Origin of the sequence: Desulfonatronum thiodismutans (assembly GCF_000717475.1) — a bacterium.
In the GTDB taxonomy this organism is placed as follows: Bacteria; Desulfobacterota; Desulfovibrionia; order Desulfovibrionales; family Desulfonatronaceae; genus Desulfonatronum; species Desulfonatronum thiodismutans.
In genome coordinates this window covers 1-115,343 of the sequence record NZ_JPIK01000018.1, presented here as the reverse complement: position 1 = coordinate 115,343, position 115,343 = coordinate 1, and the positions used below count along the sequence as shown (strand labels likewise).

Here is a 115,343-nt window from a genome sequence, read left to right as displayed (position 1 = left end):
CCAGCCCTCGCCAGGGTAGGAGAAGGTCTCCAACTGGTCGAAAGTGTCCAGATCGTAGACAAAGCCGGTGCCGGACTTCCAGGTGACCTGAATCAGCCGATAGCCCCAAAGGGCCAAGCCCTCGCCGAAATATTGGGGCGGCAGGTTCCGCTTGCGCAGCACGCGCCCGGTGGTCAACTCGACCTTGCGCAGCGAGGATGAGCCCCAGCCTCCGGTGCTTTCGTAGAGATACCCGTCATGGAACAGCAGTCCCTGGGTGAAGGCCGCGGGATCGTGGGGAAAGGTGTTGATCACCCGAAAGGTCTTTTGGCGCGGGATGGGAAATTCAGGCTGGGCCAGCAGTCGGGAGGGAAACAGCTTCAAAGCCCCCATGCCCGTCAGCGTGGCAATGCCGGCGGCCAGGGCTAAAAACCGTCGTCTCTGCATGGCGTGTTAGTGGTCGTGTAGGGTTAAAATCGGTGGAAAAAGAAAAGGTTATAGCCAAAATGCACCAGGACGCAGGGCAGGATGCGCCCGTGCCTGTCCCAAATCCATCCAAAAATCAGGGAGGGGAAAAACACAGCCGCGGCCCAAAGTGGTGGCTGGGCAAGCAGGTGCGCCGCGGCGAAACAGGCCGACGCGACAAGGTTGGCCAGGGTCAGCGGCCCCCAGCTCCGTAAAAACGTCGCGCGCCCGCGCAGCCACTCCTGCAGCAGTCCCCGGAACACCACTTCCTCGGCCAGAGCCAGCAGCCCCATTCTCCACAGGGCTACGGAAACCACGGGGGCAGGCAAAAGCCAGGCCGTGGGGGCCAGAGCCAGGGCGGCGTAGAGCCACGGGTCCCGAAACCACGCTTTCCGTTCTACAGCTTGCACGGGTAGCCGCAAACCCACAGGCTCGCGCCGCATAATTCACGGGACAGTCGCAAGCTGACAGAACCGAACTGCCTATCGGCCATCATTCCCCTACCGGTTCCGGCCCGCCCCACGGCCACGGCGGCGTAGCGACCCCGCTCGGCTTCCCGGAGAATGCCCTGAGCATGATCCGCTTCCACGAGAATTTTGGTGGATATTCGGGATTCAGCAACGGCGTTGACCCGCAGCATGCGCACGGCATTGTCCAAAATCAACGCTTCGTCCCGGTGGTCCCGTCGATTCGGATCGGCCAGGTAGGCCACGCAAATGGAGTGACGCTGCTCAGGGGCGCACATCATGCCCACGTGATCCGCGGCGCACAGGCCGGGTTTGGAGCCGTCCACGCAGAGCAGGACGCCGGATCTGGTCAGATCCGGCTCCCGACAGATCCAGAAAGGAAAATCCAGGCTCTGGTCGAAAACGTTTTCTTTGAACGCGGTATTCAGATGTTCTTCCAGGCGGCGAATCCCCCGGCAGCCGAGAACCACCGCGTCGTAGCGGTGGTGATCCGCCAACTTGGCGATGTCGGAAATGCGAAGAAACGGCTTGCCAGACTCCTCCGGCCGCGCTTTTGTGATCGAGAAGCCCTTTTCCTCGAGCATGGCCACGGCCCAATGCAGGGCGTCGGGCGAGGAAAGCCGGTCCGGATCGTCCCCGGCCAGGTCGGTTTGGGGCGTCAGAGCCAGGTCGATCAGCAAATCCTCGGCGGGTTGAAAGAAATTGCTCACGAAACGAGCCCCGTGGAGCAGGGCCGGATCCTCGCTGACGCAGATCAGCAATTTGCGAAGGGACAGGTTGGGATCGGGCATGGTTTCCAGAAGAACCTCCGTGGTGGGCACGACGGCAACCCCGTAAACGCCGGTCAGGCCGGTCTCGCGGAAGAAAACCACTTCAGCCAAATCGTGCGGGAACGCGGACCGTCGAATTCCGCCAGAAAGACGCCCTGCCAGAGGCCCAGCAGCAATCGCCCCTCCTCGACCAGAACACGCAGGTCCGAGCCCAGCAGCGAGGTCTTGACGTGGGCGTCGCTGTTGCCTTCGGCGTGCTGGTAGTCGCCTTGATGCGGGACCAGACGCCGCAAGGTCGCTAAAATATCCCGAGGCACGGTGGGATCGGCGTTCTCGTTGATGGTCAATCCGGCGGTGGTATGCGGACAAAACAGCACGAGCATGCCGTCCTGAAATTCGTGATTGCGGACAATGTCCTGCACCTGGGCCGTGACGTCCACCATGACTTCGCGTTGTGGGGTCCGGATGGTCAATTCCTGCATGCACTTCCTCCGTTGTCACTCAGGGAATCCTTAGTCGCCGGAAAGATCATTCCGGTGTGGTCGGAGTCCGAAAAAACAGGCCCAAGACTGACAGAAAACCGGGGAACAAACAAGAGAGATGAAGCGTTGGGGCAGAGGGAAAAAAGGGGAAGAAGAGCGGCGCGAAACGGCGTTTCGCGCCCGAGGAAATTATTATTCTGGAAAACGGGGAGTCACATACGCGGAATTTCCGCTGACCCGCGCCAACAGGGCCAGAACGCCGAACAGCAAGGCCGCTGCCAGATGGGACCAGCCGATGAGCATCACGGCTTCCGGAGAAAAGGACCATTCGGGCAGGTTCTTGAGCACTCGGAAAAAGCCAGACCCGATCAGGGCCGCGACGGCCGCGACACGCAGCCGTCCCCAGAGAGTAATCCGGCATGTCCGGGAAAGGACCCGGAGGTGGATTACGGCCCAATAGGCGACCAGGGCCAGGAATACAGCGGCCGCGACGTAGTGCAAGACGTGCTGGACAAAAAAATCCGCGGTCCAGGCCAAGCCGGGAATATCCGCGATGTAGTACCGTTTAAACAGGGGCATCTGGCCCAGTCCGGAAATGGCCAGTACGAACACGCTGACCGCGAAAAGCCGCGTCTGCCAAGCGGGGATGAGAGATTTCGGGCTATTCATGGCCGGACTCCTTTTGGGCCATGGCCCGCGCACCGGTCAGCAGCCCGGCGGCGATGCCCGCCAGAGGCGCCGCGACCAGTGCCCAGGTCAGGTTTTCCGCCTTGGCCATCACGTCCTGAACCGGCTTCAGGTGGGGTCGGCCCGGACCGGTCTGGAGCGTGGCATTCAGCACGTCAAAGGGGACCGGGGAAACATAGAAGGTGTTCGCCCCGCCGTTCTCTTCGGCCCCGTACACGTACCCATCCATGTCCGCGGCCAGCTTGCGGGCCAACTCCAGCATTTCGGACCGCGGCCCGATATGTTGGATATGCATTGGGCAAACTTCGATGCACGCCGGTTCATGTCCTTGGGCCACCCGCTGGTAGCAGCGGTCGCATTTGTACATCACCCCGTTCCCGGCGATTCTGGGCATCAGATCCAGGTACAGCCCCACGCCGGTCTGACGCTGCGGGATCTCCCAGGGACAGACGTCGCGGCATTTGCCCCCGCCCAGGCAGATCTTTTCGTTGATGCGCACTATGCCGTCGGCTTGGCGCAGGGCCGCGCCCCAGGGACAGAGATTGGCGCAGGGCGGGTTTTGGCAGTGCAGGCAGCGCCTGGGGATGTGCAGCTCGAAAGGCTTGCCGTTCCACTCCCCAGCCGCGGTTTGAATATACAACCAGTTAAACGGGGTCAGCCGGTCGTCCGTGAACCGTCGCTCCGTCCAGTCCTCGGCCTGCACCCGCTTGGGGAACATCTCCGGAAACGGCTTCTCCGGCTTTGGATGCTTGTGCCCGTTGATCTCCCGGCAGGCCTCCACGCAGGCCCCGCAGCCGATGCACTGGCTGATGTCCAAAACCGTGGCCAACTCTTCCGGGCGACCGGCTGCCCCGACGGAGCCGGCGTTCATGGGCAAAACCGCCGCCGCGCCGACCACTCCCGCGGTTTTCAGAAAAGTTCGCCTGGAAAGGGTACTGGGGCGCGCCACCGCGCCATCTTTGACATCGTGCATGAGACCTCCCGGTCGCTATTTTTTCACGGAGTCGGACCTTGTTTGTCTCACTGTTAAAGCATGAAGCATGCCATACGATTGTCATCCATCATCCCATTAAAATGATGAGAATAAATACACGGCCTGTCCTGTTGAAAAAACAACCTTTCCCGACTTGTTTACACATGATTAATCAGTCGTGAGCAGGCTGGCGAAACAAAACCTCCTTGGTTCGAAAAAAACTCGGCAAGGCACAATGTTGCAACCGTTGCCAACAACCAGACAATCAAATCCGCATTTCTCATCTCTTCGTTAAACTTTCCGGATGAAAACCCACTGGCGTCATTCCCGCTCTATCGTGCTCCCCAGTCCATCCTCCGCCCAGAGCCTTGAACAGGGTAGCCGTGGCGCTGAACACGTCTCTGACGGCATTGTTCAGATTCTGTTCCGCGGCCAATCGCGTCCGGTGGGCGTCGAGAAACTCGATGAAACGCACCAAGCCCTGGCGATAGCGAATGTCCGCCAGTTCCTCGGTGCGCCGGGCGATAACCAGTTGTCGCGCAACGGTATCCATGTATTCACGGGAGCTTTGATAAAAGACCAAGGCATCCCGCACCTCATTGAAGGCTTGGTTCACCGTGGCCATGTAGTCAATTTCCGCCTGCGCGAACTGCGCCTCGGCGGATTCCACTCGGGCCTTGTTGCGCCCGAAGTCCAACAACGGGCCGGCCGCTCCAACGCCCAGGCTCCAGGTTCTGGCTGAAGAAGTAAACAGATCGTCCGCCTCCACGGACGTCCCGCCTAGGAGGGCAGCCAAGTTCAGCTTGGGCAACCGCTCCGCCTGGGTGATTCCGATCCGGGCCGAAGCGGCCCGGAGGGCCTCTTCCACGGCCCGGACATCCGGTCGGCGGGATAGCAGTTCCGAAGGCAGCACCAGGGGCATGCCGCCGGGGTCACGCATGTTCGCAAGGATCCGCGTGCCCATGTCCGGCTCAGCCAACAGCTCAGCCGGACTCAGACCCGCGAGAATGCCCAGGGCGCCCTCCAACATCCGGGCCTGTCTGTGTTGAAGCGGCAGCATCGCCCTGGTCGCCTCCAATTCGGACTCGGCTTGACGCAGGACCAGCTCGTCGACCTGACCATGCTTGAACCGGATCGCCTCCAATCGATAGGTTTCCTCGAGGATGCCCAATGCCTGCCGGGTAATCTCCAGTTCCCGGCGAGCCGCCTGCAGGCTGAAATACGTGCCCACCACTTCGGCGATCACGGCCAGACGCACGGCCTCATGGGCGTACACACTCCCCTGCAGCAGGGCCTCGGATGCCTCGCGCTCCCGGGCTAGTCGGCCCCAGATGTCAACCTCGTAGCTAAGCACGCCGGCCAGGGAAAACAGGTTTCCGACCGGCCCACGGCCTTGGGACAGGCCCGCGGCCTGACCGGATGCCTGCTGGCGAATCGCGTCGGCCTGGATCCCCACCGTGGGGAATTGATCGGCCGTGCTGTAGCCCAGGCGAGCCCGGGCTTCCCGCACGCGGGCCGCCTGCATTCGCACGTCCGGATTATCCTGAACGGCGCGGGCCACCAGTTTGTCCAGGGCTGAATCATCGAAGCGCCTCCACCAATCCTGCCAATCCTCGGCGCCCTCACCTCGCAACGCGGTGTTCTCCGGCCATGCATCGGGCAGCGACATGGCCGGGCGGCGATAGTCCGGCCCCAGGGCGCATCCCGCCAGCGGCAACACCGCGAAAACCAGCAGAACTGCTACCATACGGAAGAGAAAAAAACATCGCCTATACATTGTTGACCTCTTTTTTCGGGCACAACATTTTTCGATTATGGAACCAGAAGGAAGAGTCGTCCATCAGCTTGTAGAACACCGGGACGAAGAGCAGGGCCAGGGAGCTGGCCAGGATCATCCCGCCCACCACCACGGTCCCGATCTCCTGGCGGCTGTTTGCTCCGGCCCCCGTGGCGAAGACCAGGGGCAGGGAGCCGATGATGAAGGTCAGGGCGGTCATCATGATCGCCCGGAAACGCTGCCGGGCCGCGGCCAGGGCCGCGTCGAAGGCGCACAAACCTTCGCGTTCCCGGTTCTGGGCCGCGAACTCCACGATGAGAATGGCGTTTTTAGCCGCCAGCCCGATGAGCACCAGCAACCCGATCTGGAAGTAGATATCGTTGGGAAAGCCGCGCCACAGCCCGGACAGGGCCGCGCCGAGCACGCCGAAGGGCACGGCCGAGGCCACGGCAAAGGGCAGGGACCAGCGCTCGTACTGGGCGGCCAGGATCAGAAAGACCATCAGCAATCCCAGCCCGAAGGCCAGCCCTCCGGCCCCGGCCGCGGCGTCCAGCTGATAGGCCTCGCCCACCCAGCCGATGCGCGCCGACAAGCCCAGAATTTCCGCGCCTGCTTCCTCAATGGCCTGCTTGGCCTGGCCCGTGGTGAAGCCCGGGGCCGGGTCGGCGAAGAACTTGGCCGCGTTGTTGACGTTGAAACGGTTGATGACGTCCGGTCCCGGTCGGCGTTCCAGGGCGACCAGGGCGCTCAAGGGCAGCATCTCGCCGTGCTCCGAGCGGACGAAGACCCGGTTCAGGTCCTCGGGGCGGTTCCGGAACTCGCCTTCGGACTGCATGTTCACCTGCCAATTGCGCCCGGCCAGGGTGAAGTCGTTGACGTACAGGGCGCCGAAGGTGCTCTGCATGGCCTCGAAAATCTGATTGATGGACACTCCCGCGGCCCGGGCCTTTTCCCGGTCCACTTCGGCGTGGTAGCGAGGAATGGTGGTGCTCAGGGTGACCCGGGCGTTGATCACTTCCGGGCGGGCATTGATCGCGGCGATGAAGCGTCCGGCCAGGGACTCAATTTCCCGGGGCGAGGAACCGTCGCGGACCTCCAGGTAGCCCTGCACGCCCCCGGTCAGGGACAAGCCCTGGATGGGCGGCGGGGTGAAGGCCAGCACGTTGGCTTCCTGAACACCCATGCCCATGCCCATGATCCGCCCGGCCAGGGACATGGCGTCCTGGCCCGGGGCTTGGCGGTCCTTCCAGTCGGTCAGATTGGCGAAGCCCAGGCCGACGTTGGTGCGCAGGGCTCCGTCAAAAATGTCGAATCCGGCCACGGTGGTGAACTCCTGGACCTCCTCCAGGCTGGTGAGCATGTCCGTGATGGTCTCGCGCGCGGCCTCGGTGCGCGGCAGGGCCGCGCCTTGGGGCAGTTGATAGACGACCAGAGCCACGCCCTGGTCCTCCTGAGGGACCAGGCCGGAGGGCAAACGCGAGACCGCGTACACCGTCCCGGCGGTCACGGCCAGAAAGAGCAGCATGCTGATCACGGAGTGGCGCAGCATTTTCTCCACGACCCAGGCGAACACGGAGGTGAGCTTGTCGAACAGATAGTTGAACAGGGCGAAGGGCCCGGAGGTTTTCCGAGGCTTGCGGTCCAGCAACAGGGCGCACATGGCCGGAGTCAGGGTCAAGGCCACCACGCCGGAGACTACCACGGAGACGGAGATGGTCACCGCGAACTGACGGTAGAGTTCGCCGGTCATTCCGCCCAGAAACGCCACGGGCACGAAGACCGCCACCAGGACCAGGGTAGAGGAGACCACGGCCCCGGAGACCTGTTTCATGGTCTCGACGGCCGCTTCCCGGGCTCGCAGACCCTGCTCGCGCATCAGCCGATCCACGTTTTCCAGGACGATGATCGCGTTGTCCACCACGATGCCGATGGACAGCACCAGGCCGAACAGGGTCAGCAGATTCACGGAAAAGCCCAGGAGCAGCATTCCGGCGAAGGTGCCCACCAGGGAGACGGGGATGGCCGCTGCCGGGATCAGCGTGGCCCGGAAGCGTTGCAGGAAGACGAAGGTGACCAACACTACCAGGACCACGGCGATGAACAGGGTGATCATCACCTCGCGGATGGATATCTCCACGAATTCCGTGGTGTCGTAGGCCACGGTGTAGGCCACGCCGGGGGGGAAGTGCCGGGAGAGTTCCTCCAGGGTATCGTGGACCCGGGAGGCTGTATCCAGGGCGTTGGCGCCGGGTTGGAGATAGACCCCGAGGGGCACGGCGGATTGACCATTGTACGAGGCGGAAAACGCATAGCTCTGCGAACCCAGCTCGGCCCGGGCCACGTCGCCCAGGCGCAACACGGCCCCGTCCTCGGAGGAGCGCAGGATGATCTCCTCGAATTCACGGGTGTCGGCCAACTGCCCTCGGGTGGTCACGGCAAAGGTGAAGGCCTGGTCCGCCGAGGAAGGCGCGGCGCCCAACTGCCCGGCGGCGAACAGGGCGTTCTGTTCCCGGACCGCGGCGGCCACGTCCGACGGGGTCAGGTCATATTGGGCCAGTTTGTCCGGATTCAGCCAAATGCGCATGGAATAGTCCTGGGCTCCGAACAGGGACGCATCGCCTACCCCGGGCAGCCGGACCAGCTCGTCCAGAACGTTGAGCAAGGCATAGTTGCTGATGAACAGCGTGCTCTGGCTGTCGTCGGGCGAGTAGAGCACCGGGACCATCAGGATGTTCGTGGAGCGGGCCTCCACGCGCACCCCCAAATCCCGAACCCGTTGGGGCAGCCGGGAGGCGGCCGCCTGGACCCGGTTGTTCACGTTGATGGCCGCCTGGTCCGGGTCCGTGCCCATTTCAAAGGAGACCGTGATCTGCAGCATGCCGGAGTCCGTGGCGCTGGACTCCATGTAGATCATGTCGTCCACGCCGTTGATTTCCTGCTCCAGAGGCGCGGCCACGGCCGCGGCGATGACCTCGGAACTGGCCCCGGGATACATGGCCGAAACCACGATCTGCGGCGGGACGACGTCCGGATACTGCTCCACGGGCAACACGCGCAGGGCCGCGGCCCCGGCCATGACGATGATGATGGAAATGACCGAGGCGAAGATCGGCCGGTCGATGAAAAAGCGAAACATCAGCGTTCCTCCGGCTTCGGATTCTCCCCGGGAATTTGACCGTTGCTCACTTGGTCGCTCACGTGATCACCCTTGGGGGCGTCCTCCATGGCATCGTCATGGACGGTCTCCACGACGTTCACGGGCATGCCGTCGCGCAGGGCCGCCTGGCCGTTGATCACGACTTGGTCGCCGCTCTTCAGCCCCTCCAGAATGATCTGCCGACCATCGGTCACCGGTCCCAGGCGAACCGGCCTGAGCCGAGCCGTGTTCTCGTCGTCCACGACGAATAGGTGCGTTGTTTCCCGCCCCTGCCCCACCGCGGCCTCCGGCACCGTGAACACCCTCTCCAGAAGCCGCAAGACGACCTGAATCCGGACGAATTGCCCGGGGATCAGCGTCAGGTCGGGATTGGGGAAAACGGCCCGGGCCGTAACCGTGCCGGTCCGGGGGTCGATGACGCTCGCGGTGAAGTCGATGTCCCCCTGGCGAGGATGTTCCAGGCCTCCCGGCAACAGCAGCCTGGCGCGCCGGGAGCGCTCGTCGACGCCGCGCATCGCGGCGTCGACTTCCGGCATGGCGAACCGGACATGCACCGGATCCTGTTGGGTGATGGTGGCCAGCAGCCCGGCCCATTCGATCAAATTGCCCTCGGAGAGGCTCTCCATGCCGGTCACCCCGGCTACGGGAGCGCGGACTTCCGTGTAGCCGAGGCTGCGCCGGGCGTCGGCCACGACCACTTCGGCCTGGGCGTGACGGGCCTGAGCCCGTTCCAGGTCGGTCAGAGCCTTGTCCTTTTCCAGTTCGCTTACCGCGGCTTCGGCGAACAAATTGGAGTATCTGGCCCATTCCCGCTGGGCATGGTTCAGACTGGCCCGGGCGTCGGCCAAATCGGCCTCGGCCCGAAGCAGGGCGATCTCGTAGCGTTCCGGATCGATGCGAAACAGCAGCTCATCCTTTTTGACGGACCGCCCTTCCTCGAACAGCCGTTCCCGGAGGATCCCCTCTACCCTGGAGCGCACTTGAACCTGACGCGAGCCGTGAACCCTGGCCGGATACTCCCGAACCACTTCCACGTCCCGCGTCTGCACGGTCAAAACGGTCACCGGCGGAGGAGGAGGCGCGGGACGCTCCTGGGACTCCGAGGGCCCGCCGCACGCCGCCAATCCCAGAACAAGCAGCAAAACGACCATCATTGCCGCGCCACGCCATACCAAAAAATCTATCCTTCGCATCCAACCCTCCATATCTTCACATCATCCCCATTCTGCTTTCCATTCAACACAATCAGCCAGTGCATGCTCGAAATCGAGATCATTCCAACCTTCTGACTTCTGACTTCTGTTTTTTTCACACTCTCGACCATCGAGTATGCGACACCCAGCCGTATCGCGAAAAAAAGTCCGCGATCCGGACGCCTTCCGTGGACAAATCCTGCATACCCGGCTCCTGGTCCTGATAGAGCAAAATGACGATGTCGCCCTCCCGCTCCGGACACGTCCAGACGTCAATGCAATTCACGGCCCCGTCGCCGGAAAGATACAACTCCTCGGCGCTTTCCTTCGCCCTTGCTCCATCTTCGCGACTAAGGGGGCAAACGTAGATGACTTCCATTCTTTGCATGGCATTACTTTGGCGCGGCCTGTTTCGCCGCGGACGGAATTCGAGGTCGTCAGATCATTGTCCGGAAGAACGACTCGTCGTTCTTTATGATGAACCGTACGGCGTCCATGTCCTTTTCCGAAGTCGCGAAGGCGTTCAACTCCTTCAGGGTGTCGAAAAGCTGGGCTCTTCTGAAATAACGCAGACCAAGAAAGGAATACTCGCGAGACAAGACGTACCTCCCCTCCCGCGTCAGATAGAGCACGAATTTGACCTTCTCCAATCCCAGAGCGAAAATGACCTTGCCCTGAAACACAAGGTCGGCCTTGCCGGTCCGCTTGACCCTGAACTCCTGCATTTCCCCGCCTCCGGACAAAACGTTCGAAGTAGCGCCTACTTTGACGCCAGGGGTATTCATTTCTCATGCCACAATCGATAGCTATTGATTTCAAAGCTTTGATGTGATGCGTTGATGTTTTGCGTCATATTTGACAAGAAGTGACCAGCCAAATATGACGCATTAATACAATCCGCCAAATATGACACCATCGAGATACATGTGGACGAAAACACTTTTTTCCGGGAAGCGACGTTACGGATCTGCAGCAGTTTGAATCCGAGACGGGCGATGGAGCGGACCTTGGAGTTCATTCGGGAGTTCGTTCCGGCGGATGGCCTGTTCGTCGGTCTGTTCGAGCCGGACCTGAACCTCGGGCGGACCATCGTCCGCATTGTCCCCAACTATTGGCCCAAGGTACCGGAACCCTTGCCCATCCCCGATGCTTCCCTGGCATATATGCATCAAAGGTGGCAGTCAGAGCCCACATTCCGCATTATCAACGACTGGCGCGAGGCTGAACCGGAAATACTGCCGCTGCTGAAGATGACATGGCCTGAAAACACCTCTCTGCTTCTCACCGATCTGACTTTGGAATCCAAACGCATTGGCGTTCTGCTGTTGGGGACCGAGGGCCGCGACCGCTATACGGACCGGCATGCCCGGCTGATGAACACCCTCAATGAACCCTTTGCCGTGGCTCTGGCCAATGCCCTGCAATATCAGGAGGTGGTCCGGCTCAAGGAAATGCTGGAGGACGACAACCAGTATTTGTTCAACGAACTGCGCGGCATTTCCTCCAGCGACACCATCATCGGCGCGGATCTGGGACTTCGGGAAGTGATGCGGTTGGTTCGGCAGGTGGCCCCCTTGGAGAGCCCGGTGTTGCTCCTGGGGGAGACCGGCACGGGCAAGGAACTCCTGGCCAGCGCGCTACACCGGGCTTCTCCCCGGCGCAATGGCCCGTTTGTCAAGGTCAACTGCGGCGGTTTGCCCGAGAGTCTGCTGGACAGCGAGCTGTTCGGCCACGAAAAAGGGGCGTTTACCGGCGCCATTGCCCTGAAGCGGGGCCGGTTCGAGCGCGCGCAGGGCGGCACGATTTTTTTGGATGAGATCGGCGAGCTGACGCCGGGCGCCCAGGTCAAGCTCTTGCGGGTCTTGCAGCAGAAGGAAATCGAACGGGTCGGCGGTACGCGGACCATTCCGGTGGACGTCCGGATTATCAGTGCCACGCACCGCAACCTGGAGCAGATGGTCCGGGAGGGGACGTTTCGCGAAGATCTCTGGTTCCGGCTGAACGTCTTCCCGATCATGATCCCGCCCCTGCGGCACCGCCCTCAGGACATCCCGGCCCTGCTGGACCACCTGCTGACCAGGAAAACCCGGGAGATGAAGATCACCCGCAAGGTCCGCCCGGCCCCGGGGGCTATGGACTTGCTCAAGCAGCATCCTTGGCCCGGCAACGTGCGGGAGCTGCAAAATCTGGTGGAACGCTCCCTGATCCAAAGTCAGAGCCAGAATCAGCGTCTGAATTCGACAACCTCGCCCGACTCCGACGTGCTGACCGTGGAGCTGCATCCAGGAGGACGTGCGCCAACAGCGACACCGTCGCCGTCCTTGGCAGAAGACGTGCTCCCCTTCGACCATGCCGTGGCCCGGGTGATCACCACGGCCCTGGAACGCACGGGCGGCAAGGTCATTGGGCCCGGCGGCGCCGCGGAACTGCTGGACCTCAACCCCAGCACTCTGCGGGGCAAAATGCGCAAACTGGGGATCAGCCCATCCCGAAGCCGGAAACCGAAACGTTGACGCGCCGCGCTGTCTCTCGCTCCACGCGGCTTTATCCAGTTTCCTCCCAACCGCCTGATCCGGTCAGTCGGCGGCATTCCCTGCGGGCGGAATGCGTCTCCCTCCCCGCAACCGATCCAGCATCCCAATCACCAGGGCGTAGAGAAAGGGCACGAAGACCACGCCCAGGAAGGTGGCCGCGATCATGCCGGCGAAGACCGAGGTGCCCAGGGCGTGGCGGGCCGAGGCTCCGGCCCCGCTGGCCGTGACCAGGGGCAGGACGCCCAGAATGAAGGCCAGCGAGGTCATCAGGATCGGGCGGAAGCGCATTTTGGCGGCCTCCACGGCTGCTTCCACCACGTCCATGCCCCGATCATAGGCCGCCTTCGCGTATTCCACGATGAGCACGGCGTTCTTGGCCGCCAGGCCGATGAGCATGACCAAACCGATCTGGGCGTAGACATTGTTGTCCAGACCGCGCATCCACTGCCCGCTAAAGGCTCCCAAGGCCCCCAGGGGCAGGGCGAAGAGCACGGCAAAGGGAATGGCCCAGCTTTCGTAAAGGGCCGCCAGGCAGAGGAAGACCATCAGCAGGGCCAGGGCGAAGACCGGCCCGTAGGTCCCGGCGGACTCCTTCTCCTGCAGGGCCATGCCCGTCCACTCGTAGCCGAACCCGGTGGGCAGGCTCTGGGCCGCGGTTTCTTCCAGGGCCGCGATGAGCTGGCCGCTGCTGAACCCGGGGGCCGCGTCCGCGGTCACGCTGATGGCCGGGTAGACGTTGTACCGGGCGATGTATTCCGGACCGGAGGCGTCCGAAACCGTGACCAGGGTGGACAGGGGGACCATGTCGCCCTTGGCGTTGCGCACGTAAAAGCTCTCGATGTCCTCGGGCTTGGCCCGGAATTCGGGCTTGGCCTGGAGCATGACCCGGTAGGTCCGCCCGAACTTGTTCAGGTCGTTGATGTACAGCCCGCCCAGAAAGGCCTGCAACGCGGAATAGACCTGGGTCAGGGGCACGCCCATGTTCTTGGCCTTGTCCCGGTCCACTTCCAACTGCAACTGGGGCACGCTGATGGAAAAAGTGGTAAAGGGATTGCTCACCTCCGGCCGCTGACCGGCCGCGGCCATGAACTCGTTGGCCACCCGGGCCAACTCCTGGATGCCGGCCCCGGTGCGGTCCTGGATCTGAATCTCCACGCCGCCCGTGGAGCCCAGGCCGGAAATGGCCGGAGGTGAAAAGGCAAAGGCCAAGCCGTCGTCGATGCTCCATAAAAAGCGCCCAGCCCGGGCCAGGATGGCGTCCAGGCTCAGGTCCGGGGTTTGCCGATCGTCCCAGGAGTCCAGGATCACGAACATGGTGGCGGCGTAGGAGGACACCCCGGCCCCCAGCATGTTGAATCCGCCCAGGGTGATGTAGGCCTTGATCCCCTCGGCTTGGTCCAGATAAGCCTCCACCTTGCGCACCGCCGTGTCCGTGCGCTCCAGGGACGCCGCCGGGGGCAGCTGGACGCTGACCAGGAAGTAGCCCTGGTCCTCCGGGGGCACGAAGCCCGTAGGCAGCACCCGCAATAGGCCGTAAGTGGAGCCGAAGAGTACGACCAGCACGCACAGGGTCAGAACCCGGCCGCGAATGGCCCCGCGCACCGTGGCCGTATAGCCCCGGGTGCAGAAGGCGAAAAAGCGGTTGAACTGCCGGAAGAACCAGCCCAGGGGGCCGCGGCCCGGCTTGGAGGGCCGCAGCAGGAGCACGGCCAGAGCCGGGCTGAGGGTCAGGGCGTTGAAGACCGAGATGCCCACGGACACGGTCAGGGTCAGGGCGAACTGTTTATAGAGCTGCCCGGCTATTCCGCCCAGAAAGGCCACGGGAATGAACACCGCGGCGATGACCAGACCGTTGGCCACCACCGGCCCGGCCACGTCGTCCATGGCCTTGAGGGTTGCCTCCCGGGGGCTCATGCCCTCGTTGTCCAGATTGTGTTGGGCCGCTTCCACCACCACGATGGCGTCGTCCACCACCAAACCGATGGCCAGGACCAGAGCAAAGAGGGTCAGGGTGTTCAGGGAAAAATCGAGCATTGGAAAGGCGATGAACGCGCCCACCAGGGACACGGGCACGGCGATCATCGGGATGATCGTGGCCCGCCAGCTCTGCAGGAAGAGGAAGACCACCAAAAAAACCAGGGCAAATGCCTCGAACAGGGTCTGGATCACCTCTTCGATGGATTTGGAGACGAATTCCGTGGTGTCGTAGGCAATACCGTAGGTCAGGTCGTCCGGGAAGGTGCCGGCCAGATCTTCAATGGCCTTGCGCACGTCGCCCGCCACGGTCAGGGCATTGGCCCCGGGGAGTTGGTAAATCATCAAGGTGGCCGTGGGCGTGCCGGAAAAGCGGCTGAACACGCCGTAGAAGTCACCGCCCAGCTCCACCTGGGCCACGTCCCGCAACCGGACCAGGGCTCCGGAATCCGCGGTCTTGATGATTGCGTTCTCGAATTCCTCGACCTCGGTGAGCTGGCCACGCACCTTCACCGTGTACTGAAACAGGGTTCCCGGAGGAGCCGGGGCTTGGCCGATCTGCCCGGCCGGGGCCTGAATGTTCTGGTCCTGCAGGGCCTGATCGATGTCCGAGGATACGACGCCCAGGGAGGCCATCTTGTCCGGATCGACCCAGATGCGCAGGGAGAACTCCCCCGCCCCGAAGGCGTCCACCTTGCCCACTCCGGGCACCCGGCTCAGGGCGTCGATCAGGTTGATTTTGGCGTAGTTGAGCAGGAACAGGGCGTCGTAGGTTTCGTTCGGAGAGATCAGGTTCACGGCCAGGAGCATGCCCGTGGATTGCTTGTTCACCGTGACGCCCATGCGCTTGACCATGTCCGGCAGCTTGGGTTCGGCCTGGCTGACCCGGTTCTGGACGTCCACCGTGGCCATATCCAGGTCGTGGCCTACCTCGAAGGTCACGGTCAGACTGTAGCTGCCGTCGTTGGAACTGGTGGAGGACATGGAGATCATCCCCTCCACGCCGTTGACCTGCTGCTCGATGGGCGTGGCCACGCTCTGCTCCACCACCTCGGCCGAGGCGCCGGGATAGCTGGCGCTGACGTTCACCGTGGGCGGGGTGATTTCCGGGTACTGGGCCACGGGCAGGTTGACCAACGCCAGGACCCCGGCCAGGGTCATGATGATGGACAGGACCGAGGCGAAAACAGGCCGATCTATGAAATATTTATAGAACATGGCGGACTCACTGGACTACCGTGGCACCCGTCGAAGGAGCCAAGGAGTCACCGGAAGTTACGCCGGAAGTGGCTTCTGGCGAAGCATCGGAAACCCCGCCGGAAATTTCATCAGGCGGCTGCCGTCGGTCCTCTGAAGTCGGAACTCCGGCCGGATCAGGCGGGGCTGCTTCCGCATCTTCCAGTTCGTAGGAAATCACGGTGGGAGCGACGTGGGCGCCGGGACGCAATTTTTGAAGATTGTCCACGACCACCAGATCGCCGGGTTCGACGCCCCTTACCGCGCGCAGGTTGTTCAGACGCATGCCCACCTCCACGCCGCGCGAGGCGACCAGCCCCTGGTCGTCCACCACGAACACGCTCTTGCGGCCCAAGGTGTCCATGATCGCCACCTGGGGAATGAGCAGTGTTTCCCATTCCTGTTCCAGGGTCACCCGGACCCGCCCGAACATGCCCGGGCGGAGCATTCCGTCCGGATTGGGAAACACGGCCCGGGCCGCGATGCTGCCGGTCTTGGGGTCCACTTCCCGATCGAACATGTCCAGGTGGCCGATATGCTGGTAGACTAGGCCTCCGGCCAGAGTAAGCCGGATATCCAGGGTCTTGAACACCTCCTGAAAGTCGTCCCCGAAATGGGCGCTGAGACTGAGGTAGTCTTCCTCGCTGAAATAATAGAAGAAGTGCATCGGGTCCACGGTGGAGACCCGGGCCAGCAAAGTAGTGCCGGCATTGACCAGCCCGCCCTGATCCACCAGGGCGAAGCCGATCCGTCCGTCGATGGGCGAAGTGATCCGGGTGTAGCGGAGTTGGAGCTGAGCCAGGTTGACGGAGGCAGCGGCGACCAGGAGGTTGGCTTCGGCTTCCTGCTCCTTGACCTGTTTCAGATCGAACTCCTCCTGGGAAATCATGGCTTGGCGAAGCAGCGTGGCGTAACGCTGGGTCTCCTTGCGGGCCAGCTCCAGGCTGACCTTGGCGTATTCATACTGGGCCTTGGCCTTGGCCAGGTCTTGCTGGTATTGACCCGGGTCGATCAGAAACAGAAGCTGATCCTTTTTGACCAGGGATCCGTCCTCGAAATCGCGGCGCAGCAAATGCCCGTTGACCCGGGAGCGGATTTCCACGGTTTCCACGGCCTGGGTGTTGCCCACGGCTTCCGCGTAGATGGGCACGGTCATCATCCGGGCCGTGACCACGTTCACCGGCAGGGCCGATGGCGGCCCCTGAGCAGGCGGCGAGGAATCCCCGCAACCCGCCAAAAGCACCGCCCCGGCCAGCAAGCACACGCTTATCCACCGCCAAAAACGTTCTGCTCCAAAATCGCCGCGCATCAGGTGAACTCCTTTCCGTCGAGTCAACGTTATTGTCAGAGAAGTTCAGCGATTGTGGAAGTTGGTGGTCAACACAAGAATCGCCGTGAACACTTCTGATCATGCCACTTACCATCTTGTGAGCCGTAATCCAGGAGGACAGGGTTTGCAAGGACCTTTTGGAAACACGTGCAAGAATACCGTGCATTTAACCACGATTCAAAAAACGACCCATCGGGAGTATCAATGAGAATGGTTGGATACGCGCTCCATGAGCGCATACCTTCCGTTTTCCCGTCGGCGCTTCACGCGCCGACGGGAAAACGGTGGATCATTTCAGGAGAAGCAGCAGCAACATGCCCACGGGCACGATCCAGGCTACGGCGAGGGCGGGGATGAGGATTTTTTGGAAGCGGATCAGTTGGCGGGTTTGTTTGATCATTTCGGGGTCGGCCAGGTCCGAGAGCAGGCCGACGATTTCCGGAGCGGACTTTTCCAGTCGATCCAGAGTGTCCTTGGGCATGGATTCGTACATTTTTGCCATGACGTCCACGGTTTGCGTGGCGGACCGAAAATACCCCTTCTGGTCCCATTCCGTGGCTCGTTCAATATAGTCCATCATCAGGCCGCGCAGGGTGTCGTAGGACTCCTTGCCCAGCTCGGCCACGGCTTCCAGCTGGCGCATGGCGTAGTTGATGTTGTGAATGTTTTTCAGAAACAGGATCAGCATCTGGCGCAGCTCCCGTCCGTCCACCTGGACGTTTTCCAGCTCCAGTTCCTCCTGCAGGGAGAACATGGCGGCATTGCCCACGATATTCAGGTCCCTGGCCAAATCCTGGGCCATTTCGTTGCGGCTTATCATTTGCTTGGCCATGGAGGAGATGTCGTCCAGTTTGCGCTCCAGGGAGGTCAACGTTTCCATGTGTTGTTCCACGGTCATGATTCACCTCCTCTAGGCCGTGACCGAGGTCGGCATTTCCTTGCCGGCCATGGTCATGAATGGGGAAACCGGAAGATCCTTGCCCTTGAGCAGGAGATGCCAGTAGGCCCACCGGAACATCATCTTTCCGTAGTGGTTCATCTTGGTTTCCTTGAGCAGGGTGAAGGGACCGGCCCCGGGCAGGGGGAACTTTCCGGGCAATGGCTCCTGGGTATAATTGAAGTCGATGAGCAGGGCCTTGCCGAATCCGGACTCGATAAAGCAATTGGAATGCCCGTCAAACTTCGGCAAGGGCTCCAGACCGTCAAGGTAGCGCAGGATGTTTTCGATCAGGATTTCGCTTTCAAAGTGAGCCACGGACCCAGCCTTGGACGTGGGCACGTTGGTGGCGTCGCCGATGACGAAGATGTCCTGAAAGTTCTTGCTCTGCAGGGTGTGGTTGTCCGTGGGTACCCAGCCCAGAGGGTCGCCCATGTCCGAATCGATGATGAACTGGGCGCCCTTCATGGTCGGGATGGATACCAGCAGGTCGAAGTCGATCTCCCGTTTGTCGTGGGAGACGATGCGCTTTTTTTCGTTGTCCACATGGCTCAGGGCGAAATCCGGCTCGATCTTGATGTTTTTTTCCTCGCAGACGTATTTCAGGGTCTGGGAGGCCAGGGGTTTGGTGAACGGGCCGCTGAGGGGAGTGGCAAAGACGATCTCCACCTTGTCCCGGATGCCCCGCTCATGAAAGAACCAATCCGAGAGCATCACGAATTCCGGCGGCGCCACCGGGCACTTCACCGGCATTTCAGCCACGTTGAGCACAAGCCGGCCGCCCTTGAAGGAGCGCATGGCCTGTTGCAGCTTGAGGGCGCCGTCCAGGGTGTAAAAGTCGAAGATGGACTTCTGCCAGTTCGGGCCGAGCAGGCCCTCGTTCTCCGTGGGATCGCAGCGCGAGCCGCTGGCGATTATCAGCAGGTCGTAGTCAATGGTTCCCGTCTTCATCACGACCTTCTTGGCATCAGGGTCCACCTTTTCGATCTTGGAGACGATGAATTTGGCCTCGGAGGGCAGGAATACGTCCCGAGGCTTGAGTACGTCCTCCTTGGACCGATACATGCTGAAAGGAAGAAACAGCAGACCGGGTTGATAGAGATGGACGCGGTCCTCATCGACAATGGTCACGCTGATCTTGTTCTGGTCGATTTCCGTGCGCAAGTTTTCGCACAACCGATTGGCCATCATTGTGCCGGCGGTTCCGGCTCCGAGAATGACGATTTTCCTCATGAACGCACCTCTCCTTAGTGGTTGTAGGTGATATGAAAAGCTGACCGCGGCGGATACAAGACCGGGTACGGACAGCGGATCGCTTCTTCGCGGAGTGGAGAGCTTCCGGAGGGATGAGGTTTAGCGGGGATGCATGAGGATGTCGTGGAGCAGTACTCAAAAAGCCAGACGGCATTCTATGGATCTCAATTGTAATTGAATCAGTCGGCTTTTCTTCCCATTATTGCTTTCAAGCAAACTCCGTGCCCGACCTCACTACGGAGGCAAACCTCCGCATTCGTTCAGCCAAGGGCAATTTGGCCACACGGTCGTCTTGCGTTGTATGGAGGCATGACGCTCATAAGCGAGGCCTCTCGGCGCAAAAAAGGTCCTGGGATTTCAGCCTAAACAGCCTGCCCCTGGATATTTCGCCTTACCTCCTCGCCGACCTCCCGACGGCGACCCTCGTAAAAAACGTGGGTTACAGCCAGTCCAAGACTCATTCTCGCCATCTAGTCCAAAAATTAGCCACAATATTCGTTTAAAATTATTAATTTTTTAGAATATCACCCTTCATGTGTCCAAAAACGAGACACAAACTCATATGTTTCAGTCGAGATTACCGCTGAGTCCTTGGCACCCTACTGCCTCAAATGCGCTTAAGTTTAAAAAAAACAAAATATTAAGCTGATCTAACAACCGGACTTTTCTCATGGCATGAGAATTGCCATATTTTAGAGTGGTATTATTTCCCGTGAAAGCTGCATGGATCAGAACATTGCAATGTGATCGCCGGGCCGTGATCAGACGCGACTCCAGAAAACCCACGTTCCGGCAATTAGAGGATGACCACCATCCGCGAACCTCAAGGAGGAGCCATGAAACAATTGGAGATTGACGGAATGGACGGCAAAGGCGGAACCACGGTCAGCAGGCGATCGTTCGTCAAAGGCGCGGCCGCGACCTGCGCCGGGCTGGCCGCGGGCGGGCCCGCGCTGCGCGCCCTGACCCCGGACACGGCCCATGCCAGAGGCGCTCTGGCTGAGGGCAAATGGGTCAGCAGTTGCTGCGTTGGCTGTACGTCCTGGTGTTCCAAGCAGGTCTACGTGATTAACGGGAGGGCCGTGAAGATTCGCGGCAACCCGCATTCCAAGACCAACGGCATCAACTCCTGTCCGCGGGCCCACCTGGCCCTGCAGCAGGTCTATGATCCGGACCGGGTCAAGACGCCCATGAAGCGGACCAATCCGAAAAAGGGCCGACATGAGGATCCCGGCTTCGTGCCCATTTCCTGGGACGAGGCCCTGGACATGCTGGCGGACAAAATCATGGAATTGCGGGCCAACGATGAAACCCACAAGTTCATGCTCATGCGCGGTCGGTACACGGAATTAAGAGATCTCTTCTACGATCGCCTCCCGAAAATCATCGGCTCTCCCAACAACATCTCCCACAGTTCCATCTGCGCGGAAGCCGAGAAGATGCGCTACTTCCAGGAAGGGCAGTGGGCCTACATGCAGTACGACATACCCAACACCCGCTACGTGCTGATCTGGGGCGCGGATCCGCTGGTGGCCAACCGCGGGGTTTCCTCCTACCTGAACAGTTGGGGCCGGGCCCTGGACAACGCCCGGATCGCCTCGGTGGAGCCACGGCTCTCGGGCACGGGCAGCAAATGCGACGAGTGGCTTCCGGTCAAGCCGGGTTACGACGGGGCACTGGCCTCGGCCATGGCCCATGTCATTCTCGTGGAAGGCATGTGGTACAAGCCTTTTGTCGGCGATTTTTTCGACGGTGAAAACAAATTCATACCCGGTCAGGAGATCAACGAGTTCACCTTTCTGGAAGAACACACCCACGGCCTGGCTAAGTGGTGGAACCTGTATCTCAAAAACGCCACTCCGGAATGGGCCGAACCGCTCTGCGGCATTCCGGCGGACCAGATTCGGCGGGTAGCCTTGGGATTCGCCGCGGCGGCCCCCAACTGCATCTCCTGGGTCGGCGGCGGTCCGGCAATGCAGCCTCGTGGCACCTACGGCTGCCTGGCGGCCAATGCACTGAACGGCCTTGTGGGCGGTTGCGACAACGTGGGCGGCGTACTGCGCTACAACTCCCGCAGCTACCAGGGTTTTCCATCCCCTAATGATTTCATGGACGAAATGGCGCAGCGAAACTCCAAGAAGGAAAAGATCGATCAGCGTGGTCGTCTGGAATGGCCCAACCTGGCCAGTGGACGATCCGGAGGCGGCGTGAACACCAACAACGTGGCCGACGCCATCATCAACGAGGACCCCAACGAGATCAAAGTGGCCATGGGCTACTTCAACAACTTCAACTTTTCCTGTCCCGGAACCGGGCGCTGGGATCAGGCCATGTCCAAGATCGATTTCTTCGCCCACATGACCACCCACGCCTCGGAAATGAGTTTCTATGCCGACATCGTCCTGCCGGTGAACCATTGCATGTTCGAATCATGGGGCACTCTGGACAACGCCAGCAACGGGTATCGGTCAGTAAGTCTGATGCAGCCGGCCATTGAGCGGCTCTGGGACACCAAGAGCATGGAAACGGAGATTCCCTGGCTGTTGGCCGAGAAGCTGGCCCAGCGAGGGTTCGACAATCTGTTGCGTTATTACCAGACCATCGTGGACCCGGAAACCGGCAAGGCCCCCACCAATGAAAAGGAACTGGACCTGTATGCCACCAAGCATCGAATGCAGCATTTCTGGGATCCCGCCCAGAGCAAGGGTGGCGACACGTTCTCAGGCTGGAAAGAGTTCGTGGAAGTCGGGGTCTGGAACTCCGATCCCTATGCTTATCGGGCCCGGTGGAGCAACATGGGCACCAAGACCGGGAAGTTTGAATTCTACAGCGAGACCTTGAAGGAATCCCTGGAAAAGCACGCCGAAAGACATAATACCACCGTGGATCACGTCATGGAGGTCTGCAACTACCAGGCCCGCGGCGAAATGGTCTTTATTCCACATTACGAGGAGCCTTACGAATGGGGCGACCCGGCGGAGTATCCCTTCAAGTTCGTGGATTACAAGGCCCGCTTGAACCGGGAAGGCCGCAGCTCTAACTGCCCCTGGTATTTGCAACTCAAGGATCTGGATCCCGGAGACATCGCCTACGACGATGTGGCCAAGCTGAACCCCATTGATGGTGAACGTCTGGGCATCAAGTCCGGCGACAAAATCCGTTTGACCACCCCGGTGGGCAGTATAGTCTGCACCGCGTCTCTGTGGGAGGGCACTCAGCCAGGTACCGTGGCCAAATGTTTCGGCCAAGGCCATTGGGCCTACGGGCGTTATGCGGCCAAGGTTTTCGGGAAGGAGGCCTTGGGGGCAAACAATAACGACATCATCCCAGTGGACAATGACCGCCTGAGTGGTTCCACGGCATTTTACGGCCACATCCGGCTGAAAGTCGAAAAGGTCTAGGAGGATAGATAAATGGCACGATATGCTATGGTTATAGATTTGCAGCAGTGTACGGGGTGCGGCGGGTGCATCATCGCCTGCATGAACGAGAACAACCTGCCCGAGGGAGTGCGCTGGTCCGGGAAAATGACCGAGACCCTGGGCAGGTATCCCTTTGTTCGCTACCACTACCGGCCAACGCTTTGCAATCACTGCGAGAACGCTCCCTGCGTGCGCGGCTGCCCGACCAAGGCTCTGCACAAGGCCGAGGGAGGCATTACGGCCCATGATCCCAATAAATGCATCGGCTGTCGGTACTGCATGGTCAACTGCCCCTACGGAGTGATCCATTACAACTGGCGCAAGCCGCATGCCGAATGGAAGGATAATACTCCCGTGATCCCCGGCTGCACGCCAAGTCCCGCGGAAATGGTCCAGCGCTTGGGCGTTAAGGGCTGGCCGCTGCAGAACCCGGACCCCGATGCCACCTACGCCTCGATCCGGCCTACCGGAGTGGTGGAGAAGTGCACCTTCTGCCATCACCGGGTGGTCAACGGCGAGCTGCCCTACTGCGTGGAAGCCTGCCCCTCCAATGCCCGGATTTTCGGCGACCTGGACGATCCTCGCAGCAAGGTCAACCAACTGCTGGGCATGTTTCGGGCCGAGCGCCTGCGCGAGGAACTGGGCACCCGCCCCCGGGTCTACTACATCCGGGAGTTCTGCCCTTGCGCCTATGAACCGGGCAAGGGCATGGTCCAGGCTGACGGCGTCCAACAAGCAATCGCGTAATCCTCGTGGAGGTGAGTTATGAGTAAGGTATGGTTTGGTCTGTTGGGCGTCGGTCTGCTCTTCGGCCTGTTCAGCGCCCTGACCGTGATCACCCAGGGCCTGGGCGTGTACAACGCCAACGACGTGACCTTCTGGGTTCTGCCCATGTCCGGATATCTGTTCTTCGCCCTGACCGCTGCCGGATTGACGTTCCTGTCTTCCCTGCCCTCGGTGTTCGGGATGAAGCAGTATTATCCCATTGCCAAGCGAGCCTCGCTGCTGGCCGGGGCGACCCTGCTGGTGGGCGTGATGTGCAAGGGCCTGGACCTGGGCCCGCTGTCCACGCTGCTGAACACCGTATACTTGGCGCTGTCTCCGAACTTCTATTCGCCCATCTGGTGGATGGCCGTGCTCTACGGGATCTACATCGCCATCGTGGCCCTGAAATTCTTTACCATTCACAAAGGCCAGTGGCATTCCACGGGCGGCAAGACCGCGGGCCTGCTGGCCCTGTTGTTGATGTTCATGTCCTACACCGCCCTGAGCATCGTCTTCGGGACCGCGGACGCTCGTCCGGCCTTTTTCGGGCATTTCACGGCCCTGTACTTCGCGGTGACCGCCGTGACCTGCGGCATGGCCGTGATCGTCCTGGCCACCTTCGTGCACTTTGCTTTTACCGGGGGCATGCCCAAGGAGCAGGAGCCAATTTTCAACAGCATCATCAAGCTGTTCACGATTCTGCTGGCGGTATCCTTGTTCGTGTTCGTTCTGAGAGCGGTGATCGGCTACACCTCGCTGCAGGAAGCCTTTGACGGATTCCGGCACATCGCGGGAACGGCCATCTATCGAATCGAATTGTGGGTCGGTCTGCTCATCCCGCTGCTGCTGATGATCATTCCCTCGGTCCGGGCCTCCACGGAGGGACGGATCGTGGCCTCGGCCATGGTCCTGGTGGGCATGTTCTTCGGCCGGCTGGTGATGCTCCTCTCGGCCCAGGTCAAACCCATCGGCGTATTGGCGGAAAACAGGCCGGAATTTGTCTCCTACTTTCCGAGCATGTACGAATTCGGGATCATCATCCTGGCATTCTCCCTGTCCATGCTCATCTATTCCATTGGAGTCAAATTCTGGAACCTTGAAGCTACCCCGGAGTAGGCTCCTCCTGGGGACGGCCCGCGCCTGGGCATCGGGTCCGGGCGCGGGCCGTGTTTTCCAATCTGTTGTAAAAAAACACCCACGGAGACCGTACATGTTTGACCCGGACATCATCGCCCGGATGGAAACCTACAAGGCCCTGACCGGATGCTTTTTCCCTCCGGACGACCAACTCCCGCAAAACGTGGAGACTCTGGCGGTCCATGCGCCGTCCTGGGTTCCGGAGGTCCGGACATCGGTCCAGGCCCTGCTGGAAAGCCTGCCGGGCGATGAACAGGGGCGCGAAGCATTGCGGGTGGAGCATGCCAAGCTGTTTTTGGGGCCCTTTGAAGTCCTGGCTCCGCCCTTTGGGTCGGTCTACTTCCATGTGAACAAGATGCTCTCCCACGAAAGCACCGATGACGCGGCGGAGCGCTACCGGGAAGCCGGGGTGGTCGGCGCTCCGGACGGCGGCAATCCGCCGGACCATGTCACCGCGGAGCTGGAGTTCATGTACTATCTGTTGTTTCAGGAACACGCCGCTCAGTGTCGTGACGATGCGTCGGCGGTCCGGGAATGGCGGGATCGCAGGACGGACTTTTTCCCCATTCATTTGGGAGCCTGGGGCCCGCTGTTCGCCGACCGGGTGATATCCTTCGCGCAAGCGCCGTTTTACAAACATCTGGGGCTTGTCGCCAAAGAGGCCTTAAAGGCGGAAATACGGCTGCTTACCAAGAGCGTGCAGGCGGAATCGACGGAAGCCGTGACTGCACCAACCACGCCCGGATAAAACGTCAACCTCCAAAGGGGGGACAATGTCGGACACCATCCCGAGAAGCGCTCTGCTCCTGTTGGGCGGCATCTGGGTGATCGCGGCGCTTCTGCTTCTTCCCCGCACCGTCGTTACTCCGGCCCACGCCGCCCTGTCCGATTATCAGCGAATAACCTCACTGCCCAAACCAACACCCGCCGACATTCTTTCCGGAACGCAAGACCTGCCCGTGCTGGTGAACACCGGCATCGAATCTTGTCCGCCCTGTCAGCGCATGGCCTCCTCGCTGCTGGAACTGCACCGCGACTACGGCCATGTTTTTCTGACCTTCTACTATGACACCCAGAAAGAACCGGAAGCCCTGACGGCGTTTCAATCCCTGACCGTGCCGACCCAGATTTTCTACGCCTCGGACGGGACCGAACTGCACCGCAACGAGGGTTTTCTCTCCAAGCATCATATTTTGGAGCAGTGGCGAGAGCTGGGAGTGGTCGTCCAGCCCGTCGGGAAAGCTGCTTCGATCCGGGAGCGACTCTCTTTCGAGAACATGCTGTCCTCGTTGACTTTGGCGGTCCGGGGGGCCGCGCCCACGGCCATGCTGGCCGCGTTCTTCTGGGGCGTGTTGAGCATAGTGCTCAGCCCCTGCCATCTCGCGGGCATCCCTCTGATCGTCGGGTATATCAACGGCCGAAAGGTCGAGACTTCCGGCCGGGCCATGTCCTTGTCCCTGCTTTTCGGCCTGGGCATTCTGGGCAGCATCGTGATTGTCGGGATCGTCACGGCCGCGGCGGGTCGGTTGCTGGGCGACCTGGGCCCGTTGCCCTACTATATTTTGAGCGGGGTGTTCATCCTTTTCGGACTGAACCTGACCGGACTGGTGCCCATGGGGTGTCTGGTGCCGAACAAATTGCTCCCCGACATGCCACGAAAAAGAGGCGCCCTGGCCCTGGGGCTGATCCTGGGCATCGGCCTGGGCCCGTGCACCTTTGTGTACATGGCTCCCATCCTGGGCTTGACCCTGGCCATGGCCGCCACGGACCTGTTCTACGGCCTGCTGCTGTTCCTGCTCTTTGCCGTCGGACACTGCCTGTTCCTGATACTGGCCGGCATGTCGCCGCGGTTCATCCAATTTTTCCTGCGCTGGAACGAGCGTTCCCTGAGCGCTTCCGTGCTGAAGAAAGTTTGCGGGGCACTGCTGATTCTGGGCGGAGCCTACTTGGCGTTTACGGCCTGATCTCTCAGGCTTCGTGCAATGACGAACCGGAGAAGAATATGGACCAGACTGCCTTTGTGCTCCATGACGATGCGGAAGAAGTCCGGCAGGTGGAACGCCTGCTGACCCAGTTCAGGCTGACGACGCGCCGCTGCAACAAAGTCGGCGAACTGGAGCGGCACCTGGCTTCATGCCGGGAGTGTCTCGTCCTGCTCAATCTGGAGACCGAGGGCGTGGACAACGCGCTGCTGGGCCGGATGGGCAGGGTCTGTCCCGATATCCATATCATCGGCATATCCAGACGCTCGTATCATCCGGAGTTGGAGCAGGCCCTGCGCACCAATCTCCGAGCCGTTGTAACCCGGCCCCTTGATGAAGACGAACTGAACTTGTGTTTGCGAGGAGTCATGAACGTATGAACGAAATATTGAAAGAACAACGAATCACATCCAGTCGGCGATTAAATATTCCGGGTTTCGCATGCGGGATCATTCTCCTGACGGTCATGCTGGTTTTTCATGCAAAACCGGGCATATGCCAGAACAGCGACGTGCTTCGGATTACCGGAGCAACCACTGTCCAGCCCCTGGTGGAGCAACTGGCCGCGGAGTTCCAAGAGCGAACCGGACGGACGGTCAGGGTCCAGGGAGGCGGCAGCCTGACCGGGGTCGTGGATGCCGTGGAAGGGACGTCCCAGGTCGGCATGGTTTCGCGGGCCTTGTCGGAAGAAGAAAAGGAACGACTGGAATACGTGACACTCGGCATGGACGTTCTGGTGATCATCGTCAACAGCCGCAATCCGCTGCGCGAGGTGGACAAGGAAACCGTAATCGGCCTGTTCGCAGGTCGGATCAACAACTGGAGCGAGCTGACGGGATGGGACCGGGAAGTGGTCCTGGTGAACAAGGAAATGGGCCGCAGCACGTTGGAACTCTTCGAAGACTACAGCGGCGTCCATCACCAGGACAATCCCACGGACGGACCCAACGGACGGGTCGCGTCGCAAGCCTACGAAATCGCCTCCAACCTGGACGGAGCCACCCTGGTGGGAGGGATTCCCGGAGCCGTGGGCTACATGTCCCTGGGCACCTCGCTCTATCTGCTGGACAAGGGCATGCCCATCAAGATTCTCGTGCTCGACGGCCACGACCCGGCCACGGAAAACGTCATCGCCAGCGGCTACCCCATCATTCGGGAATTGAATCTGGTCTATTTGAAAAGCAACGAGTCGGACGTCAGGCCGTTTCTGGACTTCTGCCTCGGCCCGCGCGGCCGGGAAGTGGTCCTGGAATTCAAATATCTTCTCGTTGATTAGGGAGAGCCGGAAATATGCGAAACGTTACCCGTACAGACAAAGTATATCGGAAAGCGAGCGGTGTTGGGCGTGGAATATTTGCATCCTTGTCGGCGCTCCTGCTCGCCATGACCCTGCTCGGGACCGGCTGCACCCAACAGGACAGCGCGGAGCAGGAGAAGCTGAACCAGGAACAGTTGGCCATGCTTCTGCAGTTCGAGCGCAAGGTCATCCAGGTCCAGCAGGCCGTTAAAAGCGGAATCCTGACCGACGACTCGGCCTACCTCGTCATGGCGGCCCAAACCTCCCTGGAGGTCTTCGACCTACTGGACAAGATTAAAGCATCCTTCCCCGACGCGGCTGCCCTTGAGAAATCCTACCAGGACTTCTACGCCAAGCTGCTGACCATCGTCACCCTGTTCTTCGAAAACCGCCTGGAACGCGGCCGGGCCACGCTCATGGAGCTGGAGGAAAGCCACGTCTTCATCTACGGCAAACTGCGGGCCATCATGAGCACGGCCACCGGCGACGGCTGCGTGCCGTGTTTTTCACAGTAGGCTTGGCGGGCTGCGCCTTGTGGTTCAGTCGAAGGCATCCGGCAGAGTCCGCACGTAGTCGCGGATTTCGTCGCGCACCCGGCGATAGTGGCCCAGGGCCTCTTCCTCGGATTGGGCGGTCTCGGCGAGTTTGGGCGGGTCGTCGAAGCCGACGTGGAGTCTTTTCGTCTTGGCGGGAAAAAAGGGGCAGGTTTCCTGGGCGTGTCCGCACAGGGTGATCACGTAGTCGAATTCCTGTTCCGGAAGCTCGTCCACGGTCTTGGAACGAAATTCGCTGATGTCCACCCCGGCCTCGGCCATGACCCGCACGGCTTGCGGATTGAGCCCGTGCTTCTCGATGCCCGCGGAAAAGGCTTCAACCACATCCCCCTTCAAGTGCTTGGTCCAGCCTTCGGCCATCTGGCTGCGACAGGAATTGCCGGTGCAGAGAAAGAGAATCTTGACCTTAGACATGATTTCCTCCGTTGATTTGTGGTTCGGCTATCCCCAGAAATGTCCGTAGATCATTCCGCTGATGGTGGCCATGACCACCACCAGGCAGACGAAGACCACGGTCTTCTGGGTGCCCATGATGCTCCGGATGACCAGCATGTTCGGCAGGCTAAGGGCCGGACCAGCCAGCAGCAGGGCCAGGGCCGGGCCCTTGCCCATGCCGCTGCCCAGCAGCCCTTCCAAAATAGGCACCTCGGTCAGGGTGGCAAAGTACATGAACGCGCCGACGAACGAGGCGAAAAAGTTCGCGGCCAGAGAGTTCCCGCCCACGGACGCGCTGACCCATTCCGAGGGTATCAGCCCTTCGCTACCGGGACGCCCCAAAAGCAGCCCCGCCACGAGAACGCCGAACAGCAGCAGCGGCAGAATCTGCTTGGCGAAGATCCAGGATGACGAAAACCATTGCCCCAGTTCGTCCTCACGGGTGCTGATTACCGCGGACAGGCCGATGAATCCGGCCACGAAGGCGATAGTCGGCTCCTGGGGGAATACCAGGCCCAGGGCCGCGGTGGGCAAGGCAATCAGGGCCATGCGCGACCAGGGCAGGCCGAACCAGGCAGGCAGGATCACGGCCAAGGACAAGGCGAAGATCGCTGTCAGCATCCATTTGTGTTCCGCCACCATCCGCCAAACGCCATCAGCCGCTTCCGGAGCGCCCCAGTTGGCGAAGACAAGGATGCCGATCATAGCCAGGAAATAGAGGCAGGTCTGGCCCAGTCCGCGCGTGGGTTCGTCCTCGGGGAGATGCGCGGCCTGAGCGGCCTTGTCCGCCTCTTCCCGGCGATAGATCAGGTGCATGGTCAAGCCGATGACCACGGCGAAGCCGATGGCGCCCACGGCCCGGGCAATGCCCATTTCCGGGCCCAGCACCCTGGCCGTGAGCACGATGGCCAGGATATTGATGGCCGGGCCGGAATACAGAAAGGCCGTGGCCGGACCGATGCCCGCGCCCATCCGGTAGATGCCCGCGAACAGGGGCAGAATGGTGCAGGAGCAGACCGCCAGGATGGAGCCGGAGCAGGAGGCTACGCCGTAGGCGCAGGCCTTGTTGGCTTGCGGCCCCAGGTACTTGAGTACGGAATTCTGGCTGACGAAAATCCCGATGGCCCCGGCGATGAAAAAGGCCGGGATCAGACAGAGCAGCACGTGCTCCTGGGCATACCACCGGGCAAGTTGCAAAGCCTCGTGAATCGCGTTGTCGAACCGAGGCAGGCCCACCGGCAGATGGTACATGACCAGAAAGACCGTCACGATGACGGCCAGGGGTTTCCATTCTGATTTCCAGTTCATGACAATGCCTTTTGTTGTTCAAAAATGCGGACGTTGCGACCAAATGAAAAAAGGACTGGATTCCCGCCTGCGCGGGAATGACGTTCTATCCCGCCGTCGCCACGCTGACGCCCAACTGCCTCCAACGCATCAGAATGTCCTGCTTGGACATGAACCCCTCGTGGCGGAAGAGTTCCTTGCCCTCGGCATTGAAAAAAATCTGGGTGGGGATCATCCGGACGCTGAATTGCCGACCAGCAGCCGGGTTTTTCCAGACGTCGATGAAGTGCGTAGTGAAGACTTCGGCGTATTCGACTTTCAATTCCTGGAGAATTGGGGCCATCAGCTTGCAGGGGATGCAGTTGTCCGCACCCAGGTCCACCAGGCGTGGCAAGTCCGAGGGGTTGCCGGGAAGCAGACTCGGGTCCACGCCGTTGTCGGCGACATGGGCGGCACGCTCTCCGAGGCTCTGCAAATCAACGGCAGCCGTCTCATCAAGCTGCCCGCTTTGGTGCTGATGGATCAAGACGATGGTTCCGAGAACGGCGATCAGAACGACGACGATGCCGATAAGTGTCTTTGAGTTCATGGGGCTTTCCTGGGAAGGAGGTGGTTAATTGGTTGAGATGCCATGTTGAACGCGGGAATGTACAATGGACTCGCTAGATATCCAGAAACGGCAAGGCGATGAAGTACAATCCCAGCAGCCCGATCAGCGTGCCGGCCCCGCGCTTGAACCACAAACCTCCCCTGGCCATTGACCGGCTTTCCAGGATGCGGCGGACCAGGGCCGTGGAGCTGCCGGCAATGACGATGGGGATGCAGTGGCCGAGGCCGAAGAGGATGATCAGCATCAGGCCGTTGGCCATTTGGTCCTGAATGGTGATGATGGCCAGGATCGGGGCGATGAAGCCGAAGGTGCAGGAGCCGGAGAGCACCCCGTAGGCCAGGCCCAGGATCAACGCTCCAGACTTACCGGAGACTTTGAGCTTGCTCATCAGGCCTGTGGACATGGAGCATCCGGACACGCCGATCATGTCCAGGGCCACCCAGATCAGAATCAGCCCCACCAGGATGGTCCACCAGGGGCCGATGTCCCCGAGCATCCGGCCCAGCAGGGCGCAGATGATCCCCACCAGGGCGATGGTCACGAACAGGCCGAAGGAAAACAGACCGGCGTAGACCGCGGCGGCCCGGCCCTCGATGAGCTTGTTCTGTCCGGCCACGTAGCCGACGATGAGCGGAATGGAGGCCAGGTGACAGGGGCTGAAGAACACGCTGACCATGCCCCACAGAAAGCTTCCGGCCATGGCCAGCCCCGTACCGCTGGTGATCCACATGTTCAGGGTGATGAAAAATTGGTCCATGGATATCCTATTCGACGCCGAGCTTGGCCATTTCGGCCTCAATGGACTTTTTGTCCATGAACCCGATATGCCGTTTGGCCTCGTTGCCGTCTTGATCGTAAAAAATCAGCGTGGGAATGACCTGGATGGCGTAGTGGTCGATGAGTTCAAAATGCCGATGCAGGTCGATGAACACGATGGCCGCCCGGCCCTCGTAATCCCGCTGAAGTTCCTCCCGGATGGGTACCATCATCCGACAGGGAACGCAGTTGCGAGCGCCGAAGCTGGCCACGGTGACCATGCCGGGCACGGGAGCTTCGGGAGGCTCCTCGGCCCATGCAGCAAAGGCAATGCCGACCAGCAGCAGCGCAAGACCGCACCGCAAGGCCCAGGCGCCGGAACCAGCGGCTTTCACCAAAGGCTGAAAGCGAGCAGGCTGAGATGGAAAGCGCATATTATCCGTTGATCCAGCCCAGCACGTCCTTCTTGCCCGGCACCTTGCCCACGGCCTTGACCTGGTCATCCACGATCACGGCCGGGGTGCTGAAGACTCCGTACTTCATGAATTCCTGCATATCAGTGACCTTCTCCACCTCGACGGCCTTGCCGGACTCGGCCACGGCTTCCTTTACGATCCGTTCCACTTCCGAACACTTGGCGCAACCAGGCCCCAACACTTTGATTTTCATTGAAAACCCCTCGTCTGACTCATTAATCTCGATACACAGCTATCCAAAAAATTCCAATTTCCGCCTCTGACTCCTGAATTCTGAATTCTAACTCCTCACTCCCTCGCATAAAGCACAGGCATGCTCCTCGATCCTCCGAGCGTTGAAACGGTCCACGCAGGTCAAAAAGCCTTTCACGCACTCCATGCGAAGCGTGTAATACACATTGGTTCCGCGCTTCTCGCAGCCCACGACCCCCGCTTCCCTGAGCACGGATAAATGCTTGGACACGGTGGAAATATCAGCGCCCACCAACTCCCGGAGTTCACAAACGCACCGCTCCCCTTCCAGCAAGGCATCCACCAGCAGAATCCGGCTGGGATGACCCAGGGCCTTGAAAATTTTGGATCGAAATTCGTGTTTGTTCCGCACTCACAGCCTCCGTGTGCAAATTTGGCAAAATAGGCAAATTTGCGCTCCGCGTCAATCAACTCCGGATCACACTTCTGAAAAGGTGAGAGGGACATTATAGCTCTCGCCCGGCCAGCTTGCCGGGCGAGATTCTGGGGTTATCGATGTGGGCTATTTTACATCCACCGGCTTGCAGGTCACATGGCAGACGCCGGTTGGGGTCTGCATTGCATAGGGAAAGTACTTGCGCTTGAAATACAGGGCCACGTGGACCAGGCCAATGAGCACGGGCACTTCCACCAGGGGCCCGATCACCGCGGCAAAGGCTACTCCGGAGTGGATGCCGAACACGGCGATGGCCACGGCAATGGCCAGTTCGAAATTGTTGGAGGCCGCGGTGAAGCTCAACGACGTGGACTGTTCATAGGTGGCCTTGAACTTCATGGACAGAAAAAAGGAGATCACGAACATGGTCACGAAGTAGATCAGCAACGGAATAGCCACGCGAACCACGTCCATGGGCAGTTCGACAATGTACTCGCCCTTGAGGGAGAACATCACCACGATGGTGAAGAGCAAGGCGATGAGCGTGAAGGGGCTGATGAAGGGAATGAATTTTTCCTGGTACCACTGCTCACCTTTGGCTTTGACCCCGTAGAGCCGGGAAAAGATGCCCCCGGCAAAAGGAACGCCCAGATAAATCAGGACGCTGACCGCGATTTCCTTCATGGTGATGTCCACCAGGGTGCCCTCAATGCCCAGCCAGCTTGGAAACACGGTCAGGAAGAGATAGGCGTAGACCGAGAAGAGCAGGATTTGAAAGACCGAATTGAAGGCCACTAGGCCAGCGCAGTACTCCCTGTCGCCCTTGGCCAGGTCGTTCCAGACGATGACCATGGCGATGCACCGGGCCAGCCCAATCAGGATCAGACCGACCATGTACTCGTGATGATCGGAAAGAAAGGCCACGGCCAGCAAAAACATCAAAATCGGCCCGATGATCCAGTTCTGGACCAGGGACAAAACAAGCACACGGGTATGGCGGAAAACCAGATGCATTTTGTCGTACTGGACCTTGGCCAGGGGCGGGTACATCATCACGATCAGGCCGATGGCAATGGGGATGTTCGTATTTCCGATCTGGAAAAGATTGAGGATGTCCGGGATGGCCGGGAAGAGATACCCGGCCCCCACGCCAACGAGCATGGCCAGGAAGATCCAGAGGGTCAGGTAGCGGTCCAGAACGGACATTTGTTTGGCAACGGATTCAGTCATTGCGCTCTCCTTGAAACACGTTGGAAGATTACGCGGAGCATTCCGCATTTTCCCGTTGACGTCGGCAGACTTCGTCAGGTTCACAGGCCAGGATGGCCTCAAGGCTGTTCCTGTCCGCTTGAATGGTCGCCGATGCAGCCAAGGAATCCTGCAACCATTTTCGCAGTAGATCAGGAAATTGATCGGCCAAGCGATAATAGACCCACCGTCCCTGCTTGCGATTCTGAACCAGACGGGCGGCCTGCAGGATGCTCATGTGCCTGGAAACCGTGGCCCCGGCTATGCCGAGCATCTCGATCAACTGGCATACGCAGAGTTCGTCCCGCTCCATGAGCGCGGCGACAATCCGCATCCTGTTGCCATCGGCCAGCCCTTTGGCCATGGTCAGGGGTGTCTCCATTCTTTTCTCCAGAAATGCAAATCTAGCTAAACGACGAAATATAAGTTACAAAACATTTTTTTGATGTCAAGCCTACCACGCCCCCATGCAGATCCTGAAGGAAACTTACGCAAAAGGACATGCGCGATGCCCCTAGACGCACCGAAAAAAGACACCCCGGAAACCCTGATCCAAAACGTGGTCACGGCCTGCGGCTCCTGCGAGGATTGCCGGCATTTCATCGAGGAAGCCTGCCTGTTCCTGCCGGAGCTGTTCCGCCTGCACGACCGCAAGCGCGAGCACGGCGAGAGCGCGACACAAGATGAACTGAAGCGACTGTCCGACCTGTGCAATCTTTGCGGGCTTTGTCCCTGCGCCAATATCCGGCGTGAAATCATGACCGCAAAGGCGGCTTACGCTGAAAGAGACGGGTTGCCCTTCAGCGTGCGGGCGCTGCAGGATGTGGGGCGGATCGGCAAACTGTGCGGAGCGTTTCCGCGCTTGAGCAATATGATGGTCGGCAATCCCTTCTCTTCGTCCCTGATCAAGCAAACCCTGGGCATCCACCCGGATCGAACCATGCCGGCGGTGCCCCGGGATAACTTCGACCATTGGGTTCGGAAGCGTTCAGCCAGGGTGGGCCGGAACACGGATCATCAAGCGCGCAAGGCGGTCTATTTCCCGGGCTGCACGGCCCGCTTTCTGTTTCCCGAGGTGGCGCGGGCAGCGGTGGAGGTCCTGGAGGCCTTTGGGGTGCACGTGGTCTCGTCGGTGCATGACCCGGAAGGCGAATGCTGCGGCATGCCGCCCCTGCTGGAAGGAGACCGGGACATGGCCCTGAAGCTGGTCTCGCGCAATCTGCAATGGATGGCGGAGCATGTGGCCGAGGGTTTCGACGTGGTCTGCTCCTGCCCGACCTGCGGGTATTTTTTCAAGCATCTCCTGCGGGACGGGGCGTATTATTCCGAAGCGTATCAGCAGCAGGCCGGCGCGGACCCGACGACCCTGCGCATTCCCGTAGGCATGGGTGTCAACGGGCCGAGAGAAGGGGACATGGTGGTGCTGCATCGGGCCACTTATGGCCCGATCCTGAAGGACAAAGGCCAGTTTTCCAGCCTTGATCCGCTCCAGCGCATCGCCGTGGGCGAACACGCCTTTGATCTCGGCGAGTATCTGGCCGCACTGGCAGTGGAGGGCCGAACCCCGGAAATGGCGCACCCCGTTTCCGGGCGGGCGGTCTACTATCCGCCCTGCCACCTCCGGGAACAAAAAATCGGATATCCGTTTCTGGAATTGCTGAAAAACATCCCCGAGCTGTCCGTTGTCCCGCTCACCGGAACCTTGAACTGCTGCGGCATGGCCGGGATCATGGGCTACAAGAAGCAGTTTCACCACTCCAGCCTGGAGCTGGGTACGCCGCTGATGGACAAGATCCGTGCGCTTCAGCCGGAAACCATCATCACCGAATGCCTGAGCTGCCGCCTGCAGTTCCAGCATATGGACGACATCCCGGTCCGGCATCCGGTGGAAGCGCTGCGGATCGCGATACTTGACCGACATTGATTTACTGTTCCAATACATTGGAATATCGTTTTTTAACGAAGGAGACGCCATGACGCAAGAAAAGAGTAAAGGACTATTTTCGCGACTGTTTGGGGTGGGAAGTTCCCGTTGTTGTCAAATGGAGTTTGAGGAAGTGAATGAGAATGCATCGGCCAATCAAGGTCATGACCAAGGCAATGATACCGAGACGCAACGGCGGGATCACGACCAAACAACAGACCTCCAACACTCACAATCTGATGCTGAGGAAAACGAGGAAGTCTCCGCACCGACCTGAAGCTGGTCTCCGCCTTCTCAGTCTGAGGAGAAAACGGTCTGGAAGCCCATGCAACCTCTGGAAATGGCCCCGTGTTGCGGCGACGTTGCAACACCAGCTGGGAACGAACAGGCAAGTCCCGATGCTCCTGGTGAGGGCAACGAAAATCCACGACCATAGCACAACAGCGACAATTCCATTTCAATCGTCTTACCAAGGTGGCTAACCACGGAGTACACGGGAATCACTGAGAAAAAGGTGCTGTTTTTTACGGAACATGTTCCCCGTGATCCCCGTGCTTACATCTTCAGTGGTGTCGGATGTTGCCCAAAAATGTCGTTGGAGTGATAGGTACTTTCCAAAACAATCTTCGCGGGATGGTTGAGTCTGAACCGCATCCACGTACATTTACAAATGGAGTCCGGGCAATCAGCCAGGACAAATTCCGAATGATTCTAGGTGGTCACTTGCATCGCCCGGAGGCAATATGTCCGTCAGCTCCAAAGCCATGTCTCCACGCAAATACTCGGCTAGGCCGAGCATGCCGTCGGACAGGTATTTCACGTTGAACCCCTTTGTCTTCAGGTAGGTCATGGCGATGATCGCCCGGTCTTTGAGCGGACAGGCCGTGACCACCAGCTTGTCGGGGTCGAGCCTGTGCAATTGCCGAGGCAGATCGGGCAGCGGAATATGCAGGCCAAACCCCATTCTCCAGGTCGCATGTTCCTCGGCGAAGCGGATGTCCACGAACTGGACCTTGTCCTGCTGGAGCAGACCGACCAGCTCCCGGCTGGTAATCTTCATGTCCCAGCGGGCGGCATAGTCGTACTGGAACAGGTATTCCTCCAGGGTCGGTTCGTCGGCATGGAGGAGTGGTGTAAGGAGCAGGGTCAAAAGCAGCAGAAAATAAAGCGGTTTGGTCATGATGAAATGCCTTGGTATATTTAAACTGTTCAGCACTCTCAGCTTTCCTCGCCTCATCCAGGTTGAGAAATGTCGGAGGCTTGCTCTGAAAGAGGAAACTCAGAGCTTCGGTAGCCGACACTCCCCCTTTTTATTGCTTTGAGTTCCGGCCGGTTTCGGTTCCGAAACCGATCCGAGAGCGCGTGAGAATCGAGGGCGAACTTGCCCAGGGGTATCCGTTTTTTATCCGGCTTTGTGGAATTGTTGCAAGAACATTTAACAAATCAAGTGACCGTTTTTTTTCGGAATTGCACCTTTGCCGAATGAATTCTCCCGTCCAAAGAGATTGTCTACGTCTGGAGCCGTATTGTCGACATGTTCTCGTTTCGTCTGTTATCTCTCCATTTACGGAGCGAAAAACAAGCTGCTTGATCTTGGAGCACCGATGAAGGCTCATGGTTGGTTGAAAAATATGATCTTGATCTCAAGCACGGGAGTCTGGCATGATCACGGAAAAACAGGATTGTCCGGATAATATCGGAAAATGCGGTCTGCTGGTGGGTGGTTCCGGCTTGATCGGTGGGGGGATTCTTCACTACTTCAAGACCCATGTGGGCGGCGGTTTTGAACTTCTGGGCCCCAACAGCAAACAATTGAGTTTGCGCGCCCCTGAGGACATCCGCCACCATATCCGCCGACACAGACCTGAATTCATCATCAATTGCGCCATTGCCGCGCTCGACTCCAACCCTCTGCTTGCATACCAGATCAATTACCTGGGCGCACTGCACCTGGCCCGAGCGGCCCTGGAGCAGGGCATTCCCTATATTCATTTCAGTTCCGCCGCCGTCTTGCCCCCCGGTGAGAACCTCACCGAACAGGATCGCCTGGAACTGACCGCGGAGCTGCCCAACTACCCCAAGTCAAAATTGTTGGCGGAATTGGCCTTGGCGGAGATGCATCGGAAACACGGGCTGGACTATACATCTATCCGCCTGGGTGTGGTTTACGGGGCCCATGATCACAAGATTCAGGGATTTCACAGGATGATGTTCGCCATTGCCGACCAGATCATGCCCATGCTCTTTACCAACAGGCGAGCCGCCCATTCCTACACCAACGCCGCCAAGATTCCACCCTTTGTTCATCATATTCTCAACCACAGGGAGGAGTTCGGCGGAAAAACCTGGCATTTCGTGGATCCTGAAGCGGTTTTACTGAGCAAGCTGATCCTGACCATCAAGGCCTATCTCCAGGCGAAACGGCCATGGAAATTGTTTCTACCTTATCCCGTGGCCCATTTCGGTACAGGGATCATCCACTTTTTGATCCGCCTGATGGGCCGCATCGGGATCGATGCCAGGATGCCCGCGGAACTGCTCTTCATGGAGCAGTTCTACCAGACCCAGACCCTATCCTGCAGCCACCTCCAGGAATCCAGCTTCGTCGATCCCAAGCCCGAGGCCACGGTATTCACCGAGCTGCCTCATTTGCTGGAGTACTACCTGACCCGCTGGGAAGCCCTCAACCTGATCACCTCCTTCAACAAGGAGTTTTTCGATTGCGGACGCGAAAGTGAAGACTTCGTGCGAGATCCGGCCCGGTTGCTGGAGCGATTGGAGCGATAAGCCGCGGTACGAAACGGGTTCAATGGATGACATTCCGGTCGGACGTCCGGTGGCAAATGCCGCGGAATTCGCTCTTCGACGCCGACCTTGGTTCACCGGCTACGTGAAGGCTACGCTGCTTCCGGGACGGTAATCCCCAGCCGCTTCATCTTGGCGTAGAGCGTACTGCGACCGATGGCCAGGCGTTGGGCGGCAAGTTTTTTGTTCCAGGAGCAGGATTCCAGCGTTTGCAGGATGACCGTCCGTTCCTGTTCCTCCAGCGTGGGCGCGGCGCTTGGGGACGGCTCCGAGGCGGCCTTGAGCCGGGTCGGCAGTTCCTCCGGGGTGATGACCCTGGACTTGGCCAGCACCGTGGCCTGCTCGACCACGTTTTCCAGTTCCCGGACATTGCCCGGCCAATGATAGTCCAGCAACAGACGCATGGCCTTGGGACTGATCTCGGTGATGTCTTTTTGCTGCTCCGCGCTGAAACGGCGCAGGAAATGAGCGGCCAGCAGGGCCGCGTCGTTGCCGCGCTCCCGCAGGGGCGGGAGTTGAATGGGAATCACGTCCAGACGGTAGTAGAGATCCTCCCGAAACCGCCCGGCCTTGACCTCCTCCAGCAGATCCTTGTTCGTGGCCGCGACAATGCGCACGTCCACGGTCACGGTCCGGTCCCCGCCGACCCGCTCGAAGCGTTGCGTCTGGAGCACGCGCAGCAGCTTGACCTGGGCCGAGGCGCTGATTTCCCCGATCTCGTCCAGAAACACGGTCCCGCCGTCGGCCTGCTCAAACCTTCCCGGGCGCTGCTTCAGAGCCCCGGTGAACGCGCCCCGCTCATGGCCGAACAGCTCGCTTTCCAGCAGAGTGGCCGGATAGGCCGAACAGTTGATGACCACGAAAGGCTTGTCCCGGCGCGGACTGAGGTCGTGGATCGCCCTGGCCACCAACTCCTTCCCCGTGCCGGACTCTCCCTGAATCAACACCGTGGCGTCCGTGGCCGCCACGTCCTCGATCAGCCGAAAAATCGTGGTCAGCTTGGGGTCACGGCCGATGATGCCCATGAATCCGGCCCGTAAGTCCTGCCGAACCTGGAATTTCTCCGCCTCCACTTCCTGTTGCACGGCACGGCGCAAGGTTCCCGCGGCCTGGGACAGGACAAGGCTGACCAATTCCAAATCCCGGGGCTGGCAGGCGCATTTCTTGACGCAGCCCACGATCATGGCCCCGCACAGGCTGTCCTCGTGATACAGGGGCAGAATGGACTGGCCCGGAAGCCTCGCCTGGGCATCGGAAATCATCGGTGGTCGGAACACCGGGGTCTCGGGCTGATGGATCGGTTCCATGCCCTGAAGCAGGGCCACGGCCGCGGCCGCGGCTTCCGGGTCCGTCACCTTACGCGCTTCCTCCGAGGTGAGCATGAAAAACATCTCCCTGTCCGGGCTGAAGGCCAGTACGTTGGCCTCCTTACAGTGGAGAATTTCTTGCGTCCGCCGGATCAGATACCCCGCGACATCCGGCAAGGAGGCCAGGGCCGAGACGTTCCGGACGATCTCGCAGGAAGCCCGAAGCTGACTTTGAGCCTGCTCCAGCTTTGCCGCCTGATCCTCCAAACGCTGGGTATATTCGTCGATCCGGCTGGTCATGGTGTTAAAGGCCTCGGCCAGGACCGCGATTTCCTGCTGCCCTTCGACGGGCAACGGTGGCTGACTCCGGCCCGGCGCATACCCCTGGGCCGCCTGGACCAAAGCGAGCAGAGGCCGGGTCATCCGGTTCAGGAATAACATGCCTCCAGCCAGGGCCGGCACGAGAATCAGCAGGGCCAGGATGCCGATGGACGCCCAGAGATCACGCACCTCGCGGCGCAGATGCTCCTCGGAAACGCCCAAGCGTAAAATCCCGGCATGGCCGTCGAAAATGGGCAAAGCCATGTCCAGATGCCGCAGCCCGGTTTCGGAAACAATGCGTTGCAGGGCCGTTTCCTCGCCGGAAAGCTGCTCCGGGAGGTTAAAGGCCAGGAGGTCCTCGGGAACTTCCGAACCAAAGGTCGAGGCCAGAACCCGGCCTTCACGGACGACGAACAGGTAGGCCAGGGAAGGGTGGGCAATGCGATGGCGCTCCAGCATGTTGCGCAGGCTGACCAGGTCGTTGACCAGGACCAGATCGGCTGCTTCCGCGGCCAGGGCGCGGCCCACGTTTTCGGCCTGGGCGGCCAGGGTTTGCTCCAGGCTCTGAGCGTAGCGGTGCGAAGCCAGCAAGGCCACCAACAGCGTGCTCAGCGCCATGAGTCCGGTCACGGCGACCAGCAGCGTTCCCTTGAGGGAGCGGAGTTTCATGGATTGTCGGGCTCCCGCGCCATGCTCACCGTGTCATGCAGCTCCTGGATGGATGCATACCAGGCGTCATCGGCACGGACGAATCGTTCGATCAACAGTTCGTCCAAAATGACCGCGCCTTCGGGGTCCTGGTGCATGGTCAGGAGCAGCTCCCGGATGCGCCGAACCACATCTTCGGGCATGGACTTGGCCACCACCACGGGAGGAATGCCGAAGGGATCGGACCGCTTGATGATCCGGGTTTGGGACGTGTGGACGGGGTTTTTCAGGGCGTAGTAGTCCCAGATCAGATTGTCCACCGCGGCTCCGTCCACCAGCCTCTCGGCCACGGCCTGGATGGAATTGTCATGGCTGTAGGTATAGATTACGTCCCGAAAAAACGTCTCCGGCCGCTCGCCCATCAAGGCCAGCCAATACGTCGGGACCAATCGACCGGTATTGGAATGCGGATCCGTAAAGGCGAAGGTCTTGCCGCGCAGGTCTTCCAGGGACTGAAACGGGCTGTCCTGGTTGACGATCAGATAGGAGTAGTAATGGTGATCCCCCTGAACGATCGGGGTGGCCAGGAGATCGAACCCGTGCTCCTCCCGGCCCAGAGCGTACGGACCGGAGCAAATAAAGGCCAGATCCAGTTCCTGAAGCCCCAGAAGCTCGTTCACCTCGGCGTAGGTTTTGCGCTGGACGAACTCCAGCTCCATGTCCATCTTCGTGCTGATGTAGGCCAGGAGTTGGAGATATATTTCGTGGGTCTCCTTGGGCGAAATCATGGCCCCCACCGCCGTGCGCAGAATCTGGCGGCCCACGGGCTGATCCGGCGGGGAAGCAATGGTCACGGTCTTGGTGAAGTCCACGGCCCGGACATCCTCGCCGCGCTCGCAGCCGGGAGCCAGGATAAACGCCAAAAGCAGCAGGCTGCATCGCATCATAAGGCCAAGCCGTGGTTTGCTGATCATGGATTCCTCCCGGGCAACGCCCGTCCAACGAACATCAAGGTTTCGCCTTTCATGAGGCTGCCCAGGCAAGCAAACATGCCTGGAAAAGTCAACTCCCGCCCGCGGGAATCTCATGGGGCAATCGAGGCAAACGCGGTGGTTTACCTCCAAACGAACTCCGCGTAGATAAACGGTTTTCGCCAAGCATGACGGTACACTGCTCAGACGGCAACCGACAAGCCAGGGAGTTTCACCCCACGATGACCACCTCGCCCTCTGATCTCACTCCCCGTCGCCGCCCCACGCGGACCATCGCCCTGGGCGGCGTAACCCTGGGCGGTGCGCATCCGGTCCGGGTCCAGAGCATGACCAACACGGACACCCGGGACGCGGAAGCGACCTTGGCCCAGATCGACCGGCTGGCCGAGGCCGGGTGCGAGTTCGTCCGTCTGGCCGTGCCGGACGAGGCGGCCGCGGGGGTTTTACCGCGAATCCAGGCCGCCGCCCCGGTGCCGCTGATCGCGGACATCCACTTCGACCATCGTTTGGCCCTGAGGGCCTTGGAAGCCGGGCTGCAAGGGCTGCGCATCAATCCCGGGAATATCGGTTCCAAGGCCAATGTGGACCGGGTGGTGGATGCGGCCAAGGCTCACGAAGCGTGCATCCGGATCGGCGTGAACGGCGGCTCCCTGGAAAAGGAATTGTTACACCGCTACGGCGGGGCCACTCCCGAGGCCATGGTCGCCAGCGCCCTGGGCCACGCGGCTCTGTTGGAGCAGCGCGGCTTCGACAATTTCAAGATCTCCCTGAAATCTTCCTCAGTCCCTCGGACCGTGGCCGCTTATCGCCTTCTGGCCGAAAAGCTGGACTGCCCGCTGCACATCGGGATCACCGAAGCCGGGACACTGCTCCGGGGCGCGGTGAAATCCGGCGTGGGTTTGGGCATCCTGCTCTGGGAAGGACTGGGGGACACCCTGCGGGTCTCCCTGACCGCGGACCCGGTCCTGGAGGTCCGCGCGGCCTGGGAAATCCTGCGCAGCCTGGGCCTGCGCCGGCGCGGCCCGGAAATCATCTCCTGCCCCACCTGCGGCCGGACCGAAATCGACCTCCAGGACCTGGCCGAAGAGGTGGAGCGCCGCCTGGACGGCGTGACCGAGGTCTTCACCGTGGCCGTAATGGGCTGCGTGGTCAACGGCCCCGGCGAGGCCAGGGAAGCGGACATCGGCTTGGCCGGGGGCCGGGACTGCGGCCTGATCTTCCGCCGCGGCGAAATCCTGCGCAAGGTCCGCGGCCGGGACGAGTTGCTACCGGAATTTTTGCGCGAACTGGATGCGTTTTTGGCGGAGCGATCAACGACTCGAACCCTGAATCCTGAACCTTGAAAAGGAATTTTCATCATGCGCTGGAGCCAGTACTACCTGCCGACCCTGAAGGAACATCCGGCCGAAGCCGAGGTGGTCAGTCATCGTTTATTGATGCGCGCGGGCATGATCCGCAAGCTGACCTCCGGGATTTACACCTATCTGCCCCTGGGGCTGCGCTGCCTGGACAAGGTCGCCCGGATCGTGCGCGAGGAAATGAACCGGTCCGGGGCCTTGGAGGTGTTCATGCCCATGGTCCAGCCGGCGGACCTCTGGAAGGAGTCGGGGCGCTGGGTTGTGTACGGCAAGGAGTTGTTGCGCATTCAGGATCGGCACGGTCGGGACTACTGCCTGGGGCCGACCCATGAGGAGGTGATCACGGACCTGATTCGCGGGGAGATTCGCTCCTACCGGCAGTTGCCCGTGAATCTCTACCAGATCCAGACCAAGTACCGGGACGAGATCCGGCCCCGGTTCGGGCTGATGCGCGGGCGGGAGTTCATCATGAAGGACGCCTACTCCTTTGACCGGGACGACGCAGGCGCGGACAAGAGCTACCGGACCATGTACGAGGCCTACATGCGCATCTTTACGCGCTTCGGAATGACCTTCCGGGCCGTGGAAGCGGATTCCGGAGCCATCGGCGGCAGCTTTTCCCACGAATTCATGGTCCTGGCCAACACCGGCGAGGACACCATCGCCGTGTGTACGGCCTGCGAGTTTGCCGCGAACCTGGAAAAGGCCGAGGCCGTGGTTCAGGGCGAAGGCGATGACGGGGAATGCCCGCCCGCGGAAGCGGTTGCCACGCCGGGCAAACACACCGTGGAAGAGGTCGCGGAGTTTCTCGGAGTCGACCCCCAGGCCATTTTGAAGACCCTGCTCTACGAAGCCGACGGTCGCCCCGTGGCAGCCTTGGTGCGCGGGGACCGGGAGCTGAACGAAATCAAGCTGAAGAACGTTTTGAACGCCAACGAGCTGAACCTGGCCACGCCGGAGCAAGTCCAGGCCTGGACCGGTGCGCCGGTGGGCTTTGCCGGGCCGGTGGATCTGCATGTGGACGCCATCTGGGCGGACCGGGAAGTGGGCCTGCGCCGGGACTGGATCGTCGGGGCCAACAAGGCCGACGCCCATTTGCGGCATGTGGACCTGACCCGGGACGCCGTCATTGCCGGATACGTGGATCTGCGCCAGGTCACGGCCCAGGATCCCTGTCCGCGCTGCGGAGCGGCCCTGGAACTGCCCAAGGGCATCGAAGTGGGGCACGTGTTCAAGCTGGGCACCAAGTACAGCGAGGCCATGGGGGCGCGGTACCTGGACGAAAACGGCAAGGAACAACTGATCATCATGGGGTGCTACGGCATCGGCGTCAGCCGGATCATGGCCGCCTGCCTGGAGCAGAATCACGACGACAACGGCGCCCAGTTTCCGCCGCCCATCGCGCCCTTTCAAATCGAGCTGATCCTCCTGGGCGGCAAGAATCCGGAACTGGTGCAACAGGCCGTGGACCTGCACGACCGCCTGGAATCCATGGGCTTCGAAGTGCTCCTGGACGACCGGGATGAACGGCCCGGCGTGAAGTTCAAGGACGCCGACCTGATAGGCATCCCCGGCCAGCTCATCCTGGGCGAAAAAGGCGTGGCCCGAGGCGTCCTGGAAGCCAAAAACCGCAAGACCGGAGAACGCACGGAACTGGCTCTGGACGACCTGGAAAATCAGGTCCGGTCATGGTGGCGGGGGATTTTGAAGGATTGGGACCTGTCAGTGCACTGATCCGCCCTCCGAAACGTCATGCCCCACATTTTCTCCGTCCGTGAACTGACCCTGGCCGTGAAGGCTACGTTGGAGGGGGAGTTTCCGCTGGTTTGGGTGCGGGGGCAGGTTTCCAATTTGGCCCGGCCAGGGTCCGGGCACATCTATTTCACCCTGAAGGACAACGAGGCCACGCTGGCCGCGGTCTGGTTCAAGTCCCAGCAATGGCAGCCCGCGGCGGTTCGGGATGTCCTGGCCGATGGTCAGGAGGTGATCTGCGTCGGGCGGTTGACCGTGTACGCGCCGCGGGGCACCTACCAGCTCGTGGTGGAGATGGTTCAGGATCAGGGTTTGGGAACGCTGTTCGTGGCCTTTGAGGCCTTGAAGATGCGGCTGGCCTCGGAAGGATATTTTGATCCGGCCCGCAAGCGCCCCCTGCCGCCGCATCCCCGGCGGATCGCGGTGATCACGGCCCCTGGCGGCGCGGCCCTGCGGGATTTTCTGCGTCTGGCCGACGAGCGGGGTTTTGGCGCGTCCATCCGCGTCCATCCGGTCCTGGTCCAGGGCGACCAAGCCCCCGGCCAGATCATCCAGGCCTTGCAAGAGGCCAATATCCAGAGCTGGGCCGAGGTGATCGTGGTGATCCGCGGCGGCGGGTCCCTGGAGGATTTGTGGGCCTTCAACAACGAGGACCTGGCCAGGGCGGTCTTCATCTCCGAAATCCCGGTGCTCACGGGCATCGGCCATGAGGTGGACACGACCATCGCCGACCTGACCGCGGACGTGCGCGCCGCCACCCCCAGCCATGCGGCCCAGCTCCTGTGGCCGGAGCGGCGGGAACTGGCCCAGACCGTGGACGAGCTGGAAAACCGACTGCAAACCGCGACCCGGGAACTGCTGCGCCGCAAGGAAGCCCTGCTGGCCGGGCAGGAAAAGGCCCTGTCCTGGCTTTCCCCCAGGGTGCGGGTGTTGCGGGCCCTGGAGCGCCTGGAAGGGCTGGAGCGCGATCTGCTTCGCAGCGGCCAGACCATGCTCCGGGATCGCCGGTCCGCCCTGGCCCAGGCGGCTTCGGACCTGACCAGAACCATGGACGCCCGCTTCTGGGCCGCCAGACAAACGGTGCTGGATCAGCGCCTGCACGAGCTTCTGGCCGCGGGCCGGGAAGCCGTTCGCGTCCGGGATCACGAGTTGGCCAAGCTGGAAACCGTCATGAGCGGTCTGAACCCGGAGCGGCCTTTGGAAAAGGGCTTTTGTCTGGTCCAGTCGGAACGAACCGGAAACTACGTGCGGGATGCTCGGGATGTGCGCCAGGGAGATCTGTTGCGGATCGTACCCCGATCCGGGTTCATTGCCGCACGGGTGCAGGAAACACGGGCGGAGCGAGGAGAATGATGCGACGGTACGCAAGCGAGCGGTTGGGCATGGGCTTGGTGTTGGCCCTTGGAATGCTGTTGTTCATCCTGTCCGGATTCTCGGCCCATGCGGAAGAGCGCGACTTATCCCAGGTCCACATCCAGGTTCCGGACCGGGTAGGCGTGGGCATGCCGTTTTTCGTCCGGCTTTCCAGGCCAGAGGGCTTTCAGAGTGCAAGCCTGCGCTGGCTGGACAAGGACGTTGGCCCCTTTGCAGCCACTCCGACCGGCCAGGGCCGGGAAGCGGCGGTCTTGCTGGGCGTCGACCTGGAAACCCCGCCGGGAACGCACCGGCTCACCGGGACCGTCTTCACGGCCCAGGGGCCACGCGCGTTCTCCCAGGACGTCCTTGTGCACGCCCGGGAGTTTCCTGAACAGCGGCTGCGGGTGTCCCGGGAGATGGTCTCTCCGGACGCCGAGCTGCTGCCCCGGATCGAACGGGAACGCCGGGACGCCAGGGCGGTCCTGGAACGGGTTTCCCCGGTCCAACACTGGGAAGAGCCTTTCACGCGCCCAGTCCAGGGCTCCGTCTCCAGCGCCTTCGGCCTGCGGCGCTTCCTCAATGATCAGCCCAGGGCCCCGCATCGCGGGGTGGATCTGCGCGGCGCGGAGGGCACGACGGTGCGGGCCTTCAGCAACGGAGAGGTGGTTTTGGCGGGCGACCACTATTTCGCGGGCCGCTCCATCTACATCGACCACGGCCTGGGCGTGGTCACCCAGTACATCCACCTGTCCGAAATCCTGGTTCAGGAAGGGGACATGGTCGTCGCCGGACAGGCCATCGGCGAGGTGGGTGCCACGGGACGGGTCACCGGGCCGCACCTGCACTTCGGGCTGAGCGTCCTGGGCATGTGGGTGGACCCCCTGCCACTGCTGGATTGATTGGCAGTCGGTTCCTTTTTCCTAAAGATCCCGCACGTCCCAGGTCTTGCCGTGCAGACGGCGCGGATTCGCGGCAAGCAATCTGACCAACCCGGCGGCGGACTGTTCCGGGGTCATCAACTGTCCTTGTTCCTTCCACGGTCGGAATACGGCCTGGAGCTTTTGGGCCGCGCCGCCCTCTGATTCCCTGGCCTGGACCTGCATCCGGGTTTCCACGATCCCCGGCCGGTAAACCAACGAGGTGATTTCCGGGGCCTCCGCGGCCAATTGGCGGGACAGGTGCTCTTCCGCGGCCTTAGCCGCGCAGTAGGCCGCGATGCCCGGCTGGGTCTTTTCCGCGGCCCCGGAACCGAAGAAAACCGCCAGCCCGCTCCCCTGTTCCAGTAGCAGGGGCAGACAGCCGCGAATCAACTGATGGGCGGCCATGACGTTGGCCTGAAATACGGCCAGGAAGTCCGTGTCCGACAGCTCCCAGACGTACGGCCCTGGATGCAGAATTCCGGCGGCGTGGATGAAGCCCTGGAAATTCCCAATCTTTTGCGCGGCTTTCAGCATGGCATCCACGGTCTCGGTTTTGGAAGCGTCGCCGACGACGTCCACCACTGCATTGGACGTTCTCCCCTGCCCGGTGCACAACTCTCGTGTCTCCTGCAAAAGGTTCCCGCTTCGGGCGTTGATCACCAGATTCACCCCCTCCCCGGTCAGAGCCACGGCCAATGCCCGCCCGATGCCCATGGACGCGCCGGTGAGCAGCAAGGTTTTTCCGTGTAGTTCGTGCATGATGTTCATCCTCCCTTGGCTTGTCTTGGTGGAGCTTGGGAATAAGCGGAAAAGCTCGTTTCCAGGGAGTGTCCCGCATCAATCGAAATCGAAATCGTGATCGAAATCGGAAATTCATCAGAAATCGATTTCGATAGCGATTTCGATTTCGATACCGATTGGGGCAGCCCAGAGGCTCGAGAACAACTCCACCCTATCTGTATGAACGGTGTCCATTAGACAGCACCCGCGCTCGTCCTGTAAAGACGTCTCATGTCCCTGCTGCAAACCCCCGCCCGCTACGCCCTGGTGTCCGTGGCCGCTTCCCTGGTGACCATGGGCCTGAAGTTTGGGGCCTTCTGGATGACCGGCTCGGTGAGCATCTTTTCAGATGCCGCGGAGTCCGTGATCAACCTCGTGGCCGGACTGATCGCCTTCATCGCGCTGCTCATCGCGGCCCGTCCGGCGGACAAACACCACACCTACGGCCACGACAAGGTGGAGTACTTCGCCAGCGGGGTGGAGGGAACCCTGATCCTCGTGGCCGCGGCGACCATCTTCATCACCTCGGTGCAGCGCCTGTTCGCCCCCGTCCCCTTGGACAGCCTGGGCTGGGGCATGGCGGTCCTGGTTCTGGCCGCGGCCATCAACCTGGGCGCGGCCAGGGTTCTGATGCACGGCGCGTGCAAGCACGACAGCATCACCCTGGAGGCGGACGCCAAACATCTGATGACCGACGTCTGGACCTCCCTGGCCGTGGTTGTCGGCATCGGGGTGATTATCGTCGCCCCGGAGGAATGGCTTTTTCTCGACCCCCTGATCGCCATGGCCGTGGCCGTGAACATTTTGCGCGCCGGCGTGGACCTGCTGCGCCGCTCCTGGAACGGGTTGATGGATCACACCTTGCCGACCGAGGAAATCCAAATCATCACCGAGGCCCTGCAAGCCCAGGCCCCGGATGCTCCCTTCCACGGCCTGCGCTCCCGCAAGTCCGGCTCCCGGCGGTTCATCGACGTGCATCTGCTGCTGCCCGGAAGGTGCAGCGTCCAGGAAGCGCATGAACTTTGCGACAGGATCGAAAAACTGGTCGAATCGCGGTTGAACAACACCAGTCTGACCATCCACGTGGAGCCCGTGGAGGACGACGCCTCCTGGGACGGACACTGCATCGGCGGGGTGGCCAACGACGGCTCGGACCAGAAAGCGCAACTTCCCAACAATCTTCAGCCGTCAGACGAAAAACAAGGAGGATGACATGGAACTCGGTCGGATGATTCAACTTTCAGGCGTCCTCGGCGTGCTCGGACTGCTTGGTTTCTTCAAGCCCATGTTCAGCGCCTTTGCCGCCTTCGCCGCGTTCGGGGCCTGGGGCGCGCCAGGTCCGCTGCGTTACGTGGGCTACCTGGGATTTTTGGGCTTCATCGGCCTGCTCGGCTTTTTCCGCTGATCCTCGATTACGATGCTCTGGGCCGTACTGGCATTGGGCACGGCCTTTTTCGAGGCGGTCAAGGACGCGCTGAGCAAGGGGCAACTGATCCTGGGAGATGAATATCTCCTGGCGTGGTCCTACTGCGTTTTCGCCCTGCCCCTGACCGGGGCCTACCTCTGGTGGGAGGGGATTCCGGCCATCGGAAGCGACTTCGGCTGGGCCCTGGGGGCCGGGGTTGCCCTGAACCTGGTCGCCGTGACCCTCTACATGCGGGCGATCAAGGCTTCGGAATTGTCCCTGACCCTGCCCATGCTCACCTTCACTCCGCTGTTCATGCTGATCACCTCGCCGCTGATCCTGGGCGAATTTCCCGATCGCTGGGGCGGACTGGGCATGCTTCTGATCATCTCCGGGGCCTACCTGTTGAACCTCAGACCAACCTCCACAGGCCTCGGAGCCAACAACGAGATAAGTTTGTCGGCCCCTTTCCGGGCCTTGTGGAACGATCCCGGCCCACGGGTCATGCTTCTTGTGGCCTTCATCTGGAGCTTCACCGCCAATCTGGACAAGGTCGGGGTGACCAACTCCTCGCCGGCTTTCTGGCTGTTCTGTTTTTTCATGGCCATGAGTATTGGCCTTTCGCCGGTGGTTCTGATCAAGTCCCGCCGTCCAGTTCTCCGGCTGCGACAAAATTTCCGGGCGCTTTTTCTGGTGGGGTTGTTCGGCTCACTGGCCCTGGTGCTCCAGATGTGGGCCTTGACCCTGACCCTGGCGGCCTATGTGGTTTCCATCAAACGGATGAGCGTGGTCTTCGGGGTTGTTTTCGGTCACGTCATGTTCGGCGAAAAAGACCTCACCCACAAACTTCTCTGCGCGACCCTGATGGTCGCCGGAGTGGGGTTGATAGCCTTGAACTGACGGGAACCTGATTCAAGACTTGCCATCCAGGGAGAGAGTGCCCATCTTCTATCCTTGGGGGAAGGACTTGAAAGTTCATCCCACCCACATTCCTGGAGGTTCAAAAATGCGCAGATCCATTGAGCAGATATTTTTTGGAGAGCCGGTTACCGAAGGAGCGGGCGTGAAGCTGCACCGCGCTTTTGGGTACTACGAGGCGGAGTTGTTCGACCCGTTTCTGATGCTGGACGATTTCCGTTCAGACCGTCCCGAAGACTACTTGAAGGGCTTTCCCTGGCATCCGCACCGGGGAATCGAAACCATCACCTACGTGCTCAAGGGCGATGTGGAGCATGGCGACAGCCTGGGCAACACCGGGATCACCTCTTCGGGGGACGTCCAGTGGATGACCGCCGGAAGCGGGATCATTCACCAGGAAATGCCCAAGGGCGACGCCCACGGCTCTATGCACGGGTTTCAGCTCTGGGCCAATCTTCCGGCGGATCAAAAAATGATCGAGCCGCAATACAGGGACATTACGGTCGCGGATATTCCGGAGGTGGAAACCGCAAACGGCACGCGGATCAAGATCATCGCCGGAACCGTGGGCGATGTTTCCGGCCCGGTGGACGACGTGGTGGTGGCCCCGGAATACTTGGACTGTACCATCCCGCCGAACACGGAATTCATCCATCCCACCCGGCGCGGCTTCACGGCCTTCATCTACGTGATCGGCGGAGCGGGCACGGTGAACGGCACGGCCGTGGCCAACCAACAGGTGGTGTTATTTGAGGACGGGGACGAATTGGCGGTGGTCGCCGGTGAAGCCCCCCTGCGGATGCTCCTTCTGACCGGCAAGCCCTTGAACGAACCCATTGCCTGGCGCGGCCCCATCGTCATGAACACCAAGCAGGAACTGGACCGAGCGTTCCAGGATCTGCACGACGAAACCTTCATCAAGCATCCCCCGCGTCACCTGGAGCATCATCAGGCAGACGCCCGCTGACCAGGTCGGCGAAGGGCCGACTTCAGGTGGATCTATGCGCCGCCATATATTCGGTTACGGCTTGGACCAGCACGCCGGAACGCGATTCACCATGCTTGCGCGCATATTGATCAACCGCATCGAGGAGAAACCCCGGCATTGTGACGTCGACTCGTTTTGATTGCGCGGAAAGCTTGGACATATCAATATCAACCAACGCCCAAACGCCCCCTCCATACTCATCCTTCCCCTGATGGCTTTCAATCGGCGTAGGTAGAGGCAGAGCTTCGCCGTCCATGAGCATGCCCTCAAGATGACACTCTATGGCCTCCTGAGCCATGGCAATGGCCTCTTCCATGCTCTCCCCCACTGAAAAACAGCCCGGCACATCGGGAACCGTCGCGCCAAAATCAGAATCGCTGTCTTTATGAATGACTATTGGATATCTCATGCCTTACCTCCAGTCCCAGCCGACTTGGCGGTAGATGTTGCGAAGAGTGCCGATAGGTATGTTTTTTTGGATGGGGGATGGTAACTTTCGGGGGCTTGTCGGGATGCTTGAATTGATGATGATTACCCTTCACATGGTAAAGTATCCAGGCTCCAGCTTCAATTTTATGATTACTTATTTGCTATTCATAGTTGCACCATATGCATAGAAAATTAACGCGTAAAAAATGTGGAAATATTATGTGGCTCGCACAGCCTATCGGATTGTCTTATTCGATATGATCAATCTTTGAATTGTATCCATCTAAAAATTATTTTACCTTGAGACTTCTTACCATGCTGTTACAATATATTCTCCATACTCCCCTTTACCTTCAAATGTCCTTGGAATAGACAACTTGAAATCCTTAAGCCCCTTGTCGATCTCTTTTTTTAAATAGTCGCATATGTTTCTATTTAGCATTGCATGATCAATTTCTTTTAAAATTTCAACCTTTTTATTATTTTTGCTAATTTCTCTTCGCTTTTTACTTTTAAGTAAGATCAAAAATATTATAATCAGCCTTCTTGTATAACATGAAATAAGGTGTCTATCTGGGTCATGAGGAATTATTCCGCCCCCATGAACAATTTTACTTCTCTTGTTGTAAAAATCTTTTAACTTTTCAAAAGCTTCAATAGGGTTCATGCCGCAAAGTCCAAGCAAAAAAGCAGCACGATGCGACAGCTTGTATTTAATATCAGAAGGCCCTTCGTTAAATAGCGCCTCCATGCTTATCACGGCACTAATGAATCCTTCGTTGCTGTAAACAAATTTTTTTCAGCTTCATAATAATAATCCAATGCTACCGCAATAAAGTCATTGTTTGATACGATATAAATGTATTTATTGTGAATATTTCCAATAAATCCTATAAATTTATGCGCATGGCTTTCTATTTCTGCGACTGCTTCTTTAGGAAGAACTATCCTGGATGAAGTATTGTAAAATTTCTTCTTTTTACCAAAATCACTTATTGATTTTAGACCTATTCCTCCTTTGCCTTCAAGATCAGGTGCGTTCCCAGAAATTAAGCATGAAAATCTTAAGTAAGACAAAACCTTTTCACTTTCATTATATGGATATTTATCCTCTCCTAACAGAAAAGCTTGGAGTTTATCTCCCTTTTTCTCAAGAAATAACTCTCCCCTTTTTAGCCAAACTTTTCTTTTAAGTTTAACTTGATCGGGAATAAGTCCTTTAATTTCAAAGTGCCATTGCCAGATTCTATTTTCCACTGTCTAATGCAATCCTTGATTTCTGGTAAACAGAGTTACTGAGTAATCCCGAAAAAAGCCCCGCACAAAACCGACTCAAGCAGGTATGGCAGAGTGGAGCTTGGCTGTATACTTTTTAGACAAAATATCGCCTCAGCGCAACACAGTAAAAACCGTGGTGGCGCATTCAGTCCGAATTCACGCCATTGGCCGCTCAAAATCCTCCGCGCATCGGTCCATGGGTACGGCCAAGCTCAGGAATCTTTCGGATTCCGAGAACATCAGCCGCTTGTCCACCATCATCAGCAAAAAGCCATCCAGCTTGTCTGCGGCCAGGTTGGGGAACTGGGATTGGATTTGGTTTCTGGTGCGGCTTTTTCGGCAAAAGAGGTAGATGCGGCGAGAGGCTTGGGGCAGGCGGTGGGTGTCGAGGGTTTTGTCCGGGCGGCGGCGGGTGATGATCAGGAAGTCCGCGCCGTCCTGGTAGCCCAGGATCGGGGCGGGGTTCGGGCCGCGCATGGATTGGGCGTATTCCTTGGCCCATTGGCTTGCCCGGTGTTCCACCGGTCGCCATAGCCGGCGCTGTTCCCGCTTGCCGCCGACGTACCCTTGCACCATGAAGCGCAGGGTCCGGGCAATCTTGGGAGGAAACAGGACGCTCCAGCGCGGGTCGTTGCCCGTCAGGCGGATTTTGTGGCCGCGCGGATCGCGGAACACCGGGCTTTCCAGGCCCAGCCAGAAGGACACCGGATTCAGGGGCAGGTAAGGGGCGGCGAAATCCATATTGGTCAGGGTTTCCTCGACTTCCTCGGCCGTGGAGCCCGGAAAGCGCATCAGCAGGTTGCCGCCGTGGTGGATGCCCAGGGCTTCGCAGTGGCGCATGACCTCGATATTGTCCAGGGCGCCGGTGCCCTTGTTCATCCTGGCCAGCAGGGCGCTGCTCAAGGCCTCGACGCCCACCTGGACTTCGCGCATCCCGGCCCGGCGCATGGCCGCGAGCTGGGCCGGGGGCGTGTCGGCCCGGATTTCGCCGAACAGCCGATAGTCCCTGCCGGATTCAACCAGCGCGGTGAACAGTTCCGTCGCGCTCTTGCGGGGCAGCAGGTTGTCCATGAACGAAAAGCCCAGCACCTTGTGCCGGGTGCTCAGGGCGGTGATTTCCTCCGCGACCTTGCGCGGAGACTTGGACCGGTATCCGGTCCAGTGCCGGTTCAGGTTGCAGAAGGCGCAGCCTTGGGCCGGACGATCCGGCCTGGGCTTTCTGATCCACCAGCAGCCCCGGGAGGCCTCCACCGGGAGCACGGGATGGAACCGCTTCGCCGGTCCGAGGCGTTGCAGTTGGGCGAAGTAGTCGTCGAAATCCGGAGCGGGCAGCTCGTCCAGGTCCTGGATTTGTCGGTTTGAGGCGTCTGGCAAAAACTTCCCACCTCGGCACAGGGCGTCCGTCAGCTCGCCCAGGGCCGTTTCCCCCTCTCCCAGGACCAGATGGTCGATCTCCGGAAACGCGGCGGTCAGGGCCGCGAGGGATTCTCCGGAAAAACTGGCCCCGCCGACCACCACGGGCAATTCCGGATACTTTCGTTTGATGCGCCGGATCAGGACCAGGGAACAGGTCAATTGGCACAGGGAGACGCTGAACCCGGCCAGGCCGAACACGGACCAGTCGATGTCGGCGATGAACCGGACGCAGGCCCTGTCCAGGGCCTGGGCCAAGGCCGGCAACCCCGCGGCGCGGAGGACCGGGTTTTGCCTGCTTTCCCGCTGGAAAAGCCGCTGAATGGCCGGGGCTTGGTCCGGAAAGAGCAGGGCCGCGGCCACGCTTTCCGCTACCCAGGTCCGTTCGGACACGGCCTGATACGCGGAATAGCCGACCTCGGCGGCCGCCTGAAGGTGAAGATGCTCCGCCCGGACCGGCACGTCGGGGAACCGGCGGCGCAGGTAGGCTTTGAGCGCGCCGAGCTGGATGGAAGGCCGGTTGTACATGGCCCAGGGCGCGGAAACGAGCACCACGGGACGGGAGTCGGTGTTTCTGTTGTCAGGCTTATGCATGGACAACCCTGGAGGCGAGACGTTTGGCCGCGATTCCCGTCAATCAGTTCGTCATCGCTCCACGACGCTTGCCCTTTGCTCGCCGTCCCGCGTAGCAGACGGCCAAAGCCGCGGTCAGGATCAGCAGCATCCAGTCACGGCCCCCGGCACCGGCGACGGCGCACCCTCCGCCCGAGCTTTCGGGCTGGCAGATGTCTTGCCCGGTGGTTGTCTTGAGCCAGTCGCAATACGCCGAAACCTTGGTGTACACTCCGTAGGCGTCGGGTTGCGCGCAGCCCTCGCCGTAGATGACCACGCCGACCAACATGTGCCACCCGGGCATGACGGTTCTCACGAGCGGCCCCCCGCTGTCTCCCCGGCAGGCATCCTTGCCGCCTTCGGGAAATCCGGCGCAGATCATGTTCTCCGTGATCACGCTTTCCGGTAAGCGCATGGAGGCTTGGCACGCCTCGTTGGAAACAATGGGCACGTCCACGCTCAGAAGCTGGTTGGAAGGAAGGTACTCCTCCCGCTGCCTGAGCTGGGGAACTGTATTGCCCCACCCGAGAACCGTGCTCCACATGCCCGGCCAGACGTCCTCCTCACGATTCGCCAACATGGCGATACGCCGCGGCATGGCTGGCCGCGACAGCCTGATCAAGGCGATGTCGTTGTTTACGAGGGTAGGCTGATTGTACTCAGAGTGAATGTAAAAGGCGGACGCCCTGATCCGGTCATGCCCGGGAGAAGGCTGGTCCAGAAACACCGTGCCCACGAGAACGTCCACGCTCTCCGGGGACAAAGGCAGGCCCGAGCCCCGCGGATACTCCCGGTCCAGACAATGGGCCGCGGTGAGCACCCACTCCGGACTGACCAGGGTTCCGCCACACATGATTTGATCCGGGCTATCCGTAAACACCAAGGCCGCCGTCCATGGATACCTGGTTGGATCATATACGGGCTCCCCTCCGATGATCTTCGAAGTACCTTGACCTTGGAGATCACACTCTCCCGCGAAAGTCGGCAGGGCTTCAGCCGCGATAAAAACGATTGCGGCGAGCACGGGAACACAATAGGCTAAGTAACGGTGCATACGGCAAGTCCTGTTTAAAGTTGAGGGTTGCCTGACGGATAGTTGAAGTAGAGGAACAGCGCAACAAGCTCACCCAGATATTGGAACACTCGACCAGCGACCCGGCGTCTATGACGCCATTGCAACGAGGCCATAAATCGGGCAAAGAAAATTTGCCCGCCGTCATGGCCGCTTTGGCCTCGGGCTGGGGGGCATCTTTTCCTCCATGCGTTGAATGAAGGCCGCCTTTTTTAAACATGCTCCATCAAACCGCCATCGCCATCGTTCGTTTCGGGGCCGTGCTGAACTGGATCACGGAGCGAATTTGCGCGCTCTTGGTGGCGGTGATGGTGGCGATCATCTGGTGGGGGGTGGTCACTCGCTACTTCATCGGCTCCGGCGGCATCTGGACCGAGGAGCTGTCCCGCTACGTGATGATCTGGGCCGCGCTGCTGGCCGTACCCGTGGGGGCCTACCGCCGGGAGCACATCGGCCTGGACATCCTGTTCCGCTTTTTTCCACAAAAAATGCAAAAGCCCTTCCGGGTCCTGCTGGACATGGTGGGCTTCAGCTTCTTCCTGTTTTTGACCGTCTACGGCATCGCCATGACCCAGGCCGGGGCCTCCCAGTTCGCCACGATCTTCGGGATGACCATGTTTTTTCCCTTTGCCTCGGTCCCGGTCAGCGCGGGCCTGACCTGCGTCCAGATTCTGGTGGCCACGGTCAGGGAACTGGCTGATCTGCCGCCCCCGCTGTTTTCCATGTCCGCCCCGAACATGGCCGCGGAGGAAAAACCATGATCCTCGTGGCCACGGTGTTTTTCGGCCTGCTCCTTCTGGGCCTGCCCATCGGCTTCACCCTCGGCATCGCCGGGGTGGTCGGGCTGCTCCAGATCGGCGGGGAGGCGTTTCTGACCATGGCGCCCAAGCGGTTCTTCGAAGGGTTGGACCTGTTCACCTTCATGGCCATGCCCTTCTTCATCCTGGCCGGGGAGATCATGAACCGCTCCGGGATCACGGAGCGGCTGGCGCACTTCGCCGACGCCCTGGTGGGCTACCTGCGCGGCGGGCTGGCCCATTCGAACATGGTCGCGTCCGTGCTCTTTGCCGGAATGACCGGGGCCGCCGTGTCCGACACCGCGGCCTTCGGCAACACCCTGGTTCCGGCCATGGTCAAGAAGGGCTACACACGGCCCTTCGCCTGTGCCGTGACCGTAGCCGGATCGATCATCGGGCCGACCATCCCGCCGTCCAACCTGATGGTCATCTACGGCTCGCTGATGGGCGTTTCCATCGCTGGGCTGTTCGCCGCCGGGATCCTGCCGGGCCTGTTGATCTGCCTGCTGTGCATGGCCCTGATCGCGGCCATGGGCAAGCGCTGGAACCTGCCCAAGGGCGAGGGCGGGCCGAGTCTGTGGAAGATCCTGCGGGCCTTCAAGGACAGTATCCTGGCCCTGCTCATGCCGGCCATCATCCTGGGCGGCATCCTGGGCGGCATCGTCACGCCCACCGAGGCCGCGGCCATCGCCGTGTTCTACGCCCTGTTCATCGCCATCTTCGTCTATCGCTCCCTGAGTGTGCAGGACATCCTGGAAATGCTCATCCGCACGGCCCGGATCACCGGGGTGGTCTTCCTGATCATCGCCTCGGCCTCGATTTTGAGCTGGTGGATGACCTTCATGCAGATTCCCCAGGCCATCGCCGCCTTTTTCCTGACCGTGTCCTCGGAGCCGAACGTGATCATCGCCATGATCCTGGGCCTGCTCCTGATCATCGGGATGTTCATGGACATCAACGCGGCCCTGATCATCCTGGCCCCGGTCCTGGTTCCGCTGACCCAGGCCATCGGCATGGATCCGGTCCATGCCGGGATAATGATCATTCTGGCCCTGAACATCTCCCTGATGACCCCGCCCGTTGGAGCGTGTCTGTTCGTGCTCTCCTCGATCACCGGGGAGAAGATCGAACGGATCGCCATGGCCCTGTGGCCCTTTCTGCTCTTGCAGGTGGGGATCTTGTTCTGCGTGGCCTATTTTGAGAAGCTGACCATGTTCATTCCGCGCTTGTTGCTGGGAATGTAGGGGGGAAGAGAATTCAGGATTCAGGAGTCGGGAGATGAGAGGAAATGTCGTGAATGGACGTGGATGGAGTAAATTGCTGGTGAGACGATGTTTGGCATAACCTAATCTGAATGGAGGAGACGAGATGAAAACAAGGACGAATTTGTTCATGGCCGTATTGGCCCCTTTCCTGGCCCTGGCGTTGATTCTGGGCTTCGCGCCCCAGGCCGAGGCCCAGAAAAGCATCAAATTGCATCACCTGAACAACGACGATCCGCTGGACAACGCCACCGGAGCCATGGCCACGGTGTTCAAGAGTCTGGTGGAGGCCGGAACCAACGGCGAGATAAAGGTCCAGACCTTCCCCAACGGCCAGCTGGGCAAGGACAACGAAGTGCTCCAGCAGGTCCGGGCCGGAGTCATTGAAATGGGCATCCATTCCGTGGGCGGGTTTGCCTCCATTTATCCGATGATGGGCATCATTGACGTGCCCTTCGCCTTCCCGGACATCGCCGCCACGTATGAAGTCTTCGACGGCCCCTTCGGTAAGAAGTACGCCGCGGACATGGAAGCCAAGACCGGGTTGAAGATCCTGGGCTTCGGGGACTCCGGGGGCTTCTTCCACTTCTCCAACTCCCGCCGCCCCATCACCACCCCGGCGGACATGCAGGGCCTGAAGATCCGGACCATGACCCTGGACACCCACCAGGCGCTGATCAACTCTCTGGGCGGACAGCCCGCGCCCATCGCCTGGGCCGAACTGTACACCGCCTTGCAGACCGGCGTGGCCGACGGCCAGATGAACCCCATCCCGATCATCGCCTTTGCCAAGTTCGACGAAGTGCAGAAGTACCTCAGCCTGACCGGCCACCTCTTCGCCCCCTACGTCTGGGCCGTGAACATGAACTTCTGGAACTCCCTCTCCGAGCAGGAGCAAACCATCGTCCAGAACGCCGCCACCTCCGCCATCGTGGCCGGTCGCGGCATCTCCCGGATCATCGAAGCCTCGGACCGCGGCCTGCCCGCCCTGACCCAGAAGATGGAAGTCAACGCCCTGACTCCCGAACAAAAAGCCGAATTCCAGACCCAGGCCATGCCCGCGGTGAAGCAGATCATCGCGGACAAGCACGGGGAAGAAGGCGTGGCCATGATGAACGCTTTTCTAGAGGCTATTGAGCAGGCCGGCAAGTAAGATTTGATAACAAATAAACCTAAGGGTGCACCCCAAACAGGGGTGCGCCCTGTTTTTTTGAATGACCCAAAACAGTCCGTTGAAGCGAGGAAAAAATGTCAGTTGATCCGAAAAAAATCGTGGAGCGCGCGGAATATTATAAGCCGGAGATAAGCCGGTTTTTGCGAGAGATGATCGCCATTCCCAGCGAGTCGTGTCAGGAAGAAGCCGTGTGCGCCCTGATCAAGAAGGAGATGGAAAAGGTCGGGTTCGACCGAGTGGAGATCGACCCCATGGGCAACGTCCTGGGATTCATCGGCAACGGCCCCCGGCTCATCGCCCTGGACGCGCACGTGGACACCGTGGGCGTGGGGGATCGTTCGCAGTGGAACCATGATCCCTTTCTCGGCCATGAGGACGAGGAAACCATCATCGGCCGCGGGGCCAGCGACCAGGAGGGCGGCATGGCCTCCATGGTTTATGCTGGGAAGATCATCAAGGATTTGGACCTGCTGCCCAAGGACGTGACGCTGATGATGGCCGGAACGGTCCAGGAAGAGGACTGCGACGGGCTGTGCTGGCTGTACATCGTCAACGAGGGCAAGCTGCGCCCGGAATTCGTTGTCTCCACCGAACCCACGTCCTGCAACGTCTATCGCGGCCAGCGGGGCCGGATGGAGATCCAGGTGGGTACCAAAGGCGTGAGCTGCCACGGCTCGGCCCCGGAGCGCGGGGACAACGCCATTTTCAAGATGGGGCCGATCCTCAATGAACTTCAGGCCCTGCACACGAACCTGCGCACCGACCCCTTTCTGGGCAAGGGCAGCCTCACGGTCTCCGAGATCGGCCACTGCTCGCCCTCGCGCTGCGCCGTGGCCGACGGCTGCTGGATTTCCGTGGACCGTCGTCTGACCTGGGGCGAGACCTGGGAAGAGGCTCTGCAACAGATCCGCAATCTGCCCGCGGTGCGCGCGGCCGGGGCGGAAGTGACCATGTACAACTACGACAAGCCGTCCTACACCGGCCTGGTCTACCCCACGGAATGCTATTTCCCGGCCTGGGTGCTGGAAGAGAGCCATCCGGTCTGCGAAACACTGGTGGACACCTATTCACGGTTGTTCGGGAAGCAGCCGTTGGTGGACAAATGGACCTTCTCCACCAACGGCGTCTCCATCATGGGCCGCCTGGGCATTCCCTGCGTCGGCTTCGGCCCGGGCCACGAAGACCAGGCCCACGCGCCCAACGAGAAAACCTGGAAAGCCGAACTGGTCCAGGCCGCGGCCATGTACGCCCTGATCCCGGCGGTGTACGTGGAACGGGCTAGAGGCTAGAGCAGGTCTGTTTTTTGTCAACTGCCGTGAGATTTTTATTCTCCGGCCTCTGACTTCCGACTTCTGAATTCTGATTCCTGACTTCTGAATACTGTCTTCTTCACTTACTCTACCAACAAAAAGGAACCCCCATCATGGACAAAACTGGCATTCGCGAAGCGATTCGGCGGCTGGCGGGCCGTCGGATCGAGGGCATGCATCACAACGACTTTCTGTTGACCTGGGAAAAAACCGCCGAGGAACTGGCCGCGGTGTTCGACGTGGCCGAAATCCTGCGGGCCATGCGGGCCATGGACGTCTCCCCCAGGCTTTACGACTCCGGTCTGGCCATCTCCATCTTCCGGGACAACTCCACCCGGACCCGGTTCAGCTTCGCCGCGGCGGCCAACCTTTTGGGTCTGACCGTACAGGACATGGACGAGGAAAAATCCCAGATCGCCCACGGCGAGACGGTGCGCGAGACCGCGAACATGGTCTCCTTCATGGCCGAGGCCATCGGCATCCGGGACGACATTTTCCTGGGCCAGGGCAACGCCTACATGCGTGAAGTGGCCGCGTCCCTGGACGACGGCTTTCGCCAGGGCGTACTGCCCACCCGGCCCAGCGTGGTCAATTTGCAATGCGACCTGGACCATCCCACCCAGACCATGGCCGACGCCCTGCACCTGATCAACCACTTCGGCGGCCTGGACAAGCTCAAGGGCAAGAAGATCGCCATGACCTGGGCCTATTCGCCCTCCTACGGCAAGCCGCTGTCCGTGGCCCAGGGCGTGGTCGGCCTGATGACTCGGCTGGGCATGGACGTGGTCCTGGGGCATCCGGAAGGCTACACCGTACTGCCCGAAGTGGAAGACCTGGCCCGCAAGCAGGCCGCGGAGTCCGGCGGATCTTTCCAGGTGGTCAACTCCATGGCCGAGGCCTTTACGGGCGCGGACATCGTCTACCCCAAGAGTTGGGCCCCCTTCGCCGTGATGGAAGAGCGCACCAAGCTGCTCAGCCAGCGCGACTCCGAGGGTTTGAAAGAGTTGGAAAAACGCTGCCTGGAAAACAACAAGCGTTTCGTGGACTGGGAATGCACCGAAGAGATGATGAAGCTGACCAGGGACCAAAGCGCTTTGTACATGCACTGCCTGCCCGCGGACATCTCCGGGGTCAGCTGCGCTCAGGGCGAGGTCCAAGCTTCGGTCTTCGAACGATATCGGATCGACACCTACAAGGAGGCCGGTTACAAGCCTTACGTGGTGGCCGCCATGATCCTGCTCTCCCGTCTGAAACACCCCGCGGACGCTCTGATGAGCATTCTTGAAGGGGAACGTAGTCGTTGCGTCCGCTAACCGGGATGCAAAAGGCGGGTTCTGCCCGCTCCTAAATTGAAAAAATGGCCGAAGCGTCCAAGACGCTCCGGCCATTTTTGTACATGAAGGACGACCGCCCCCACGCGAAGAACGACCAGTTGTCGGAAAAAGCGCGGTTAGCGCAGAAACGAGACCAGGACCTCGTCCTGGTTCACGGCCAGCAAGGCCGGAAGCCCGACGCTGGCCTTCAGAAATTCTTTCATGACCAGGCTTTGCTTTGCGTACAGACTGTAGTGCTCCAGGGGGTTGTCCTGGTTCAGGATGCGTTGAAAGGATCTGCGTGAGAGGACGGAATCCTCGGAGGCGGCTTCTCGAAGACTTTCGATGTACGGTTGCAGAGTTCGCAAAACCTCCTGTTCATCCATGGCCTGAACTCGCTTGCTCATGGCTATCAGGGCTTCGATTTCCGGGAGGTCGTCCGACTCCATCAAACGGACCAGGCTCTGAGCGAAGCGCTGACAACCGTTACGCACGTGACTGGGGCGGACCATGTTCATCCCGGACCAACCGGCCCGGACCCACTTGAACATGGCATGGCGGGTGCGCTCGGGATCGACGGGGTCCGCGGACAGCACGGTCACGGAAAAAGAGTCAAACATGTAGGAATTTACCCACCCCAAGCCGCCGGTGGTCAACCCTTCCTCATCCGTGTAAAAGTAGTTCCAGTCCTGGTCGTCGCCGATGACCACGCCCTTGCGCCCTACGCTGGATTCGTCCTTTTGCTTGCTCACGGACAGCAGGTATTTCTCCCCTTCATGAGCAACCAGCACGATCATGCGATCCGTCTGGTAGGTGTAATAACCCCCAGTGCTCACATCCGGCGTGTTTTCCTCGAGTTCCCGCCCACGAACAACGACGACCTGCCCTTCCTCCAGATTCTTCCAAAGCTCGGGAATGTTTTCTTCCGGTTCCTCGGACCATTTGCCGACGCGAACCACCGAAGGGTGAAAGAGGGAAGGCGGCAGTTCAGAATGGTAGATGTGGTTAATGATCCGGCCCACGGGCGCGGCGATGCCGTATCCGTAATACCCTCCGGTGGCGTTCAACAGGTTGGGAACGTCCCAGTCGTCCCGAGTGAAGACGGAGTTCCGGGCAAAGCGCAGAAGAGGGAGCAAATCCTGCGTCTCAATGGGACCACGGTCCTGGATGCGCTCGATCAGCGTGGACATGGCCGAGGCCACGGGCTCTGGAAAATCCTGGGCGTCGCCTGCGCGAATGGTGGATGCGGTGGCGAAAAGGATTGCTGTCGTCAGCAAGAAGGCCGCTACGGACACCGAAGGACGCGCCTTCGGAAAGCGAAAGAGTTGAGGCATGGCATGGCTCCGAAAAAAGCTTGGATATCTTAAAGAAAAGCGGGTCGCAAAGGATGCTTAGCGGTTTGCACGCTGATGGCGAGGATTAGTACGTTCGAAAAAAGCACGATGACCAAACAGACGGTCAGCAGTGTCGCCTGTTGCGTTTTGATTCGTACCAACATCTTTTGCAAAATAAAAGGTCACGAGGAGAACAAAAACGTTCAGAAAAACGGTTTGAGAGCGAGAGACAGGAGAATCTCTTGAGAAAAAGGACTGACGACACAAGATCATGATGCCCGTGACGCTTTCTCACAGGCCGCAAAAATCCAACAATATAAGGCAACTGAAACCCACTGCCGTTTGAAGGACTTTTTCAGCTTTACCTTTTTTACATTTCTGTGTAGCAGAACGTCCAGTCACAATTCTGTACATTCTACATTTTTTCAAAGGGAGTCGTTGATGTCGGCAAAAGAAAAGCATCCCCGCGAGTCGCTTCCGGAGCAGGAAGCCCCGGAGGACAAAGGTTTTGGAGAACGATTCGAGTCGGAGATCGGCACGCAGTCCCGCGCCTTTTTTGAGAAGCTCGTGGAGCATTGGCAGAAGCTCGTCGCGGCCGCAGCGGTATTCGTGGTTCTTGTTGCCGGATACGCCGGGTTCAATGCCTACCAGGAACGCCAACTGGCCAACAGCGAACAAGCCTTGAGCCAAGCACTGCTGGAAAACCAGGGCGTCGAGCGGCTGGAGGCGTTGATACGGCTGCGAGGAGAGATGGCCAAGCCCCTGCTGCCCCGCCACCACCTGGAAGCAGCCAAGGCGGCTCAGAATATCGGAGACTGGGCAACGGCCCAAGAGTATTGGAAACTCCTGGTCGAGGCAGGCCCCGACAACTGGAAGTCCTTGGCCCGCATGGGACGGTCAACGGCCCTGCTGCACCTGGGCCAAGCCGATGAGGCCGTGACGGAACTGACAGCCCTGCGCAACGGGGCTTCCGAGGAATTTCTGCCCATCGTGCTGCTCCAACTAGCCGAAGCCGCCGAGGCCGCTGGAAACTGGGAACTGGCCTTGCGGACCTTTGAAGAGTTGCAGGCTCGTGAGGATGGTCGGCAGTCGGACTATCTGGCCTTCAAGGCGAGTCAAATTCGTCAGCGCATGGCCGGAGAATCGTCATAGAGGCCGTAGTGCACCGCATTCAGATTTGATTTCGACCGCACGGTTCGCCGCGCGACCAACACCAACCGTTATTGATGAGGTACCACAACGTATGGACATTCTTCTTTCTGGACAAGCCGGTGAAAAGCACCTGCTGTTGGGCAACGAGGCCATCGTTCGCGGAGCACTGGAGGCCGGAGTCAGTTTTGTGTCCTGCTATCCTGGCACTCCGTCGTCCGAGGTTCCGGACACCTTTTTTCGACTCAGCGACAAAGGCGGCTACGGCTTCGAATACTCGACCAACGAAAAGGTCGCCCTGGAGGTTGGTATCGGGGCCACATTGGGCGGGGCGTCGACCCTGGTGACCATGAAGCACGTTGGAGTGAACGTGGCTGCCGACCCGCTGATGAGCGTGGCCTATTTCGGAGCCCCCGGCGGTCTGGTGCTGCTCAGCGCGGACGATCCGGGTTGCCACTCAAGCCAGAACGAACAGGACAACCGCTACTATGCCCGGCTGGCGGGCATGCCTTGCCTGGAGCCCTCCAGCGCGCAGGAAATGAAGGACATGACCAGGGCGGCCATGGACCTGTCCCGGCAGTTTGAGCAGCCGGTCATGTTGCGTACCAGCACCCGGGTCAACCACCAGCGCGGCGAAGTGGTCTTCGGCGAGATGCAACCGCCGGTGCAGGGCGCGCCCTTTGTTTCCGACCCTCGACGGTTCGTGATCGTTCCGGCCGTGGCCCGGGCCAGGCATAAAATTTTGCTGCAGAAGCTGGAAGAATTGCGGCAAGAAGCGGAAAAATCCCCGCTGAACAAGGTCTCCGGTCAGGGCGACGTGGGCTGTATCAGCTCGGGCGTCAGCAGGGTCTACCTCAAGGACGCCCTGACGGATCTGGACCTGCTGGACAAGGTCCGGGTGCTGGAACTGGGCTTTTCCTACCCGCTGCCGGAAAAAATGATCGAGGACTTTTTGCGCGGGTTGTCCAAGGTGATTATCGTGGAAGAGGGTGAACCGATCCTGGAGACCGAAATCAGCGCCCTGGCCCACCGCCTGGGCATCGAGGTGGAAATCCACGGCAAGAGCGAGCACCTGCCGCATTTTGACGAATATTCCTCGCTGATCGTCAAGCAAGGCTTGAGCGCGGCCCTGGGATTGCCTCAAACCGCGGCAAAACCCTGCCCCGCGCCGCAAGGCCTGCCCATGCGCCCCCCGAACATGTGTCCCGGCTGTCCGCACCGGGCCGCGTTCTACAGCGTGCGCCAGGTGTTCGGCGACGAGGCGCTCTACTCCTCGGACATCGGCTGCTATACCCTGGGGGTCCTGCCGCCGCTGCGGGCCGCGGACACCTGCGTGTGCATGGGCGCCTCCATCTCCACGGGCTCGGGGCTGGCAAAGGTCAGCGGTCGCACCGTGGTGGCCTATATCGGGGACTCCACCTTCTTTCATTCCGGAATCACCGGCCTGGCCAACGCCGTATTCAACCACCACGATCTGCTGGTGATCATCCTGGACAACAAGACCACAGCCATGACCGGCCAGCAGCCCCATCCTGGAGTGGAACACACCTCCAAGGGGCCGAACACGGCCCGGGTGGACATCCTGGCCCTGGTCAAGGCCTGCGGGGTGGAGCACGTCCGGGTCCAGAACCCGTTGAACATGAAGGCCACCAAGGAAGTTCTGGAGGAGCTCAAGGCCCTGTCCGGGGTCCGGGTGCTCATCGCCGAAGAGCCCTGCCCGCTCTTCGCCCGCCGGGTCATGGGTCGGAAACGCCCGGCCACGGCCGTGGTGGAGGAAGGCTGCGACGGGTGCAACGAATGCATGGATCATCTCGCCTGTCCGGCCTTTTTCACCCAGGACGGGAAAATGGTCATCAATCCTGACCAGTGCAACGGCTGCATGTTCTGTGTGCAGCTTTGCGAACACATCAAACCCCGGAAAAGGAGCTAACCATGTCCCGTTTGCGTATTTTCTTCACCGGCGTAGGCGGACAGGGCACGGTCACGGCAACCCGCCTGCTGGCTCAGGCCGCTCTGGATGAAGGCATTCCCGTAGTTGCCGGGGAAGTGCACGGCATGGCCCAGCGCGGCGGCATCGTGGAATCCACGGTGCTCATGGGCGGATACGTCAATCCCCGGATCAGCCCGGGCGAGGCCGACGTGCTGTTGGGGTTCGAACCATTGGAAACCCTGCGCGCCCTGCCCTATCTCGCCTCGGACGGCCTGATCCTGAGCAGCAGCGAGCAACTGCCCCCGGTCAGCGTATGTTGCGGACGGGAGCAGTCTCCGCCCTTCGAAGAAATGGAACGCATGGTCCGGGAATGCACTCCGCACGTGCACTTCCTGCCCTGCCAACGCCTGGGCCTGGAAGCCGGGGCATTACAGGCCGGAAACTTGGCATTGCTGGGCGCGCTCTGCGCTCTGAACCGCCTGCCCTTCGGTCTCGAGCGCATGGAGAAGACCATCACGGCTTCTCTGGCGCCCAAACTGGTGGACGCCAACGTCAAGGCCCTGCGTCTCGGCGCCGCGGCCGTGGCCTGATCAGCCCCCCTAACCTCTTCAAGGGCGCGGCGGTTCGTCTCACGCGAGCGCCGCGCCCTTGTCCTTTATCGAACTCGACCCTTCGTCGACCAAGGAACCCATGCCTTCCCGAGCCGTCACACTGGACAACCTCTCCCTGAGTCTGGATACCTTGAAGGAAATTCTGGATCAGATGCAGCCGGACGTGCATCTGGAAACCAGCCTGAAGGCCGTGCTCCAGGTTCTGTCCCACAACCTGGGGTACGTACGCAACTTTCTGGCCATTTACGATTCCGAAACCCGCAGCCTGAAGCTCAGCCTGACCCACGGCCCCCAGAAGCCGTCACAGGTTTCTTACGGGGAGGGCCAGGGCGTCACTGGACAGGTGCTGTCCAAAGGCGAGGCGATCATCGTCCCGGTGATCGGAGAACACCCGGATTTCCTGAACTGGGCCTTTGGCCGGGGCAAGGAGGAGATGGACACCTTGGCCTTTATCTGCGTCCCCGTGGTGCAGGAAGGCGGTGAGAACAAGGAGCGGGAAATCCTTGGCGTGCTCAGCGTGGATCTGCCCACGGCGCCGATGCAGGTTTTGCAGACCCACTGCCGCTTTTTGGAGGTGGTGGCCCGGATCATCGCCCACCGGGTGGCCCGGCTCCAGGAGGACATGGCCCGGCAGCAGCACTTTCTGGAACAAGGGCTGGCCGTCTACGATCCCGGCTTTTCGCCCAAGAACATCGTTCATGCTTCAAAGAGCATGCGCCTGGTCTTGCAACAGATTTCCCAGGTGGCCCCCAGCCGGGCCACGGTCCTGCTGCGCGGCGAATCCGGCACGGGCAAGGAATTGCTGGCCGAGGCCATCCACACGGCCAGCCCCAGGGCTGGTCAGCCGTTGATCCGCCTGAACTGCGCGGCCCTGCCCGCTGAACTGGTGGAGAGCGAGCTGTTCGGCCATGAAAAAGGGGCCTTTACCGGGGCGGTCCAGAGCAAAAAGGGCCGCTTCGAGCTGGCCCATCAGGGGACGCTGTTTTTGGACGAAATCGGTGAACTCAGCCTGGACGCCCAGGCCAAGGTGCTCCGGGCCATCCAGGAAAAGGAAATCCAGCGCTTGGGCAGCGAGCAGACCATCACCGTGGACACCCGGCTGGTCTGCGCCACCAACCGCCCCCTGGAAGACCTGATCGCAGCCGGGCAATTCCGTGAGGACCTGTTTTACCGGATCAACGTCTTCCCCATTTACGTCCAGCCCCTGCGGGAACGCCGGGAGGACATCCTGCCCATGGCCGAGCATTTTCTGAGTGCCTACGCCAAGGAATACGGCAAAGAGATCAAACGCATCTCCACCCCGGCCCTGGATTTGCTGACCCAGTACCATTGGCCCGGCAACGCCAGGGAGCTGCGCAACTGCCTGGAACGGGCCGTGCTGCTCTGCACCGAGGAAGTCATCCGCACCTACCACCTCCCCCCGACCCTCCAGACCGCCGAAAGCTCGGCCACGGACATGGACCTCTCCTTCGGCGAGGCCGTGGCCAAATTCGAGCAGGAAATCATCGTTGACGCCCTGAAAAAGGCCCGGGGCAACATGCTTCAGGCGGCCCGCGAACTGCGCATCAGCTACCGGATCGTGAACTACAAGATCAAGAAATACGGGATAGAGCCAAAGAAATTCGCTACCAAGCTCGCCAACAAGTAGGGGCGGGTTTCAAACCCGCCCCAAAAACAGCCCCAAAATCCACCTTTCCCTCACCTCCGATAAAACGCCGCCCCATCCGGGATATTGTCCAGACAACCCAACATGATCTGGCGCCGCCGTCCCGGGTTGAGCAGCTCCATGAACGCGGGAAGGTCGAATTCCGAGGCGGCCGCCGCGACGTCCTCCGAGGCGTCGGCGGATTCGGGCAAGAGTCCGACAAACAGATCAATCACATCGGATTTCACGATCCTGGTCAGCAATTCCTCCACGACCGAATCTTCCAGGTTCAGCAAGTCGGCGCAGTGCTTGATTTCCGTGAACCGGGCCGGAAAATGCTCCGGCGGCCAGCGTCTGGCCAGCTTGACGAAGGCCTGCCTGACTTCCTCCGTCGTGGCGTCCGGGGAAACACGAAGGGTGCGGGTGCATTTTTCAAACATGGTATGTCTCTTTAGAAAAGGGTTCGCTGCTTTTTGCGCTGGATGGCTTGTCGCCTTTGCTTTGGCGTGGTTTTGGGAAGCAGATTTTTTTGGACGAGGACCAGCGCTTCCTTGAAGTCCGCGCTGGGAGGATCGGCGACCCAGCCTCGCTCGCCCCAGAAGGCCAGCAGCTCAGGGAACATCTCCTTGCGTCCGAAGTCCTCCAGTTCAGTGACCACCCGCAGCCATTCGTTCCGGCAGGTAAGCTCCTCCGGGATGCGGAAAATCACGTCCAGCAGGAATTGCCTGCTGACCACCGACCCTCCTCGCCAGGACAGCATCAACATGAGCAACTTGACCGCCAGCCCCGGCGGTGGGAAGCCCGTAAAAAACGCTGCAGCCTGCTTCTTGCCCTTGGGCAGGGTATCAAAGCCGGTTTGGCTGATCATGCGGAAAAATCCGGAAAGCGGGGCGGTATCAGGCAGATTATCCGCCATGTAACGCAGGAAATTCTCATCGGGCCTGCTCCCCAAAAGCATCCGAAAGAACGGATTGGCGGACTCCATGCTAATGGTGCGATCAACGACGGCTGTTGCCGCTGCATCCAGGAGCCGCGACCAGGAAGGGCCTTCCAAGTACGGCCGCCAAGCTTCCAGGGCTTCCTCGGCGGCCTCTGAAAAGTCCAGACCTCCAACAAGATCTTCACAGTCCTTTTCACTCAGGGTCATGGCCTGCTGATTCCGGTCGCCGGCCAATTTGTCCATGAGCGCTTTGGCCTCTTTGACGGAAAAGACCTCCTCGGCCAGTTCCGCAAGATGGAGCAGACTGATATTCGGAAACCGGGGTGGAGAAGCAAGTTCACGCAGGAAACGGACTTGTCTTTCGAGAAAGTCAAACGAGGCCGCCCTCACCATCTCGTCCCAAAGTGTAAACGGAAGCCTCCTGGACTGGTTCTGGATGCTCAGCCGCTCATGGATGTCAACCATGTCGCGCAGCCAGGCGGGTATGTTCGTCCGCACATCGTCCATCTCGGAATCATCCTGCTCAAAGGGCAGAGGGCTTCTTGACGCGGCAAGATCGCTCAGGGCCTTGATGCCCAGCGCCGTCAGGACGTAGCGCTCCCGGATCGACCAGACATCCGTCCGCAGCAGACGGACGCAGACATGGTGCAGCACCAGGCCCCGCGGGATTCCGTGCGTGGAAATATAGTCCAGGAAGGCGGCCTGGATCGCCTGAGACCGGGGGGCGGACCGCGCGGTTGGATTGAGCCTGGATGGATATAGCAGGCGCAAAGAACGCTGGAGTTCGGCCCGAACCCCTGGACCTAGCGATCGACCGGCCTGATCCAGGAGCATGTCGACCAGGCCATACAGCGCGGGATGGTCGGTGAAGGTGAATTTGTTGCGGGTGAGCATCCCCAGGACTTGCAACGCCGAGGCCGACTCCCCCTCGCGTTGAAGCTCAAAAAGATGTTTGCAGATCCCGACCAGGACTTGCAGGTCCACGGCAATGTTTCTTTTGCCCGCGGCCACAAGCGGGGAGGACAAGGCCTTGGCATGCTTCTCCAGGGTCTTGTATGTGCTGATGGTCCGGGACTGAAACCCGACCTCGCGCAGTTTTTCGCAACTTTGCACAAATCCCTTGAGCGCTTTGACGCCCTGGTCCGTGGCCCGCTTGGGCAGCCCCCGTTCAGCGACTTCCCGTGCGTCTCGAAGGGCGGTTTCCCGAGCCTCGATCATCGCGGCGCGCAGGGTGCCGAAAGGCGCAGGCAGGTCCGCTGGAACGGCCTCTAACTCGACAGATGAAACATCGGTATCCAGGGAGCGGTGGTAAAGCGCCGTCAATTCCAGACAGGCCTGGACTTCCCCTGGCAAAACTGGGCCTGAACGCAGCATTTCGAACAGGGACGGCAACATGTTCGGAGTCCGGTCCACGAACAGCGTTTGCACCAGCAGGTTGAATACCGCATCCCCCCAGCGGTCGTGGAGGTCCTGGGGCAGCGGTTCGGCGTGGCGGCGCAGATACATGGCCACGAATCCGTCCCATTTTCCCTCCTGCCAATAATGGCGCAGCTTGGATTCCGGCCTGGACTGCTGGGCGTGCTTTTGCTTTTTGCCTTTCTTGGACGGCTTGGTCCGTTTTTTGGCCATATCGCTCCCGCCTTGAATCCTAATCAGCTTTCAGTTCATCCAGAAAGTCCAACAACCGTTCCTCAGCCTCTTCCACTGCGTCGTCGTCCTCGCCCCCCAGGGCCTGTTCATAGGCCGTGATCAACTTCAGCAGATCGCCCGCCTCGGTGTTGCCGTCGTTTCGCAGTTGCTCCAAGGCATTGCGGGCTTTTTGGAGGATATAGTTCAAGAGTTGCGGAGACGTTTCCGCGTCGTCGGGCTCGCCGCCGTCCTCCTCCAGATCATCCAGATCCAGGTCGATAACCTCGTCTTCCAGCACGTCCCCGAACTGCTGCCCCCGCCGTCGGGAATCCAGGTTTGCTTCCTTCATCTTGCTGTAGCCCTTCTGCTCCACGCGGACGTGGATGATGCCGTCCAGGTCGTAGGCGTATTCGATGAGAATCGGGCAATGGGCCGGGGCCGGGGCCAATCGCAGGCCGATCTTGCCGATCAACTCGCACTCTTCCGGTTCCCGTGACTCACCCTGGTAAACCGTGACATTGACCTCGTCCTGCTCCGGAGCAACGGTGTAGAATAACTCGGAACGCCGCACCGGAACCTGGGTATTCCGGGGAATGATCGGAACCACTTGCAGTCGTCGTTCGAACTCTCCGGCCAACGCCGCCGTTCCCAATGAATGAGCCGTAACGTCGATGAAAACGTGTTCGCAGGACTGCCCGGTGATGATCCCGCCCTGGATGGCCGCGCCTTTGGCCACGCACAGGTCCGGATCCACCGGGGGCTTGCGGGAAGGGCCGAACATTTCGTCCATGAGCCGGATCACCGCCGGGATCCGGGTGCAGCCCCCCACCAACAGGACCTGATGAATGTCCGCGGCGCTCAGACTGGCTTCGCCCAGGGCCTTGTTCACCTCGTCCCGAGTGGCATCCAGATAGTCCTGGATCATGTCCTCGAATCGCTCCCGGGACAGTTCCAGGCTAATGTCGATGGTATTGTCGCCTCCCACAGGCAGCAGGGCTTCTTCGATCCGGACGTAAGGCACCGTGGACAAGCCGATCTTGGCCCGTTCGGCCGCGGCCAGGAGCCGGGCCATGGCTGGGCGGTGGGGGCGAGGGTCGAGATGATGCTTTGTTTTGATATGGTCGACGCAAAACTCCAGAATTTTCTGGTCAAAGTCGTCCCCGCCCAGGCGGGTGTTGCCCGTGCTGGCCAGAACTTCGGTGATCTCGCCGATGCGCAGGACGGACACATCGAAGGTCCCTCCGCCCAGGTCGTAGACCACGGCCAACTGCTCGCCGTTGCCGACTGGTTCGTCCAATTGGAGGTGGTTGTAGAACAAGGCCGCCGCGCTGGGCTCGTTGATGATCCGCTCCACCTTCAGCCCGGCAAGTTCGCCCGACGCGCGCGTGGCCCGGCGCTGGGCGTCTGAAAAATAGGCCGGCACGGTGATCACCACATTGTTCACCTCTTCGTCCAACTGGCTTTCGGCCTGTTCCTTGAGGTAGGTCAGAATATGGGCTGAAACCTGCTCCGGTGAATAGGATTTTCCCGCGATTTCAACGGGGCCTGGATCACCCATGCGCCGTTTGATGGAGGCGATGGTCTGCTCCGGGTACAGCAGGGCGCGATTCCGGGCGCGTTGGCCCACGATGACCGAATCTCCGTCAAAACTGACCACCGAAGGGACGATGGGGGACCCGTCCACCGGGATGACTTCGGGCTTGCCGTCCCGAAGCAGACTGATGCAGGAATTGGTAGTGCCGAGATCAATGCCGAAAATGGAAGTCATGAATCTTCTCCGTGCAGGATGCTGAGATGAGAGGTGCGCTTGTTGACCACAACCAGGGCAGGAGGGTTGGTATGTCCACCAACCAGGAAACCTGGCCGGACCACATCCAGGACGGTCGCGTCCGGAAAACCTGGATCGTCGCGGGTGTCGCAGGCTTGATGCCGGGCGTCGTCAAACGCCTCGTGCAGATCCCAGATGATTTCAATGCCCTGGGACTCCAGGAACATGCTGAACTTGTTTTCTGCTTGGCGCAGGGACTCGTCCCCGCCGTCCTGGTGCGCGATGTAACGGACAAATGCCTCGGCAAAGGCCAAAAGTTCCTGCTGCCCACTGTCCTGGCGTTCGGCAAGCAGGGCGTACACCGCATCCAACTTTTGCTCTTGGGACTCCCGGATCATGTCCAGGGCCACGCCCTGACGGCGAACCTGGGTGGCCGTCTTGCGCAGGGCTTCGTCGATACGTTCCAACGAGGCCTCGAATCGTTCACCCAAGGAATCTATCCGGTCTTGGAGTTCGGCGCGGATCGGTTCCAACGGATCGGGCTTTTTCTTGAAAAAGGAAAACAAATCACTTCTCCATAATGGATGGTTTTGGGGTTCACGGTTGGAGGGTGGCACGAGCGCGGTCAGGTGGAGGGGCGGTTCGCGAACCGCCCCTACTTCGGCAGAATACGCAGATAGAGGTCGCCTTGCCAGGGGCCGATCTTGCGGCCTTTGCCTTTAAGCCGGACGGGTTGGCCAGGGATGAAGTCCGGCGGCAGGGCCACGTCCAGGGTGGTGGCAGGGCCGCGCCAGCCTTGTTGGATCTGGATGCGGACGTGTTTGCCGGGAAAAAGTTGGCGGCGGGGAAAGGAGACCGTCTGTTCGTCGTCCAACTGTCGGCGCAGCCAGCTTCCAACGCGGTCCTTGAGGCTTCGGGAGAAGTCCAGCTCCAGCTTGCGATCCCCCCATTCCACGCGCAGCACCTTCTTGGCATGTTCCTCGGCGGACGCCGCGGTCCGTTCGCGTCCCGTTCCTCGAACCTGACTGTAGATGTCTTCATAGACCTGACGGGCGAAGGGGTCCTTGAGCAGATCCTTAAGCAGATCCTCCCGCTGGTACGCCGCTTGGCGGCGATAGCGGGAGTGGGCAGTCTTGGCGTAGCGGGAACTGGAGAACCAATCGCTTTCCGATGCGCCCGTCGAAGCACCTGGCGAAGCGCCGCCCGGCGTTTCTTGAGCGTCTTTGGGTCGCTTGCCGTCGGCTTGTGGACGGCGGCTTTTCGGTCCCGGAGGCGGTTGACCAGCGGCTTCGGATTGGGTTTCCAGATGGCGGGAAACCGTGATGTAGGCCTCGTTCAGTTCCTGAAACCGGCGGGATGCGTCGGGCATGTCCGGATGCAGATCCGGATGATAGGCAAAGGCCAGCTTGCGGAAGGCCTTTTTGACGTCTTCCAGGGTGGCGCTGGGCGAGACGCCCAGGATTTTGTAGCTGCGATTCAAAGACATGGCTGAACCGGTCCGGGAAGAGTGACTTCAGGTCATGCGGCCAGGGGCGATCAGGAGGCGTCTTGCGCATCCCTCCCGCGCAGGGCATTCGGGCCGACATCCGAGGACGGTTCCACCTCCAGGCTCCGCAGATACGTCTCTCCCTGGGCGACGAACTCGACATGCCCCGGTCCGGGATTGATGCCCGGGCAGGCGTCCTGGGCCATTTCCCAACTTGTCGCGTCCACCATGTTGCCCCGAAAAAAAGGCCAGGCGCGACAGATCGTGGGTTTGGCCGGATGCACGGAGCAGCCCTCGGCGAAGAAGATGCACCATCCTTTGGCGTCGGTCCGCAACCGATTCTTGCCGCCGACCGTCTCCACGTAGGCGGCGGCAAAAGCCTGGCGCTCCATGCCCAAATGGCCGCAAAGGCGGTCCACGTCGGTTTCGGTGAGCACGATGCCTCCTTCGCCCTGGCAGCAACCGCCGCAGCGCAGACAGGTGAACGCGGCGTTTTCCTTTGGATTATCCATGGTCGGCAAGGCGTTGGTGTTCAATCATCAGGCAAAGGTCTTCAACCACATGCACGCCGGCCGCCTCAAGCAATTCACGGGCTTCGTGGTTGGTTATGCCGGTCTGCATCCAGAATATTCCGGGCAAAGGAGACAGTTCCAGGCATTCCCGGGCATGATCCGCGCAGAACTGGGGAGCGCGAAAAACGTCCACGAGGTCGATGGGTTCGGGAATATCGCGGAGCCGGGCATAGGTGGGCAATCCCCAGACGTCCTTGCGAACGGGGTGAACGGGGAAAATGGTGAAACCGCTGTTGATCAGGTACCGGCCGACCCGGTCCACGGGACGCCCTGGGACGTCCTTGGCCCCGAGCACGGCGATGGTCTTGACCTGAGCCAGACGGGCGGCTAGCTCAGCGAGATTGAGCATGTGAGGACTCCTTTGAGGGACAAGCCGCTGGGCGGCGAGTTGAACCGAAAAAGGTCTACCTCACGATTTTGGGCAAGTAAACAGTTACGGTTGTTGCGAATCAACAGCACGAGGGCGGGAATTGAAATGGCGGAACAACGCATCAGCGCGGCGGAAGCCCTGGGACTCTGGAACGATTCGAACGTCATCGAAATCGGGGCCCTGGCCCATGCCGAAAGGACGGCCCTGCATCCCCAGGCCGTGGTCACGTATATCGTGGACAGAAACATCAACTACACCAACATCTGCGTGTCCGGGTGCCGATTTTGCGCCTTCTTTCGACCGCCGGGCCATGCCGAAGGCTATGTCCTGGGACTGGACGAACTGGGCGTGAAGGTTCGGGAAACCATGGAGCTCGGCGGGCGACAGATCCTGCTCCAGGGCGGGATGAACCCGGAATTGAGCCTGGATTTCTACCGGATCATGCTCACGTTTCTGAAGCGGGAATTTCCGGAAGTGGCCGTACACGGCTTCTCCCCCCCGGAGATCGTGTTTTTGTCCGAGACATCCGGCATGAGCGTAGCCGAAGTGGTGGCCCGCCTTGCCGCGGCGGGCCTGGATTCCATTCCCGGCGGAGGGGCGGAAATTCTGGTGGACCACGTCCGCACCCGGATCTCGCCCCATAAATGCTCCGCCGCCAAATGGCTGGAAGTCATGGAATGCGCCCACCGTCAGGGATTGAAGACCACGGCGACCATGATGTTCGGGCACGGGGAAAGGATCGAAGATCGGTTGGAGCACCTGGGAAAGCTGCGCGACCTGCAGGACCAAACCGGCGGATTCACCGCGTTCATTCCCTGGACCTTTCAGCCCCGCAACACCCAGATCGACGTCCCCGAAGCCTCTTCCGTGGAATACCTGAAGTTTCTGGCCCTCAGCCGTCTCTATCTGGACAACGTCCCGCACATCCAGGCTTCCTGGGTCACCCAGGGCCCCCTGGTGGGCCAGATGGCCCTGCACTGGGGCGCGGACGACATGGGGTCGACCATGATCGAGGAAAACGTCGTCGCCGCCGCCGGGGTCCGCTTCCTGCTCCCCGAGGAGGATCTGCGGGCCATCGTCGAGGGCGCGGGATTCACCCCCATGCGCCGACGAATGGATTATTCACCGGCGTGAGGTTCTCCGTTGCCAGCGACGAGCGTACTACAAACAGCGCTTTCTATCTGACACAGACGTTTTCCGGCTGCTTGACCAGGCTTTCAGCGGGTATGCCCAGATTTTTGTGCAACTGCCAGACCATTTTCAAGGTCAATGGTCGCTTGCGGTTGAGTATCTCATAAACTCGGTTGCTGCGTCCGATCATGGGTTCCAGGTCTTTTGGCCGAAGCCCCAATTGATCCATACGGAATTTGATTGCTTCCACCGGATCGGGAAGCTCCATGGGGAAATACTTCCGCTCATACGCTTCGACCAGCGTAACCAGAATGTCGAGAAGATCGCCTTCCGGCGTATTCGCTTCAGCCGTCATGAGGCCTTCAATTCGTTCAAGGGTTGAACGGTAATCGTGCTCCGTGCGAAGCGGCTTGATATCCATGGCGTTGTCCTCAAATTGTTTGTGCGTCGATGGCGTCATATTCCGCGTGAGTGCCGATAAACCTGACATAGACGACCCGATAAGGGTAGTTGATCCATGTTACCAGGCGATATTTGTTTCCCGCGATGTTGAAAACCACCCTGCCGTCGCGCAAAATACTGGCGCTGCCGAAATCCGCCTTCAACTCGGCCGGAGAGGCCCAGTCGGCCTTGGAAATTTGGCGGTACCAAGCCAATATCGGTTCTTTTGCGTCGATATGCGCGGAGTTTTGCTCCCAAAAGCTTTTCAAGGTGGACAGTGCGATGACGCGCATGCCTTTCTTTTAGTCCCATTATGGGACCAAAGCAAGTTTTTCACGAACCTGCCTTGGGGCAAACCGGCTTCCACACCCTACAACCCCTTGATGATCAACGGCCCTCTTCCGCACTGGGGGAGGCCGAGGCATATTTCAGCTGTTGACCATCAGTACTGAAATGGAGGTATAAAATGAGTTTTGAAGCATTGGAGCGCATCCCGGAAGAAGAGCTGGTCCGGCGGTGGGAGCGGTGTCGGTCCTTGTTGCGGACCCAATTGCCCGACGCTGGCGGCGTGCTCGTTTTTTCGCGGTTGAACATCTACTACTTCACCGGATCCTGGGCCAACGGGGTGTTCTGGCTGCCGATAGAAGGGCGGCCGGTGCTGCTGGTCCGGCGGGGGATCGAGCGGGTTCAGCTGGAGTCCGCGGTGGAGCATGTGGGCGTTTACCGGTCGTTTCGGGAGCTGCCCGGTTTGGCCGGGGAGGCCGGTTCGCCCCTGTCCGATGTCGTCGGCGTGGAGATGTCCGGACTGACCTGGGCCCTGGGTCAGGGCCTAGCCAGGCATCTGAGCGGACATGACCTGCGTTCCGCCGATGGCCTGCTGAACCAGACCAGAGCCGTCAAGACCCAGTGGGAGCTGGCCAAGATGCGCCTGGTCGGCGCTCGGCATGACCACTGCCTGCGGGAGCTGCTGGCAAAGCGGATCGCGCCGGGCATGACCGAGCGGGAAATCTCGATCCGGATTTGGGAGGTGTTTTTCAGCCAGGGCCATCACGGGCTGTTGCGGATGCAGAACCATGGGGAGGAAATTTTCCTGGGCCACGTGTCCGCTGGTGACAGCGCCAACTATCCCAGCGTGTTCGACGGCCCGGTGGGGCTGCGCGGGGCCCACCCGGCCGTGACCCACATGGGATATGCCGGAACGGTCTGGAAAGCCGGGACCCCACTGACCCTGGACGTGGGCTTCGGCCTGGAAGGCTACCAGACGGACAAGACCCAGGTCTACTGGGCGGGCACACCCGAGGATATCCCGGAGCAGGCCCGTCGCGCCCACGAGTTCTGCATCGCCGTCCAGGGGTGGCTGGCCGAATACATGAGGCCCGGAGCCGTTCCGAGCCGGTTGTTCCAGCATTGCTGGGACTGGGCCGAACAGGAGGGCTGGGGCGAAGGGTTCATGGCCCTGGGCGGGAACAAGGTCCGCTTTCTGGGCCACGGCATCGGCCTGGCCATCGACGAATGGCCGGCCCTGGCCAAGGGTTTCGAGGCCCCGCTGGAACAGGGCATGGTCCTGGCCCTGGAACCGAAGATAGGGCTGCCTGGGCTGGGCATGGTCGGGGTGGAAAACACCTTTGAGGTCACCCCGAACGGCGGACGCTGCCTGACCGGAAGCGATTATTCCATGGTCTGCGTGGCTGCGGACTGAACGAATGCGCCGAATAAGACGGTTTAGGCGGTTTCCATATCCGGAGCCTGCTCTGACTCCAGCTCCGACACCGCACCTTGCGGAAAAAACATGCTGATCCGAGCCCCTTGGCCAGGCGCGGAGGAGATTTCTAGCCGCCCCCCATGGTCGCGCACGATTTTACGCACAATGGCCAGCCCCAATCCGGAGCCGTCCTTGCGCGTGGTGTAGAACGGTTCCAGGGCGCGTTGGCGTTGTTGGGCGTCCATGCCCGGGCCGTTGTCCCGCACCACGACCCAGAGCCCCTCGCTCCCCGGCTCCATGTGGACGTCGATGACGCCCGTTGCGTCGCCCTTGTTTTCCGCCACGGCCTGGATCGCGTTCATGAGCAGATTGAGCAGGCACTGCTTGAGCAGGTCCGGGTCGGCCCAGACGGTTCGCTCCTCGCCAAAATGGCGGCGAACCTCGATTTTGTGACGGTCAAGATCGGTGCGCAGCAGATCCTCGACGCTCTCCAGCAACTCGGGCAGCCGGACCGCGCTTTTTTGCGGCGGCTTGGGCTTGGCCAGAAAGAGCAGGTCCGTGATCACCCGGTTCAGGCGGTCGGCTTCGGCGACCATGGTTCGGGCGTAGGTTTCCTCGGGTTCGCGACCAGCCAGCTTGCCGGCGAAAAACTGGGCGAATCCGCGCAGGGCGCTGAGCGGATTGCGAATCTCGTGGGCCACGGCCGCGGCCAGCCTGCCGATGGCCGCCAACCGTTCGGACTCCTGCAGGCTGTCTTCCAGCTTTTTGATTTCGGTCCGGTCCCGGACCAACACCAGCCGTTCGCCCAACTCCCGCTCATCCGCCCGCAAGGGCACGGCCAGAATTTCCAGATGGCGATCCTCGAAGGAGAAGTTCCGCCAGAACGCCCCCGAGGGCTCTGACGCGGCCCTCGCTTCCGGGCTCGGCTCGGCTTCTGGTTCCGCTCGTTGTTCATCGGGCCGGTTCGACTGCCGAATGGATTGTTGGTTGAGGGTGAGATCAACCCAGCGACGGCCCGGCAACGGCCCGTCACTTCCCAGCAGAGCCACGGCTGAAGGATTGGCCCCGCGGATCACGCCCTCGGCGTCCACGGTCAGCAAACCGTCCGGCAGGTTGTCCACCAACTTGGCCTGAAATTGCTCCAGTTCCTTGACTTTGGCGCTTTGTTCCCGGCGCTGCAACAGCTTCACCGCGCCGATCCACAGCAGAACCACCGTGGCCAGCACGTATCCGCCCTGCCAGAGCGCGGCGCGCCGGGCGTCGTGGTACATGACCAAATGCTCGCTCATGTCCAGGCCGAGGACGAGATAGGAGGCATGGCCCCGGGCGGAATGGCCCTGGGGCAGAAAGGTTTCGTGCATGTGCCGGGCCGCGGGCTGCCGGAGCTGATGGACGTAGAGCAGGATGTCCTGGCCCTGGTGACGGGCGAATCCGTGCCACTGTCGCTCGTCCCGCAACGTTTCCAGCGCGGCGGGGGGAAGCGTCGGAAAGCTCTCCGGATCTTCGGAAGCGAGCATCATCTGTCCGGAAGACCCCACGACGCCGACAAAAAGCAGGTCCGGGGAGGTCAGCAATTCCTGAAGAAATTCCTTGCCCGAAACCCTTGGCGTGGCCATCCGGGAAGGGCCGCGCATCCGCCAGGCCATGTTGCCCTCGATGCCCATGGCCACGGCCCGGGCCGCCAGCACCATGTGCTGCTCAACGGCCTGTCGCTGATGCCGCAGGTTCTGCCAGGTGACGAAGATCAAGCTCAACCCGAGCAGAATCATGGCCAGCATGGGCATGAGGTAGCGCGTTTCGCGGTGGATGGCCGGCAGGATGTGCATGGGAAGCGTTATGGAGTGGTGTAATGAACGGAAACGAAAATGCCGCCCGGAAGACGGGCGGCATTTTCGTTTCTAAGATGTTATTTATTCAGCCGACTGCGCTCCGTGCCCGGACATCATCGGGCAGTTTCCCATCCGGCCTTTCTTGCCAGACATATTGCCGGACATCTTGCCGCGGCCTGACATACCGTGACCTTTGCCGCCCATGCCGCCCTGCATCAGGTGCCCGGTTTCCTCGAAAACCTTGCGCCGCAACTCGTTCCTGAGCTTCATGGCTTCGCCCTTCAGGGTGATGATTTCGGCAGTCACGGTGTCAACCTGGGCCTGCTGGAACTCTGGGGCGGCCAGGAGCACGTCCAGTTCGGCCTGCTTGGCGCGCATATGCAGGTTGTGCTGCATCATGGCCTTGCGGTGTTCCGCGAACAACGCGACCATTGCTTCTTGCTGCTCCTCGGAAAGATTGCCGAGCACCGGATGTCCGGCGCCACGCTGGTGCTGCTGTGCCTGCCCCTCTGGCTTTCCGGCTTGACCGGAACCGTGCTGGTGCTGCGCCAGAACGGGCACGGAGATCAGGGCCAAAACAAGAAATACCGCACTAATGAAAAATAAACGTCGCATACATTTCCTCCTCACATTGAGTGGTTGTGGTGAATGAATGCTTTTACGCTTTCAAAGGGTATGCCAAAACACAAAAAGTAATCATTTCGGTGGCTTTTCTACGTATCCAGTTAAGACGGACCCTCGTTGCGCAATTTTCTGCACAATCGCGTTGCACACTTGTGCAACAATCCGCGCAAAGAAATGCGCACCGTCATTCTGAAGCCGGTTCACCTCGCCGACACGACAACAGAATCCATCCGTGCCCAAATGTGCTGAAGAGTTCAGCCCTTTTGCCGTAACGGCTCAAATTCCTAAAAATTACTCTGGTCACTTACTTCAAGAACATTGTTTGAACTACGAAATATTGTCATAATCGGGTGTGGGTGAGTTCTCCATGAAAGAAGCCCTTGCCATGTACATGGCAAGGGCTTTCTCGTTATCGGCTTGCGCGAACCGTCTACTCCGCGCCTTGCTCCTGTTCCGGAACTTCGGCCCGGATGACGTCCAGCAATTCGATCTCGAAGACCAGGGTGGAGTTAGGTTCGATCACCGGTCCGGCTTGTTGCGGGCCATAGGCCAAGTCGGCGGGGATGACCACTTCCCATTTCGCTCCCTGGGGCATGAGCTGGAGAATTTCGGTCCAGCCGGGAATCACGCCCTGCAATGGGAAAGTGGCCGGTTCACCGCGTTCCACGGAGCTGTCGAACACCGTTCCGTCCACCAGGGTGCCGGTATAATGCACCGTGACGATATCCTCGGCCAGTGGGGTTTCTCCCTCGCCGACCGTTATGACTCGGTACAGGATTCCGCTGTCCGTGGCCTGGACCCCATCCCGCTCCTGGAACTCGGCCATGAAGGCTTCGCCCTTGGCGATGTTTTCAGCGGCCTGATTCTGGACCATCTCCATCTGTTTCTGCATTAATTCCTGTTGCAAGGTCATCAGCACCTGCTGCTGTTCCTCCTGCTTCATCAGCGGTTCTCCGCCGAAACCCAATCCGTCACGCAGCCCCTGGGCCAGTGCGTCCACGTCCACCTCAAGCTCGCCCATGGCGATATTGGTCCCGATATCCAGGCCAATGGCGTAACTGGTCTTTTGGACCTTTGTATCCAAACTTTGTACGGCGGTGGATTCGGAAGCGGTCTGGGGCGCCGGGGTCTGTTGCTGGCCGCAGCCCAAGATGACCAGGGTCAAGCAAACACTAAAACAGGACGCGATTGTCGTTTTTCGAAAGCTCATGTAATCTCCTTGAATCAAAAGAAAGTTTGATGTTAAACTGCCAGTATAGGATAGCCGTTCCTGCTTGTCCATGTGTCGTCCATGAAATGAAGCGAGAAGCCGACAAGGTTCCTTGGTGGCGCAACCATCGCCGACACCCATCAAAATACGACAACTATTGCAATAAACTAAGGCTTTCCTTGCAAATTACATTGACAGCGCCGTTTTGTTCATGGCATTGTTTTCCTTGTTCCATTCAAGGATTCGTTCTCTGGTCGAGGCGATTTCTTTCGGGGGCCGCTTTTACCGAAAACGTCATTTCCAGGTCCATGCTCAACCCAATCGAGGCTTGATTTGGGCATGCCCCCGACGTTCGGAAGGTGCTTGAGAACTGTTTTCTTGCTGTATTATTCAACTCTGTTCGGTTCAAACCCCAATCAACGTCAACGTGGAGGAAAGCAATGAGTGCAAAAAAATGGACCAAGGCCGTCCTGGCCGCCTGTCTGCTGGTTCTCATCTGTTCCCCGGCCTGGGCGCAGAAGATCAAGATCGCCGTGGCCGCTCCCCTGACCGGCCCCGCCGCTTCCTACGGCGAAAACATCAAGTCCGGCGTGGAGACCAAGGTTGAGGAAATCAACGCCGCTGGCGGCATCAACGGCGTAATGGTCGAGGTCGCTTATTTCGACGAACTGTGCGAACCCCGCGAAGCCGCCGTCGTGGCCCCGCGGATCGTCGGCGACAAGGACATCGTCGGCGTGGTGGGCCACGTCTGCTCCTCGGCCCACTTGGCCGCCCTGCCCACCTACGTGCGCATGGGCATGCCCGTGATTTCCCCCACCGCCACCAACGTGACCATCAGCCAGCAAAACAAGGACAACCAGGGCCGGGTCTGGTCCTTCCGCAACGTCTACCTGGACGACTACCAGGGCTACTTCCTGGCCCATTACGTCAAGGACGTTCTCGGTCTGGAACGCATCGCCGTATTCTATGAAAACAACGATTACGGAATCGGCCTGAAGAACGCTTTCGTGGCCGAAGCCAAGAACGTCGGACTGGCCATCGTCGGCGAGGAAGGCTACGTCAAGGGCGCCACGGACTTCGCCCCGCAGTTGACCCGCCTGCGCGGCGGCAATCCGGACGGCCTGTTCATCTCCGGGTACTACAACGAAGGCGCGCTCATCGCGGCTCAGGCCGGGAATCTGGGCATGGACGTGGTCAAGTTCGGTGCCGACGGCCTGGATAACGTGGACTACATCAACCTGGGTGGAGACGCGGCCAACAACACTTACATGACCGTGCCCTTCCTGGCCGAAGCCGCCCCGGAACAGGCCCAAGACTTCATCAAGAAGTTCGAGGAAAAGTATCAGCGCGACCTGGACTGGATGAGCGCCAACGCTTATGACGCCGCCGGCAAATTCGCCGCGGCAGTGGCCGCAGTGGGAACCGACCGGACCGCGATCCGCGACTACCTGGCCGGCATCAATTCCCTGGAAAACGCCTACATCGGCATCACCGGGGCCACCTACTTCAGTGAGATCGGCGACCCTGAAAAGAGCGCCTTCGTGAAGATGGTCAACGACGGCGCCTTCACCGCCGCCCCCAAGCAGATGCAATAAAGATCAAAACACCAACCTATACGGAAACAGGCCGGGGCGCTCCCGGCCTGTTTCCGTTTCATCCAGCCTTTCCCCATCCCGTCGGCAGGAGTCCCACTTGCTTGAACAACAACTGATCAACGGTTTGACACTGGGCCTGATTTATGCCCTGATCGCCGTAGGCTACACCATGGTCTACGGAGTGATTCAGCTCATCAATTTCGCCCACGGTGAAATCTACATGCTCGGTGCCTTTTTCTGCGTGACCTTTATTACCGCGGCGGGCATGCCTTTTTACGTGGCCATTCTGATGGCCATTATCTGCTGCATGCTCTGCGGCATCCTCCTGGACATCATCGCCTACCGCCCCTTGCGCAAGGCCCCGCGCCTGGCCGCGCTGATCACGGCCATCGGCATGTCCATCTTTCTCCAGAACGTGGCCCTGATCATCTGGGGCAGCCGTTCCCGGCCCTTTCCCCAGGCGGCCTTGCCGTCCTTTTTCCGGGAAAAGGCCCTGGTCATGGGCGACGTCAGCCTGACCTGGCTGCAACTGTTCATCTTCGCCGTGGCCATCATTATGATGATCGGCCTGTACCTGACCATCAACAAGACCCGGATCGGCACGGCCATGCGCGCCCTGGCCCAGAACAAGACCGCGGCTTCCCTGATGGGCATCAACGTCAATTACGTCATCTCCTTCACCTTCGCCTTGGGGTCGGCCATGGGCGCGGTGGCCGGAATTCTCGTCTCGGTCTACTACAACACCCTCTACCCGACCATGGGCTACACCGCCGGAGTCAAGGCCTTTGCCGCGGCCGTGCTCGGCGGCATCGGCTCGGTTCCAGGGGCCATGGTCGGCGGGGTGGTCCTGGGCGTAGCCGAGGCCCTGGGCGCGGGCTACGTCTCCTCTCTGTACCGTGACGGGGTGGCTTACGCGGTGATGATCGCCGTGATCATCTTCCGTCCCTCCGGCATCCTAGGACGATCCGTGGTGGACAAGGCGTAACTGTCCGTTGAAAAACTCCCAATTGCCGCGTTGCCGCAAAAAGCTCAAACTCTCACGTATCAATAACTACGCTTCGACCTTGAGCTTTTTTTGCTCCTTGCACTTGGGGTTTTTGAACGAACTGTCGAATGAAGACTTTTTCAACACTCAGGTACCCCTTGCCAACGTGTTTCTTTTCGCCAACAACGAACGCCAGCACAGCTAATATTCGGGGAATTTCGTGAATATCGGAAAATCACTCACCCTCCTGATCGTCGCCGCGGCGCTGACCTACCCCCTGGTGCCGCAATCCAGCGACTACATCATCCACGTAATGACCCTGGCCATGGTGTACATGATTCTGGCCATGGGCCTGAACATCGTGCCCGGATTCTGCGGCCTGCTGGATTTGGGCTACGTCGGGTTCTACGGGATCGGGGCCTATACCGCCGGCCTGTTGACCATTCACTACGACATGTCCTTCTGGGTGATCGTCCCCCTGGCCGCCCTGAACGGGGCACTGTGGGGCGCGCTGCTGGGCGCGCCGACCCTGCGTCTGACCGGGGACTACTTCGCCATCGTCACCTTCGGCTTTTCCGAGCTGGTGGTGCTCTTTCTGACCAATGAAATCTGGCTGACCCGCGGCCCCCTGGGCTTGCCCGGCATCCAGCCCATCACCGTGAATCTGACCTGGCTCAACGACGCCTGGTATTTCCAGTTCTACGACAAGACCCCCAACTTCTATGTGGTGGCCCTGCTGGTGGGCTTGGTCTTCTTCATCATGCGCCGAATGGAGGACTCCCGCCTGGGCCGGGCCTGGTACGCCATCCGGGAAGACCCTCTGGCCGCGGCCAGTTGCGGAGTGAACATCCTCAACTACAAGGTCATCGCCTTTGCCATTTCCGCGGCCATCGGCGCGGTGGGCGGCTGCTTCTACGCCCGCTGGTCCATGTTTCTCTCCCCGGACATGTTCAAGTTCTGGGAATCCTTCCTGGTCTTGTGCATGGTCGTTTTGGGAGGCTTGGGCAACATCAAGGGCGCGCTGGTCGGCGCGGTGATCCTGGTCTGCCTGGGCGAGGTGCTCCGGGAGGTGCTCACCTCCTTTGGTCTGCCGCCGGAGACCCGGTTCATGGCCTACGGTCTGATCATGGTCCTGATCATGCGCTTCAAGCCAGCCGGCTTTTTTCCGGCCATCGCCTCCAGCGGCCGATCCAACCCGCTGCTGCTCGACCTTCAAAAACGCCTCGCGGCCCGAAACGCTCCCAAGGAAGAACCCCGTGACGCCGCTGCTTGAAATCGACGGAATCAGCAAACGTTTCGGCGGGCTCCTGGCCCTGACCGACGTTTCGTTCAACGTGATCGAAGGTGAGATCCTCGGCCTGATCGGTCCCAACGGGGCCGGGAAGACGACCATGTTCAACTGCATCGCCGGGGTGTACAAGCCCACCTCCGGCAATCTGGTCTTCACCCGTGACGGAAAATCCCAGCGCATCAACGGACGCAAGCCGGAGAAGATGACGGAGTTGGGCATTGCCCGCACCTTCCAGAATATCCGTCTGTTCAGCGCCCTGACCGTCCTGGACAACGTGCGCATCGCCCGCCACTGTCGAACCACGTCCAACTTTTTTCGCTCCGTGTTGCGGACTAAATTCCAGCAAGCCGAGGAGAAGGACATCGTCGACGCATCCATGCGCTGGCTGGATTTCGTCGGCTTGGGCCATCACGCCCTGGCCGACGCCAGCAGCCTGTCCTATGGGGACCAACGCCGCCTGGAAATCGCCCGAGCCCTGGCCACGGAGCCGAAGCTGCTCCTGCTCGACGAACCGGCCGCGGGCATGAACCCCAAGGAAACCCGGATGCTCGTGGACCTGATCCACTCCATTCTGGACGCCGGGGTCTCCGTGATGCTCATCGAGCACGACATGAAGCTGGTGATGACCATCTGCAAACGGCTGGTGGTCCTGGATCACGGCACGCTGATCGCCGAGGGCGGTCCAAAGGAAGTCCGAGAGAATCCCCAGGTCATCGAGGCGTATCTGGGAAGGGGGGCGGCCCATGCTTGAATTGCGGGACGTGCAGGCCTACTATGGGAACATCCAGGCTCTGAAAGGCATCAGCCTGAATGTCCAGGCCGGCGAGATCGTCACTCTGGTCGGGTCCAACGGCGCGGGAAAGTCCACCACCCTGATGACCATTTCTTCGGTGGTACCCGTGCGCTCCGGAAGCATCACCTTCCTGGGCAAGGACATCACCAAGGTGGCCACGGATAAAGTCGTGGCCATGGGTATCACCCAGGTTCCGGAAGGCAGAATGATCTTTCCGGCCTTGACGGTGCTGGAAAATCTGCGCATGGGCGGCTACCTGCGCAAGGACAAGGCCGGATTGAAAGAGGACGAGGAACGGGCTTTTGAGATGTTTCCGATCCTCAAGGAACGTCGCAAGCAATACGGCGGCACGCTTTCCGGAGGCGAGCAGCAGATGCTGGCCATCGGCCGCGCCCTGATGGCCCGGCCCAAGCTGCTCCTGCTGGACGAGCCGTCCCTGGGACTGGCGCCCATCGTGGTGGAAAACATCTTCGACGTCATCGTCCAGATCAACAAGGAAGGCACCACGGTCCTCCTGGTGGAACAAAACGCCCAAATGGCCCTCCAAATCGCCCACCGCGGCTACGTCCTGGAAACCGGCCTGGTCACCATGTCCGGAAAAGCCTCGGATCTCTTGGCGGACCCCAAGGTGCAGGCCGCGTATTTGGGGATGGATTGATCTTCAAACAACAAATCAAGCAGAGCAAAAGACTTCACAAAAAATAAGGATACCTTATCCATGCACCATGAATCAGAAATCCCTTTCGGCCTGACCTTTGACGACGTGTTGCTGGTTCCGAGCTATTCGGAAATTTTGCCGGACAAGGCGGATGTGCGGACCCGGATCACGCCGGAGATTGAGTTGAACATTCCGTTGGTCAGCGCGGCCATGGACACGGTTACGGACGCGCGGATGGCCATTTCCATGGCCCGGTCCGGGGGCATGGGCATCATCCACAAGAACATGCCCATTGAGCGCCAGAAGATCGAGGTGGAGAAGGTCAAGAAGTCCGAAAGCGGGATGATCATCGATCCGGTTACCATCCATCCGGAGGACAGCGTGGCCAAGGTTCTGGAAATGATGGCCGAATACCGGATCTCCGGCCTGCCGGTTGTGGACAACGACCACCTGGTGGGCATTGTCACCAACCGGGACGTGCGGTTCGTCACGGATATGGAGACCAAGGCCCGGGAAATCATGACCAGCGAGGATCTGGTCACCGTGCCCGTGGGCACGACCCTGGACCAAGCCAAGAACCTGCTGCACGAAAACCGGATCGAGAAGCTGCTCGTGGTGGACCACAACCAGAAACTGCGCGGCCTGATCACCATCAAGGATATTGAAAAGGTCAAGAAGTATCCCAATTCCTGCAAGGATTCCGTGGGGCGGCTACGTGTTGGCTGTGCCGTGGGCGTGGGCGCGGACGGCGAGGCTCGGGTGGCGGCCCTGCTGCAATCCGGGGCTGACCTGTTCGTCGTGGACTCGGCCCATGGGCATACGAAGAACATCCTGGAAGCCGTCCGGAGGATCAAGGGCAGCTTTCCCCATTGCCAGCTGGTGGCCGGAAACGTGGCCACCTACGAGGGCGCCCGGGATCTGATCCGGGCCGGGGCCGACGCGGTCAAGGTCGGCATCGGTCCGGGCTCCATCTGCACCACCCGGATCGTGGCCGGGGTGGGCGTACCCCAGGTCACGGCGATCATGGAAGCGGTCCGGGCCTGCCGCGAGGCGGACAAATGTCTGGTCGCGGACGGCGGGATCAAGTTTTCCGGGGACGTGGTCAAAGCCATCGCCGCTGGAGGGGACTGCGTGATGATCGGCAGCCTGTTTGCAGGGACAGAAGAAAGTCCGGGAGAGACCATCCTGTACCAGGGCCGTTCCTACAAAATCTACCGAGGCATGGGCTCCATTGATGCCATGCGCGATGGCAGTTGCGACCGGTATTTCCAGGAAAAGTCCTCCAAGCTCGTTCCCGAGGGAATTGTCGGCCGAGTGCCGTACAAGGGCCCTGTCACGGAAAGCATCTACCAACTCGTGGGTGGCCTGCGCTCCGGCATGGGCTACCTGGGCAGCCCGGATCTGAAGGCCCTCCAAACCCAGGCCAAGTTCGTGCGCATCTCCCCGGCCGGGCTGCGGGAAAGCCATGTACACGACGTGATCATCACCAAGGAAGCCCCCAACTACCGCGTGGAGAATTTTTCATGATCGATACCGATAAGGTCGTCATCCTGGACTACGGCTCACAGTACACCCAGTTAATCGCCCGCCGGGTGCGCGAGGCCGGGGTCTATTCTGAAATCCACCCCTGCACCATCACCACCGAGGAACTGCGGGCCCTGAACCCCAAGGCGTTGATTCTTTCCGGCGGACCGGCCAGCGTGATCAACAACGAAGCCCCATCCCTGGACCCGTCAATCCTGACGTGGGGGCTGCCCATTCTCGGAATCTGTTACGGGATGCAGCTTTTAGCGCACATCGGCGGCGGCAAGGTCGTACCGTCCCAGGACAGGGAATACGGCCGAGCCGAGTTGTTTCTCACCGCGGACTGTCCGCTTTGGGACGGACTGACGGTAACCGAGGGTCTCAAAGTTTGGATGTCCCACGGAGACAAGGTTCTGACTCCTCCGCCGGGATTCACGCCATTGGCCCGGACCAGTCGGGTGGACGTGGCGGCCATGGCCGACGTTTCTCGCAAAATCTACGCCCTGCAATTTCATCCGGAAGTCGTTCATACCGAGGACGGCGATACGATTCTGCGCAACTTCCTTTTCCGGGTGGCCGCCCTGAGCCCGACCTGGAACATGGCCTCGTTTCTGGAAGAAAATCTGGCCCGGCTGCGCGATCAAATCGGTGACCAGGAACAAGTGATCTGCGCGCTGAGCGGCGGCGTGGACTCCACCGTGGTGGCCGTGATGCTACACAAGGCCATCGGACGCCGCTTGCACTGCGTCCTGGTGGACAACGGCCTGCTACGCTTGGGTGAGGGAGAAGAAATCGTGGCCTATCTGCGCCAACATTTCGACCTGAACCTGCATTACGCCCAGTCCCAGGATATGTTCCTTTCCCGGCTCAAGGGCGTTGAGGACCCGGAGGAGAAGCGCAAGATCATCGGGCATACCTTCATCGAAGTCTTTGAACAGGAAGCCAAATCCCTCACCGGAATCAAGTACCTTGCCCAGGGAACCTTGTATCCTGACGTCATTGAAAGCATCTCCTTCAAAGGGCCTTCTGCGGTCATTAAAAGCCACCACAACGTGGGCGGGCTGCCGGAGACGATGGACCTGGACCTGATCGAGCCCCTGCGGGAGCTGTTCAAGGACGAGGTGCGCAAAGTGGCCGTGGAACTCGGCCTGCCGGACTTTATCGTTTGGCGGCACCCGTTTCCCGGACCGGGGCTGGCCATCCGCATCCTGGGAGAAGTCACCCCGGAACGGCTGCACATCCTGCGGCAGGCCGACAAGATCGTGCACAGCGAACTCATGGCCGCGGGTTGGTACTATAAAGTCTGGCAAGGCTTCGCCGTGCTCCTGCCCCTGAAGACCGTGGGCGTGATGGGCGACGAACGGACCTACGAGCACGTCATCGCCCTGCGCATCGTGGACAGCATTGACGCCATGACCGCGGACTGGTCTCGGGTACCCTCGGAAATCCTGGCCCAGATCTCCAACCGAATCATCAACGAAGTCAAAGGAGTGAACCGGGTCGTCCTGGACATCTCCTCCAAACCGCCCAGCACAATTGAGTGGGAGTAGGAACATGTTCGGCATCGGTACAACGGAACTGCTCATCATCATGCTCGTGGCCCTGATCGTCTTGGGTCCGAAGCAGCTTCCCGGCATCGCCCGCTCCCTGGGCAAGGCCCTGGGAGAATTTCGGCGCGTGACCACGGATGTTCAGCGGACCTTGAATCTGGAAGCGGCGAAGATCGAAGAGGACGAGCGGGAGCAGAAAAAGGCCGCCGCGGTTGCCAAGAAAGCTGAGGAACCTCAACCCGCCGCGAAGCCGGAACCTTCTTCACCGCCCCCTTCGGCTGCAGGCGAGGAGAGTATCCCACCTCCGGAACACGCGGATTCAAATCCCTATGTCGCCGCGCGGGACGAAACTTCACCGGATGCAAGCCAACCCCAGCCAAAGGCTTCGCATGATCCGCCCCAGGAATCGACTGTCTCGACGCAGGACGCCTCTTCTTCCGTGGCGAGGGACGCCTCCGCCGAGGAACTTCAAAAAGAGACCTCCGATCCGTCCGAATCCTCACATTCCAGGGCCCAGGCATGAACGAGACGACCCAGAATACGGATCAGCAAAAAGAAGTCGCCGGAGAACTGAAGGAAATGACCCTCATGGACCACCTGGGGGAATTGCGGTCCCGATTGACCCGGTCCGCTGTGGCCGTCGTAGTGGGTTTTCTGATCTGTTACGCATTTTCCAAACAGCTCTTCGGGGTCATGATGCTGCCGCTGATGGAGGTCATGCCACCGGAAAGCACCCTGATTTTCACGGGTCTGCCCGAAGCTTTTTTCACCTACGTCAAGACCGCCTTCGTGGCTGGCCTGTTTTTGGTCAGTCCCTATATTTTCTATCAAATCTGGCAATTCATCGCCCCGGGACTTTACGAGAACGAGCGCAAGTACATGATCCCCATCGCCGCGATTTCCGCCTTGTTTTTCATCAGCGGCGCGTTGTTCGGGTATTACGTCGTTTTTCCCTTCGGCTTCGAATTCTTCATGGGTTATGCGGACGAAATGATTCGCCCCATGCCCAGCCTCAAGGAATATTTCAGTTTTTCTCTGAAACTGCTCTTGGCCTTTGGGGTTATTTTCGAGCTGCCCCTGTTCATCTTCTTTCTGGCCCGGCTGGGCCTGGTCACTCCCGCGTGGCTACGCAAGCAACGCAAATACGCAATCCTGCTCTCCTTCGTGGTGGCCGCGATCCTCACTCCTCCGGACGGAATCACCCAGATCCTGATGTCCGGCCCGTTGATCATACTGTATGAGGTCAGCATCTACGTGGCCCACTTCTTCGGCAAGAAAAAGAAGCCCAAGCCCACGGATGACGAAGAGGAGGGTACTAAGCAATGACCGTCCCCGGACAAGCCCGGAGCATGACCGGCTTTGGAACGTGCCAAGTCCAGGACGACCATGGACGGCAAAGCTGGGAGATTCGCACGGTCAATTCTCGGTATCTGGAGGTGAAATGGCGGGTTCCCGGTTACTGTCGCCGCCTGGAAAGCACATGGGAGAAAATTGTTCGCGAACACCTGGCCAGGGGCCGGGTGGAAATCAGCCTGGACCTTCGACTCAGCCGTCCGGACGCCGTTTGCCCCACCCTGGACTCGGCCCAGGCACGGGGCATGCTGGACCAGATACGCACCCTGGCCGACCAAGCCGGAATTCCCTTTCAGCCCAACCTGAATGAACTGTTTCATCACGGCGGCCTGTGGCGGGACCCCTCCGGGGATCTGCCCGGATCATTGGTCGATTCCCTGGTCGCCGGTCTGCGGACCGTGTTGAGGGATGTACAGGAAACACGCTCAAGGGAAGGACGAGCCCTGAGCATGGACATTCTTGAGCGATTGGAGCGCTTGACGCGGATCTCAACCACCATTCGCGACCAGGTCTCCCATCTCGCCCCAAAACGTATGACAGCGCTGCATGAACGAGTCGATGCGTTGCTCCAAGGATGGAATCAGCACCGAGAGTCGGCCCCGCTGATGTTGGATGAACCCCGGCTTCTGCAGGAATTCGCCCTGCTTGCGGATCGACTGGACGTCAGTGAGGAACTCACTCGCTTGTCCGCCCATCTGGACGAGGCGGTCAGAATTCTGACCAAACTCCCTGATCCCGGTCGACGCCTGGACTTTCTTTTTCAGGAATGTCTGCGGGAGATTACAACCTGCGGCAACAAGACCCAGGACGCGGACATCAGCCGGGACGTCGTGGCGTTCAAGGCGGAATTGGAGAAGTGTCGGGAACAGGTCCAGAACCTGGAGTAGCCGCTCCATCAACTTTCAGCCGAGGAGGAAGAGTTCCATGTCCAAAACAAGCCTGCTGAACATCGGGTACGGCAATTTCGTCGTCAGTTCCAGAATCATCTCCATCGTCAGCCCAACCTCCTCCCCCATGCGCCGACTGCGTGAAGAGGCCAAGGCGGACAAGCGGTTGATCGACGCCACGCAAGGCCGCAAAACACGTTCCATCATCGTCACGGACTCCAATCACGTCATTCTCTCCGCCATTCAGGCCGAAACCATCGGACAGCGCTACACCGTCCGCGACGACGGTCCGGACGAGGACAAATAGGCATGGCCGCGAAACCAGGAAGATCCCGACAGGGCATCCTGTTTGTGATCAGCGCCCCCTCTGGTACGGGCAAAAGCACGCTGATCAACCGATTACGCGCCGAATTCCCCGACCTGGCCTTTTCGGTATCCTACACGACCCGCGCCCCCAGGACCGGTGAGGAAAACGGCCGGGAGTATCATTTCGTCGACGCTGAGACGTTCATCCGTCTCCGGGATGCGGGAGAACTGGCCGAATGGGCGGAAGTCCACGGCAATTTCTACGGAACCTCCAGGCCGGTGGTCCAGACGATGCTTGACCAGGGCCGGGACGTGCTCTTCGACATCGACGTCCAAGGCTCCCGTCAGTTGCGCCAAGCTTTCGACCAAGGCGCGTTCGTCTTTCTCTTTCCCCCCTCAATGCGGGTTTTGGAACAACGACTACGTGGCAGGGGTACCGAAACCGAGGAATCCCTAACCAAACGCCTGGCTAACGCTCGCCGGGAACTGGAACAGGCTGAATTTTTCGACTACTGGATTGTGAACGACGACCTGGAATCGGCCTATCGGGACCTGCGTGGCGTGTATCAGGCCGAAGGTCTTCGCAAGTCCTGCAACCTTGGACTCGTGGAGCAGGTCCTGGCCAGCTGACCAACCGAGGAAGCCGATGCCCGAACTGATCGTCGCCCTGGATACGCCGGACCTGAATTCGGCCCTGCATCTCGTCGACCGGCTGCATGGACACACGCGCTGGTTCAAGGTCGGCCTGGAACTGTTCTCCGCGGTCGGCCCCCGAGTCGTGGAAGCCGTGCGATCCAGGGACTGCCAGGTTTTTCTCGATCTGAAATTTTTGGACATCCCGAACACGGTCCAATCCGCGTCCCGGGTCGCATCGAGCCTGGGCGTGAACATGCTCACCATCCACTTGTCCGGCGGACGACGGATGGTCCAGGCAGCATTGGAGGGAGTCCGCCAGGGGACTCCTCCGACTACGTCTCCTCCCTTGGTGGTCGGGGTGACCATGCTCACCAGCCTGAACCGGGAAGATGTTTCCTGGATGGCGAAATCAAGCGACAAGACCGCGCCCGATCCGGGAGAGTTGGCCCTTGCGCTGGCTGAACACGGATGCCGATGGGGCGTGGACGGCGTGGTCTGTTCCGCCCAGGAAACGGCCAGGATCAAGTCCATCACCGACGCGGCCTGTATCTGCGTCACACCGGGAATCCGCATGCCGTCCGACCAACAAGCCAATATCGGGAAGGACGATCAATCCCGGACCCTCACTCCGGCTGAAGCCGTGGCCGTCGGCAGCGACTACCTGGTGGTGGGTCGCCCCATCACCAAGGCGAGAGATCCGGTTCGAGCCGCGGAGTCCATTTTGCAATCCATGGCAGCGACTATCTAAAGGAGACATCCATGGCCGATCATTCCATGACAACTCCGCCGAAGGAACACGCCCAGCAAACAAAAGAGCGGATTAAAGGCGTTTTTTCGTCCCAGGTGCTTACCAAGATCGGTACCGGCACGACGATGCGCAAAAGCATCCAGAAAAGTTATTTTTTCGCCCAGGAACTGGATGACGGAAACATTGAAGTCCAGCCGCTGAACATAAACTATGTACCCTCCGGTCCGAAACAGGTTTTGTCCAAGGATGAATTTCTGGACAAATTTTCGCCGGAGCCGGAGTTCTACACCGTCACGGTCATGCCCAAAATGCGGGAGTTGGAGAAGACCATCGCCCGAGGGGATCGACACCGAAAGCGCGGTGAGACGTTCAGCGCGGAAATGGAGTACGGCAATGCCGTCAGGGTCGACGAAGAAAACGTTCGCGCCAATTTTGGACTGGGATTGACCTATCTGGAGCGCGGGGCCACGGACAAGGCTCAGGATATTTTCGAGCGGCTGGTAAAGCTGGAAGCGGCTTATGAGTCGGAGCACAAGCATTTGTTTAATGAATTCGGGATCAACCTGCGGAAAAGCAAAATGATCGACCAAGCCCTGGATTACTATGCCCGGGCCCTGGAGCTTTCGGAGAACGACGAGAACCTTTACTACAACATCGCCCGAGTCCAGTTTGACCGCAAGGACTTTCCGAAAACCGTCGAAATGCTGACCAAAGCCCTGGAGATCAACCCAGAAATGCCGGAGGCAAATAAATTTATCGACTTCCTGAAAAGCAAAGGCTTGGCTCAGAGCTAACCCACAAAACGCAATCTCGTGATTTGTTCCATCGATCACGTCATGCTTCGGGACCTAACCTCAAGGGAGTTTCGGTGGCCTTTCATACCAGAGGGCAGGATTTTTTGAACCAACTACCGGAAATCCAAAAGGACCTTCCGGTTTCCCCACAACTGTTCCAGACGCTGTTTTCGATGACCAGCGATAAATCCAGTTCCTCGTTGGTGGACATCGCCAAAGTCATCGAGAAAGACCAGGGACTGACCGTCCGCATTCTGACCATGGCCAATTCGGCCTATTACGGATTGCAGTCCCAAGTCGGTTCCGTGCATCGGGCCGTGATGATCCTGGGGCTTCAGGAAGTCCGTAAACTGGTTCTGCTCTTGAACATCCGCTCCCTGGAACAGCGCCTGGATACGGACCTGTTTGACGTTTCGAACCATTGGCGACATCAAGTGAACGTGGCCCATGCCGCCAAAATCATGGCGGAACACGCTCCAGACGCGGATCGCGAGGAACTGTTCACCATCGGCCTGCTCCATGACCTGGGCAAGATGATCACCGCCCTCTACCGCCGCGACGACTGGAAAGCCATCCTCGAGCTTCGTTCAACAAAGAATGTTCCGCTGTTCATGGCCGAAGACGCCTATTGGGGGCTGGATCATGCCCTGATCGGCGCGATGACCCTGAAGTCCTGGTTTTTGCCCGCTTCCCTGACCGAACCCATCAACTGGCATCATGCCCCTGAACTGGCCAAGGACTTCGGTGTGCAGGCCAGGATGATCCGGCTGGCGGACGTTCTGGTGCTTCATCAGCTAGATCAGCATGGACGGGACTGGCTCGAAACAAATCTTCCCGCCAAGGACCTTCGCGACCTCCAGCTTCCTGAAGACCTCGAACATAATTTGATTCCCGAAATGCAGGCCTCGGGCAGGACCGACCTGTTCCTGCAAGGCCTGGGAATCGCCGCATAAAGCCTATTTTTTTTGGCAACACCCGTCCCTTAGTCATCATGCACACTCTCCCCACCTTCCCCGACAAAACGTGGAGGTTCCGCTCCGCTTTGCCAGAACGGCATCTCGTCCGGAATCTGGCCGGCGACCTGGATATTTCTCCGCTTCTGGTGAATCTGCTCTGGAGCCGCGGCGTGCGCACTGCCGAGGAAATGGATTTGTTCTTGTCTCCCGGACTGCGGCATCTGGCCCAACCGGAACAGTGGTGCGGCCTGAACGCCACCGGGGAAGTCATCGCCAAAGCCGTCGCCCAGGGCAGGAAGCCTGCCGTCTGGGGCGACTACGACGTTGACGGCATCACCAGCACCGCGCTCCTGCTGCTTTTTTTCAAGGCCCGAGGCGTCGAAGCGGATCACCACATCCCCCATCGCCAGACCGAGGGTTACGGGCTGAACAATGCCGGCATCGAGGACCTGGCCCGGCGGGGGATCGGCCTGCTGATCACCGTGGATTGCGGCATCAGCCACCTCCCGGAAGTGACCAGGGCAAAGGAACTGGGCATGACCGTGGTGATATCCGACCACCATCTGCCCGGCCCCGACCTTCCGGCCGCGGACGCGATCATGAACCCCAAGATCGGCGACTGTCCCTGCCCCAATCTGGCCGGGGTGGGCGTGGCCTTTCTCCTGGCCGCGGTGCTCAACCGGATGCTCCCCGGCGAACCCCTGGACATGCGTCAATTCCTGGATCTGGTCGCCCTGGGCACGGTGGCGGACATCGTGGAACTGACCGGGCAGAACCGGATTCTGGCCAAGAACGGTCTGACCATGCTCAAGGAGGGAAAACGTCCGGGCATCATGGCCCTGAAGGAAGTCTGCGGATACAAACCGGGCGCGGTGCTGGACGAGGACCGGGTGGGATTTGGCCTAGCCCCCCGGATCAATGCCGCCGGTCGGCTGGGCCACGCTGAAACCGCCCTGCGCCTGTTGCTGGCCCGGGACATGACCGAGGCCAGAGAACTGGCCAAGGAACTGGACGGCTACAACACCCACCGACGGGGTATTGGCAAGGAAATTCAGGAAGAAGCCCTGCGCCTGGCCCTGGAGCAGAAAGGCCGCTTCGGGCTGGTGCTGCACGCCCCACACTGGCACGAGGGCGTCATCGGAATCATTGCCTCCAAGGTCGCGGAAACCCATTACCGACCGGCCATCATCCTCACGGACCACGAATCCGGGCACCTCAAGGGGTCAGGGCGGAGCATCCCACAGTTTTCGCTCTACGAGGGGCTCGTGGCCTGCCAGCACCTGCTCGAAGGGTTCGGCGGCCACAGCCAAGCCGCCGGGTTACGACTGCACAGGGACGACCTCGCGGCCTTTCAGGAAGCCTTCAATGCCGCGGTGTCCCAGGCCCTGGATAATATCCCACCCACCCCCACCCTGATCCTCGACGCGCCGCTGAGTTTCGGGGAAATCGACTATGACCTGCTCAAGGAGCTGGAACTCCTGGCCCCCTTCGGCGCGGACAACCCAAAACCGCTGTTCCTCTCCCCCTCGGTGACCGTGCGCAACCGCAAACCAGTGGGCGCGGACCATGTCTTCCTGGATCTGCGCGACGACAAAGCCGAGGTGACCATGCGGGCCAAGGCCTGGAACCAGGCCGCAAACCTGCCCCGAAGCGTTACCGGAAAACCCATGCTTCTGGCCTACACCCCGAAATTCAACGAATTCAACGGCGTGACCAGCATCGAGCTGGCCTTGCGGGACTGGGCGCTTCAGGGATGACGTCATGCACGTTCATCACCATACGACCTTGCAATCCCAGGGCGGCACGGCCCAGGTGGCCCACAACCTCATGGCTTGGCTTTCCCGGCACGACGTCACCGGTTCCCACACCTACGAGATCCAGGACGACGCCTCCCCCGGACAACGCCTTCCACCCATTGCCGTGGCCGAACATGTCCGCACCCCAGATAACCTCGCGAACAACACAACCACTATTCACCTCCACGGTTCAGCCGACTGGCCGACCTGTCTTGACGGATTCGCCGCCACTTCGCACCGGCTGGTCCTGACCCTCCACGACTGTCGCTTGTTCACCGGGGGCTGCGCCTATCCCCTGGACTGCGGACTTTGGAAAACCGGTTGCCGGGAGGCCTGTCCTCAAAAACTGCCCAATCCCGCCCTTCACCATCAGGTCGTGTTCCGACTGCTGGAAATGCTTCGTCCGCTGCTGATCTCCCCCTCCGCCTGGCTGAGCCGCATGGTCCGGGAGATCCATCCCCAGGCCCGAATCCACACCATCCCCAACGCCGTGCCGGAGAGCCTCGGTCCCGCGATCAAATCATCCGAGTATAAACGGGACGTCAAACGGGAACTGGGCATCGACGCCGCGGGAAAGGTCGTGCTTTTCGTGGCCCATGGGGGCAAGCAGGCCATGTACAAGGGCGGGCATCTCTGGGAGCGGCTCTGGAAGCGCGTCAAACAGGGCGAACCTCGGGCCGTGGCAGTGGCAGTGGGCGGAAATGCGATCCACCGTCACGGCGGGGACTTCATTGAGCTGCCCTATCTGGACCGGGAACGTCTCCTGCGCTGCATGGACGCCTCGGACGTGCTGATCTATCCCAGCCTGGCGGACAACCATCCCCTGATCATCCTTGAAGCCATGTCCCGGGGCCTGCCCTGCGCGGCCTTTGCCAGCGGCGGCATTCCCGAACAGATCGTCCATGAACAAAGCGGACTGCTGTCGCCTCCGGGCGACGTGGTCCGCCTGGCCGCCTCGGTTCTGGACATCCTGGGAAACCCCCGCCTGGGCAGGCAGCTCGCCCAGGCGGGCCGAGACCGGTTTATCCGCCTGTTCCAAATGGACCACATGGGCCGCCGCCACCTACGGCTCTACGCCGACTTACCGCGATCTTGACCGGACAGGGCCTCCTCGCGTTCCAGCAACGTGGGATGGGAGTAGTGAAAGGCGCTGTACCGGGGGTGGGGGGTCAGGTTGGAGAGATTTTTTTCGCTGAGCTTGCGCAGGGCGCTGATCATCGGGCCGGCGCCCGGGCCGTTTTTCCGGGCGAAGCGATCCGCCTGATATTCATGTTTGCGGGAAAGGCGATTCATCAGCGGTGAAAGCCAGAACGTGAACAGACCGGCCAGCAGGGCGAAGAGCAGAAAGGCCGGGCCCGGGCCGCTATCCGCGAAACGGAATCCAAAGGCCTCGATGAACGTCGGGCTTTGCAGCAGCCAGGCCAGCAACGCGAAAGAGGCCAGCCCGAAACCGGCGGACAGGGTCAGCATTTTCGGGATATGGCCGAGCTTGGAGTGGCCGATTTCATGGGCCAGCACGGCTTCCAGCTCCTCCTCCGACAGCTGCTCGATCAGGGTGTCGAAGAGCACGATCCGTCGGAACCGCCCGAACCCGGTGAAAAAGGCGTTGGAATGGCCGGACCGCTTGCTGCCGTCCATGACCTGGATGGTCTTGGCCTTGAACCCGGTCCGATCCGCCAAGGCCATCAGCCGCTGCCGCAGTTCGCCCTCCGGCAGCGGAGTCAGCGTGTTGAACCAGGGCAGGATCAGCATGGGGTAGAGGATCATCATCACCAGTTGAAAGATGAAAAAGACCACGAAGGCCCAAACCCACCACCATGGTCCGATCCAGTCGATCAGGAACAGGATTGCGGCCAGCAGGGGAAGGGCGATGATCACACCCAGAATCACTCCCTTGATCTTGTCCGTGACCCACAGCCGCAAGGTGCTGTTGTTGAATCCAAACCGTTCTTCCAGCCGAAACTGGGCATGATGGTCCAAAGGCAAACCGGGCAGGGACAACAGGATCATCACGGCAACCAGATACGACCCTTCCCTCCAGATCGAAGCCGACGGCCCGCCGCCGAACAGATCGTACGCCCACGGCAACAGCCCGGAAAAAAGCACCACCGCCAGGACCACCGCTCCATACGCCTCCCCGAACAGCCCGAACCGGCTTTTGGCCAGGGTGTATTCCACGGACTTCCGATACGTCGCCTCGTCCATCACCTCGCGCAAGGCCTTTGGCGGCGCATCCCGCCGCCGTCTCACTTCACGCATGTTCAAAAGAATCAGCCAGGCTTCGGTAATGACCTTGGCGACCAGGGCGGCCACAACAACGATGAGAATCAGGGTTTGCATATTTTCTCTAACTTACAGCAGGAGTTGCGGTTAGAAATAATTATTTGCCGTTTTTCGCTTCGTGAACGACAGCCCCAAAACGCGCCGGATCCAATTCCTGTTGCAGCACTTCCGTGCTTACCCGCAACGCGTCTTCCATATCCCGAACCCGATCCAGCAACTCCCCGACATCCTGGCGCACCCGGCGCAGGGATTCGGTTTCCGCCGGAGCGTCCAGGGCCTGGACCAGTTGTTCCGGCGGGGGCAGCAGATCGCCGGAGCGGGTCAGGGAGACGGAAACGAGCAGGTATCCCGGAAAAAGGCTGATCAGAAACACCGCTACGGCGGTCAGATAGAAATCAAAGGGCAGCCAGTCCCCGGCCAGCCAGCCGGAAACCAAGCGCAGGGCGGCATGACCAAAGACCAACACCGGCAGGAGATTGCCCGCCAGGGTGTGCGCGAGGCCCAGGCGCCGGGCCGCCAGTTGACCGGCGCTGGCAAGAACGGCCTGTTCCAGACGCTCTTGAAAGAGTTCCCGGGTGCGCTGATCCTGCTCGGAATGTTCCGACCTTCGGGGCAGCACGCCTTGGGAGCGCAGCACGTTTAGGCTTTGATGCAGAAGCCGGGTCGCCCAAAGCGTTTGCTCCGCTTCAGGCGTTGAAGCCGGCGGCTCAAAAGCTGATGGTTTCGCGCCGTCCAGCCGGTCCAATCCGAGGTCCTGCAAGGTTCTTCGAGCATCCTGGACGATCTCGGTCAACCGGCGTTCTTCTTCAGCTGAAAACCCTTGCAGGATGGTCCGTACGGGCAAAATCCCCTGCCAGGCGGCCTTGGCCGCATGCCACCCGGCCCGGAGCATCCTGGTCAGGGACGGCCCGCCCGCGGACATTCTGGCCAGGTGATAGGCCAGACCGGAAAAGGCCAGTCGCCCGCGCACCCAGACCGGCAGGGCCAGAAAGCCGCCCACGCGGCCCGGCGCGGCCCGCCAGGCCTGTTCCCGAATGATCCGGCGCAGCATGTCCCGGCTTTGGGGCGTGGACAGGGCTCGCAAAAAGACCGTGCGCACCCGCTGGTCCAATTCCCGCTCATGGGTCAGCAGGGTTTGATGCAGCGTCTCCAGGTCTGTGCGCGCCGATCCGGAAACAGCATGGCGGATCTGGTTGAATGCGTCCTCCACGCGCAAGGCCCGGACCTGTTCCCTGGCCCTGTGGGCGAACAGGGCGGCGCGCAATCGCTCCAACCGTTCATTCAATCCAGTTGATCCATTTTGCGCCGCGACCGCGCTGACCGCGAAAAAACCGTCCTGGTCCACGTCAAAGCCCGCTTCCCGCACCCGGCCCAGAAAATCCGCGCACACGGCCTCCCGGTCTTCTTCCGGAATCTGGTCCAGCTTGTTCAGCACGAAAAACCACCGCTTACGGGCCGCCCAACGCCGGACCTCTTCCTGGACCCTGAAGTTGGCCCGCTTGTCCGGACTGCCGACGTAGACCACGATGTCCGCCCGTTCCACCAATAGCCGGGTTCGCTCCAGATGGATGGATTCCGTGCTGTCCACGTCCGGAGCGTCGATCAGGGCCGTTCCGGACAAGCGATGATCCGCAGTCACCACGTCCGCTTCGTCGAGAAACGTGAGATGCTGTTTGTCCGCCGGGGCGGCCGCGACATGGGCGCGGGTGGTCTTGGGGCGAACAGTAGCCGAGGTCGGACTGAGGCCGGGCTTGCCCAACAGGGCGTTGAACAGTTCGGACTTGCCCACCCCGGTCCCGCCCAGCAGCACGATGCATACCGGACGGTCCAGGTATCCTTCGAAACCGCCGGACCCGACTGCTTCGTCGTCCAAGACGTTCCCGGCCCGCTCCAGGCGCAGGGCCATGGTCTGGGCCGGGGACAGGCGGTCGAACGTCCGGGCTTCCCGGATCACCTCCCGAATCCTGGCGACGATCCGTCGGGAAAACAATTGTGGCGCGATCATGGGCGACCTCCTGCATCTCGGCATATTGGCCAGCGCGCCCGGATCGCCTCCACCGCGGCCAGAAAGGCTTCGGGATCGGCCTCATCCAGGGCGCTAATCCGCTCTTGCCAACCGTGCGCGAAAAGCGGCTTCGCGAGATGCTCGCGCAGATGCGCTTCCAGTTCGTCCCGGCGCTGGGCCCGCCATTTGGCGTCGGCCTTTTCCAGGATGTCCTTGAGCTTGAGTTCCTCGAACATTTTCAACACCGTTCCCACGCCCAGGCTTCCGGCCCCAGCGGCCCCGGCCACGCCGAGCTGACCTACCGCCCCGAATATGCCGCCGGACACGGCCAGATCCAGGACCAGGGCCGCGCCGCCCAGCAACACCAGCATCTCGGACAACGTCCCCACCAGGGAGCCGTACCAGGGGTGCTGCTTCGACCAATCCCGGACGTCGGCCCGGAGCGCCTCTTTCCAATCGTCGCGCACCGGCGGCGGCTCTTGTTCCTGAAAATGCCGGGCCGCTTCCCGGCACCTCCGGGCGGAGAACAGGTCCGCCTCCGTGGAAAAATCCCGTCGCCAGGTCTCCAGAAGCACGTCCACGGCTTCTTCCAATCGCCGCCGTTCCAGTTGCCGGCGATCCCGGAGCACCGCACGGCGCTCGGTCTTGCGAAATCTTTTGAACAAGGAGCGCACGGACAGCAGCATGCCCGCGGCCTGGGACACGGGGAGGGTGATCATCCGCAGCCACCCCGGGCGACTTTCCTTGACCACGTCGATGATCAGTTCCACCAGTTCCCCGGCTGGAAACTGGGACCCGGCGATCCGTTCGCTGACCTCGATGATCCGCTGATCCGAGGTCTCCAGACGCCGACGCAGCTCCTCCCGAGTCGCCGCGGCTTCCCGAGCCAGCCCCTGGGCCGCGCTCAGCCCCTGGTCCAAAACCTCCAGCAGATTGGACCAGTACACCTCCACGGCGTCCCGGCCCTTGATCAGGGACCAGAAATCCGGCGCATCCGGGTTCAACGGACGGATGTCTTTCATGCGCGGTGAAACGTCGCGCGGAGCATAATAGACGTTCGCCTGTTCCAGAAATTCGCCGATCCGCCGCCCGTCTCCGCGCGGGGTCTGAAACTCTGGAGCGTCGCGGACGTGCTGGAGCACGTCCTCCCAGATTATCCGGGCCGCTTCCGCCTCCTTCGGAGCGGACAGCTTGGTGATCAGATAGACGAGATGCCCGGCCCGCCCGGCCGCGGCCCGAAGCTGCTCCATCACCGCGGCGTCCTTGTACGCCTCTGGATAGACCGTGAAGATCACGGTTTCCGCCCGCCCAAGCATGGCCTCGGCCCGGGTCCTGTTGGCCTGTTCCACTGTGTTGAAATCCGGCACGTCCACCAGAATCAGCCAGGCTGATTCCGCAACCTGCTTTGGTTCCTGATCCTGGTAAAACTGAAAAAAAAGATCCGTCGCCGGTCGCTGTCCATCGCGCAGTACGTCCAGTTCCGTCAACGGATGCATCCGAAAGCCGGGAAAGAGTTCATCCAGGTCCAGGACGCCCCGCAGCGGCTCCGGCACGGCAGCGGCGCAGTTGAAGGTCATCGGCCGCCGGGTTTCCCCGGCCGGCACGGGAATGCCGGTCAACAGCCGAAAAATCGTACTCTTCCCGGCCCCGCTGGGCCCGAAGAGCACGCAGACCAGACATATCCTGCCCTCATGGGTAATAATCCGCCCCGGCCTGCCCACCAACTCGGACCACCCAGGCAGTTCGCTCAGATCAGCATCATCTCGACCCAAGGCCCGATGCAGTCTGGGTACATATTCCAGAAGGCGGTTGAGTTGCTGCTGAGTAAATGATGGGAATTCGGTTTTGGGCATGGTTTATCGGGCTTGCATCGTGGTATCGGAATCAAAAGAGATAAAAGGACACAAAACAAATTGGCGACTGCGACAAGGTAGCCGTTCGTGCTTTTCCAAACCAGGGTCCAAAGGATAATATCGACATGCGTGAAGCAGTCAAAACTGGAGGGAAGAGCCGAAAAATCTGAACTCAGGTAACTCTTCGGCTTCGTTGCACCCTATAAATCAGAGCTTGATAATTTTACATTTCTTTGTCAATGATAACACGGTAAAGATCACGAAAGCCCTCATTGATCCTTTGTTTCAGCAGTATTTCAGGAAGCAACCGACATGAGTGAAAATGATTTGCCTGAATCGCTCAAGACAAAACTGGTCCAGTCGATAAAATCGAAGCCCATTCAAGAAAACGGCATGAATCTCTTGATGCGCCTTGGTGAGCGACTGCATCTTCAGATATATAATGCAAACGAACGGTTGTGGGGCGAACTGGTGGGTTTCAAACAGGGCGAATTTCTTCTGGTTTGGTTGCCGAACCTGACCGCCCATCGAAAAATATTGGCTGACAATAGTGAAGTCACCCTACGGGGCATGAATGTTGATTTTCAACTGTGTGGATTCACCACAACCATATCCAAAATTCTGCTCACTCCTTATCCACTTCTTTTTCTCACCTTTCCGAAAGTTTTCGAAAAGCTGCATCTCAGGCGCCACGACCGGGTGGAATGCTTTCTTCCAGCCCAAGTGCTGCTCGATGGAAATGAATATAAGGCCATGATCGTCAACCTGTCCCTGGGAGGTGCGCGAATCATTCTGAACAAGGAAAGTGCTATCTTTTCCCCGGAACAATTCGAAAGTCGGGAAATTTACCTTGTTTTCAAAACCGTCGACAATGGCAAGGAAGCGTATGCCAAATCCCTCGTCCGTAGTGCGCGTAACAATGATTCAAAATTGACCCTGGGGCTAGAATTTCTTGATCTCATCGGCGAATCATACATTATAATTCATAAGTATGTCGCCAGCATCAAGGAGTATTATGCCTTGAAACAGGAATAATTGACCATGAATCAAACGCTGTCGCCACAACAAAAAACAACATACCTGCCGATTTTTATCGGACGACAGACTGTTTACGATACTCGTCTAAACGTCTGGGGACATGAACTTTTATTCAGGTCCGGCGGGACGGAAAATGTTGCTCGCTTTTCGGACCCGGAGCAGGCCACGGCTATGGTGATTACCGAGGGCTTTTCCATGGCGACCGAATCAATCCCAAAAGGTAGAAAAATATTTATCAACTACCCAAAAGGATTACTTTTAAAAAACGCCCCTCTCGCCTTGCCCCGTGAAGACTGCGTCATCGAGGTCCTCGAAACCGTGGAACCGACCCCGGAAATCATTGCAGCCTTGAGTACGCTCAAAGACAATGGATACACCATTGCCCTGGACGATTATGTAGGACAGCCTGGATACGATCCCTTATTGAAATTGGCGGATATCATCAAAGTTGATTTATTGGGTCGTCCTTGGACGGAAATCATCAAAATTGGACAGAAACTACACAAGTACAAGTGCTTACTCCTGGCCGAAAAAGTGGAAGACAGGCCGACGTTGGAATTGGCCACATCCCTGGGTTTTTCTTTTTTTCAAGGTTTTTTCTTTTCCCGGCCAGAAATCATCACCGGTAGAAGCATTCCAACGGCCGCAGTCAACCGAATCCGTCTTATCCATGAATTAAGCGCAAAAGACTTCGAAGTATCCGAGGTGGCAAAAATCATCAGCCAAGATCCTGGGATGAGTTTCCGGTTGTTAAAGCATATCAATTCCGTCTTCTATTCCTTCAGGCATAATATTCGTTCCATAGCCCAGGCCGTAACCTTGATGGGCTCCCGAGCCGTTAAGCAATGGGCCATGCTGTCCATGCTTGCCGACCTTGGCTCTGAAGGAAAAATTCAGGAACTGCTTTTCAGCAGTGTTCACCGGGCGCGGTTTCTTGAAATACTCGCCGCGGAGACGAATCACCGCAAAAATCCACCAGACACCATGTTCCTGCTCGGACTCTTCTCCAACCTCGACGCCATGCTCAACCTCCCCATGGAAGACATCCTCGTCCATTTGCCGTTGGAAAAAGAAATAAGCGCGGCATTGTGTGGAGAAGAAAACTTCATGCGCCAGTGGATCAAAATGACCATTGCCGTGGAAAGGGGAGACTGGGCAAGCGTGAAATCCATGATCGACTACTTCCGGCTGGATGAACAAAAAACAGCCCTGAATCACCTGCAGGCAGCCGATTGGGCGTACAAAATGCTCTTTGCCCAGCAAGCAGATGAGGAGAAGGATGAGAAGTAAGTAAAAATTTAATCAATAATAATGCCAAATTACACGCCACACTTTTCAATATATCCCTCCAGTCTCGACATACCTTCTTCCAGTTTTTCCAGTGAATTGGCGTAGGAAAAGCGCAAAAAGCCCTCGGTGTTGGCGCCAAAGTCGATGCCCGGGGCCACGCCGATCTTAGCCTTGTCCAGGATGTCGAAAGCCAGTTTCAAGGAATCCGTTCCCAGATGCCGAGCATTGGCCAGGACGTAGAAGGCACCGGTGGGCTCCACGGCAACGCCCAGGCCGAGTTCCCGCAGCCGACGGACCAGAAACTTGCGTCGCTGATCATAGACGGCCCGCATCCGGGCCACGTCCGGTCCGGCGGATTCCAGGGCCGCGATGCCGGCCCATTGGGCCATGGCGTTGGCGGAAATGAAGAAGTTCTGGTGCAGGATGCGCAGGGTGGGGATGAATTCCCTTGGGGCGACGACGTAGCCCAGCCGCCAGCCGGTCATGGCGTAGGCCTTGGAAAACCCGTTGAAGACGAAGGCCCGGTCCGTGAATTCGAGGATGCTGCGCTCCCGGCCCTCGTAAACCAGGCCGTGATATATCTCATCGGAGAGAATCCAGGGGTGCCCTTCCGACTCGGCGCAGATCCGGGCCAGGGTTTGCATCCGTTCAGCGGAGAGCAGGGTCCCGGCGGGATTGGACGGGGAATTGATCAGCAGCCCGCGGGTCTTGGGTGTAATCCTGGATCGCACGTCCTCGGGCCGGAACTGGAAACCGTCCTCTTCCAACGTGGGCACGCACACCGGCACGCCGCCGACGAAGCGCACGAAATTCAGATAGCAGGCATAGTGGGGGTCCGAGACGATGATCTCCTCGCCCATGGCCAACAGGGCCGAAAAAACCAGGAACATGGCCGGCGAGGTGCCGGCGGTGACGATGATCTGCTCCGGATGGACCTCTACGCCGTAGGTTGTCGTATAATGGCGCCAGATGGCCTCCCGCAGCTCGATGATCCCCTGGCTGTGGGTGTAGTGGGTATGGCCGTCCATCAAGGCCTTGCAGGCGGCCTGCTTGATGCACTCCGGGGTGTCGAAGTCCGGCTCGCCGATCTGCATGTGGATCACGTCGTATCCCTGGCAGGCGATGCTTTGACATTTCTCAAGTACTTCCATTACATAAAACGGCTTCATGCCGGTACAGCGATGTCGACTCATGATGTGCGCTCCAGTGCGATTTGATCGCGGGTTTCTGTCCGGGATTTTGCCCGCGACCGCAATCCCAAACTCTATGCCAGGACGAACGGAAAGAAAAGTTTGACCCATCAGTCGCCCCTCCTTTCAGAATCTGATTTTGCCAGCCATCACCATCAGCACCTGTTTCATGTTGCCGGAGAAGGATATTTCCTGACATGGTTCGACCGGGATCTGGAACAAATCCTGGACCAAGCATGGCGTTCTTCGCCCAGCGCGGCATTCGCCCTTCATCAACAAATGGCCCGGCGGATCATGGAAACGCTGGTCGCTCATATTCCCCAGGTTCACGAACACGGGTGCGCTCCGTTGCCGCCCTGGACTCAGGCTTTGGATCAGGCCATGGTTTCGCTTGACGTCCGATATCTCCCCGAAGGCGGATTCAACCGCGCATACGCGGTGTTGACCTTCTGGCCGTGGCGGAACGCGTGCGCCGGATGCGCTCTGCGCCGAAGCGATCATGGCCCTGATCAATGGGATTGCGAAGGACGGATTTTCGATGTTCGCAACTTTATTTGAACACCACCCGCCAAGCCTGATAAATGGACATAAAAATCTTATTATTTAAATATGATGACAAAGATAGGAAAAGCATGGTATATATCTTCGTTTTTTAAGAACAGAACACACCTCTCCCCTGAGCCGCCCCTCCCCAACGAACATCGGAGACTTTACTCCGCACTGGAGCGGCAACATTTTTTTCATGAAACAAATCAAGTAAATATGTCGAATATCAACAAAGTGACAATGCTCATAACAAGAGGAGTATTCATATGAAATTTCTTATACAGAGAGAAGAAATTCTCCCCGCCCTCCAACAGGCTGCCCAGATCACCAGCGTGAAGACCGGAGCGGTGTACCTTCGATCAACGTGGCTCAAGGTGGAAAAGGACCAATTGCGGATCATGGCCACGGATTCAAACATCGAATTCTTCGGCGTCTTCTCCCCAGAGGTCAAGGAAGACGGACTAGTGGGCGTCAACGGACGCCATTTGTACGACCTGATCCGTAAACTCCATCCCGGAGAGTTGCAGTTTCTGGTGGAAGAAGAAGCCAAGAACCTGGTGGTCAAGCAGAACAAGCGCAAGTATGTCTTGCCCATCAATGAAAACTACTGGTTTCAGCCTCTTTCCGTCTTTCCCGAGGAAAACGCCGTCTCCCTGTCCGGAGCGACCCTCTCCACGATCATCGACAAGGTCTCCTATTCCGTCAGCGATGACGACACTTTGCAGGCCTTCAACTGCATGCTCCTGAAATACGCGTCCAAGGACCAGAAAGTCGATTTTTGCGGTCTGAACGGCCATCAATTGGCCTTGTGCAAACTGGAGCATGAAGGGCTGCAAAACCTGTTGCCGGAACAGGGCATTTTGATCAGCAAGAAGTATCTCCATGAACTGAAGCGCATGATTCCCCTGAAGGAAATCGAACTGAACATCCAGAACAACCGTTTTTATTGCCGTTCCGTGGATCACAAGGAGAACATCAGTCTTCCTCTGTCCTTGTACGAATATCCGGACTACAACCAGTTGCTGGCCAAACACGCCGCGCCGGATCCCAGCGGAATGGACGTGGATCGTCGTGGTTTGGTGGACGCCCTGGACCGGATTCTGATCTTCAATACGGAAAACAGCATGTGCACGTTTTTCGAGTTCAGCGAAGGCATGGTGCAGATGGACGTCCAATCCGAGGAAAAGGGCGAAGCCAAGGAATTTCTGGATGTCGTGTTTCAGGGCAATTTGAAGAAGATCGCCTTCCCAACACGGGATATGATTGAAATTCTCTCCCACTTCGAGTCGGACCAAATCCACTTTCACTTCACCAGCTCGGATGGACCGTGCTTTATTGAAGATGTCAATGATCCGGATTACAAGGTCTTGATCATGCCCATGCAGATATCCGACGAAGTGGTGTACACGGATACTGAAGAATAAAGCTCGGACCTGATCATGCTCTGCACGTCACAAAAGTAATCAGCACAAGGATTTTCCCGCAATGGAACATGAGAATAAATATACCGCTAGTAATATAACCGTACTTGAGGGCCTTTCCGCCGTCCGGAAACGTCCTTCCATGTACATCGGCAGCACCAGTGCCCAGGGTTTGCACCATCTGGTCTATGAAGTAGTGGACAACAGCATCGACGAGTCCATGGCCGGGTATTGCTCCAAGATTCAGGTCCAGCTCCATCTGGACAACAGCATCACGGTCAGCGACGACGGTCGCGGCATTCCCGTGGACATCCATCCCAAAGAGAAAAAGCCGGCCGTGGAAGTGGTCATGACCGTGCTGCATGCCGGCGGCAAGTTCGACAAGGACACATACAAGGTTTCCGGCGGCCTGCACGGGGTGGGCGTGTCCGTGGTCAACGCCCTGTCCTCGTCCCTGGAAGTGATCATCAAGCGCGACGGCAAGAAGTATTTTCAGCGCTACGAACGAGGGGTTCCGGTCACGCAGCTGAAGGAAATAGGCACGTCCCAGAACACGGGGACGATCATCCGCTTTCATCCGGACGAGGACATTTTCGAGACCGTTGAGTTTAATCCGAACACGCTCAAGAAGCGGTTCGATGAACTGGCTTACCTGAACAGCAAGATCGAAATCGAATTCATCGATGATCAGAACAACGAGGTCCATACCTTCAAGCACGAAGGGGGCATTGTCTCCTTTATCGAGGACCTCAACGCCAGCGAGCAGACCATCGGCCAGATCATTTCCGGAACCAGCGAAGCCGGCGGCGTGATCACGGAATTCGCCCTGCAGTACAACACCAATTACAAGGAAAACGTTCACACCTTCGTGAACAACATCTGCACCCACGAAGGCGGTTCACACTTGGCGGGCTTCAAGTCCGCCCTGACCAGGGCCATCAACAACTACGCCACGAACTCGGACGCGGCCAAAAAGAGCAAGGTCAAGATCTCCGGAGACGACGTGCGCGAGGGGCTGACCGCGGTGATCAGCCTGAAGCATCCGGATCCCCAGTTCGAAGGCCAGACCAAGACCAAGCTGGGCAACAGCGAGGTCGCCGGAATCGTCTCCTCCTCGGTTTACGAGACCTTGAACCGTTATCTGGAGGAAAATCCTAAGGACGCCAAGGCGATCATTGAGAAGATCGTGGACACGGCCCGGGCTCGGGAGGCAGCGCGCAAGGCCAAGGAACTGGTGCGCAAGGGGCCTCTGGCTGGTTTTTCCCTGCCTGGAAAGCTGGCTGACTGTCAGACCAAGAATCCTGAGGAAAGCGAGCTGTTCATCGTCGAGGGCGACAGCGCCGGCGGTTCGGCCAAGCAGGGCCGTAATCCCAAGTTTCAGGCCATTTTGCCCCTGCGCGGCAAGATTTTGAACGTGGAGAAGACGCGGATGGACAAGATACTGTCCAACAAGGAAATCCAGGCCCTGATCACGGCCATGGGCGTGGGCACCGGGGAAGAAGATGTAGATTTGAGCCGCCTGCGCTACCACAAGGTGATCATCATGACCGACGCGGACGTGGACGGCTCGCACATCCGAACCCTGCTGCTGACTTTCTTTTTCCGCAAATTCCGCTCTCTGATCGACCAGGGATACGTCTACATCGGACAGCCTCCGTTGTTTCGCATCCACAAGGCCAATTTCGAGAAGTACATCCATGACGCGGATGAAATGGACACGTTTCTTCTGGAAAAGACCGCGAACCAGTTCGTCTTGCAGGGCGAGGGGGACCAACGCATCGAGAACAGCAAACTGCTGACTTTGCTCAAGGCCGTGAAACGCATCCAGGCCTTTTCCGCGGACGCGCGTAATCTGGGCCTGACCGCGGACCTGTTTTTCCGTCTGGTGTCCTACCGAATGCGCCTGGATGAAGATCTGCGGGACATCAATCTGCCGGCCTTTCAGGAGTACATGAAGCTGCATGGCTATTTCGCGGACGTGACCCACGAAACGTCGGAGATCGAAACCATCGCCTTCATGCGTTTCACCCATGAAAACGGCTATTACGTCAAACTCAAGGGCGAATTTTTCAAGTCCAAGGGATACGTGAAATCCTTTGACCAGATCAGCAAGATAGTGGAGGAGCATGGGACGCTGTTTTTCAAGGTATTCAAGGGCGAGGACAAGGTCGCGGAGATGGACCTGTACGATTTGTACGCCTTTTTGCTGGCCGAGACCCAAAAAATGTACAATATCCAGCGGTACAAAGGTCTTGGTGAAATGAATCCCGAGCAGCTCTGGTCCACGACCATGAACCCCGAGGCCCGAACTCTGCTTCAGGTCAACGTGGAGGACGCCGTCGAGGCGGACCAGATTTTCTCACGGCTGATGGGCGATAATGTGGAGCAACGCCGGATTTTCATCGAAAAAAACGCCCTGTTCGTGGACCAACTGGACATCTGATTTTTTCGCGGCCCTTTTCGGGCCTTTCGTTCAGAACGGCTGACGCATGATCAGCCGATTATTTTTCGGAGCCATCGTGAAGAACAACATATTTATCGAAGAGGAAATGCAGCGCTCCTATTTGGAGTACGCCCTGAGCGTGATCATCGGCCGGGCCATTCCCGATGTCCGGGACGGGCTCAAGCCGGTACATCGGCGGATTCTGTTCGCCATGCACGACCTGGGGAACACCTATAACCGAGCGTACAAGAAATCGGCCCGCATCGTCGGTGACGTGATCGGTAAGTATCACCCCCACGGCGACAGCGCGGTGTACGACGCCATGGTCCGCATGGCCCAGGATTTTTCCATGCGCGAACCCCTGGTGGACGGGCAGGGCAACTTCGGGTCCCTGGACGGCGACGCTCCGGCGGCCATGCGGTACACGGAAGTGCGCATGGCCAGGCTGACCTCGGAATTCTTGCAGGACATCGACAAGGAAACCGTTCCCTTCCGGCCCAACTACGACAACACCTTGCAGGAGCCGGAAATCCTGCCCACCAAGGTGCCCAATCTGCTGCTCAACGGTTCGTCCGGGATCGCGGTGGGCATGGCCACTAACATTCCGCCGCACAACCTCGGCGAGTTGATCGACGGCCTGCTGCTGTTGCTCGGCAAGCCCGAAGCCGAGGTGGCGGACCTGCTGGAGTGCATCAAGGGGCCGGACTTTCCCACCGGCGGGTTCATTTACGGCCGACACGGGATTATCGACGCCTTCAAGACCGGCAAGGGCTCCATCAAGGTCCGGGGCAAGGTGGAGATCGAGGAACGCTCCAAACAGGCCGAGTCCATCGTGATTACCGAGATCCCCTATGCCCTGAACAAGGCCAGCCTCGTGGAGAAGATCGCCCAGATCGTCCATGAAAAAAAGGTGGAGGGGATCAGCGACCTGCGGGACGAGTCCGATCGCAACGGAATTCGGATCGTCATGGACCTGAAGAGAAACGCCATCCCGGAAGTGGTGATCAATTCCCTGTACAAATTCACGCCATTGGAATCATGGTATCACATCAACACCCTGGCGGTGGTCCACAACAGGCCCCAGCTTCTGAAGTTGAAAGACGTTCTGGAACTGTTCATCGAACACCGCAAGGAAGTGGTCCTGAACCGGACCCGCTACGACCTGAACAAGGCCGAACAGCGGGCGCATATTTTGGAAGGGCTGAAGATCGCCCTGGAGAACATCGACGAGGTTATCGAGCTGATCAAGTCCTCCAAGACGCCCGCGGAGGCCAAACAGAAACTGATCACCCGCTTTGCCTTCACGGACCTTCAGAGTCAGGCCATCCTGGACATGCGTTTGCAGCGCCTGACCAACCTGGAGCGGGACAAGCTCTTGGCCGAGTACCAGGAACTGCTCAAGCGAATCGAATATTTGCAGAGTATTCTGCGGAACGTGGAGGTTTTACTCCAGGTGATCCGTGATGAGTTGGTGGAGATCAAGAAACAATACGCCACGCCGCGGCGGTCCGTGATCGTGGAGGAAGACGCCGGCAGCATCAATATGGAAGATCTGGTGGGCGACACGGAGGTGGTGATCACCCTGTCCCAACGAGGTTATATCAAGCGCACGCCCATGGACACCTATCAGCAGCAAAAGCGCGGCGGCCGCGGCATCTACGGGGCTTCCACTATTTCCGAGGACATTATTTCCCAGATGTTCACCACCACGAACCACAACTTCATCCTGCTGTTTACCAACAAGGGCCGGATGTACAAGATCAAGGCCTACAACATTCCCGAGGGTTCGCGCACGGCCCGGGGCGTTCATGCCTCAAATCTGCTGCCCCTGGACAAGGACGAGTTCATCGCTACGGCCATGACCATCAAGGATTTCGCCACGGACAAGGACTTTCTGTTCGCCACCAAAAGGGGCGTGGTAAAGCGCTCCCAGGCCCAGCTCTACGTCAACTGCCGCCAGAGCGGCCTGAAGGCGGTCAATCTCCATCCGGAAGACGAACTGATCACCGTGCGGGAGATTTCCACCTCCGCGGAGGTGGTCCTGATCACCAAGCACGGCAAGTCCATCCGGTTTTCCAGTTCGGATATCCGCTCCACTGGTCGGGCTACGGCCGGGGTCAAGGGGATGGACCTGAACCACGACGACCAGGTGGTGTCCTGCGTGGTCACGGACGACGACCAGCGTGAGGAAGTGTTGACCGTTTCGGCCAACGGCTACGGCAAGCGCACCCTGATCGAGAACTATCGCAGTCAGTCGAGAGGCGGAAAAGGGGTCATCAACATGCGCGTGACGCCCAAGACCGGCAACGTGGTCGGTTCGGTCCTGGTCCAGGCGGAAGACGACCTGTTGATCCTGACCAGCGCCGGAAAGATTATCCGGATGAACGTGGCCGGAATCAGCCGCGTGGGCCGCGACGCCCAAGGCGTGACCCTGGTGCGCATGGATCCGGATGTCTCGGTGGTCGGTTTCGATAGGGTCGATGCGGATGAAAAGGAATTATTGGACAACGGAATGGATGAAAGCTGATTATACTGGTTTAGGGTGAAACAATAAAAAAATTTTCTGATGACGCCTTTATGCCGCCCTTACAGGGCTATTTTTGTTTTAACTTCATCTACCCAGGGCGTTGCCCTGGGCTATAATATGTCGCCCCGTTGGGGCTTCAGACAAGCCCTGAAAGGGCGAACTACCGTAGCCCAGGGCAACGCCCTGGGTAAAACGCCCCCCAACAATAATAGCCCTGAAAGGGCGGCATAAAATGATGCAACGCGAGCCCAAAAACAGCGATGGCCCTCTTGGAACGCCAACAAATTTAAATATTCAACCTCAAGCAGTATAACGCGCTACGTGCCGTCCATGCGACGTTGAAAAAAAAGAAGCTCTCGCGGTTTCATCTGCGAGAGCTTCTTTTTTTTATGAAAACGCCGCAAACGATGCGGCTTATCTGCCAAAAATCGCCCCTTTGGCCGCTGAAGCAGCCAAGCGGGCGTCGCGGCGTAGGACTTGGGAAGTGATTTCCCGTTCCCGGGGCTTCCATTTTTCCCGCCGGGCCGCGAGCTCCCGGTAGTCCACCAGAAGGTTCAG

General features: G+C 59.7%; 105 protein-coding genes (1 of these 105 running past the window's edge). 54 read left to right on the top strand and 51 right to left on the bottom strand.

The window, feature by feature from the left end:
- The 11 genes from GY33_RS0113600 to GY33_RS0113550 all read right to left on the bottom strand — a co-directional run.
- Positions 1–426 carry the 5' portion of a glutaminyl-peptide cyclotransferase gene (locus GY33_RS0113600; RefSeq protein WP_152555199.1) on the bottom strand. 381 nt of this gene lie to the left of the window's left edge, so only the first 426 of its 807 coding nucleotides appear in the window; its start codon is at positions 424–426; its stop codon lies off the left edge, out of view.
- A gap of 23 nt (positions 427–449) precedes the next feature.
- Positions 450–854 (bottom strand): JDVT-CTERM system glutamic-type intramembrane protease MrtJ, encoded by a 405-nt coding sequence (gene mrtJ, locus GY33_RS0113595; RefSeq protein ID WP_035272211.1) that lies wholly within the window; start codon positions 852–854, stop codon positions 450–452.
- Positions 842–1,783, bottom strand: coding sequence for a universal stress protein (locus GY33_RS19940; RefSeq protein ID WP_051822640.1), 942 nt, complete (start codon positions 1,781–1,783; stop codon positions 842–844). Before GY33_RS19940 ends, mrtJ begins: the two co-directional genes overlap by 13 nt.
- Positions 1,756–2,163, bottom strand: a complete 408-nt coding sequence (locus GY33_RS0113585) for a secondary thiamine-phosphate synthase enzyme YjbQ (RefSeq protein WP_031387857.1) — start codon at positions 2,161–2,163, stop codon at positions 1,756–1,758. The genes GY33_RS19940 and GY33_RS0113585 overlap by 28 nt, the downstream gene beginning before the upstream one ends.
- A 192-nt stretch (positions 2,164–2,355) precedes the next feature.
- A complete protein-coding gene (locus tag GY33_RS21085) occupies positions 2,356–2,832 on the bottom strand; it encodes a hypothetical protein (protein WP_031387856.1) in 477 nt (158 codons plus the stop codon).
- Positions 2,825–3,823, bottom strand: a complete 999-nt coding sequence (locus tag GY33_RS0113575; RefSeq protein ID WP_031387855.1) for a 4Fe-4S dicluster domain-containing protein — start codon at positions 3,821–3,823, stop codon at positions 2,825–2,827. The genes GY33_RS21085 and GY33_RS0113575 overlap by 8 nt, the downstream gene beginning before the upstream one ends.
- A gap of 280 nt (positions 3,824–4,103) precedes the next feature.
- Positions 4,104–5,600, bottom strand: coding sequence for an efflux transporter outer membrane subunit (locus tag GY33_RS0113570; RefSeq protein ID WP_200874875.1), 1,497 nt, complete (start codon positions 5,598–5,600; stop codon positions 4,104–4,106).
- Positions 5,593–8,736 (bottom strand): efflux RND transporter permease subunit, encoded by a 3,144-nt coding sequence (locus GY33_RS0113565; RefSeq protein WP_031387853.1) that lies wholly within the window; start codon positions 8,734–8,736, stop codon positions 5,593–5,595. The genes GY33_RS0113570 and GY33_RS0113565 overlap by 8 nt, the downstream gene beginning before the upstream one ends.
- On the bottom strand, positions 8,736–9,950 hold the full coding sequence (locus GY33_RS0113560; RefSeq protein WP_084185175.1) for an efflux RND transporter periplasmic adaptor subunit: 1,215 nt from the start codon (positions 9,948–9,950) through the stop codon (positions 8,736–8,738). Before GY33_RS0113560 ends, GY33_RS0113565 begins: the two co-directional genes overlap by 1 nt.
- A gap of 115 nt (positions 9,951–10,065) precedes the next feature.
- The gene (locus GY33_RS0113555) at positions 10,066–10,338 is read right to left on the bottom strand and encodes a hypothetical protein (RefSeq protein ID WP_152555198.1); all 273 of its coding nucleotides are present in this window, start codon (positions 10,336–10,338) and stop codon (positions 10,066–10,068) included.
- A gap of 49 nt (positions 10,339–10,387) precedes the next feature.
- On the bottom strand, positions 10,388–10,675 hold the full coding sequence (locus GY33_RS0113550; protein ID WP_031387850.1) for a hypothetical protein: 288 nt from the start codon (positions 10,673–10,675) through the stop codon (positions 10,388–10,390).
- A gap of 270 nt (positions 10,676–10,945) precedes the next feature.
- Between GY33_RS0113550 and GY33_RS0113545 the strand changes: the two genes are divergently transcribed.
- The gene (locus GY33_RS0113545) at positions 10,946–12,463 is read left to right on the top strand and encodes a sigma 54-interacting transcriptional regulator (protein ID WP_084185193.1); all 1,518 of its coding nucleotides are present in this window, start codon (positions 10,946–10,948) and stop codon (positions 12,461–12,463) included.
- Positions 12,464–12,526: 63 nt separating this feature from the next.
- Here the strand turns inward: GY33_RS0113545 and GY33_RS0113540 are convergent, their stop codons facing one another.
- The 4 genes from GY33_RS0113540 to sqr all read right to left on the bottom strand — a co-directional run bounded on the left by GY33_RS0113540 (position 12,527) and on the right by sqr (position 19,194).
- Entirely contained in the window at positions 12,527–15,676 is a 3,150-nt protein-coding gene (locus GY33_RS0113540) for an efflux RND transporter permease subunit (protein ID WP_031387848.1), read from the bottom strand.
- Between the two features lie 7 nt (positions 15,677–15,683).
- Positions 15,684–17,003 carry an efflux RND transporter periplasmic adaptor subunit gene (locus GY33_RS0113535; protein ID WP_051822639.1) on the bottom strand — a complete coding sequence of 440 codons (1,320 nt, stop codon included), beginning with the start codon at positions 17,001–17,003 and terminating at the stop codon, positions 15,684–15,686.
- A 310-nt stretch (positions 17,004–17,313) separates the two neighbouring features.
- Positions 17,314–17,922, bottom strand: a complete 609-nt coding sequence (locus GY33_RS0113530; protein ID WP_031387846.1) for a hypothetical protein — start codon at positions 17,920–17,922, stop codon at positions 17,314–17,316.
- Between the two features lie 12 nt (positions 17,923–17,934).
- The gene (gene sqr / locus GY33_RS0113525) at positions 17,935–19,194 is read right to left on the bottom strand and encodes a type III sulfide quinone reductase, selenoprotein subtype (RefSeq protein ID WP_031387845.1); all 1,260 of its coding nucleotides are present in this window, start codon (positions 19,192–19,194) and stop codon (positions 17,935–17,937) included.
- Positions 19,195–20,051: 857 nt separating this feature from the next.
- Here sqr and GY33_RS0113520 point away from each other — a divergent pair.
- The 8 genes from GY33_RS0113520 to GY33_RS0113485 all read left to right on the top strand — a co-directional run bounded on the left by GY33_RS0113520 (position 20,052) and on the right by GY33_RS0113485 (position 28,333).
- The gene (locus GY33_RS0113520; protein WP_084185174.1) at positions 20,052–22,616 is read left to right on the top strand and encodes a molybdopterin-dependent oxidoreductase; all 2,565 of its coding nucleotides are present in this window, start codon (positions 20,052–20,054) and stop codon (positions 22,614–22,616) included.
- Between the two features lie 12 nt (positions 22,617–22,628).
- On the top strand, positions 22,629–23,384 hold the full coding sequence (locus GY33_RS0113515; protein ID WP_035272209.1) for a 4Fe-4S dicluster domain-containing protein: 756 nt from the start codon (positions 22,629–22,631) through the stop codon (positions 23,382–23,384).
- An 18-nt stretch (positions 23,385–23,402) separates the two neighbouring features.
- The gene (nrfD, locus tag GY33_RS0113510; protein WP_031387842.1) at positions 23,403–24,518 is read left to right on the top strand and encodes an NrfD/PsrC family molybdoenzyme membrane anchor subunit; all 1,116 of its coding nucleotides are present in this window, start codon (positions 23,403–23,405) and stop codon (positions 24,516–24,518) included.
- Between the two features lie 94 nt (positions 24,519–24,612).
- Positions 24,613–25,287 carry a TorD/DmsD family molecular chaperone gene (locus tag GY33_RS19935; protein WP_031387841.1) on the top strand — a complete coding sequence of 225 codons (675 nt, stop codon included), beginning with the start codon at positions 24,613–24,615 and terminating at the stop codon, positions 25,285–25,287.
- Between the two features lie 25 nt (positions 25,288–25,312).
- On the top strand, positions 25,313–26,503 hold the full coding sequence (locus tag GY33_RS19930) for a cytochrome c biogenesis protein CcdA (RefSeq protein ID WP_051822638.1): 1,191 nt from the start codon (positions 25,313–25,315) through the stop codon (positions 26,501–26,503).
- Positions 26,504–26,541: 38 nt separating this feature from the next.
- A complete protein-coding gene (locus tag GY33_RS0113495; protein ID WP_031387839.1) occupies positions 26,542–26,901 on the top strand; it encodes a hypothetical protein in 360 nt (119 codons plus the stop codon).
- Positions 26,898–27,797, top strand: coding sequence for a phosphate ABC transporter substrate-binding protein (locus GY33_RS0113490; protein WP_031387838.1), 900 nt, complete (start codon positions 26,898–26,900; stop codon positions 27,795–27,797). Before GY33_RS0113495 ends, GY33_RS0113490 begins: the two co-directional genes overlap by 4 nt.
- Positions 27,798–27,883: 86 nt before the next feature.
- Entirely contained in the window at positions 27,884–28,333 is a 450-nt protein-coding gene (locus tag GY33_RS0113485; RefSeq protein ID WP_152555197.1) for a hypothetical protein, read from the top strand.
- Between the two features lie 24 nt (positions 28,334–28,357).
- On the opposite strand, the gene GY33_RS0113480 is transcribed toward GY33_RS0113485, so the two are convergent.
- The 9 genes from GY33_RS0113480 to GY33_RS0113440 all read right to left on the bottom strand — a co-directional run bounded on the left by GY33_RS0113480 (position 28,358) and on the right by GY33_RS0113440 (position 34,194).
- Positions 28,358–28,786 carry an arsenate reductase ArsC gene (locus tag GY33_RS0113480; RefSeq protein WP_031387836.1) on the bottom strand — a complete coding sequence of 143 codons (429 nt, stop codon included), beginning with the start codon at positions 28,784–28,786 and terminating at the stop codon, positions 28,358–28,360.
- A gap of 27 nt (positions 28,787–28,813) precedes the next feature.
- The gene (locus GY33_RS0113475; RefSeq protein WP_031387835.1) at positions 28,814–30,115 is read right to left on the bottom strand and encodes a permease; all 1,302 of its coding nucleotides are present in this window, start codon (positions 30,113–30,115) and stop codon (positions 28,814–28,816) included.
- A gap of 85 nt (positions 30,116–30,200) precedes the next feature.
- Positions 30,201–30,683: a thioredoxin family protein gene (locus GY33_RS19925; protein WP_051822637.1), complete on the bottom strand. Its 483-nt coding sequence runs from the start codon at positions 30,681–30,683 to the stop codon at positions 30,201–30,203.
- 73 nt (positions 30,684–30,756) lie between these two features.
- Positions 30,757–31,461 (bottom strand): cytochrome c biogenesis CcdA family protein, encoded by a 705-nt coding sequence (locus GY33_RS0113465; protein WP_031387833.1) that lies wholly within the window; start codon positions 31,459–31,461, stop codon positions 30,757–30,759.
- A 7-nt stretch (positions 31,462–31,468) separates the two neighbouring features.
- A complete protein-coding gene (locus GY33_RS0113460; RefSeq protein ID WP_084185173.1) occupies positions 31,469–31,894 on the bottom strand; it encodes a thioredoxin family protein in 426 nt (141 codons plus the stop codon).
- Position 31,895: 1 nt separating this feature from the next.
- Positions 31,896–32,129: a thioredoxin family protein gene (locus tag GY33_RS0113455; RefSeq protein WP_031387831.1), complete on the bottom strand. Its 234-nt coding sequence runs from the start codon at positions 32,127–32,129 to the stop codon at positions 31,896–31,898.
- 87 nt (positions 32,130–32,216) lie between these two features.
- Positions 32,217–32,540: an ArsR/SmtB family transcription factor gene (locus GY33_RS0113450; RefSeq protein WP_031387830.1), complete on the bottom strand. Its 324-nt coding sequence runs from the start codon at positions 32,538–32,540 to the stop codon at positions 32,217–32,219.
- A 150-nt stretch (positions 32,541–32,690) separates the two neighbouring features.
- Positions 32,691–33,794, bottom strand: coding sequence for an ACR3 family arsenite efflux transporter (arsB, locus tag GY33_RS0113445; protein ID WP_031387829.1), 1,104 nt, complete (start codon positions 33,792–33,794; stop codon positions 32,691–32,693).
- 28 nt (positions 33,795–33,822) lie between these two features.
- Positions 33,823–34,194: an ArsR/SmtB family transcription factor gene (locus tag GY33_RS0113440; RefSeq protein WP_031387828.1), complete on the bottom strand. Its 372-nt coding sequence runs from the start codon at positions 34,192–34,194 to the stop codon at positions 33,823–33,825.
- Positions 34,195–34,320: 126 nt separating this feature from the next.
- Between GY33_RS0113440 and GY33_RS0113435 the strand changes: the two genes are divergently transcribed.
- On the top strand, positions 34,321–35,736 hold the full coding sequence (locus GY33_RS0113435) for a heterodisulfide reductase-related iron-sulfur binding cluster (protein ID WP_031387827.1): 1,416 nt from the start codon (positions 34,321–34,323) through the stop codon (positions 35,734–35,736).
- A 49-nt stretch (positions 35,737–35,785) separates the two neighbouring features.
- Positions 35,786–36,013: a hypothetical protein gene (locus GY33_RS0113430; protein WP_031387826.1), complete on the top strand. Its 228-nt coding sequence runs from the start codon at positions 35,786–35,788 to the stop codon at positions 36,011–36,013.
- A 408-nt stretch (positions 36,014–36,421) separates the two neighbouring features.
- Here the strand turns inward: GY33_RS0113430 and GY33_RS19290 are convergent, their stop codons facing one another.
- Entirely contained in the window at positions 36,422–36,916 is a 495-nt protein-coding gene (locus tag GY33_RS19290) for a rhodanese-like domain-containing protein (protein WP_051822636.1), read from the bottom strand.
- A gap of 482 nt (positions 36,917–37,398) precedes the next feature.
- On the opposite strand from GY33_RS19290, the gene GY33_RS0113420 reads away from it, so the two are divergent.
- Entirely contained in the window at positions 37,399–38,523 is a 1,125-nt protein-coding gene (locus tag GY33_RS0113420) for an NAD-dependent epimerase/dehydratase family protein (protein ID WP_051822635.1), read from the top strand.
- Between the two features lie 110 nt (positions 38,524–38,633).
- On the opposite strand, the gene GY33_RS19285 is transcribed toward GY33_RS0113420, so the two are convergent.
- On the bottom strand, positions 38,634–40,838 hold the full coding sequence (locus tag GY33_RS19285; RefSeq protein ID WP_051822634.1) for a sigma-54-dependent Fis family transcriptional regulator: 2,205 nt from the start codon (positions 40,836–40,838) through the stop codon (positions 38,634–38,636).
- Positions 40,835–41,791, bottom strand: coding sequence for a substrate-binding domain-containing protein (locus GY33_RS0113410; protein WP_051822633.1), 957 nt, complete (start codon positions 41,789–41,791; stop codon positions 40,835–40,837). The genes GY33_RS19285 and GY33_RS0113410 overlap by 4 nt, the downstream gene beginning before the upstream one ends.
- A gap of 239 nt (positions 41,792–42,030) precedes the next feature.
- Between GY33_RS0113410 and ispG the strand changes: the two genes are divergently transcribed.
- Genes ispG through GY33_RS21080 form a run of 4 tightly spaced genes read left to right on the top strand, consistent with a single transcriptional unit; the run spans position 42,031 to position 47,174 of the window.
- Positions 42,031–43,152, top strand: a complete 1,122-nt coding sequence (ispG, locus tag GY33_RS0113405; protein WP_031387821.1) for a flavodoxin-dependent (E)-4-hydroxy-3-methylbut-2-enyl-diphosphate synthase — start codon at positions 42,031–42,033, stop codon at positions 43,150–43,152.
- A gap of 15 nt (positions 43,153–43,167) precedes the next feature.
- Positions 43,168–44,901, top strand: a complete 1,734-nt coding sequence (locus GY33_RS0113400; protein WP_031387820.1) for a proline--tRNA ligase — start codon at positions 43,168–43,170, stop codon at positions 44,899–44,901.
- A gap of 18 nt (positions 44,902–44,919) precedes the next feature.
- On the top strand, positions 44,920–46,272 hold the full coding sequence (xseA, locus tag GY33_RS0113395) for an exodeoxyribonuclease VII large subunit (protein WP_031387819.1): 1,353 nt from the start codon (positions 44,920–44,922) through the stop codon (positions 46,270–46,272).
- Entirely contained in the window at positions 46,269–47,174 is a 906-nt protein-coding gene (locus GY33_RS21080; RefSeq protein WP_152555196.1) for a M23 family metallopeptidase, read from the top strand. The genes xseA and GY33_RS21080 overlap by 4 nt, the downstream gene beginning before the upstream one ends.
- Before the next feature lie 21 nt (positions 47,175–47,195).
- Here the strand turns inward: GY33_RS21080 and GY33_RS0113385 are convergent, their stop codons facing one another.
- Positions 47,196–47,954: an SDR family NAD(P)-dependent oxidoreductase gene (locus GY33_RS0113385; protein WP_031387817.1), complete on the bottom strand. Its 759-nt coding sequence runs from the start codon at positions 47,952–47,954 to the stop codon at positions 47,196–47,198.
- A 252-nt stretch (positions 47,955–48,206) separates the two neighbouring features.
- Between GY33_RS0113385 and GY33_RS0113375 the strand changes: the two genes are divergently transcribed.
- The 4 genes from GY33_RS0113375 to GY33_RS0113360 all read left to right on the top strand — a co-directional run bounded on the left by GY33_RS0113375 (position 48,207) and on the right by GY33_RS0113360 (position 51,265).
- Positions 48,207–49,187 carry a cation diffusion facilitator family transporter gene (locus GY33_RS0113375; RefSeq protein ID WP_051822632.1) on the top strand — a complete coding sequence of 327 codons (981 nt, stop codon included), beginning with the start codon at positions 48,207–48,209 and terminating at the stop codon, positions 49,185–49,187.
- Position 49,188: 1 nt separating this feature from the next.
- Complete coding sequence (locus GY33_RS0113370) at positions 49,189–49,380, top strand: hypothetical protein (RefSeq protein ID WP_051822631.1); 192 nt, start codon at positions 49,189–49,191, stop codon at positions 49,378–49,380.
- Positions 49,381–49,392: 12 nt separating this feature from the next.
- Positions 49,393–50,280: an EamA family transporter gene (locus GY33_RS0113365; RefSeq protein ID WP_031387814.1), complete on the top strand. Its 888-nt coding sequence runs from the start codon at positions 49,393–49,395 to the stop codon at positions 50,278–50,280.
- A 106-nt stretch (positions 50,281–50,386) separates the two neighbouring features.
- Positions 50,387–51,265 (top strand): pirin family protein, encoded by an 879-nt coding sequence (locus GY33_RS0113360; protein WP_031387813.1) that lies wholly within the window; start codon positions 50,387–50,389, stop codon positions 51,263–51,265.
- A 22-nt stretch (positions 51,266–51,287) separates the two neighbouring features.
- Here GY33_RS0113360 and GY33_RS0113355 read toward each other — a convergent pair whose 3' ends face one another.
- From GY33_RS0113355 to GY33_RS0113330, 6 genes are all read right to left on the bottom strand, one after another.
- Positions 51,288–51,695 carry a type II toxin-antitoxin system HicB family antitoxin gene (locus GY33_RS0113355; protein ID WP_031387812.1) on the bottom strand — a complete coding sequence of 136 codons (408 nt, stop codon included), beginning with the start codon at positions 51,693–51,695 and terminating at the stop codon, positions 51,288–51,290.
- Complete coding sequence (locus GY33_RS21835) at positions 51,670–51,828, bottom strand: type II toxin-antitoxin system HicA family toxin (protein WP_326923847.1); 159 nt, start codon at positions 51,826–51,828, stop codon at positions 51,670–51,672. Before GY33_RS21835 ends, GY33_RS0113355 begins: the two co-directional genes overlap by 26 nt.
- 197 nt (positions 51,829–52,025) lie before the next feature.
- On the bottom strand, positions 52,026–52,382 hold the full coding sequence (locus GY33_RS0113345) for a hypothetical protein (RefSeq protein WP_152555195.1): 357 nt from the start codon (positions 52,380–52,382) through the stop codon (positions 52,026–52,028).
- An 89-nt stretch (positions 52,383–52,471) separates the two neighbouring features.
- Complete coding sequence (locus GY33_RS21075; RefSeq protein ID WP_152555194.1) at positions 52,472–52,972, bottom strand: hypothetical protein; 501 nt, start codon at positions 52,970–52,972, stop codon at positions 52,472–52,474.
- 177 nt (positions 52,973–53,149) lie between these two features.
- On the bottom strand, positions 53,150–55,000 hold the full coding sequence (locus GY33_RS0113335; protein WP_031387809.1) for a RiPP maturation radical SAM C-methyltransferase: 1,851 nt from the start codon (positions 54,998–55,000) through the stop codon (positions 53,150–53,152).
- A 43-nt stretch (positions 55,001–55,043) separates the two neighbouring features.
- The gene (locus GY33_RS0113330; RefSeq protein WP_084185169.1) at positions 55,044–56,072 is read right to left on the bottom strand and encodes a serine protease; all 1,029 of its coding nucleotides are present in this window, start codon (positions 56,070–56,072) and stop codon (positions 55,044–55,046) included.
- Between the two features lie 236 nt (positions 56,073–56,308).
- Between GY33_RS0113330 and GY33_RS0113325 the strand changes: the two genes are divergently transcribed.
- From GY33_RS0113325 to ygeW, 5 genes are all read left to right on the top strand, one after another.
- Positions 56,309–56,851 carry a TRAP transporter small permease gene (locus tag GY33_RS0113325; protein WP_051822629.1) on the top strand — a complete coding sequence of 181 codons (543 nt, stop codon included), beginning with the start codon at positions 56,309–56,311 and terminating at the stop codon, positions 56,849–56,851.
- Positions 56,848–58,131 (top strand): TRAP transporter large permease, encoded by a 1,284-nt coding sequence (locus GY33_RS0113320; protein ID WP_031387806.1) that lies wholly within the window; start codon positions 56,848–56,850, stop codon positions 58,129–58,131. Before GY33_RS0113325 ends, GY33_RS0113320 begins: the two co-directional genes overlap by 4 nt.
- A 124-nt stretch (positions 58,132–58,255) precedes the next feature.
- Positions 58,256–59,302, top strand: a complete 1,047-nt coding sequence (locus GY33_RS0113315; RefSeq protein WP_031387805.1) for a TRAP transporter substrate-binding protein — start codon at positions 58,256–58,258, stop codon at positions 59,300–59,302.
- 95 nt (positions 59,303–59,397) lie between these two features.
- Complete coding sequence (locus GY33_RS0113310) at positions 59,398–60,612, top strand: YgeY family selenium metabolism-linked hydrolase (protein WP_031387804.1); 1,215 nt, start codon at positions 59,398–59,400, stop codon at positions 60,610–60,612.
- Between the two features lie 134 nt (positions 60,613–60,746).
- Positions 60,747–61,946 (top strand): knotted carbamoyltransferase YgeW, encoded by a 1,200-nt coding sequence (gene ygeW, locus GY33_RS0113305; protein WP_035272202.1) that lies wholly within the window; start codon positions 60,747–60,749, stop codon positions 61,944–61,946.
- A gap of 137 nt (positions 61,947–62,083) precedes the next feature.
- Here ygeW and GY33_RS0113300 read toward each other — a convergent pair whose 3' ends face one another.
- A complete protein-coding gene (locus GY33_RS0113300) occupies positions 62,084–63,280 on the bottom strand; it encodes a hypothetical protein (RefSeq protein ID WP_031387802.1) in 1,197 nt (398 codons plus the stop codon).
- A gap of 441 nt (positions 63,281–63,721) precedes the next feature.
- On the opposite strand from GY33_RS0113300, the gene GY33_RS0113295 reads away from it, so the two are divergent.
- From GY33_RS0113295 to GY33_RS0113280, 4 genes are all read left to right on the top strand, one after another.
- Complete coding sequence (locus tag GY33_RS0113295; protein ID WP_031387801.1) at positions 63,722–64,432, top strand: tetratricopeptide repeat protein; 711 nt, start codon at positions 63,722–63,724, stop codon at positions 64,430–64,432.
- A gap of 91 nt (positions 64,433–64,523) precedes the next feature.
- Positions 64,524–66,359, top strand: coding sequence for an indolepyruvate ferredoxin oxidoreductase subunit alpha (iorA, locus tag GY33_RS0113290; protein WP_031387800.1), 1,836 nt, complete (start codon positions 64,524–64,526; stop codon positions 66,357–66,359).
- A gap of 2 nt (positions 66,360–66,361) precedes the next feature.
- Entirely contained in the window at positions 66,362–66,949 is a 588-nt protein-coding gene (locus tag GY33_RS0113285; RefSeq protein ID WP_031387799.1) for an indolepyruvate oxidoreductase subunit beta, read from the top strand.
- A gap of 100 nt (positions 66,950–67,049) precedes the next feature.
- A complete protein-coding gene (locus tag GY33_RS0113280; RefSeq protein WP_031387798.1) occupies positions 67,050–68,618 on the top strand; it encodes a sigma-54-dependent Fis family transcriptional regulator in 1,569 nt (522 codons plus the stop codon).
- 50 nt (positions 68,619–68,668) lie between these two features.
- Here GY33_RS0113280 and GY33_RS0113275 read toward each other — a convergent pair whose 3' ends face one another.
- From GY33_RS0113275 to GY33_RS0113245, 7 genes are all read right to left on the bottom strand, one after another.
- Positions 68,669–69,055, bottom strand: coding sequence for a J domain-containing protein (locus GY33_RS0113275; RefSeq protein WP_031387797.1), 387 nt, complete (start codon positions 69,053–69,055; stop codon positions 68,669–68,671).
- Positions 69,056–69,066: 11 nt separating this feature from the next.
- Positions 69,067–71,184, bottom strand: coding sequence for a hypothetical protein (locus GY33_RS0113270; RefSeq protein ID WP_031387796.1), 2,118 nt, complete (start codon positions 71,182–71,184; stop codon positions 69,067–69,069).
- Positions 71,185–71,203: 19 nt separating this feature from the next.
- On the bottom strand, positions 71,204–72,952 hold the full coding sequence (locus tag GY33_RS0113265) for an Hsp70 family protein (protein ID WP_031387795.1): 1,749 nt from the start codon (positions 72,950–72,952) through the stop codon (positions 71,204–71,206).
- Complete coding sequence (gene grpE / locus GY33_RS0113260) at positions 72,949–73,518, bottom strand: nucleotide exchange factor GrpE (protein ID WP_031387794.1); 570 nt, start codon at positions 73,516–73,518, stop codon at positions 72,949–72,951. The genes GY33_RS0113265 and grpE overlap by 4 nt, the downstream gene beginning before the upstream one ends.
- A gap of 89 nt (positions 73,519–73,607) precedes the next feature.
- Positions 73,608–74,438: a J domain-containing protein gene (locus GY33_RS0113255; RefSeq protein WP_031387793.1), complete on the bottom strand. Its 831-nt coding sequence runs from the start codon at positions 74,436–74,438 to the stop codon at positions 73,608–73,610.
- Positions 74,439–74,488: 50 nt separating this feature from the next.
- Positions 74,489–74,950 (bottom strand): YkgJ family cysteine cluster protein, encoded by a 462-nt coding sequence (locus tag GY33_RS0113250; RefSeq protein WP_031387792.1) that lies wholly within the window; start codon positions 74,948–74,950, stop codon positions 74,489–74,491.
- Positions 74,943–75,359: a CoA-binding protein gene (locus tag GY33_RS0113245; protein WP_031387791.1), complete on the bottom strand. Its 417-nt coding sequence runs from the start codon at positions 75,357–75,359 to the stop codon at positions 74,943–74,945. Before GY33_RS0113245 ends, GY33_RS0113250 begins: the two co-directional genes overlap by 8 nt.
- A 126-nt stretch (positions 75,360–75,485) precedes the next feature.
- Here GY33_RS0113245 and mqnC point away from each other — a divergent pair, with 126 nt between their 5' ends.
- Positions 75,486–76,514 carry a cyclic dehypoxanthinyl futalosine synthase gene (mqnC, locus tag GY33_RS0113240; protein WP_031387790.1) on the top strand — a complete coding sequence of 343 codons (1,029 nt, stop codon included), beginning with the start codon at positions 75,486–75,488 and terminating at the stop codon, positions 76,512–76,514.
- 43 nt (positions 76,515–76,557) lie between these two features.
- Here the strand turns inward: mqnC and GY33_RS0113235 are convergent, their stop codons facing one another.
- Both GY33_RS0113235 and GY33_RS0113230 read right to left on the bottom strand, forming a co-directional pair.
- On the bottom strand, positions 76,558–76,932 hold the full coding sequence (locus GY33_RS0113235; RefSeq protein ID WP_031387789.1) for a helix-turn-helix domain-containing protein: 375 nt from the start codon (positions 76,930–76,932) through the stop codon (positions 76,558–76,560).
- Positions 76,933–76,942: 10 nt separating this feature from the next.
- A complete protein-coding gene (locus GY33_RS0113230) occupies positions 76,943–77,245 on the bottom strand; it encodes a type II toxin-antitoxin system HigB family toxin (RefSeq protein ID WP_031387788.1) in 303 nt (100 codons plus the stop codon).
- A gap of 173 nt (positions 77,246–77,418) precedes the next feature.
- Between GY33_RS0113230 and GY33_RS0113225 the strand changes: the two genes are divergently transcribed.
- A complete protein-coding gene (locus GY33_RS0113225; protein ID WP_031387787.1) occupies positions 77,419–78,651 on the top strand; it encodes a M24 family metallopeptidase in 1,233 nt (410 codons plus the stop codon).
- A gap of 23 nt (positions 78,652–78,674) precedes the next feature.
- On the opposite strand, the gene GY33_RS0113220 is transcribed toward GY33_RS0113225, so the two are convergent.
- The 3 genes from GY33_RS0113220 to GY33_RS0113205 all read right to left on the bottom strand — a co-directional run bounded on the left by GY33_RS0113220 (position 78,675) and on the right by GY33_RS0113205 (position 82,317).
- The gene (locus GY33_RS0113220) at positions 78,675–80,480 is read right to left on the bottom strand and encodes a two-component system sensor histidine kinase NtrB (RefSeq protein WP_051822628.1); all 1,806 of its coding nucleotides are present in this window, start codon (positions 80,478–80,480) and stop codon (positions 78,675–78,677) included.
- A gap of 84 nt (positions 80,481–80,564) precedes the next feature.
- On the bottom strand, positions 80,565–81,098 hold the full coding sequence (locus tag GY33_RS20595) for a Spy/CpxP family protein refolding chaperone (RefSeq protein ID WP_084185167.1): 534 nt from the start codon (positions 81,096–81,098) through the stop codon (positions 80,565–80,567).
- Positions 81,099–81,537: 439 nt separating this feature from the next.
- Positions 81,538–82,317 (bottom strand): FKBP-type peptidyl-prolyl cis-trans isomerase, encoded by a 780-nt coding sequence (locus tag GY33_RS0113205; RefSeq protein ID WP_051822627.1) that lies wholly within the window; start codon positions 82,315–82,317, stop codon positions 81,538–81,540.
- Between the two features lie 440 nt (positions 82,318–82,757).
- On the opposite strand from GY33_RS0113205, the gene GY33_RS0113200 reads away from it, so the two are divergent.
- The 17 genes from GY33_RS0113200 (at position 82,758) to GY33_RS0113115 (ending at position 99,285) form a co-directional block, all read left to right on the top strand.
- Positions 82,758–83,912, top strand: coding sequence for an ABC transporter substrate-binding protein (locus GY33_RS0113200; protein WP_031387782.1), 1,155 nt, complete (start codon positions 82,758–82,760; stop codon positions 83,910–83,912).
- Positions 83,913–84,009: 97 nt separating this feature from the next.
- Positions 84,010–84,897 (top strand): branched-chain amino acid ABC transporter permease, encoded by an 888-nt coding sequence (locus GY33_RS0113195; protein ID WP_031387781.1) that lies wholly within the window; start codon positions 84,010–84,012, stop codon positions 84,895–84,897.
- A gap of 220 nt (positions 84,898–85,117) precedes the next feature.
- Entirely contained in the window at positions 85,118–86,170 is a 1,053-nt protein-coding gene (locus GY33_RS0113185) for a branched-chain amino acid ABC transporter permease (RefSeq protein WP_051822626.1), read from the top strand.
- Positions 86,154–86,939 carry an ABC transporter ATP-binding protein gene (locus tag GY33_RS0113180; protein WP_031387778.1) on the top strand — a complete coding sequence of 262 codons (786 nt, stop codon included), beginning with the start codon at positions 86,154–86,156 and terminating at the stop codon, positions 86,937–86,939. Before GY33_RS0113185 ends, GY33_RS0113180 begins: the two co-directional genes overlap by 17 nt.
- Complete coding sequence (locus tag GY33_RS0113175) at positions 86,932–87,639, top strand: ABC transporter ATP-binding protein (protein ID WP_031387777.1); 708 nt, start codon at positions 86,932–86,934, stop codon at positions 87,637–87,639. The genes GY33_RS0113180 and GY33_RS0113175 overlap by 8 nt, the downstream gene beginning before the upstream one ends.
- 60 nt (positions 87,640–87,699) lie before the next feature.
- Complete coding sequence (guaB, locus tag GY33_RS0113170; RefSeq protein WP_031387776.1) at positions 87,700–89,166, top strand: IMP dehydrogenase; 1,467 nt, start codon at positions 87,700–87,702, stop codon at positions 89,164–89,166.
- Positions 89,163–90,713, top strand: coding sequence for a glutamine-hydrolyzing GMP synthase (gene guaA / locus GY33_RS0113165; protein WP_031387775.1), 1,551 nt, complete (start codon positions 89,163–89,165; stop codon positions 90,711–90,713). The genes guaB and guaA overlap by 4 nt, the downstream gene beginning before the upstream one ends.
- Before the next feature lie 4 nt (positions 90,714–90,717).
- Positions 90,718–91,236 (top strand): Sec-independent protein translocase protein TatB, encoded by a 519-nt coding sequence (gene tatB / locus GY33_RS20590; RefSeq protein ID WP_084185166.1) that lies wholly within the window; start codon positions 90,718–90,720, stop codon positions 91,234–91,236.
- A 56-nt stretch (positions 91,237–91,292) separates the two neighbouring features.
- Positions 91,293–92,039, top strand: a complete 747-nt coding sequence (gene tatC / locus GY33_RS0113155) for a twin-arginine translocase subunit TatC (protein WP_031387773.1) — start codon at positions 91,293–91,295, stop codon at positions 92,037–92,039.
- Positions 92,036–92,953, top strand: a complete 918-nt coding sequence (locus GY33_RS0113150) for a YicC/YloC family endoribonuclease (RefSeq protein ID WP_031387772.1) — start codon at positions 92,036–92,038, stop codon at positions 92,951–92,953. Before tatC ends, GY33_RS0113150 begins: the two co-directional genes overlap by 4 nt.
- A gap of 37 nt (positions 92,954–92,990) precedes the next feature.
- Positions 92,991–93,260 carry a DUF370 domain-containing protein gene (locus GY33_RS0113145; protein WP_031387771.1) on the top strand — a complete coding sequence of 90 codons (270 nt, stop codon included), beginning with the start codon at positions 92,991–92,993 and terminating at the stop codon, positions 93,258–93,260.
- Positions 93,261–93,262: 2 nt separating this feature from the next.
- Positions 93,263–93,889: a guanylate kinase gene (gene gmk, locus GY33_RS0113140; RefSeq protein WP_031387770.1), complete on the top strand. Its 627-nt coding sequence runs from the start codon at positions 93,263–93,265 to the stop codon at positions 93,887–93,889.
- A gap of 16 nt (positions 93,890–93,905) precedes the next feature.
- The gene (pyrF, locus tag GY33_RS0113135; protein WP_031387769.1) at positions 93,906–94,643 is read left to right on the top strand and encodes an orotidine-5'-phosphate decarboxylase; all 738 of its coding nucleotides are present in this window, start codon (positions 93,906–93,908) and stop codon (positions 94,641–94,643) included.
- A gap of 11 nt (positions 94,644–94,654) precedes the next feature.
- Positions 94,655–95,437, top strand: a complete 783-nt coding sequence (locus GY33_RS0113130) for a tetratricopeptide repeat protein (protein ID WP_235185526.1) — start codon at positions 94,655–94,657, stop codon at positions 95,435–95,437.
- Between the two features lie 74 nt (positions 95,438–95,511).
- The gene (locus tag GY33_RS0113125; RefSeq protein ID WP_051822625.1) at positions 95,512–96,390 is read left to right on the top strand and encodes an HDOD domain-containing protein; all 879 of its coding nucleotides are present in this window, start codon (positions 95,512–95,514) and stop codon (positions 96,388–96,390) included.
- A gap of 89 nt (positions 96,391–96,479) precedes the next feature.
- The gene (gene recJ, locus GY33_RS0113120) at positions 96,480–98,150 is read left to right on the top strand and encodes a single-stranded-DNA-specific exonuclease RecJ (RefSeq protein WP_031387766.1); all 1,671 of its coding nucleotides are present in this window, start codon (positions 96,480–96,482) and stop codon (positions 98,148–98,150) included.
- A gap of 4 nt (positions 98,151–98,154) precedes the next feature.
- The gene (locus GY33_RS0113115) at positions 98,155–99,285 is read left to right on the top strand and encodes a glycosyltransferase (RefSeq protein WP_031387765.1); all 1,131 of its coding nucleotides are present in this window, start codon (positions 98,155–98,157) and stop codon (positions 99,283–99,285) included.
- On the opposite strand, the gene GY33_RS0113110 is transcribed toward GY33_RS0113115, so the two are convergent.
- The 3 genes from GY33_RS0113110 to GY33_RS19280 are packed head-to-tail and all read right to left on the bottom strand — an operon-like array spanning position 99,261 to position 104,330.
- Positions 99,261–100,529, bottom strand: a complete 1,269-nt coding sequence (locus tag GY33_RS0113110; RefSeq protein ID WP_031387764.1) for a M48 family metallopeptidase — start codon at positions 100,527–100,529, stop codon at positions 99,261–99,263. The genes GY33_RS0113115 and GY33_RS0113110 overlap by 25 nt on opposite strands.
- 40 nt (positions 100,530–100,569) lie before the next feature.
- Positions 100,570–102,477, bottom strand: coding sequence for a GTPase (locus GY33_RS0113105; protein ID WP_031387763.1), 1,908 nt, complete (start codon positions 102,475–102,477; stop codon positions 100,570–100,572).
- Positions 102,474–104,330 (bottom strand): P-loop NTPase family protein, encoded by a 1,857-nt coding sequence (locus GY33_RS19280; protein ID WP_152555193.1) that lies wholly within the window; start codon positions 104,328–104,330, stop codon positions 102,474–102,476. Before GY33_RS19280 ends, GY33_RS0113105 begins: the two co-directional genes overlap by 4 nt.
- A gap of 312 nt (positions 104,331–104,642) precedes the next feature.
- Between GY33_RS19280 and GY33_RS0113095 the strand changes: the two genes are divergently transcribed.
- On the top strand, positions 104,643–105,365 hold the full coding sequence (locus GY33_RS0113095) for a PilZ domain-containing protein (RefSeq protein ID WP_031387762.1): 723 nt from the start codon (positions 104,643–104,645) through the stop codon (positions 105,363–105,365).
- 6 nt (positions 105,366–105,371) lie between these two features.
- A complete protein-coding gene (locus GY33_RS0113090) occupies positions 105,372–106,658 on the top strand; it encodes an EAL and HDOD domain-containing protein (RefSeq protein WP_051822624.1) in 1,287 nt (428 codons plus the stop codon).
- A gap of 29 nt (positions 106,659–106,687) precedes the next feature.
- Here the strand turns inward: GY33_RS0113090 and GY33_RS0113085 are convergent, their stop codons facing one another.
- Positions 106,688–107,851 carry a pyridoxal phosphate-dependent aminotransferase gene (locus GY33_RS0113085; protein WP_031387760.1) on the bottom strand — a complete coding sequence of 388 codons (1,164 nt, stop codon included), beginning with the start codon at positions 107,849–107,851 and terminating at the stop codon, positions 106,688–106,690.
- Positions 107,852–107,950: 99 nt separating this feature from the next.
- On the opposite strand from GY33_RS0113085, the gene GY33_RS0113080 reads away from it, so the two are divergent.
- The 4 genes from GY33_RS0113080 to gyrA all read left to right on the top strand — a co-directional run bounded on the left by GY33_RS0113080 (position 107,951) and on the right by gyrA (position 114,785).
- Complete coding sequence (locus GY33_RS0113080) at positions 107,951–108,406, top strand: hypothetical protein (protein WP_031387759.1); 456 nt, start codon at positions 107,951–107,953, stop codon at positions 108,404–108,406.
- Between the two features lie 254 nt (positions 108,407–108,660).
- Positions 108,661–109,818 carry a DNA polymerase III subunit beta gene (gene dnaN / locus GY33_RS0113075; protein WP_031387758.1) on the top strand — a complete coding sequence of 386 codons (1,158 nt, stop codon included), beginning with the start codon at positions 108,661–108,663 and terminating at the stop codon, positions 109,816–109,818.
- 61 nt (positions 109,819–109,879) lie between these two features.
- Positions 109,880–112,258, top strand: coding sequence for a DNA topoisomerase (ATP-hydrolyzing) subunit B (gyrB, locus tag GY33_RS0113070; RefSeq protein WP_031387757.1), 2,379 nt, complete (start codon positions 109,880–109,882; stop codon positions 112,256–112,258).
- A 76-nt stretch (positions 112,259–112,334) separates the two neighbouring features.
- Entirely contained in the window at positions 112,335–114,785 is a 2,451-nt protein-coding gene (gene gyrA / locus GY33_RS0113065; RefSeq protein WP_031387756.1) for a DNA gyrase subunit A, read from the top strand.
- Positions 114,786–115,343 lie beyond the last annotated feature (558 nt).

Coding starts and splice junctions, on each gene's coding strand:
- GY33_RS0113585 (WP_031387857.1), bottom strand. CDS start 2,163: ATGCAGGAATTGACCATCCGGACCCCACAACGCGAAGTCATGGTGGAC.
- GY33_RS21085 (WP_031387856.1), bottom strand. CDS start 2,832: ATGAATAGCCCGAAATCTCTCATCCCCGCTTGGCAGACGCGGCTTTTC.
- GY33_RS0113575 (WP_031387855.1), bottom strand. CDS start 3,823: ATGCACGATGTCAAAGATGGCGCGGTGGCGCGCCCCAGTACCCTTTCC.
- GY33_RS0113570 (WP_200874875.1), bottom strand. CDS start 5,600: ATGTATAGGCGATGTTTTTTTCTCTTCCGTATGGTAGCAGTTCTGCTG.
- GY33_RS0113565 (WP_031387853.1), bottom strand. CDS start 8,736: ATGTTTCGCTTTTTCATCGACCGGCCGATCTTCGCCTCGGTCATTTCC.
- GY33_RS0113560 (WP_084185175.1), bottom strand. CDS start 9,950: ATGCGAAGGATAGATTTTTTGGTATGGCGTGGCGCGGCAATGATGGTC.
- GY33_RS0113555 (WP_152555198.1), bottom strand. CDS start 10,338: ATGCAAAGAATGGAAGTCATCTACGTTTGCCCCCTTAGTCGCGAAGAT.
- GY33_RS0113550 (WP_031387850.1), bottom strand. CDS start 10,675: ATGCAGGAGTTCAGGGTCAAGCGGACCGGCAAGGCCGACCTTGTGTTT.
- GY33_RS0113545 (WP_084185193.1), top strand. CDS start 10,946: ATGGAGCGGACCTTGGAGTTCATTCGGGAGTTCGTTCCGGCGGATGGC.
- GY33_RS0113540 (WP_031387848.1), bottom strand. CDS start 15,676: ATGTTCTATAAATATTTCATAGATCGGCCTGTTTTCGCCTCGGTCCTG.
- GY33_RS0113535 (WP_051822639.1), bottom strand. CDS start 17,003: ATGCGCGGCGATTTTGGAGCAGAACGTTTTTGGCGGTGGATAAGCGTG.
- GY33_RS0113530 (WP_031387846.1), bottom strand. CDS start 17,922: ATGACCGTGGAACAACACATGGAAACGTTGACCTCCCTGGAGCGCAAA.
- sqr (WP_031387845.1), bottom strand. CDS start 19,194: ATGAGGAAAATCGTCATTCTCGGAGCCGGAACCGCCGGCACAATGATG.
- GY33_RS0113520 (WP_084185174.1), top strand. CDS start 20,052: ATGAAACAATTGGAGATTGACGGAATGGACGGCAAAGGCGGAACCACG.
- GY33_RS0113515 (WP_035272209.1), top strand. CDS start 22,629: ATGGCACGATATGCTATGGTTATAGATTTGCAGCAGTGTACGGGGTGC.
- nrfD (WP_031387842.1), top strand. CDS start 23,403: ATGAGTAAGGTATGGTTTGGTCTGTTGGGCGTCGGTCTGCTCTTCGGC.
- GY33_RS19935 (WP_031387841.1), top strand. CDS start 24,613: ATGTTTGACCCGGACATCATCGCCCGGATGGAAACCTACAAGGCCCTG.
- GY33_RS19930 (WP_051822638.1), top strand. CDS start 25,313: ATGTCGGACACCATCCCGAGAAGCGCTCTGCTCCTGTTGGGCGGCATC.
- GY33_RS0113495 (WP_031387839.1), top strand. CDS start 26,542: ATGGACCAGACTGCCTTTGTGCTCCATGACGATGCGGAAGAAGTCCGG.
- GY33_RS0113490 (WP_031387838.1), top strand. CDS start 26,898: ATGAACGAAATATTGAAAGAACAACGAATCACATCCAGTCGGCGATTA.
- GY33_RS0113480 (WP_031387836.1), bottom strand. CDS start 28,786: ATGTCTAAGGTCAAGATTCTCTTTCTCTGCACCGGCAATTCCTGTCGC.
- GY33_RS0113475 (WP_031387835.1), bottom strand. CDS start 30,115: ATGAACTGGAAATCAGAATGGAAACCCCTGGCCGTCATCGTGACGGTC.
- GY33_RS19925 (WP_051822637.1), bottom strand. CDS start 30,683: ATGAACTCAAAGACACTTATCGGCATCGTCGTCGTTCTGATCGCCGTT.
- GY33_RS0113465 (WP_031387833.1), bottom strand. CDS start 31,461: ATGGACCAATTTTTCATCACCCTGAACATGTGGATCACCAGCGGTACG.
- GY33_RS0113460 (WP_084185173.1), bottom strand. CDS start 31,894: ATGCGCTTTCCATCTCAGCCTGCTCGCTTTCAGCCTTTGGTGAAAGCC.
- GY33_RS0113455 (WP_031387831.1), bottom strand. CDS start 32,129: ATGAAAATCAAAGTGTTGGGGCCTGGTTGCGCCAAGTGTTCGGAAGTG.
- arsB (WP_031387829.1), bottom strand. CDS start 33,794: ATGACTGAATCCGTTGCCAAACAAATGTCCGTTCTGGACCGCTACCTG.
- GY33_RS0113440 (WP_031387828.1), bottom strand. CDS start 34,194: ATGGAGACACCCCTGACCATGGCCAAAGGGCTGGCCGATGGCAACAGG.
- GY33_RS0113435 (WP_031387827.1), top strand. CDS start 34,321: ATGCCCCTAGACGCACCGAAAAAAGACACCCCGGAAACCCTGATCCAA.
- GY33_RS0113430 (WP_031387826.1), top strand. CDS start 35,786: ATGACGCAAGAAAAGAGTAAAGGACTATTTTCGCGACTGTTTGGGGTG.
- GY33_RS19290 (WP_051822636.1), bottom strand. CDS start 36,916: ATGACCAAACCGCTTTATTTTCTGCTGCTTTTGACCCTGCTCCTTACA.
- GY33_RS0113420 (WP_051822635.1), top strand. CDS start 37,399: ATGATCACGGAAAAACAGGATTGTCCGGATAATATCGGAAAATGCGGT.
- GY33_RS19285 (WP_051822634.1), bottom strand. CDS start 40,838: ATGAAACTCCGCTCCCTCAAGGGAACGCTGCTGGTCGCCGTGACCGGA.
- GY33_RS0113410 (WP_051822633.1), bottom strand. CDS start 41,791: ATGATCAGCAAACCACGGCTTGGCCTTATGATGCGATGCAGCCTGCTG.
- ispG (WP_031387821.1), top strand. CDS start 42,031: ATGACCACCTCGCCCTCTGATCTCACTCCCCGTCGCCGCCCCACGCGG.
- GY33_RS0113400 (WP_031387820.1), top strand. CDS start 43,168: ATGCGCTGGAGCCAGTACTACCTGCCGACCCTGAAGGAACATCCGGCC.
- xseA (WP_031387819.1), top strand. CDS start 44,920: ATGCCCCACATTTTCTCCGTCCGTGAACTGACCCTGGCCGTGAAGGCT.
- GY33_RS21080 (WP_152555196.1), top strand. CDS start 46,269: ATGATGCGACGGTACGCAAGCGAGCGGTTGGGCATGGGCTTGGTGTTG.
- GY33_RS0113385 (WP_031387817.1), bottom strand. CDS start 47,954: ATGCACGAACTACACGGAAAAACCTTGCTGCTCACCGGCGCGTCCATG.
- GY33_RS0113375 (WP_051822632.1), top strand. CDS start 48,207: ATGTCCCTGCTGCAAACCCCCGCCCGCTACGCCCTGGTGTCCGTGGCC.
- GY33_RS0113370 (WP_051822631.1), top strand. CDS start 49,189: ATGGAACTCGGTCGGATGATTCAACTTTCAGGCGTCCTCGGCGTGCTC.
- GY33_RS0113365 (WP_031387814.1), top strand. CDS start 49,393: ATGCTCTGGGCCGTACTGGCATTGGGCACGGCCTTTTTCGAGGCGGTC.
- GY33_RS0113360 (WP_031387813.1), top strand. CDS start 50,387: ATGCGCAGATCCATTGAGCAGATATTTTTTGGAGAGCCGGTTACCGAA.
- GY33_RS0113355 (WP_031387812.1), bottom strand. CDS start 51,695: ATGAGATATCCAATAGTCATTCATAAAGACAGCGATTCTGATTTTGGC.
- GY33_RS0113345 (WP_152555195.1), bottom strand. CDS start 52,382: ATGAACCCTATTGAAGCTTTTGAAAAGTTAAAAGATTTTTACAACAAG.
- GY33_RS0113335 (WP_031387809.1), bottom strand. CDS start 55,000: ATGCATAAGCCTGACAACAGAAACACCGACTCCCGTCCCGTGGTGCTC.
- GY33_RS0113330 (WP_084185169.1), bottom strand. CDS start 56,072: ATGCACCGTTACTTAGCCTATTGTGTTCCCGTGCTCGCCGCAATCGTT.
- GY33_RS0113325 (WP_051822629.1), top strand. CDS start 56,309: ATGCTCCATCAAACCGCCATCGCCATCGTTCGTTTCGGGGCCGTGCTG.
- GY33_RS0113320 (WP_031387806.1), top strand. CDS start 56,848: ATGATCCTCGTGGCCACGGTGTTTTTCGGCCTGCTCCTTCTGGGCCTG.
- GY33_RS0113315 (WP_031387805.1), top strand. CDS start 58,256: ATGAAAACAAGGACGAATTTGTTCATGGCCGTATTGGCCCCTTTCCTG.
- GY33_RS0113310 (WP_031387804.1), top strand. CDS start 59,398: ATGTCAGTTGATCCGAAAAAAATCGTGGAGCGCGCGGAATATTATAAG.
- ygeW (WP_035272202.1), top strand. CDS start 60,747: ATGGACAAAACTGGCATTCGCGAAGCGATTCGGCGGCTGGCGGGCCGT.
- GY33_RS0113300 (WP_031387802.1), bottom strand. CDS start 63,280: ATGCCTCAACTCTTTCGCTTTCCGAAGGCGCGTCCTTCGGTGTCCGTA.
- GY33_RS0113295 (WP_031387801.1), top strand. CDS start 63,722: ATGTCGGCAAAAGAAAAGCATCCCCGCGAGTCGCTTCCGGAGCAGGAA.
- iorA (WP_031387800.1), top strand. CDS start 64,524: ATGGACATTCTTCTTTCTGGACAAGCCGGTGAAAAGCACCTGCTGTTG.
- GY33_RS0113285 (WP_031387799.1), top strand. CDS start 66,362: ATGTCCCGTTTGCGTATTTTCTTCACCGGCGTAGGCGGACAGGGCACG.
- GY33_RS0113280 (WP_031387798.1), top strand. CDS start 67,050: ATGCCTTCCCGAGCCGTCACACTGGACAACCTCTCCCTGAGTCTGGAT.
- GY33_RS0113275 (WP_031387797.1), bottom strand. CDS start 69,055: ATGTTTGAAAAATGCACCCGCACCCTTCGTGTTTCCCCGGACGCCACG.
- GY33_RS0113270 (WP_031387796.1), bottom strand. CDS start 71,184: ATGGCCAAAAAACGGACCAAGCCGTCCAAGAAAGGCAAAAAGCAAAAG.
- GY33_RS0113265 (WP_031387795.1), bottom strand. CDS start 72,952: ATGACTTCCATTTTCGGCATTGATCTCGGCACTACCAATTCCTGCATC.
- GY33_RS0113255 (WP_031387793.1), bottom strand. CDS start 74,438: ATGTCTTTGAATCGCAGCTACAAAATCCTGGGCGTCTCGCCCAGCGCC.
- GY33_RS0113250 (WP_031387792.1), bottom strand. CDS start 74,950: ATGGATAATCCAAAGGAAAACGCCGCGTTCACCTGTCTGCGCTGCGGC.
- GY33_RS0113245 (WP_031387791.1), bottom strand. CDS start 75,359: ATGCTCAATCTCGCTGAGCTAGCCGCCCGTCTGGCTCAGGTCAAGACC.
- mqnC (WP_031387790.1), top strand. CDS start 75,486: ATGGCGGAACAACGCATCAGCGCGGCGGAAGCCCTGGGACTCTGGAAC.
- GY33_RS0113235 (WP_031387789.1), bottom strand. CDS start 76,932: ATGGATATCAAGCCGCTTCGCACGGAGCACGATTACCGTTCAACCCTT.
- GY33_RS0113230 (WP_031387788.1), bottom strand. CDS start 77,245: ATGCGCGTCATCGCACTGTCCACCTTGAAAAGCTTTTGGGAGCAAAAC.
- GY33_RS0113225 (WP_031387787.1), top strand. CDS start 77,419: ATGAGTTTTGAAGCATTGGAGCGCATCCCGGAAGAAGAGCTGGTCCGG.
- GY33_RS0113220 (WP_051822628.1), bottom strand. CDS start 80,480: ATGCACATCCTGCCGGCCATCCACCGCGAAACGCGCTACCTCATGCCC.
- GY33_RS20595 (WP_084185167.1), bottom strand. CDS start 81,098: ATGCGACGTTTATTTTTCATTAGTGCGGTATTTCTTGTTTTGGCCCTG.
- GY33_RS0113205 (WP_051822627.1), bottom strand. CDS start 82,317: ATGAGCTTTCGAAAAACGACAATCGCGTCCTGTTTTAGTGTTTGCTTG.
- GY33_RS0113200 (WP_031387782.1), top strand. CDS start 82,758: ATGAGTGCAAAAAAATGGACCAAGGCCGTCCTGGCCGCCTGTCTGCTG.
- GY33_RS0113175 (WP_031387777.1), top strand. CDS start 86,932: ATGCTTGAATTGCGGGACGTGCAGGCCTACTATGGGAACATCCAGGCT.
- guaB (WP_031387776.1), top strand. CDS start 87,700: ATGCACCATGAATCAGAAATCCCTTTCGGCCTGACCTTTGACGACGTG.
- guaA (WP_031387775.1), top strand. CDS start 89,163: ATGATCGATACCGATAAGGTCGTCATCCTGGACTACGGCTCACAGTAC.
- tatB (WP_084185166.1), top strand. CDS start 90,718: ATGTTCGGCATCGGTACAACGGAACTGCTCATCATCATGCTCGTGGCC.
- tatC (WP_031387773.1), top strand. CDS start 91,293: ATGACCCTCATGGACCACCTGGGGGAATTGCGGTCCCGATTGACCCGG.
- GY33_RS0113150 (WP_031387772.1), top strand. CDS start 92,036: ATGACCGTCCCCGGACAAGCCCGGAGCATGACCGGCTTTGGAACGTGC.
- GY33_RS0113145 (WP_031387771.1), top strand. CDS start 92,991: ATGTCCAAAACAAGCCTGCTGAACATCGGGTACGGCAATTTCGTCGTC.
- gmk (WP_031387770.1), top strand. CDS start 93,263: ATGGCCGCGAAACCAGGAAGATCCCGACAGGGCATCCTGTTTGTGATC.
- pyrF (WP_031387769.1), top strand. CDS start 93,906: ATGCCCGAACTGATCGTCGCCCTGGATACGCCGGACCTGAATTCGGCC.
- GY33_RS0113130 (WP_235185526.1), top strand. CDS start 94,655: ATGGCCGATCATTCCATGACAACTCCGCCGAAGGAACACGCCCAGCAA.
- GY33_RS0113115 (WP_031387765.1), top strand. CDS start 98,155: ATGCACGTTCATCACCATACGACCTTGCAATCCCAGGGCGGCACGGCC.
- GY33_RS0113110 (WP_031387764.1), bottom strand. CDS start 100,529: ATGCAAACCCTGATTCTCATCGTTGTTGTGGCCGCCCTGGTCGCCAAG.
- GY33_RS0113105 (WP_031387763.1), bottom strand. CDS start 102,477: ATGATCGCGCCACAATTGTTTTCCCGACGGATCGTCGCCAGGATTCGG.
- GY33_RS19280 (WP_152555193.1), bottom strand. CDS start 104,330: ATGCCCAAAACCGAATTCCCATCATTTACTCAGCAGCAACTCAACCGC.
- GY33_RS0113095 (WP_031387762.1), top strand. CDS start 104,643: ATGAGTGAAAATGATTTGCCTGAATCGCTCAAGACAAAACTGGTCCAG.
- GY33_RS0113090 (WP_051822624.1), top strand. CDS start 105,372: ATGAATCAAACGCTGTCGCCACAACAAAAAACAACATACCTGCCGATT.
- GY33_RS0113085 (WP_031387760.1), bottom strand. CDS start 107,851: ATGAGTCGACATCGCTGTACCGGCATGAAGCCGTTTTATGTAATGGAA.
- dnaN (WP_031387758.1), top strand. CDS start 108,661: ATGAAATTTCTTATACAGAGAGAAGAAATTCTCCCCGCCCTCCAACAG.
- gyrB (WP_031387757.1), top strand. CDS start 109,880: ATGGAACATGAGAATAAATATACCGCTAGTAATATAACCGTACTTGAG.